Source organism: Roseomonas alba (assembly GCF_019430885.1).
GTDB classification, from domain to species: Bacteria; Pseudomonadota; Alphaproteobacteria; order Acetobacterales; family Acetobacteraceae; genus Neoroseomonas; species Neoroseomonas alba.
Genome location: NZ_JAHYBZ010000002.1, coordinates 333,859 through 444,745, shown reverse-complemented (window position 1 = coordinate 444,745; position 110,887 = coordinate 333,859). Strand labels below are relative to the sequence as shown.

Here is a 110,887-nt window from a genome sequence, read left to right as displayed (position 1 = left end):
GAGCAGCACGGCAGCCAGCAGCACCAGCAGCGTCGCGATGCCGAAGATCAGAAAGAAGGTGATCTGCAGATCGCCCTGGTTGCGATCCAGTCGGTCATATTCCTGGAAGGCCAGTTCCGTGGTGCGCATGTGCTCCAGCACGCCCGGATCGACGGGGCGGCTGATCATCAGCATCAGCCCCGGCGGCACGCCGAGCCCGGGCGGGAAATTGAGAGCGACCAGGGCGCGCACCCGCCCCTCCCCGCCTTCGCCCGGGAAGACGACAACCTCGCCGCTGCGCGCCTGCTCGATGGCCCAGGAGGGCGGCGCATCCACCACGGAACCCGTCACGAAACCCGCCGAGGCGATCACCTGCCCGAGCGTCGGTTCCACCACCAGCGCGTCGGTCAGGCCCCGGATGGCGGTATGCGTCGCCAGCAGCCGCGCGAAGGCGATGCCGTTGTCCGGCAGCAGCCGCGGCGCCTCCCGGTTCAGGTCGTTCGCGATGGCGAGGATGTCGGCGCGGATGGTGTTGCGGTGTTCCTCGAGATAGGCGCGGGACGCCACCAGCGAGGCTTCCAGCGTGTTGCGCACCCGGTCCGAGAACCAGGACTGGATGCCGAGGTTGAAGAACACCGCCGAAAAACCCGCGACGAAGATCGCCGGCACTACCGCGACCACGCCGAACAAAAGCACCAGACGTACATGCAGCCGCGACCCGGCAGATCCGCGCCGCCGTTCCACCCACATGCGCACCAGCCGCACCGCGAGCGAGGCCGCCAGCAGCAACAGCACGGAGAGGTTGGCGAGGATGATGCCGACCACCCCGCCCGGGCTGGTTGGCCCCAGCGGCGTGCCGCCGGACAGCGCGATGAAGGTCGCGATGCCCAGCACCAGCGCGACGACCGCAAGCCCGATCGTCACCCCGCCGCCCTGCAGCAGATGCCCCGCGCGGCCGGCCCAGGATGGCTTCAGCGGAAGCGCAGGCGCCTCACCCATATTCTGCGCGCGCGCAGCGGGACGGCCCGCGCCGCGACGCCGGAACAGGCCCAGCATGGTCAGGGCCCGCGCATGGTCAGGACAGGCCGCGCACCACGGGCAGCTCGAGCTCGCGGATCTTCTTGCGCAGCGTGTTGCGATTGAGGCCGAGCATGGCCGCCGCCTTGATCTGGTTGCCCCTTGTAGCACCAAGGGCGAGTCGGAGCAGCGGCCGTTCGACCTCGGCCAGGACGCGCTCATAGAGGTCGCGCACCGGCATGCCATCCTTGTGCGCGGCCATGAAGCCCTGGAGGTGGCGCTCGACCGCCTGTTCCAGCGTCGCCGGCTGGGTCTGCCCGTCCGGGCCGGAGGGCTGCGCCGCCTCGGCCAGTTCGGCCGCGACGGCGTCCCCGCCGATGACCTCCTGTGGGTAGAGCGCGGCAAGGCGCCGCATCAGGTTTTCCAGCTCGCGCGCATTGCCTGGCCAAGCATGCGCCTTCAGCCCTTCCAGTGCCTCGGGCGACAATTGCTTGGATGGCAGGCCAGAAGCCCGGGCGCGATCGAGGAAGTGGCGCGCCAGCAGCGGAATGTCCTCGATGCGCTCGCGCAGCGGCGGCAGGCGGATCGGCACGACGTTGAGGCGGTAGAACAGATCCTCGCGGAACAGGCCCTGTCGGATGAGTTGCCGCAGGTCGCGATGGGTTGCCGCGACGATGCGGACATTGGCCTTGATCGGCTGGCGGCCGCCGACGGTGGTGAATTCACCTTCCTGCAGCACGCGCAGCAGGCGGGTCTGCGCCTCGGGCGGCATGTCGCCGATCTCGTCGAGGAAGAGCGTGCCACCGGCCGCCTGCTCGAAGCGGCCGATGCCGCGGTTGAGCGCGCCGGTGAAGGCGCCGCGCTCATGGCCGAACAGCTCGGCCTCGATCAGTTCGCGCGGGATCGCCGCCATGTTGATGGCCACGAAGGGGCCGGCGCGGCGCTTGCCGTAGTCGTGCAGGGCGCGGGCGACCAGCTCCTTGCCGGTGCCGCTCTCGCCGGTGATCATCACCGTGAGGTCGGTCGTCGTGAGCCGCGCGACGGTGCGGTAGATCTCCTGCATCGCGGCCGACCGGCCGACCAGCGGCAGCTTCTCGCCGCCCTCATTGTCGTCGGCCACGGCCGGTTCCGCCGGCGCGGCCAGGGCGCGCTCGACGACGGCGAGCAACTCCTTCAGGTCGAAGGGCTTCGGCAGGTATTCGAAGGCGCCACGCTGGGTCGCCTTCACCGCGGTCGCGAAGGTGGACTGGGCGGACATCACCACGACACGCAGCTCGGGCCGCACGCGCTTGATGCGCGGCACCAGGTCGAGGCCGTTCTCGTCCGGCATCACCACATCGGTGATGACAAGGTCGCCTTCCCCATCCTCCACCCAGCGCCACAGCGTGGCGGCCGAGGACGTCGCCCGCACCTGATAGCCGGAACGCGCAAGCGCCTGGCTAAGCACGGTCCGGATGGCGCGGTCGTCATCGGCAATGAGAATGGTGCGCGAATCGGTCATTGAGCAGTTCCGAGGCTTCCCGGCGGGGGCGCAGGCATGGAAAGGCGGAACACTGTCCGGCCAGGCCGGCTGTCGCATTCGATCAGCCCGCCCTGGTCGGCCACGAGTTTCGCCGCGAGCGCGAGGCCGAGCCCCTGTCCCCCCCGCTTCGTGGAGACGAAGGGTTCAAAAAGCGTGCCGCGGATTTCCTCGGCGATTCCGGGGCCGTTGTCGCGGACGCTCACCTGCAATGGCAGGTGCACACGGTCGGTGGAACCGGGCACAGCGATACGCACGCCATGCTGGTAGGCCGTGGAGAGTGCAATTTCCCCGTGTGTCGGATCGATCGCTTCTGCCGCATTCTTCACCAGATTGAGCAAAATCTGAACAAGAAGGTCGCGATTCCCCCAGACGGGCGGCAGGGACGGATCATAATCTTCAGTGATGCGCAGATGAGAGGCAAAGCCCGTCAGCGCGATGCGCCGCACGTGGTCCAGCACCCGATGGATGTTCACCGGCGCCAGTTCGACCGGGCGTTCGGAGAACATGTCGAAGCGATCGACCAGGCCGCGGATGCGGTCGGCCTCGTCCTGGATGAGCAGGCAGAGCTCGCGATCCCCCTCCCCGGCATTCTGCTCGAGAAGCTGCGCTGCCCCGCGGATGCCTGAGAGCGGGTTCTTCACCTCATGCGCCAGCATCGCCGCCATGGCGGAAGCACCACGCGCCGCACCGCGGAAGTTCAACTGCCGGTCCAGCATCTGCGCCGTCGACCCGTCCTGCAGGGTCAACACAACCGCGCCCGGAATCTCCGGCAGCGGCGCGCCGTGCACGCTCACGCCGCGGCGGTTCAGCTTGGGGCTCTCCAGCACGAGGTCATGATCGGAAATCGGCGCGTCGATCTGCCGGACCTGCCCGATCAGGGCGAAGATCCGCCCATCCTCCGGCAACAGATCGGCGAGCCGAAGCTGCGCCAGCGAGGCAGCGGAGGTCCGGAAGAACTGCTCTGCCGCCGCATTGGCGAAGACGAAGCGATTCTCGACATCCAGCACCACCACCGGCACCGGCATGGCGCCCAGGATCGCCGCGGATTCCGGGATGGCGCGGCCCTTCCAGCCGATCGGGCGCACCGCGCGGCGCAGGAGATTGGATTTCATGCTGCGATACGCTCCTCGCCGGCCTCACGGAAGGCGTCGCGCACCGCCTCCACGCCGCGCTCGATCAACGGATCGTAGAAGGCGTGGACTAGGTCGAGCACCGCCTCCGCCGTCTCGCAGCGATTCACCGCTACGCGGAATTCGGCCGAACCGGGCAGGCCTTTGGAATACCAGGCGACATGCTTGCGAGCGAGGCGCACGCCGGGGCTGTCGCCATGGTGTTCCAGCATGTCGCGGTAGTGGTCGAGCAGGATCCGCTTCTGCTCGGCGAGCGTGGGTTCCGCCGCATCCTCACCGCGCAGCCGCGCGGCGACCACGGCGGGGAACCAGGGGCGGCCGTAGCAGCCACGGCCGATCATCACGCCATCCGCGCCGGACCGGCGTAGCGCTTCCTCCGCCTGCTCGACGGTGACGATGTCGCCATTGGCGATGACGGGAATGTCCACCGCCTGCTTCACCGTCGCGATGAAGTCCCAATCCGCCGTGCCGGTGTAGAACATCTGCCGGGTCCGGCCATGCACCGTGACCATGCGGATGCCGGCCTCCTGCGCGATGCGCGCCAGACGCGGCGCATTCAGGCTGGCGTGGTCCCAGCCCATGCGCATCTTCAGCGTCACCGGCACGGACACCGCCTTCACCGTCGCCTCCAGGATGCGCGCGGCTGCGATCTCGTCGCGCATGAGCGCGGAGCCGGCCGACTGTCCGACCGCGACCTTCTTCACCGGGCACCCGAAATTGATGTCCACCACTGCCGCGCCGCGATCGACCACCAGGCGCGCCGCCTCGGCCATCGTCTCCGGGTCGCAGCCGGCGAGTTGCACCGAGGCCGGGCCGCCAAAGCCATCCACCTCCGCCATCTTCAGCGTTTGGCGATTGGTGCGCACCATGGCCTGGGAGGCGATCATCTCGCTGACCACCATCGGCGTGCCCAGCGCGCGGGCGAGCCGACGGAATGGCAGGTCGGTCACCCCGGACATCGGTGCGAGGATCACCGGCGTGTCGATGGAGACGCCGCCGAGGTCGATCGCCGGCAGGCTCTTCGCGCAATGGTTGCTCATGATTTGGGCAAGTTAGGCGCAAAGATCCCGCATCGCAACACGCCTCATGTAGATTGCCGCCCAAGCGCGCATCGGGACCTGCCTGTTGCAGGGCACTCCATGCAACGGCATCTTGTGCATCGCAACAAGGCCGGGAAATCCCTGATGTTCTCTCTCGATCGCTGGGCGCCTTACGCGCTCGGCGTGCTGCGCATCGTCGCGGCGCTGGTTTTCTTCGAGCACGGCACGCAGAAGCTGCTCGGCTTCCCCGTGCGTCCGGGGGGTGGAGACGGACCCGCCCTGTTCTCGATCTATTGGCTCGGCGGCGTCCTCGAACTGGTGGGTGGCGCGCTGCTCGTCCTCGGTCTCTTCACCCGGCCGGTCGCCTTCATCCTGTCGGGCCAGATGGCCGTCGCCTACTGGTTCTGGCACGCGCCACGCAGCGTCTATCCGCTGCTGAACGGCGGCGATGCGGCGGTCCTCTACTGCTTCCTCTTCCTTTACCTGGTCTTCGCCGGCCCGGGCGCCTTCGCCTTGGACAAGGTGCGGAAATAGTCTATGCGCCGGCCCCTTGCCGGGGGCCGGAGCCAGCTATGACCATGGATGCCCTGCTGATGGCCGCCGGTTCCGGCACGCGCTTCGGCGCGCCGGAACCGAAGCAGTATCTGCCGCTGCGCGGCCGCGCGGTGCTCCGCCATTCGGCCGAGGCGTTGCTGCGGGATGGGCTGGTGCGCCGCATCCTGCCGGTCGTGGCCCCTGGCGAGGAGCGCCGCGTCGCGGCATTGCTGGCCGGGCTGCCCGCCATGCCGCCGGTCGGCGGCGGCGCGACCCGCGCGGCCAGCGTCCGGGCGGGGCTCGAAGCCCTGGCGGCCGATCCGCCCGATCTTGTGCTGGTCCATGACGCGGCGCGGCCGGTCATCCCGGACGGCACCATCGCCGCCCTGCGCGCGGCCCTGGCCGATGCCCCGGGGGCCATCCCCGCCCAGCCGGTGTCCGATACGCTGAAGCGCGGCGCCGCGGGCCACATCCTGGAAACCGTCCCGCGTGAGGGCCTGTTCCGCGCCCAGACGCCGCAGGCCTTCCGCTTCGATGCGCTGCTGGCCGCGCATCGCACCGGCGACGGCAGCGCGACGGACGATGCCGCGCTGCTGGAGGCCGCCGGCCTGCCCGTCGCGCTGGTGCCGGGGGGCGAGGCCAACATCAAGATCACCTGGCCCGAGGACCTCGCCCGCGTGGAAGCCCATCTCGCCGCCTGCCTGATCCCGCGCATGGGGACCGGCTTCGACGTTCACCGCCTGGTGCCCGACCGCCCGCTGGTGCTGTGCGGTGTGACCATCCCCTCGCCGTTCGGCCTGTCCGGACATTCGGATGCCGATGTCGGCATCCATGCCCTGTGCGACGCGATCTACGGCGCGCTCGCCGAGGGCGACATCGGCCGCTGGTTCCCGCCCTCCGAAGCGCAGTGGAAGGATGCCGACAGTGCCCGCTTCCTGCGCCACGCGGCCGGGCGCATCGCAGCCCGCGGCGGGATGCTCGCCAACGCCGATGTCACGCTGATCTGCGAACGCCCGAAGATCGCCCCCCATGCCGAGGCCATGCGCGCACGCCTGGCCGAGTTGCTCGGGGTGGGAATCGGCGCGATCTCGGTGAAGGCGACGACCACCGAACGGCTGGGCTTCCCGGGCCGTGGGGAAGGCATCGCGGCCCAGGCCGCCGCCGTCGTCCTTGTCCCACCGGAAGCCTGAGACCTGCGGCCTGGGGCAGTTGTGCCGGATGCGGCCAATGTGCCGCCCGGTTGGACCTCGCCGCGCATCTTCATAGCACGACGCGGCGATATGAGGCGTCGCACTTTCTACCTTGCTTGCCTGTTCCGAGACGGGACCTCTGTGCCTATCTATGGTGAAGCGCCCAGCGGCGCCGATGGCGGCGAGAATGGAGCGACTGACCTCACCCCTACCTGACCAGGCGAAGGCCTGTGCTTTCTGCGTCGAGCCCGGCCAGGAGCAGGCCGGCATCGCCGCGCGCCCGGCGTGCGTGTGCGACGCGCATGACGAGGCACTGGAGGGGCTGGTGGCGCGGGCTTCCCAGGTCGATCCCGAGGGGCCGGACCATCCGAAGCGTGTCGGGCAGATCGCCTCCATCCTGGGCGAGGAGGTCGGCCTGCCCGCCGAGGAGCGCGACCTGCTCGCGCGGGCCGCGGCCCTGCACGACATCGGCAAGATGGCCCTGCCCGAAGGCGTGCTTGGCCACCGCGATGTGCTGGACGAGGAAGGGCGGCGCCAGATGGAACGCCATACCCTGCTCGGGGCCAGCATCTTGGCCCATGCCAAGGCGCCCTGGATGCGGCTCGCCGGCATTATCGCGTTGACCCATCACGAGCGCTGGGATGGCAGCGGCTATCCGGCCGGGCTCCGGGGCGAGGACATCCCACTTGCCGGGCGGCTGGTCGCGGTCGCCGATGTCTATGACGCGCTGCGGTCCGACCGACCCTACAAGGACGCGCAGGACCACGAGGAAGCGCTGCAGCGCATCCTGCAAGGCGATGGCCGGATCGCTCCCTCGCAGTTCGACCCCGTCATCCTGGCGGCGCTCCGGCGGCGCGATGCGGATATCGCGGCGGTGCCCCGGTAGGGACCGCGGATCAGACGGCCTCGGGCAGTGCGGCAGCGTCCGGGCGGCTCAGGGCCCTGATCACATCGGGGATCTGCGACACCGGCACCGCACGGCCGAACAGGTAGCCCTGCGCCACGTCGCAGCCCTCGGCGCGCAAGCGGTCAAGTTGCTCCTCGGTCTCGACGCCCTCCGCGATGACCGCCATGCCGAGGCTGCGGCCGAGACCCGTCACCGCCCGCACGATCGCCGCGGCATCCCCGCCCGCGGGCAGATCCTGCACGAAGGAGCGGTCGATCTTGAGCTGGTCGAAGGGAAATACGCGGAGTTGCGTCAGCGAGGAATATCCGGTGCCGAAATCGTCCATGGCGATGCCGACGCCGCTTGCGCGAATGGCGAGCAATTGGCTGAGCGCCGAATCGGCATTGGCCAGCAGCACCGTCTCGGTCACTTCCAATTCCAGCCGGTCCGCCGGCAGCCCGGAATCGGCCAGGGCCGCGGCGACCTCCTCGGGCAGGCGGCCCTCCTCGAGCTGGGCGGGGGCGATGTTCACGGCAACGGTCAGCGGCGCGGGCCATCCGGCGGCGATGCGGCAGGCCTCCCGCAGCACCCAGGAGCCAATCCCCTGCATCAGGCCGAGCTGCTCGGCGACCGGCAGGAAGACGGGCGGGGCAAGCATGCCACGGTCGGGATGGCGCCAGCGGATCAGCGCCTCGAAGCCGGTCAGCCGGCCTTCGGGCAGCGCGACCTGGGGCTGAAAATGCAGTTCGAAGGCATTCTCCGCGACCGCCCGGCGAAGAGCGACCTCCATCGCCCGGCGCTCCTGCCAGCGGCGGTCCATCTCCGGGCTGAAGCGGCGGAAGCCACCGGCGCCTTCGGCGCAGGTCTCGTTGCGCGCCATCGCCGCGCGGCGAAGCAATTCGGCGGCCCCCATGCCGTCGGTGGGCGCCACCGCGATGCCGATGCGCGGCGTCACGACCACCGTTTCGCCGCTGATCAGGTATGGCCGGCCAAGCAGTTCCACGAGCCGCCGGCCGAGCGCCGCGGCGTGGTCGCCATCGGCGACTTCGGTCTGCAGGACGGCGAATTCCTCGCCGGCCATGCGGGCGACCAGGTCGGCATCGCGCACCGCCGCCTGCAGGCGACGCCCGGCGGCGCGAAGAAGATCCTCCCCGATCGCATGGCCGAGCACGTTGTTCACGGCGCGGATGCCTTCGAGGTCGCAGAGCAGCACGGCGCTGCCCGCGCGCCGGCGCGGCGGCCGGTCGAGGGCGGCGGCGAGCCGGGCCTCAAACATCGCGCGATCAGCGAGACCGGTCAGCGGATCGAAGCCGCCCGTCCCACCGGCGAGCCGGGTCTCCGCCGCCAGTGCGATGACCCAGGATCCCCCCGAGGCCCGCCGGACGGAAAAACGCAGCCCGGGCGCTCCCGGCAAGTGCAGCGCGAACTCATCCTCCGCCCCCGGCAGGGTAGCGGCGAGGCACTGCGCCACCAGCGCCGCGACCGCATCACGGTCGAGACGGGGGCTGGCCTCGAGCACATCGTGCAGGCCCCGCGCATGGCGACCACTGCGCGGCAGGCCGAGCAGTGCCACGGCACGGCCGCTGACGAGACCGACATTGAGTTCTGCGTCGAAGCTTAGCAGCCCCTCGGCGGCCTGCGTGTCAGGCTCTTGCCCGCCCGGCTTCGGGGCGCCATCACCATCCGCCATCCCGTCCATGCCGCATCGCCTGACCTGATCGAAAGGATTCGTGCCTGTCCCGGACGGCACAGACACGCCCCCATGATCAAGCCACGTAACGTGAAGAGGTAAAGGAAGCGTGGAGGCCGGGCAGACGGGCGGCGTGGCGGAAGGCCGCCGGCCGCGCAGGGCCGCCCCGAACCGACGCCACGCCGTCAGGCGCGCGTCAACCGTGCCGGCGCCGCGGCGCATCCCCCCGATTCCGCTGCGGCAGGTCCTGGTTGGTGGCAGCATCCGTGGTTCCGGGCTGGTCGTCGTGGCCAGCGCAGCGGAAGACATCGCTGCCATCCGTTCGAAACCAGTCCTGAAGCCGGTCGCCTATACCGACCATCGCGCATTCCTTGAACCGAGTGGCCACATGATGCCACGGTATTCAACTAATGCGCGATTATTCATATCACAATGAAAAGCTCGCCGGTTTCACGCGCCATTCACGGTAAGGCTGGATCAGCGCGCCCGTTCAAGCACCGACACGTAATTGGCGACCGCCGCGCCACCCATATTGAAGACCCCGCCCAATTCCGCCTGCGGAAGCTGCATCGCGCCTGCCGTGCCGGTGAGCTGCATCGCCGCCAGCACATGCATCGAGACGCCCGTCGCTCCGATCGGATGCCCCTTGGCCTTGAGCCCGCCGGAGCGATTCACGGGCAGGCGGCCATCCGCCCGGGTCCAGCCTTCCAGGATCGCGCGCGCGCCCTGCCCTTCCGGCGTCAGGCCCATCGCCTCGTATTCGATCAGCTCGGCGATGGTGAAGCAGTCATGGGTCTCGACGAAGGACAGGTCGGACAGGCTGATGCCCGCCTGCTCATAGGCACGCGCCCAGGCGGTGCGCGCGCCCTCGAAGCGGATGATGTCGCGCGCGGCGATCGGCAGCAGGTCGTTCACCTGCACCGCGGCGCGGAAGCGGATGGCCTTGCCCATGGCCGCGGCCGTCTCTTCATCGGCGAGCACCAGGGCGGCGGCACCGTCGGAGACCAGCGAGCAGTCGGTCCGCTTCAGCGGGCGGGCGACATAGGGGTTCTTCTCGCTCTCGGTGCGGCAGAAGTCGAAGCCGAGATCCTTGCGCATCTGGGCCCAGGGATTGTCGACGCCGTTGCGATGGTTCTTCGCCGCGATGGCCGCCAGCGCATCCGACTGGTCGCCATGGCGTTGGAAATAGGCCTCGGCGATGCGCCCGAAGACGCCGGCGAAGCCGCCTTCGATGTCCTGCTCGGTCTTGCGGTAGGATGCCGTCAGCAGGATGTCGCCGACCTTCGGGCCAGGGGTGGAGGTCATCTTCTCGGCGCCCACCACCAGCGCGATATGCCCACGGCCCGCGGCGATGAAATCCCGCGCGCCGTGGATGGCCGCGGACCCGGTCGCGCAGGCATTCTCGAAGCGCGTCAGCGGCTTGAAGCGCAACTCGGGGACGGATTGCAGCACCAGGGAGGATGGGAATCCCTGCGGTGTGAAGCCCTCCCCGAAGACGCCGACGAAGCCGGCATCGACATCCCCGGGCGCGATGCCGGCATCCTCGATCGCGGCGCGGGCGACGCCGGCGATCAGGCTTTCCAGGTCGGGTGCGTCCTCGCGCTTGCCGAAAGGCGAATGGGCCCAGCCGATGATGCAGGCGTCGGTCATGGTGGTTCCTCCTGGTTCGCGACATGCCTGGCGCGTCCGCATGAGGAGAGCGGATATGCGGGGCACTGACAACAAGGCTGAGATGGCATCGCCCCGCGCGGGACAAGGGGTCGGATGCGGGGCCTTGCATTCGGAGGTGCCCCCCACCGACGGTTCAGGACATCTTCGCTGCCGGCGACGCGCCTTCGAAGGCCGGCCCCGGGTCCTCCGCGTCCAGCCCCGAGCGCGCGGCCACATGGGCGCTCAGATCCGCCGCCGTGGCCGGCTTGTGCAGACCGGGCGTCATGCGCAGGCCAAGCGTGGCGAGCGCGGCGTCCCAGGCCCCGGAATCTCCGCGCCAATCCGCCCCGGCGGGGCGGGCCACGGACAGGCGGTGCACCGGATGAGCAGCCGGAACCTGCCCCCGATAGTTCACCAGCACGACGGCAACACGCGCTGCGGTGAAGCGCATATCCAGCGCCTCAAGCAGCGCCGCGACCGCTGCGCCATTGGTATCGCGCGGCGCGATGGCCCGCACGAACACGATGTTGCGCGCCGTGGCCGCGAGACCGAAGAAGCGCCGCGCGAGATGCGCCGTCCGCTTGCGCGGTGCCTCGAGGTGGTCCGCCCAATCCGCGACGACCGGCCGACCCTCCAGCCGCCTGTCGCGAGGGAACTCATGCTGGAGGCGGATGCCGTACCGCGCATTCCCGACGGCATCGCCATCGGCCGAGACGGACAGGTCCTCCTGTCGGTACAGCGCCTCGGCATCGCCGTCGCGGATGAAGCGCGCTGCCCCCTCCGTCGTGCTGATCCACCAGTCGAACGGGTAGGCCGTCGCGAAACCGTAATGGCGGCGCAGATTGTAGGCCGTCTCGCAGGCCCGCCCGAGGGACACCAGATGGTCGATGCTCGATCCCGCGAAGGAAGCCAGCGGAACGATTGGCATGGGGTCGGAAACCCTCCCTGAAATGTCGGGCCCAAAAGCCGTCCGGCGACGGACGATGGCGGTCAGCCTAGCAGGACATCCCGCACTCCGGCATGGAAGGCGCGGCGCTCGGCCGGGAAATCCATGCCATACGCGGCCGCGAAGGGTGGCTGCGGCCAGCAGGACAGCGTCACGATCACCGTCCCGGTCGCGCGGTTCACATAGAGGCTCTGCCCCGCGAATCCCACGGCGACCATCGCGCCGTCCGGATCGATCCACCAGGAATAGCCATAGCCATCCGCGCCATAGCTGGTGGTCGCGGGATCGAGCGCGAAATGACGCGTCCCTGCCTGGGCCACCCAGCCTTCGGGCAGGATGCGGCGATCGCCGGCGATGCCGTCCTCCAGGATGAACTGACCGAAGCGGGCGAAGTCGCGCAGCACGATGCCGGCGCGGCTGCCGCCGATCTCCTGCCCGTCCTCGGATTCCAGAGTGTAGAAGGCGTCGGCCTCCATCCCGGCCGGGCCCCAGATGGCGCGCGACATGGTCGCCGCCAGCCCCTCCCCCATCACCGCGCTGACCAGGCAGCCGAGGACATAGGTGTCCCCGGTGCAATAGGCGAAGCGGCTGCCGGGCGGGGCCTCGGGCGGCAGGGAGCGCATCAGGGCCAGCACGCCGCCCGGCACCTTGTCGCCGATCGATTTGCTGTAGCGGTTCACCTCGGATTGGCGGTCCGTGTAGTCCTCCGACCAGCGCACGCCGGAGGACATGGTCATCAGGTGGCGGATGGTCACCGCGTCATAGGCCGAGCCGCGCAGGGCCGGCAGATGGGCGGAGACGGTCTCCTCCAGGCTGCCGATGCGCCCTTCGGCAAGCGCCACGCCGACCAGCGTGGCGGTCAGCGACTTCACCGTGGACATGGTGGTCCAGCGCGTCGTCTCGGTCAGGCCGAGGCCATAGCGTTCGAGCCGGATGACACCGTCCTGCAGCACGATGAGTCCGGCGACCTGGCTGCGGCGGAGGAAATCCTCGAGGCCTAGCACCGCATTCCCGCGCCGGTAGCGCGGCGCGATCTCCGGGCCACGCAGCAGCGGGCGCGGCCGGGCGCCGCGATGGATGGTGCGCGTCGCGAAGATGGACCCGACATGAGCATAGGCGACGGGCTGCTGGGTGGGCGGAAGAAGGAGGAAATCCTCGCCCGCCGGCAGATGGAGGCGAGGCTCGGCGAGCGGGGCGGTCATATCCTCAGCGTCCTTTCACAAGTCTCTCAAAAAGCGGGGCGAGCCGTTCCGCCAGCGCCTCTGGATCGGCATCGGCCAATGCCTCCAGGCCGATTGCCTGCCGCATCATCTGGAAGCCGGCAACCAGGGACAGGTCACTTCGGACGCTGGCGCCAGCTGTTCAGCGTGATCTTGGCCGTGACATGGCTCGCAGGCGGCGCATCGATCCAGCAGGTCGCGGCCGATCTCGGCTACAAGAGCATCCCGAGTCTCATGCCGATGTTTTGCAAGGCGCTCGGCAGTTCGCCAGGGCACTACATGGCGGCGCGGCATTCGGGTTGAATTCGAGAGGAACGGATGAGCCCTGGCCGGGAAAGCGCCCTGCCGGAGCAGGGTCATGACGAGCCGCGCGTCGTTTGCCGCGCGTCACCAACGCGCAGCACCGGATGATCGCCCTTTTCGGAAGGTCCTCGCGACCGGCAAGGGTTCGAACGTTCTCGCGATCACGCGCCGCCGCCTCTACGACGCTGAAGACACTGGATTTCCTTGAGCGCCGACGATGCGGCGCTGGCGCAAGAATGGCGGCAATGGGCAGAACGTGGCGCGCCCTGAGCGTATCGAACCAGCCGTTCGCGGCAAATCGCTACAGCCGGGAAAACGCTGGTATTTCCTCGGTTTCCGCCGCACATTCCGTCCGGACCGGACCGCCGTGGACCGGCCGAAACCGGCTCCGCTGTGGGGACGGGCGTAGGGACGGGAAAGAGATGGCACTTCACGACAGGGCGCTGCCGGGACTGCCACCGGGTAGGCATTTCGATGATCGGGGCACGGGGCTGTTCTTCTTCGTCAGGCCGGACGGATCGCGCTCTTGGGGGCAGCGGCTTCGCATCCTCGGCAGGCAGCGCGACCTGGGGCTTGGCCCGTATCCTGAAATCCGACTGAGCGCCGCCAGGGAGGCAGCGAAGGTCAACAAGGAGGCTGCGCGGGACGGTCGCGACCCGCTGGCCGAAAAGCGGGCGCGGAGAGAGGCTGAGGCGCCGCGCAGCATGGCGGACGCCCTCGCCGCCTGGATCGAGGCGCATAGCCCGGCGTGGCGGTCGGCCAAGACGAAGCCGATGGTCGAGGCTTCGATGAAGCTGCACGCCCGGCGCCTGCTTCGCATACCCGCGAAAGACGTAACCATTGAGGACGTGCGGGCTGTGCTGGCGCCGATCTGGAACACCAAGCCGGTCGCCGCGAAGAAACTGCGGGGCTGGCTCGACAACGTGTTGGAGTTCGCCATCGCCGCGGGCTGGCGCTCCGGGGAGAACCCGGCGACGCCCCGGCGCTTGAAGCCGCTGCTGTCGCGGCCCGGCGCGGCGCGTGTGGTGCGGAACCACCCTGCCCTGCCCCTCGCCCGCATGCATGACTTCATGGCTCTGCTACGCGACCGGGACGGCGCTGCCGCCAGGGCTTTGGAGTTTGCCATACTGACCGCCGCCCGATCCGGCGAGGTCCGCGGCGCGACTTGGGGCGAAATCGACCTGGACCGCCGGCTGTGGGTCATCCCGGCGGCACGGATGAAGGTCGCGAAGGAACACCGCGTCCCGCTGTCTGCTCCTGCTCTCGCCATCCTGATCGATCAATTGCCCGGCGATGGCAGCAAGCCTGATCCGGCCGCGCTGGTGTTCCCCGGGCAGCGGCAGGGTCGGCCGTTGTCCGACATGACGCTGTTGAAAATCCTGCGCGACCTGGACGCTGGCGACCGGAAGGGCGGCGGCCCGGGTTGGCGCGATGAACAGGGCCATGTCGCCGTGCCGCATGGCTTTCGCAGCGCCTTCCGGGATTGGTGCGCGCTGACCGGAAAGGATCACGTCGCGGCCGAACTCGCTTTGGCGCACTCAGTCGGCAGCGCGGTGGAGCGGGCTTATCGCCGCGCCGATCTGGTCGAGCAGCGCGCCGTGCTGATGCGAGATTGGGCAGCCTTCATCGACGCGCCGCCGGCCCAGGTCGTTCCGCTGATCCGTGCGCGAGATGCGTCCTGATGCCGGACACGCTCCCACCCGATGAACTGGACGCGCTTCTGGCGGCTCTGCCGGCGGAGACACGGGCGCTGATGGAGCGGCACCTCGCCGCGACGCGGCCCGGCCCTCGCACCCACCGCGCCGCATGCGAGGTCGCCCGCATCCTCGCCGGCGGCCTCACGCCCGAAGCCTTCGTCGGCCTCGCGATGCGGCTGGCGGATGGGTTGGAGCGCCAGGGGGACGATGTTGCCGAGGCTGCCTTCGCCGCCATCGACCGGCGCGACGTTGCCACGGTGGCCGGATCGGCAAGCGCGACCGCGCGAACGGACAGAGCGGCCGCCCGCGATGTGGCGATACGCGAAGCCTGGGTGGCCCTGTCGCCCACTCTGTCGGCGCGTTCCCGTGCCAGCATCCTGCGACGGCGGCACGGTTGGACGCGGGCGATGGTTCTGCGCGCGGTGACGGCTGGCGCCTGAAGAAAGTGGTCCGGGAGCATCGGCAGGCGGACCACCCACCCCGCTAGATAGTCGGGCCTCGCAACCGGAGGCCCCCATGCCGAACCCTTCAGCCCGCAACCTGCCGCGTGTCGCGGTGCATGACGACACCGACCCGCCTGCCGCACCCACGCTCGCCGTGACGGTAATGGAGGCGGTCCGCATCACCGGCCTCGGCCGCGTCACAGTCCTTGAAGCCATCTGCGATGGTCGCCTTCAGGCCGTGAAAGCCGGCCCGCGCGTCCTGGTCCTGATGGACAGCCTGCGCGCCTTCCTCGCTTCGCTACCCCCGGTTCGGAGCGCGTCTTGATGACTGCCAACGATCAATCGCGCGCGCCGCGCGTCGCGGGTGTCACGGTCCAGCCTGCATGGCTCACCGTCGCGAACGCCGTGACCTATTCCGGCCTCGGCCGGACCCTGATGTTTGAACTCGTCGTCTCCGGTCGGGTCCGCTCCGCGAAGGTCGGCAAGCGCCGGCTCATCGACCGGGCGGGCCTTGACGCCTTTCTCGCGTCGCATGTGACGGGAGGCGGGGCATGAACGCGCCCATGAGCCTAGGCCAAATACTGGCGCGGGATCGCCGCATGTCGGCCATCCATGAAGCCGGACACGCCGTTGTCGGAATGGCGCTGGGCGCGCGGCTCTGCTCCGCCTCAATCTGGCAGCGCGAAGGGGATTTCGATCCTCACGATGAAAAGACATGGGGCGGGCACGCCTTCATCGATCACTGGCCGTCCCCGCGCCCCTCGACCATCCACAAGGCGATGATCGGCGTGGCTGGCATGGTTGCTGAGGAAGCGTGGAAGGCGCGCGGTTGCCTTGAGGAATACGGTTTCGATGATGATGACTTCTGGCGGCTCTCGCTGGAGGAACTGGCCTGCATGTCCGCCACGGATTGGCAAGGGATAGGCTTCCGCGCGCCGGCCGTAGGCACTGACGCGGATTGGCGTCGGGCCGAAAGGGCCTGCCTTCGCGTCGCGAAAATACTGAGGCCGGGCACCGGATCACACTGGCCCCAACTGCTTTGCGCGGCCCGCGACTTGATCGACGATCGACGCCCCCGATGGTGGTGGATGCCGGAGGTGTTCGCGGCTCACCGCGCCAAGGAAGGCTGGGCATGAGCGCATCAATGCCCAAGGCCTCATCCAAGGCGCTTGCGAAGGAAGCGCGGCGCGTCCGGCCGGCGGCGAAGCGGCAACGGGTTCGGCGGGCTTTCGCCGCGGCGCTCTGCGACGTTCTCTCCGACACGGACCTGACGGATGAACTGTTGCTGGCGATAGCGAAGCTCTATGACCGGGACGGCCTGTGCGATGAAGGCATCTGCTTCGCCGGCGATGCCATCCGCCTAACGGCGGGCGCGGTTCTTCCGCCGCCGGATGCCCTGGCGCTGACGGATCGGTTCGTAAACCGGGCCCATCCGCGCGCCCTGGCGATCCTGCACGACGCGGAGGATCGGCTGGACCGCATAGAGGCTGAGGCCAACCAAGAGGCACTTCGGAATGCTGTGCCGCTAGGGAACGCCTGACCGGACCACGCCCTCATGGAAAGCTGGCCGTGTGGGGACGGCTGTGGGGGATGGCTGGATCGCGGCTCATCGGATCGGCCCGAAGCGCACAGAAAACCGCCGTTTCCCGGAGTGGATAGGGCGCCGGACGGAGGAACCGAACCGATGCGATGCCATGCTGCCCGTCCGGCCGGTGGAGACTGCCCTTTTCCCAGGGGCGGCTGGCGCTGCCCTGCCCCGCCTCGCCGCGTCGGGCGCCGGCGTAGGCCCTCCATGCCGTATTCCCGGCGATGCTCAGGGCTCACCCTCTCCTGCATCATCTACAGGGTCGCCTTCTACTCCGTAAAAGTGTGAACTTCGACAGTATAGGGCACGGAGTAGGCGTCACATGTGGCGCTCCATGACGCGGGAAGGGCCACATAATCGGCCAGGTAATGGAAACTCCATTACCACATGACTATTGTATGCCTCGCACATAGTTGGAGCGCGAGGGGATGGCGAAGCCCAGGGCGAAGGATGATCCGGGCCTCACCGTGGCGGAGTGGGATGCGCGGCTGGCGGACCTGCAACGGCGACAGGCGGAGACGAAGGCCGGCCTCGCCGCCCTGTCGGACCGGCGCCGGGCCATTGCGCTCAAGGTGACGGACGGGGACGCCGCGGCGACCGAGGAACTGGCGGGGCTCAACAGCAAGACCGCCGAACTGATCGCCGCCGAGGACATGCTGAGCATGAGCCTGGAGCAGGCAACGCAGTCCCGCGACGCGGCGGCCAAGCAGGAAGCCTTGGCGGCCGAGGCGGATCGGCAGAGCCGGATCACGGCAACCTGCCGGCGCGTGGTCGAGGCCTCCGCAAAGGCCGATGTGGCCTTCGCCGCCCTTCGCGTCGCCCTAGAAGCGCGGAAGAAGGCTGCCAGGGAACTCTACAACCTCGACTTTCCCCAATCCCGCCTGCTGCTGCCTGCCGGGGTGCAGCGGGCAGCCTGCCATCATGGCCTGGAAACCTTCCTCGGCATCGAGCGGAGCCTGACCCGGCACGCTGCGCCTCTGGCGATAGGCGATGCGGAGTTGCTTGCGCTCCGGTCGGGTCGGGACGTGGCGGACCTTGCCGCGGAGGACGCGGCATGAGTGCCTGGACCGCCGAGCAGGCCGTCAAGGGCGCCGAACTGCTGAAGGCAGCGGATCGCGTGGATCGGGCTTTCGTCGCCCTCCGGCTCGCCCTGAAGCGGCGGGAGAAGGCGGCGCGGGAACTGCGCGATCTCGGCTATTCCGCGGCGCCCCTGCCTTCGAAGCGGGAAGTGACGCTGGCTGCCTATCGCCACGGCATCGCCCCGCTGCTCCGCTTGGAATGCATGTCGCAGCGGCACGCCCGGTCGATGGTCGCGGCGGACGCGCTTGCGCTGTCCTTCCTGCCGGTCTCGCCGCCGGCCCCCAGCACCACCCGAGGAACGCGGAGCCGGCGCGCCGGGCTCCCGGAGGTCGCAGCATGACCGCCGCACAGGGAACCATCCTGAAGGCCAGCGAGGACAAGCGCAGGCTGTATGGCGTCGCGTTGGTGGCGGGCGTGGTCGATACCCAGGGCGACCTGATCGATGAGGTCGAATTGGAGGAAGCCGCCGTGCGCTCGATGCGCGCCGGCATCGCCGCGCGCATGCAGCATGACGGCGTGGACCGCGGGCAGGTGATCGCGAGTTTTCCCATGACCCGGGAAATCGCGGCCGCCCTCGGCTTCACCCTGCCAACCGGCAACGGCCTCTGGCTCGTCGGCCTGGAGTTCGCCCCCGAAGCGTGGCCCGCCGTCCGCGCTGCCGTTGCGGCAGGGGCAGGCCTTTCCATCGGCGGATCGGGAGTGAGAACCTGACCATGAACACCTTCGCCTCCATGTTCGAGAAGGCCTCCGGCGGATCGCGCCGGCTGTCCTCCCTCAACGTCCGCGAGATTTCGGTTGTCGGCGTTCCGGCGGTGCCCGGCGCGCAGATCGGCATCGCCAAGGGCGGGGACCCTGTCCAGCATGTGGTGGCCCTCGCCAAGGCCTATGAGCCCACGGGCGAGGTCGCCGAGGCCATCCGGCTCGCGAAGGCCGGGGCAACGATGCCGCGGAGCTACTGGCAGAGCCAATTCCAGGAACTGGTGAAGTCCTTCGTCGTGCCCGGCAGCGTCCCGCCGGCGACGGCAACGCATCTGGCCCTCGCGCACCCGGGCGGGCTCGCCCTGCACCGCGCCACCCTGGCGGCGACGGCGTGAGCGCGACCGAGGCCGCGTCCGCGCCGCCCGTCTCCCGGCAGCAACGCCGGGCGATGGAGCGGGCGGAGCGCAAGCACGCCATGGCCTTGCCGGCGGCCGCCCTGGTCCGCCGCTTCCTGACCTCGGCCGGGCAGTCCGGCGGGGATGAGGCCATGCGGCTGCTGGCGCCGCACCTGCGCGTGCCGATGCTGCTGGCCCTGCGCCGCATGCCGGACGTGTCGCGGGAGGTCATCCAGGACGCGATCGAGGAACTCTGGCTCAGCCAGCACGCGGCCTTGCTGCGCGCCATCCCGGACGCCGGCGGCCTCCGGGCCCTCTTCATTGGGGCGGCATATCCCGTGCCCGACGACATGCCCGAGGCCTTCCCGATCTATCGGGGAAGCTGCGGCGTCCCGGCGGAGAAGGCGGCGCTCGGCATGTCGTGGACCACGGACCCGGACACGGCCGCGCATCACGCCTTCCAGAAGCGGCGCGAGGGATGGGGGGACCCGTGCGTCGTTCTCCGGGCCGAGGCCCGCCGGGAACAGGTCATCTTCAGTTCCGATGACATGGGCTGCAACGAAGTGATCCTCGATGCCGCCCCCGAGGCTTGGGAGGTCGTGGAGATGCCGATGGAGGCCATGGCCGACGCCGCGGATCGGAACCTGGAGAAAATTCGGACCTTCGCGGAGGAAGTCGCTGCCGGCCTGCATGGCTTCAGCCCGGCCGCGCGCCGCTTCACGGCGACGGCGAAGGCGATGATGCGGAGGGCCGCACGATGAACGCGCCGGCCCTCATGGCGTCCCTACCCCTGTTCACCCCGGCGCTTGTCCGGGCGGTGCTGCGGGAATACCGGCTTCCGCCGGGCGGCGTCCATGGGCCGGGCCACTGGCTCCGCGTGGCAGAGAACGGCGCCGCCCTGGCCGCCCTCACGCCCGGTGCAGATGCGGCGCTGATCGAGGTCTTCGCCCTCCTGCACGACGCGCGCCGGCTGTCCGAAGGGGATGACGGCCAGCACGGGGAGCGCGCCGCGGCCTTCTGCAAGGATCTGTCCCGCCGGGGCCTGCTGCGGATCGGCTCCGCCCGCCTCGCCCTGCTGATGGAGGCCTGCGCCGGCCACGAGAAGGGCGGCGTGTCGGCGGACCCCACCATCGCCTGCATGTGGGACGCGGACCGCCTGGAATTGGCCCGGTTAAACGTCCGCCCGCATCCGGCCCTGCTCTCGACCGAGGCCGCGAAGGCGCCGCCGATGCTGGCGGCGGCCTGGGAGCGCGGCCGCGGCGGTGCGCTCAACCGCGAGATCGCCACCCGCTGGGGGGTCCTGGGATGACCGAATACCGGAGCGAACCGCCGACCGGGGACGTGAAGCGGCCGAACCCCCGGAGCCGGCGCTTGCGCCCGGGCATCCCCTTCTCGCTGAAGAAGGCGGAGCGCGTGCGGCAGATGCGCCGGCAGCATCCCGACCTCGCCCTTGCGGACCTCGCCGCCCTGGTCGGGGAAGACCCGGAGCATGTCCGCCTCGCCCTCGCGACGCTGCGGACCTGGAACCCCAAGGCACCGCGCCGGCTGCTGAACGTGACGGATGCCGCCCGGGAGTTCGTGCGCCGGCATGCCCTTCCGGGGGAACCCGTATGGGCGACCGTGGACCGCCTGTTCGCCTCCATCGCCTCCATCGCCTCCAGGCGATAGGGCACACCATGGGCACGGCAGCCGCGGAAAGCGCGGCCCGGCGGGTCGTTCCCCGGCACATCGCCGGCACAGACCCCGCCGCAAGGGGTCACACGCCCCGGGGAAGCGCCCCCTCCGCCATGTCCGGACACGTCCTCCGGTCCCTCCCTGCGTCTGCCGCAACACGGCGGAACCCAAGGGCTTCCGGCCAGACAGGAGCACGGGATGGGCGCTCTACTGGCACCCCGGGGTCCTGGGTGCCCCTGTCGTCCCAGGCGCGACGAGAAGGCCCGCCACGCCCTCGCCAGGGGGCCGCCGGCGTCCAGCCCTGCAATTCCGCCTCTCGGCGCACCCGCCGACTGAGCGGCTTTCCTTGCCTTCAATTGCTGCTCCCCACGCCCGCGTCACATCACGCGCCTGAGCGACTGTTGCAAAGGTCAGGTAAGGCGGCTGGTATCGGCTTCGTCGGAGGAAACGATGAAGCGTGGCGCTGCCCTTCTATTTGTCGCGATCCTGGCTGCTGCTTGCGCGTCGGGCGGCGAGCGCACTCTACCGGTCCCACCAACCGATGCGGCGATCCCGGCTGGGATGGCGAGGATCACCGTCGCACGCACGAGTTCCATGCTGTACCTCGGTGTCTCGGCTCAGGTGCTGATCAACGACCAGCGCGCCGGCTCGCTTTGGCGTGGGGAGCGAACCTCGGCGGAGGTTCCTGCTGGAACCACGACGGTGGTCATTTCCGGGCCTGGGGTTCCTGGCCGCTGGGTGACAAGGCTTCCGACAGTGTCCGGCGGACGATACGAGATCGAGGTCTCGCCGCGGGGTGCCCTGTTCGCGCCGGCGATGATGCTCGGCTATGTCGGGACCGCGCTCGATGCGGCTGCAAATGTCGAGCAGGGCGGCGCCTTCAGTGTCGCAATCGTCTCGGCGGCTCCGCCTATCGGAACGGCGGCCCCTGCCGCTCCGCCCGCTCCCGTCGCTGCAACAGCCAACGATCGCGACGAGCGCTTAGCAGAACTGCGACGCCTTCGCAGTCGCGGGCTCATCACCGAGGATGTCTACCGAGACGAGCAGCGCCGTGTGCTGGCGCCCATGACCGGCGCGCCGCCGCAGTAGGTTGTCCGGTTTTCTCCGGAAATGTGGACAAGATGTGCGCTGTCGCCCCAGAGTTTCCTGCGGTAGAGCAGGAAAGAAGCCATGGCCGGAACGCGGAAAAGAGGTGAGAGGGTGAAGGCCCTCGCCTACCTCCGGACCAGCAGCGCGACGAACGTAGAGGGCGACAGCGCGGAGCGTCAGCGGGTCGCCATCCGGGCCTATGCGGACCGCGCCGGCCTCGATGTGGTGGCGGAGTTCTACGACGCCGCCGTGTCCGGCGCGGACCCCTTGGAGAACCGGCCGGGCTTCGCCGCCATGCTGGACCGCATCGAGGGCAACGGGGTCCGCGTGGTGCTGGTCGAGGACCCCTCGCGCCTCGCCCGCGGCGTCGTGGTGCAGGAACTCGGGTTGCTGCTGATGCAGCGCCGAGGCGTGAGGGTCCTGGCCGCCAACGGGGATGACCTGACCAACAGCGATGATCCTGGCCGGGTCGCCATGCGGCAGATGGCCGGCGTGTTCGCGGAATTTGAGAAGGCCCGGCTCGTCGCCAAGCTGCGCGGTGCTCGGGATCGCCTGTCTGCCCAGGCCGGCCGGCGCGTGGAAGGCCGCAAGCCGATCCTGACCGGCGAAGCCCTGGCCCTGGCCCGCCGCCTCCGGCGCAGAAACCCCGTCACGGGGCAGCGCCGGTCCCTCCGGGATATCGCCGCCGCTCTGGCGAAGGCCGGACACGTCCGGACAGATGGGCGGCCCCATGGCCCGGAGACGCTTCGCCAAGCCCTTTCCCGCCCGGCCGCAGCGCCGGCCCCTGCCAGCAAGGAACCCTCGCCATGACCTCGCCCGCCGACCGGCTCGCCGCTGCCCGTGCTGCCCGGATCAAGCAAGCGGAGGACCGGGCCGCGCGCCTCGCCCGGTTCATCGCGGAGTGCCAGAAAATCGGCATCGAGGACTGCGCCAGCCTCGCCCGCGTCGCCAACGCGGAAGGCCTGCGCGCCCCTCGCGGCGGGCACTGGACCAGCACGTCGATGGCGAAGGCCACGGCACGGTTGCCCGGCGGCCGGCGCCGGCTGACCCGGGCGGAGCACGTCGCCGCCATGGTCGAGGGCCGGCGCGCCAAGGCCCGCCTCACGAGCACGGAAACGGCGGTTTCGCTGATCCAGGCGGCGCGCCGCGTCCGGCGGGCGGGTGAGGCCATGACCGCTGCCGCCATCGCCGTGGAAGCTGGCGTGTCGAAGACCACGGCCACGCGGCACATGGCGGCGATCCGCCGGGCCGTGCTGTAGCCTGCCCTCGAAATGCGAAGCCCCGCCCTACCGGAAGCAGGACGGGGCCTCGGTGTCAGGGGCGCCGGGGGTGGGATGGTGCCCGGCGCACCATGTGGGACGGCTGACCGCCCAAGCAACATTTTTCTGTGGATAACTCCCGTCAGGCGCGACGGATGCTTACTGGGTGCCCCTCAGCAAAGCCAAAGACTTAGGAGGCGCGCTTGCCCACCCGTGAGAGGTTCTGGCACCCTGGCGGCATCCATGGATCATCCCGGCGTCGCGGTGACGTTGGGCCAGTGATCACCCGTATCGCGGGAGCCGAGCGCCAAAAGCGCGAAGCCCCGCCCCTGGTTCGAAGCAGGGACGGGGCGGATATCGCGTAATATCGGGCACGAAGCCTACATGGATGATACAGCGCCAAGGAACCAACGCAAGCACTCTGAATTTGGGTGCAGCGGAAGTCTTCCAGGCGTCATCCGGTAGGCAGAGGCCCGGGAACGGTTCCCGATGGCTCCCCGCCCTGACCTCGCGCAGCGCATCACGCCGGCGATCCTGATCCGACCCCAGCGATGGGAGGGGCGGACGGGCTAGGCCCGTGGTCGCCCTTCACCTTCTCGCGTCGGCCGCTCCGCTTCCCCCGGGGACAGCGGACTATGCGGCCGTCTCTCAGCGGAGGCGCGCCAAGAAGCGGCGGCAGCGGGAAAGGGATGCCGCGCGCCGAGATAGGCTTTGGCGCGAACTGGAAGCCGCGGAAGGCCGCTTCCAGCGCCGGCGGCCGGACCTCTCCCCGGACGCGCCCGGCTACTTCTCCGCCATGCGCGCCGATCCGGACGGCGCCGACGCTCTGCTGGCCCATCGTCGCCTGTCCGCGCAGTCGCGTGCGGCGGGGCGGCATGCGATGCAGACCGCGGACAGCCGGCGCCGCGTGCATCACGGCTTGACGCATGGCTTCTATTTCCCGGCCGGGACCGTGCTGGGCAACCCGGAATGGCTCCGAGAAGCCATCACCTATCTGGGCTTCATCTCGGACCTGCACCCCGTCATGCGGCTGCTCGTCGCCCGGACCTCGCGCGGTTCGCGGCTGCGCGCCGGGCATCAGCCGGACCGGCTTTTCATCCCCGGCAGCAAGGCCGAGGCGCTGAACATGGAGATGGTCGAGGGCACGCCGGAAATGCGCGGCGTCCTGGTCGTCTCGTCGCAGCACACCCTCGCTGCCGGCACCGCGCAAGTTGAGGCGATGATCCGCGCTTCCGGCGTGCCGATGCCGAACGTCTCCGTCGGCCATGGCGATGCGCGGGGGCTGCACGCACCAGACCTGATCTATATCCTCAAAGACCCGGTGAACTTCGCCCCCAGCGGCCGGGCAAAGCCCCAGCGGAAGTATCGCTACGTCCAACGGCTGCTGACCGCCGCCTTCGGCTTCCTCGACGCCGATCCGGCGCGCTCGCCGAATGACATGAGGTTCAAGAACCCCACCTGCCCCCGGCTTGAAGCCGGCGTCCTGACCTCGCGGCTCTACTCCCTCGATGAACTAGCGGACCTGCTGGCGCCTTTCGCACCGCTGGCGCGCCGGCCGCGGCTTTCCCCGGAGGAACTCAAGGCGCGTCAGTCGGACAGCGCCTATGCGACCGCAGCGAAGAAGCGGGGCGGCACCCTGGCCGCGATCCTCGCCGCCATGCGGGCCATGCGGGCGGCCGGTGAGAAGATCACCCAGCCGGCCGTGGCGGACCGGGTGGGCATGACCGAGGGCGGGGTCCGTCCCTACTGGCGCGAAGCCCTGGCGATCCTCGATGGGGGCACACAGGACCCCACAGTTAGGTCTGCTGTTATAAGGCAGGTGCCCGATCGAGCCGCAACGCGCCCGGAGCCCAGCGCGGCGGACGCGGCTCTTACCAAACGAAAGGCCTCCGGTCGTGGTCGAAGCGGGGGCTCTGCCCCCACACCCCCGGCGCACCCTCCCGCGCTGACTTCCCGACCCCTGGCGCGGTCGGTCGCGCCCTGGAGCAAGGAGCGGGAGAAGATCAAGCAGAGCCGGCGCGGCCGCCTTGCCCCAGCGCCCAGCGCGACGGGCGCACCTTTCGCTCGGCTGGCGCCCTTGGCCCACAGCGCGCCATCCGCCGCGACAGTGCTGCCCTCCGCGGCATCCAGCGCCGGCTGGCAACCGCCGCGCCCGGTGCCGCCCTCCGCCACGCTCGCGCCGCCTTGCCCTGGCTCGACCGCGGAATTGCTCATACTCCCCGCTGCACCCCGAGAATGCGCCCGAGCGCAAAAGCAGGGGACGTCAACGGCGACAGGGCCAAGCTTGCTGCAACGCATCGCGGGCCAGCACTATGAAGTTCTCATGGAGGCGCGCGGGGCGTTCGTCGATGTATCTCGCGACGACCCGGATCATCTGCCCGACTGTGGCCTCCGGAGGAAAGCAGGCCACGAGGCTGGCCACAGTCTCGACCTTGCCCGCGCATAGGCCCTGGGCATACGCGTTGACAGGGCGGCGCGCGATGAAGTCACGGCAGCCTGTCATGACGAAACTCGCGGACCCGATGTTTACATCGGTCGGTGCGACCTGCGCCTCCGGCTGGGGCACTGGCCGCTGAACCTGCGCCTGCCCCTCGGCGCACGCCACGGTGCTGAGCGCCATGATCGCAGCCTGTATGCTCTGACGCATGCCTGCCTCCCCTTGGCGGCCGGTGACTACCTAGCACGAAAGTCGCATCGCTCGTCCGCGGGCCCAAATCGTCACGGCTTTCGGGGAGGCTGTCAGCCCATATTACGCGCCAGTTGCCCGACCGCCGCGACGAGCCTGGACGAGAGGACATAGAGCGCCGAGGCGCCACCTATCCCGTAGAGCACCAGCGCGGACCATCGCCACCACGGCTTGCTCCACGACAGCGGAAGGTAGTTCACCGATTGCTTGCCGAATTCTTCCGTCCAGCGTTGGAGCGAGAACTCCTTGATCCTGGCCGGGCAGGCCAGCGCATAGATGGTGGAGGCGCCCATCAGTGCGATGCCGGAGATCAGCAGCATCACCGTTTCGATCGGAATGGCGATGCGGTGCAGAGGGAGGCCGCTATTTGCTGTGGCGAGCGCCGTGGCCTGCCGGTTGTAGAAGTCGATCCCGGCCAGCATCACGAGAAGCAGCGGCACGCCGGCATACGATAGACCGAAGAACGGCAGCGATCCGACGCCGCGCAGGCAAGCCCAGGTCGATGGCCACCAACACCACCATGCCAAGTTCGCAGCCTTGAGGTCGCGGTCCAGGAGGTAAGGCGCCCGGCACTCGACCAGATCGAGGCCCTTGCAGGTTTCGAGACCCGTTGCGTTCTCCATGCGGGCTTCCTCGGGAAAGAAAGTCTCATGGCCGAACGTGCAGCGCTCGAAGGTGCAGTTCTGAAACCCTTTGGAAAATGTCCCGGAGAACGCGACGCCAGCGAAAGCGCAGGATTGAAACGCTTCCGAAAATGTCGCGGAGAGCTTCACTTTAGTGAAGGTGCAGTTCCGTAGTTCGCCTCGCGGGTTTCCCCGGATTAACCCGCCTTGGAAGTCGCAGTGCAGAAACAGGTGCCGGCCGTGGACTTCAATCCGGGCCTGTTCGAACCGCGAGCACCGAACCCCTGATAGCGGCTGCACGTCCTCGAAAAGAACGTCACCTTGGAACCGGCGGTGGCCCTCATCAGTGAACGCGATCGGGCCGAAGTAGTCCTGCAAGACCTTGAAGTCGGCTTGATCCTGGTCATCCCCCATCTGCCCGGCACACTCCCCTCGCTCCCCTCGCCAGCGTGGCTTGATGTGCCGCGACTGACCAGCGCGCGCCGGATGCTGCGAAAGCGGGACCGCGTTTGATCTGCGCGGCGGAATGCGGGGACGGCCTCCGCTGTGGGGAACGCTGTAGGGACGGAACCGATCCCCTTCCCTGCGAAGCGGGCCAAAACCCGCGGAAATCCGCCATTTCTCGAGGGGTGGTCTGGCGCGCCCTGAGGGATTCGAACCCCCGACATTCGACTTAGAAGGTCGATGCTCTATCCAACTGAGCTAAGGGCGCCCATGCCTTCCGGCGACCGCGTCAGTGCGACCAGTTCTCGTAGCGGCCGAAGCGGAAATTGTCGGCATAAGCCTTGGGTTTCATCGCCGCCGGTGCTGCCGGAGCCTCGACCTCATAGGCAATGCCCTGTGCCTCCGCGTAAGCGATGGCCTGGTCCCGAGTCTCGAAGCGCAGATGGACCTGACGGCGCGTATCCCCCGAACCGACCCAACCGGTGAGCGAATCGAGCACCTTGGCCTCCGACGGCGCGTATTCCAGCAGCCAGTCATGCGTCCCGGCGCGGCCGGACTGCATTGCCGATTTCGGCGGCTGGTAGATGCGGGCCAGGCCCTTCTGCTGCGACATGCCTACGGTCCTCGAACAGCGAATCGGGGCGACTGGATTCGAACCAGCGACCCCTTGGTCCCAAACCAAGTGCGCTACCAGACTGCGCTACGCCCCGTCTTCGAGCACGCTCTAGCATGAATGCCCATGGACGGCCATCGCATGGCGCAACCTGACGCGTGTTGCGGCGGATGGATGGCAGAGGAGCCTCGGAGCCGCCGCTCAGGCGCGCCCCGACATCGCGCGGGCACGCTGCTCCAGCCTCTCATGGATCGCGTCGAGTGCCGCCCCCTCGAGCAACAGGGGCGCCGCGTCAGGGCCCGGCTCACCGCCCGGCCCACTTTCGATCAGCGTGCCGTCGGCGATCAGCAGGGCCGGCTCCTCCATATACAGGTCGTGGTAGACGACCGGGCCATCGCGGCGTTCCCGCAGGATGGTCAGGCCATTCACCAGCAGGCAGGCGGGCACCACCCTGCCCTCGAGCCAGATACCCTGCCCGGGGGCGACACGGATGTCGCGAATCGGCGAGCCCTTCATCAGGGCATCAGCGCGGATCAGGATCGGGGCTTCGGTCAGCGCCCCGGCGCCGAGGCCCGGGGCGGTGGCCCGATCGACGTGGCGCGGCGCAACGCGCATCACCGGGCGCCAATGTGCCCCCACACCCAGGCTCATCACGAACTGACCGGCGTCGAGCGATTCCACGGGAACCTCACCGCCCCGGGTCAATACCTGGGTCCCCGCGAAGAGGCTGGCCACGGCCTGATGCCGCACGGGCAGCGACCGCGGCATCGCATCGGCCGGCGTCGTGCGCGCCTCGACCGGCATCGACCGCATCCTGCGGGGATGCGGCAGATCCCGCAGAGCCTTCATGATCAAACCCCGCATGGCTCGAATTCTCCTCTACGCGTCTGCGCCAGACATGAAGGCACAATCATGGGTGTCCCAGGAAACAGGCAAAGGCCGCAATGGTTGCAGAGCGACACGGCCTGACAGCCGTACAACCCCGCGTTTCATCCTCCCTACCAGCTGATGAGCGCGATGGTCGCTCCCGGACGCCGTAGGGATTGTCCAGATCACGCCTGCACACCCGATGACGTTCATTCACCCACACGCCCTTCAGGAGGAGGGACAGGCAGGATCAACTCGTTGTGGTTGTATATCCAGTTAAAATATCCTCTCCAACGCGAATCTGGAAACCTTTGGTGACGCGACACACAGAGAATCTCGCCGCTTGCGCGAATGTGTTTTCATATCTCTTTCGCTGAGATTGTGCTCGGAGGCCGCTATCCGCGAGCGCCGGCGGAGAGCGCAGCCGCGACGCCGTCGCAACAACTGACAGCGCAAAGCGCCACCGAGGTGGGCATGCGCGTCATGCCCACGGTATCCGCCCAATAGCCCTGCTGTCGGAAACGCCTCAGGCCACACGAACGCAGCGGCCGGGCTGACCGGCGCCTTACGGCGCGGTGCCGAAGATCCGCTGCAGCACCCGATCGCCCGGCCGGATGTCGAGCTGCTCGGTGACGCCCGCCTTCAGTTCCAGCGTCGCCCGCACCGGTCCGTTGGACGACACCGTGGCCAGGGATTGCGGCACGGTGCGCTCGGCAATGCGATGGATCCGCCCGTCGGCGGCGATGAACACCATGTCGAGTGGCGCGATGGTGTTACGCATCCACATGCTGCTCTCGCGCGGGCTGCCCCAATCGAACAGCATCCCCTCATCCGCCTTCACGTCGGGACGGAACATCAGGCCGATCATCTGCTGGTCGGGCTGGATCGCCATCTCCACCGTGAACGGCAGGCGCCGCCCGTCACGGGTGACGATGACCAGCGGCTCCGTCGGCAGGCGCGGCTGCGGCGCATCGACCCCGGGCTGCGCGCGCAGCGCGGCAGGGATCAGGGCGAAGGCGGCCAGCAGGGCACGGCGATGCATCATGGGGTGTCTCATGCCATGGGGGGTGGTGGGGTGGGAAGGTCCCGCAGCGCGTCCTCGGCGGCGCGGCGCACCACGGCGCGCACGACGCCGGGGCGCGGCGGATCGGCCAGGGTGGTGAACCAGGCCTCAGGCGGGTGGCGCCCCGCGGCGCGCGAGAAGGTCAGGCCGCGCAACACGGCCTCGGCGTCCGGCGGCAGGCGCCCGGGCATGACGTGGCCGTTGAGCACGCCCCAGATCCCGGCCCAGCAACGCGCCACGGACCAGGGATTGTAGCCGCCCCCGCCCAGCACGATCAGCCGTGGCGCGAGACCCATCACCGCCCGCACCACGTCGCGATGCGCATTGTTGGAGAGGGACAGGCGCGCGAGCGGATCCTCCTCCAGTCCATCGGCGCCGCATTGGATCATGATGGCCTGGGGCCGCAGGCGGTGGATCAGCGGCAGGATCGCCTGGTGCAGGACCCAGAGCATCTCGCTGTCATGAAAGCCGGGCGGGACCGGGATGTTGCGGGCATGCCCGCCCGCCCGGTCCATGCTGTCGCCCGTGAAAGGCCAGCGGCCGCCTTCATGGATGCTGAGCGTGAAGACGCGCGGGTCGTCGTGGAATGCGTCCTGCACCCCATCCCCGTGATGCGCGTCGATGTCGAGGTAGAGGAGGTTCGTCAGCCCCGCATCGAGCCAGGTTAGCAGGCCGAGCACCGCATCGTTCACGAAGCAGAAGCCGCTCGCCCTGTCGCGCTGCCCATGATGCGTGCCGCCGCCCGGGACATGGACGATGCCGCCGTCGCGCGTCAGCCGCGCGGCGAGCATCGTCCCGCCGGCGCTGGTCGCCGGACGGCGGAACATCTCGCGATAGACCGGATTGCCGTCGGCGCCGAGGCGATAGCGCGCCCGGTCCTCCGCACTCACCGCCTGGGTGGCCTCGGCCCTTTGCAGCGCGGCGATGTAGTCGGGGGCATGGAAGCGGGCCAGTTCCTCGGGCGCGGCCATCGGGCTGTCACGGTATTGACCCGGCGTCACCCAGCCGAGCGCGCGGACCAGGTCGAGCATCGTCGAGACGCGCGGGATCGCCAGCGGATGCTTCGGCCCGTAGCTGGAGCGTCGGTAGATTTCGGAGCCGATCAGGATGGGGGGCATGGCGCGCCCATCAGGATTGGGTCCGGCCACGGCGCCGCGCAAGGCCCTGGCCCGCCCCGTGCCCGTGTTGGACCGGGTCGCGGCGGCCGGTTAGCCTTCGGCCGCGTCGATTCGCGGGCGCCTCCCGGCGTCGCGTCGTGCGACCAGGAGATCTGCCGTGCGCTTCAGTGACCTGATCGTCGCCCTCGAACTGCTGTCACGGCACGACGTGAACGACGCGCTGGAGCGCCAGGCGCGGACCGGCCGCCCCCTCGGCGAGGTGCTGGTCGAGATGGGCCTGCTCAACGCCGCCACCGTCGCCGACCTGCAGGAGGGTCTGCCGCCACCGCCCGACGGCATTCGCGAACTTGGCATCGACACCCGAATGGTCTTCGACATGCTGGTGAAGTTCCTGTCCAACACCGGCCAGGGATCGACGGCGAGCATTGCGCAGACCCTGGCCATCTCCCGCCGTCTCGCCACGGTGCTGATCGAGGAGGCGCGTGCCCAGGGCATCGTCGAACTCAAGCCCGGCATCGTGGCGGGTGAGTTGCGCGTGGATCTCACGCCACGCGGCCGCTCCATGGCCGTCGAGGCCTTCACCAACAGCGCCTATATCGGCCCACTGCCCGTCTCACTGGAGGAGTATGCGCGCCGCGTGCGGCGCCAGACCATCGCGAGCGAGACCGTCACCGCGGCCGCCGTCGCCGATGCCATGCATCCGCTGGTGGTCGAGCAGGATCTCCTCGCCAAGGTCGGCATCGCGGCGAATGCGGGGCGGTCGATCCTGCTCTATGGCGCGCCGGGCAATGGCAAGACCTCGATCGCCGAGCGCATGGTCAAGACCTTCGGAGCCATGGTCCTGATCCCGCATTGCTTCGAGGTCGCGGGGCAGATCGTGAAGGTCTTCGATCCGTCGGTGCACCGGCGGCTCGGCGCCGGCAGCGGCCGGTCGACCACGACGAGCCTCTTCGCCGACGAGTTCGACCCGCGCTGGATCCCCTGCCGCCGGCCCTTCGTCGCGGCGGGCGGCGAGCTCAGCCTCGACATGCTCGACCTGAAGTTCGAGGAGAATGCCCGCTTCTACGAAGCCCCCTTGCATGTGAAGGCGATGAACGGCGTGCTGCTGATCGACGATTTCGGCCGCCAGCTCGTCCGTCCCGAGGCGCTGCTGAACCGCTGGGTCGTGCCGATGGACCGGCGCATCGACTTCCTGAAGCTGCACACCGGGCAATCCTTCCAGATCCCCTTCGACCAGTTGCTGGTCTTCTCCACCAACCTGTCGCCGCGCGACCTGATGGACCCGGCCTTCCTGCGCCGCCTGCCCTACAAGATTCACGTGCATGGGCCGACCACCGCCGAATTCGCGGTGCTGCTGCGAAGCAAGGCCGAGGAACACGGCATCGCCTATTCCGAGGACGCGATGGTCCTCACTATCGAATCGATCCTGCAGCACGGGACGCCTCTCGCCTACTACCAGGCGGCCGAGATCCCGCAGCAGATCTCCGATTTCTGTACCTTCCTCGGCCAGCCCCGGGTGGCGAACGACCAGACGATCCGCTTCGCGCTGGGGAACCTGCTGGTGGAAGGCGCGGGCGGGACCTCGGCGCGGGCGTAGCCCGGGTCGCGGCGCCCGGCGAGGGCATGATCCTGAATGGTGGCGGCTTTTTCCTGATCGGCAGAACCGAGAGCGGCTTTGCCCCTCTCGGCGCGAAGCGGTGCTTCATGCCCCGCCGAAGGCCGAAAGGCCTTCCTGGGCACCCCGATGCCTCAGCTGTGGGGTTGGAGGGGCGCTGCCCCTCCAAACCATCCCGCCAAGTGCCTGGAGTACTTGGAACGCAATCTTTGGGGCTCAGGGCGCAGCAGTTGGACTGCACCCGTCAAACGCCCTTCGCGCGCAAGAGCAGGTCTCGGCACTCGTTCTGACCGTCGTGCATGATGCCAAGTGACGGTTTCCAAAGGCCCTGTGGCCTTTGGCAGGGTGAGGTTTGGAGAGGGGCAGAGCCCCTCTCCAATCTCCATCCGCGGCCGTCGGTCCGACCAAGGCGGCCGACGCCCAGGCCGTCAACGGAGGATGATCTCCACCCGCCGGTTCTGCGGCTCGCGCGTATTGTCCGGCGTTGCGACCAGCAGGTTCGTCTCGCCGAAACCGCGCGCGGTGATCTCCTGCCGCGGCACGCCCAGGCGGACGAGTTCCGCGGCCACGGCGTTCGCGCGGCGGACCGACAGGCCCATGTTGTATTGCGCCGAGCCCGAGGTATCCGTGTAGCCATTCACCTCGATGCGCGTGACCTGCTGCTGGGTGCGGGCCTGCGCGGCCTCGGCGATGATCTGCCGCGCGCGGTCGGTCAGGTCGGCCCTGTTCCAGTCGAAGAAGACCAGGAAGGTGCGGGTCGGCGCCGGGGCGACCGCCGGCGGCGGCGCGGGCGGCGGCGCCGCGCCGAAGCTGTAGCGCACGCCCAGCAGGATCGAGTGGTTGAAGCTCTCCGTGTCGATCTTGCCGCGCGCGGTGCCATAGGGCGTGACGACGCGCGCCGCGAGCCCGTCGAGTTCCGGATCGACCACCTGCATGAAGCGGTAGTCCAGCGTCAGCGCCCAGCGCTCGCTGATGGGCACCGCGAAGCCGGCGATGAGCTGATAGGCGAAGTTGCTGTCGGTGTCGTCGGACCCGATGCGCGCGATCTGGTTGGTGCCGCGCACGGAATGCCATTCCGTCCACATCCAACCGATGCCGGCGCCGAGATAGGGGCGGAAATAGGGGGCGACATTGAACTCGTAGAGCAGGTTGGCCATGACGCCATAGGTCCGCTGGCTGCCGCGGAACTGCCCGAAGCTGCCGCCGCCGTTGAAGCCGGCCATGCCGTCCACTTCGTTGTAGCGGTAGCTGCCTTCGAATTCGGCGCGCAGGCCGTTGCCGAAGCCGTAGCCGAGGGCAAGCGCTCCGCCATAGCCGACATTGTAGGAGATGTTGCCGCTACTCCCCATGCCGGTCAGCGCCTGGCTGTTGGCCAAGCCGGGACTCAGCGAGAGGTTGCTGTCCTGCAGGAAGTTCAGCATGGCCCCACCCGAGATGTAGAGGCCGCTGACATGCTGGGCCGAGGCGGCTCCGCTGACGCCGATCACGGCTGCTGTTGCGAGGAGGAATGCGCGCATGATGAGACCTTTCGCCGAAAGCTGCGGGGGCCGGCGGCAGGCAGCGACTCCTCCCCCCGTCCGGTTTCCCCGCACCGGAATTGAGCCGCTAAGATTTCATCTAATCAACGAAACGTCAGTGATCTGACGCATATTTTACGTCTGACATTGGCCAGCCTGGCGAGGCCGCAGGCGGAAATGCGCGAGGCGGCGCATTTCCGCCCAGACGTTCAGCGCTGGGGCATGCCCTCGGGGACGATGGTCTTCACCAGCGTCGCGTCGAGCGCCTCGTATTCCTGGTAGTGAATGGTCTCGTAGAGCTGCGCCCGGGTCTGCATCCGCTCGACCATCTTCTGCGTCCCGCCGTCGCGGGCGATGGCGGCATAGAGCTCCTCCATCCCGCGCGCGGCGACGCGCAGATGGCTCACCGGCCAGATCACCATCGCATAGCCCATCTCCTGGAACTCGGCGGCGGTGAAGAAGGGGGTGCGGCCGAATTCGGTCATGTTGGCGAGCAACTTCACGCCGGGCATGCGCTTCGCGAATTCGACGAACATCTCTCGGGTGTTCAGCGCTTCAGGGAAGATCGCGTCGGCGCCGGCTTCCAGATACAGCTTCGCGCGCGCCACGGCGCCGTCCATGCCCTCGGACGCCGCCGCATCGGTGCGGGCGATGATGTAGAGGTGCTTGCGGGCCTTGCGCGCGGCGGCAACCTTGGCGGCCATGTCCTCGGCGGCGGCAAGCTTCTTGTCGTTCAGATGCCCGCACTTCTTGGGCAACAGCTGGTCTTCCAGATGCACGGCAGCCGCGCCCGCTTCCTCGAAGCTGCGGACCATGTGCATGACGTTGAGCGCCTCGCCATAGCCGGTGTCGCCATCGACCAGCACCGGCAGGGCGGAAGCGCGTACCACCTGTCGGATGTGCCAGGCGACGTCGTCCACGGTGATCATGCCGAGGTCGGGCAGGCCCATGGTCGCGGACATCGCCGCGCCCGACATGTAGAGCCCGGGGAAGCCCTGCTTCTTGGCGAGCAGCGCGGCGATGCCAAGATGGGCGCCCGGCAGTTGCAGGATCTCCGGCCGGTCGAGCAAGCGGCGGAAACGGACGCCGGCCGGTTCGTCCGGAATGTCGTCGGCGATGACGTAGGGCATCAGGCGCTCCTCAGAAGAAGATCAGGGTGACGAGGATAAAGAGCGGGACCAGGAAGACCAAAGCCCAGGCGCAATAGCCGAAGAAGGAGGGCATGCGCTCCCCATTCTCCTCGACGATCGCCTTGACCATGAAGTTCGGCGCATTGCCGATGTAGGAATTGGCGCCCATGAACACCGCCCCGCAGGATATCGCGGCGAGGGTCAGCGCGCCCTCGGTCATCAGGTGGATGGGATCGCCGCCGGCCAGGTTGAAGAAGACCAGGTAGGTCGGCGCGTTGTCGAGGAAGGAGGACAACGCGCCGCTCAGCCAGAAATAGACCCAGGGGATCGGCTCCCCATGCGGCCCGGAGGTCAGCGCGACCAGCGGCGCCGCAGCCCCCGCCTCCCCCGCCCGCAGGATGGCGAGCACCGGCGACATGGTGACGAAGATGGCGGCGAACAGCTTGGCCACTTCAAGGATGGCGCCCCAGGCGAATCCGTTCGCCTCGCGCAACGCGACCGGTGTCAGGCGCATGGAGACGAAGGCAACGGCGACGAAGACGACCACCCCGAGCAGCCTTTCGGCCCCGATATGCTGGCCGAAAAGGCTGACCTCGCCGGGCTGCCAGGCGCCCTGGACAAGGACCATGACCACCACCACGCCGATCAGGGCGAGGTTCACCAGGCCTTCGAGGCGCAGCGGCTCCTTCGCGCCGGTATCGGGGATCGCGGCCTTCTCCCGGGCCCAGGCCATGACGTCCAGCACATAGTAGGCAGCAAGCAGCAGCACGGCGCAGAACAGGAACTCGCTGAACAGATGCGTCGTGGTCCAGAAGAAGGACACGCCCTTGAGGAAGCCGAGATAGAGCGGCGGATCGCCGAGCGGGGTCAGCGAGCCCCCGATGTTGCTGACCAGGAAGATGAAGAAGACGAAGGTATGCGTCTTGCGCCGCCGGAAGGCATTGGCCCGCAGCACGGGCCGGATCAGCAGCATCGACGCCCCGGTCGTTCCCATGATCGAGGCGATGACCGTCCCGAGTGCCAACAGCGCGACATTGACCAGCGGCGTGCCGACCAGGGTCCCCTTCAGCAATACCCCGCCGCCGGTGACGTAGAGCGCCAGCAGCAGGGCAATGAAGGGAATGTATTCCTGCAACATGATGTGCCAGACTTCGCCGGCCGCGACCTCGGGGCCGAAGGCGATGGCGAAGGGCAGCACCAGCAGGGCCGCCCAGCCGGCTGATATCTTCCCGTAGTGATGATGCCAGATATGCCCGGCCAGCAGGGGCATCAGGGCGATCGACAGCAGCATGCCCACAAAGGGTATGCCCCAAAACACCGACAGTTCCGCCCCCGAGACCTCGGCCGCGGCGGCCGGTGTCGCGGGCAGAATGGCCAGCGCGGCAGCCGCCAGGGCGGGTATCGTGGCGGCGGACATGGCGCGGGCCAGTCGCATCCTACCTCCTTCTCCGCGGGGCCGCCGGGGCGGTCCCCGACCGTCCTTGCAGGACGCACGCCGATGCCACAAGGGGGGCGACCCCTTTTCCACCCCCGCCCCCCGCCCTAGTTTGACCAGCACACAGGAGAACACCCCATGGATATGAGCGGCGAGCGCCGCATCCAGGCGCCGCGCCAGCGCGTCTGGGATGCTCTGAACGACCCCGAGATGCTGCGTGCCGCGATCCCCGGCTGCGAATCCGTGACCCGCACGGCCGAGGATGCCTTCGAGGCCAAGGTCTCGATCAAGATCGGTCCCATGGCCGCGAAGTTCGGCGGCAAGGTGAAGCTGGAGAACATCAACGCCCCGGTGTCCTACACCATCACCGGCGAAGGGAACGGCGGCGCCATGGGCTTCGCCAAGGGCGGGGCGGATGTGGCGCTGGAGGAAATCAGCGCGGACGAGACGCTGCTGAAATACGCCGTGAAGGCCCAGGTCGGCGGCAAGATGGCGCAGCTCGGCGCCCGGCTGATCGACAGCACGGCCAAGCAGATGTCCGACCAGTTCTTCGACCGCTTCGCCGCGGCCGTCGCCCCGCCGCCCCCGGTCGAGGCCCCTGCCCCGGCCCCGGCCGGCGAGCCCGTCGCCGCGGCGGCTGCTGCGCCCGCCCCGGCCGCGCCGCGTGCGCCGGTCACCGCGCCGGCCGGGATTTCGATCTTCGACCTGCTACCGGAAGCGCCGCTCGGCATTCCGCTGCTCGCCTGGGCCGGCGGAGTGGTCTGGCTGGTCATCCTGGCGCTGATGTTCCTGTGACCCTGCCGGGTTCAGTGGAAGAGACCCAGGCGCTGCTCGCAGCCGGCGGCTATGTCGCCGACCGCGCGCTGGCGACCACGGTGCATCTCGCGCTGCGCATGGGCCGCCCGCTCTTCCTCGAGGGCGAGCCCGGCACCGGCAAGACCGAGATCGCCAAGGTGCTCGCGAAGATGCTGCCGCGGCACCTGGTCCGGCTGCAATGCTATGACGGGCTCGACATTTCCTCGGCGGCCTATGAGTGGAACCATGCGCGGCAGCTCATGGCCATCCGCTTGGCCGAGGCCTCCGGCGAGACGGATCGGGAGGCGATCGAGCGCGGCATCTACGACCGCAAGTTCCTGCAATCCCGCCCGTTGCTCCAGGCGCTGGAGGGCGAGCCCTCCGTCCTGCTGATCGACGAGCTGGACCGAGCGGATGAGCCCTTCGAGGCCTTCCTGCTGGAGATCCTGGCGGATTTCCAGATCAGCATCCCCGAGCTCGGCACGGTGAAGGCGATCACGCCGCCGGTCGTGATCATCACCTCCAACCGGACGCGGGAGGTGCATGACGCGGTGCGCCGGCGCTGCCTGTATCATTGGGTGGATTACCCCGATGCGGGGCGGGAGCGGGCGATCCTGCACCTGCGCGCCCCGGGCCTGCCCGAGAAGCTATCCGCGCAGATCGTCGCCTTCGTGCAGAAGGTCCGCGAGGGAGACTACTTCAAGCTGCCCGGCGTGGCCGAGACGATCGATTGGGCGCAGGCCCTCTCGGCCCTTGACGCCAAGGCCCTGGAACCCGGCGCCGTCGATGAGACGCTGGGCGTGCTGCTGAAATACCAGGACGACATCGCCAAGCTACGCGGTGCCGAAGCGGCGCGGCTGATCAGCGAGGTCGCCGGCTGACCATCGGCTGCGCCGTCGCCCAGATCAGCGGCGGCGACAGCAGCAACCCGACGATCACTGGCGACATCCAGGCCGCCAGTCCCGGATCCACCGCCAGCGCGGCGGCGAGCAGGAGAAGCCCCAGCACGACGCCCGCCCGGGCGAAGCGCAGCGCCTCGGAGAAGGGCAGGACCGCGGCGTCGCGGCATTGCGACTTCCACCCCGAATCCCGGCCGACCAGCACCGACATCACATGGCCCGCCTGGCGGACCATGGTCGCCGGGGAGATCAGGGCCGAGACGAGCATCTCCACCACTGCCCCGCCGAGCAGCCGCCCCCAGGCGGCCAGGCTCCGCGGCCGCTGCCGGGACAGCGCCGTCGACAGCACCCCGAGCAGCTTCGGCGTCAGCAGCAGCAGCAGCGTCGCGGCGAAGACCCACACCGCGCGCTCCGCATCCACCACCGGCCATTGCGGGAACAGCACCTGCGTCTCGGGGAAATAGGTCGGGTTGAGGAAGCGCGCCTGCAGCGCCGCGACGATGCCGAGGATAAGGAAGACCAGCCACAGCAGCGCCGCAGCGTAGGATCCGATCCCGATCGCCATGTGCAGGCGGGACAGCGGATGCAGCCCGGGTGCCCCGATCACCGCGGCATGCTGCAGATTGCCCTGGCACCAGCGCCGGTCACGGGCATCGAGGTCGGGCAGCGTCGGCGGGCCGCCCTCGAAGCTGCCGCCCAGGCGCGGCAGCATGCGCACCGCCCAGCCGGCGCGGCGCAGCAGCGCGGCCTCGACGAAATCGTGGCTCATGATATCCCCGCCGAAGGGCTTGCGGCCGGGCAGGCTCGGCAGTCCGCAGGTCTCGGCGAAGGCACGGGTGCGGATGATCGCGTTGTGGCCCCAGTAGTTGCCATCCGCGCCATGCCAGGTCGCCGCCCCCGCCGCGAGGATCGGCCCATAGACGCGGGAGGCGAATTCCTGCAGCCGGGCGAAAATCGTCTGCCCGCCGGTCAGCACCGGCACGGTCTGGATCAGCCCCGCCTGGGGATCGGCGCGCATCGCGGCGACCAGGTGACGCATGGTCGCGACGCGCATCAGGCTGTCGGCGTCGAGGATGATGAAGGCCTCATAGGCCGCGCCGAAACGGCGTACCCATTCGGCGATGTTGCCCGCCTTGCGGCCGGAATTCTCATCCCGGTTGCGGTAGAAGACGCGGCAGCCCGGCGCCTGGCGCAGGCGCAGCACGGCCTTGCACTCGGCCACCGCCAGCGCCCGATCGCGGCTGTCGCTCAGGACGAAGATGTCGAAATCGTCGTCGGCGCCACGCGCATGCATCTCCCGCCGCATGGTCGCGAGGAGCGCGGTAACCTCCTCCACATCCTCGTTGCAGACCGGCATCAGCAGGGCGGTCCGGCCGTCCACGTTTAGATGCGCCGGCGCCGCGGGCTCCCGCCGCAGAAGCACGAGGAAGCCGAGCAACGCGGTCGAGAAGGACAACGCGATCGGTGCGAGCAGCACCCCGAACAGCCCGGTCATCAGCACGCCCGACACCGTCCAGCGCGCCAGCCCCAGCACGCGCCACATCTCCGTGGACGCGCCGGCGATGACCAGTGCGGCCAGGCCGAAGACGAACAGCCGCGCGACCATCGTCCCGGGCGGGGAAGCGGGCGCGCGGAGCCATCGGCGTGGGGCTTCGGCGAGCGGACGCACCGGCATGGCGACCGGCGCTTCCTGCGGCAGCAGCGCCGGGGCGAGGTTCAACCCGTCCATCGGAAGGTCCAGCTCTCGGAGACGGGCGCGGTCGCCGCGCCGAGCACGGCGCGCAGCTCGCACGGACGGCTGCCCGCTGGTTCCAGTTCGAAGGACAGGCGCAGCCCACCGGTTTCCGGGTTGGATTGCACCACGATGTTGGACACCGTTCCGGCGCTCGCTGTGACATCGGCGGGCGGCAGCGCATCGACGCGGCCCTGCACCGGGGTGGTGTCGAGCACGAAGCGCACCGTGCCCTCCTTGCCCCCGGCCCCGCTGCGCGTCGCCGCGAAGCGCAGCAGATCGCCGGGCTGCGGCGCTTCCGAAACCCAGTGCAGCCGGTAGCGGATGCGCCGGGATTCGCCAGCCTTCAGACCGTCCTTCGGCACCCAGGCGGCGACGATGTTGTCGTGGATCTCGCTCGGCGTCGGGATTTCGACGAGTTGCACCTCGCCCGCGCCCCATTCGTCCATGGGCTCGACCCAAAGGCCCGGGCGGCGCTGGTAGTGCGCCTCGAGGTCCTGGTAGTCGGCGAAGGCGCGGGCGCGTTGCATCAGCCCGAAGCCGCGCGGAGCAGTGTCCTGGAAGCCGCTGACCTGAAGCCGCTTCGGGTTGCACAGGGCGCGCCAGATCTGCTCGTCGCGGCCATTGCGCATCAGCAGCCCGTCGGAATCGTGCACGGCGGGACGGAAATCGCTGATGCCGCCGCGATAGCCGGGGCCGAAGAGAAACATGCTGGTCCCCGGCGCGATGCCGATGCCCGCGACGTCGGTGCGCGGAAACAACTCGGCTTCCACCTCCATGACCGTGCCCGCACCGGGCGCGATGACGAAGCGGTAGGCGCCGGTCAGGGACTGCGATTCCAGCAGCGCATGGACGGTGATGCTGCGCGCACCGGCGGCCGGCTTCTCGATCCAGAAGGCCGTGAAGGAGGGGAATTCCTCCCCCTGCGGGCTTGCGGTGCGGATGGCGAGCCCCCGCGCGGAGATCCCATAGACATGCCCCCGCCCCAGGGCGCGGAAATAGCTCGCACCGAGGAAGGCGCAGATCTCGTCGAAATGGTCCGGCCGGTTCAGCGGATGGGTGATGCGGAAGCCGGCGAAGCCGATATCGCCCATATCGGCGGGCGGCGCGGGGCCATCGAAGGTGAACTGCGCGGGGTCGTAGCGCAGCGGGATGGCGCGGCCTTCCGTGACCTCGAACAGATCCACCCTGTCCTTGAACAGGAAACCGAGGTGATGCGGCTGCACCTGGAAGCCGAGCCCGGTATCCCGCCACAGGGCCTGGTCGGGCCGGAAGCGGATGCCGCGCCAGGCATCGTAATCCATCTGGTCGAGCATGCGCGGCAAGGTCGCGCGCAGGTTTCGTGGCGGCTTGCCGGCGCGGTCCCGGGCGATGGCCGCAACGGTCCCGCCCTCGAAGGCCGTGGCCCCGGGGCCTGGCTGTGGGGGGCCTGGCTGTGGCGCGGCCGCGCGGGCCGGCACCGCGGCAGCGGCCCCGGCGAGCAGCGCCAGATGACGGCGCCGCAGCCTCATCGGCTGCACCCCGTAGCCCACAGGGGGCGATGCGATCCCGGTCCGGTCGGCGACATGGCTCCCTCCTCGTGAGATGCTGTCCGGCCGGTAACGCGACGGCGAAGGGCGGGTTTCGGCGCTGCACCATCACGTAAGCGCAAGCGCGTTTTGGGGAGCGGCGCGAAACCCGATATACTCAGCGACCCACAACGGCCGTGCTTCATGATCCTCGACCACGATCCGACGCGTCTGATGGCCCCCGCGGGGGTGCCGGCACCGTCGGGTCATCTTGCCGACAATCTGCTCGCCTTCACCCGCCTGCTGCGCCGGACCGGGCTGCCGCTCGGCCCCGGCGAGGCGATCGCCGGCCTCGAGGCCCTGACCGAGATCGACATCGCGGACCGCCGCCAGGTCCATGCCGCCCTGCGCGCTGTCATGGTCCATCGCCGCGAGCATTTCGAGATCTTCGACCAGGCCTTCCAGCTTTTCTGGCGCGATCCGGAGGCTGCGGCCCACGCCGCCGCCATGGCGCTGATGGAGGCGAACAAGACGCCGCAGGAGAAGGCGCCGCCCGCCTCCCGCCGCCTCGCGGAGGCGATGCAGGCCGATAAGCCGAAGCCGCCCAAGCCGGTCGAGGAGCCCCCGCAGCACGAGATGACCTTTTCGGTCAGCGAGCGCGAACGCCTGCAATCCATGGACTTCGAGGCCATGTCGGCCGCCCAGATCGCCGAGGCAAAGCGCGAGATCAGGCGCTTGACCCTGCCTCTGGACGAGCAGCGCACCCGCCGCTTCCGCCCCGACCCGCTGGGGCCGATGGCGGACCTGCGTGCCACGGTGCGGCAGAGCTTGCGTAGCGGGGGCGAGATCCTGGAACTGTCGCGCCGGCGGCGGGTGACGCGGCCGCCGCCGCTGGTCGTGCTCTGCGACATCAGCGGCAGCATGGCGCGCTATGCGCAGATCCTGCTGCATTTCCTGCATGCCGTGGCGAATGACCGCGACCGCGTGCACACCTTCCTGTTCGGCACGCGGCTGACCAACATCACGCGGCAGCTGCGCCACCGTGACCCCGAAGTCGCCTTCGAGACGATTGCCCACATCGTGCCCGACTGGTCGGGCGGGACGCGGATCGGGGAGAGCCTCGCGCTGTTCAACCGCCTGTGGTCCCGCCGCGTGCTGGGCCAGGGGGCGGTGGTCCTGCTGATCACCGACGGCCTCGACCGCGAGGGCGCGGCGGGGCTCGCCGAGGCCACGGAACGGCTGCGCGGATCGTGCCGGCGGCTGATCTGGCTGAACCCGCTGTTGCGCTTCGAGGGGTTCCAGCCCAAATCCCAAGGCATCCGAGCGATGCTGCCCCATGTGGACGAGTTCCGCCCGGTGCATAGTCTCAACAGCCTGCGCGAGTTGGTGGCGACGCTTTCCGATCGCCGCGCCGCGCATCGCGGGAGGATGGCGGCATGACGACCGACACCACGCATTCCGAGGATATCCTCGCCACCGCCGCCGCCTGGCGCGCGGAGGGAGAGAAGGTCGCGATCGCGACCGTGGTCGAGACCTGGGGCAGTTCGCCGCGACCAGCGGGGTCACGCTTGGCCGTCACCGCATCGGGCCGGCTCGCCGGCTCGGTCTCCGGCGGCTGCATCGAGGGCGCGGTCGCCGACGCCGCGAAGCAGGCCATGGCCACCGGCACGCCGCAGCTCCTGGATTTCGGTGTTTCCGACGAACGGGCCTGGGAAGTCGGCCTGTCCTGCGGCGGCAAGGTGAAGGTCTTCGTGGAGCCGCTGTCGTGAAGGCGGATGTCCTCGCCCGCCTGCAGGAGGAACGGGCCGCGCAGCGCCCGGTCGTGCTGCTGACGCGCCTGACTGATGGCATGCAACATCTCTGGCCGCAGGAAGATGTGCCCGCCGCCTTGGCCGAGGCCGCCCGCGCGGCCCTGGGCAGCGAGGAAGCGACCAACGTCACGCTCGACGGCGAGACCTGGTTCATCCACCCCCACAACCCGCCGCTGCGCATCATCGTGGTGGGGGCCGTGCACATCGCCCAGGCCATGGCGCCTATGGCCGATCCGCTGGGCTTCCAGATGATCGTGGTCGATCCGCGCCGCGCCTTCGCCACCAGCGAGCGCCTGCCCGGCGTCAGCCTCAACACCGACTGGCCGGACGAGGCCATGGCCGTCCTCAAGCCGGATGCCCGCTCGGCCGTGGTGACGCTGACCCATGACCCGAAGCTCGACGATCCGGCGCTCGATGCCGCGCTGAACAGCCCGGCCTTCTACATCGGCGCGCTCGGCAGCCGGCGGACGCATGCCAGGCGCGTCGGGCGGCTGAAGGATCTCGGCCATGGCGACGCGGCGATCGCGCGCATCCATGCCCCGGTCGGCCTGGACATCGAAGCCGTGACGGCGCCTGAGATCGCCCTGTCCATCATGGCCGAGATCGTCGCGGCGCGCCGTGGCGCCACGCTCGGTGCCCCGCGCCCGGTGCCGGCCCCCGCGGTGCCCGCGTGATCTTCGGCCCCACCCCGCTGGAGGAGGCCAAGGGCGCGGTCCTCGCCCATTCCCTGCGCCTGACCGGCCGCGTCATCAAGAAGGGCACGGTGCTGGACGAGGGTGCGATCACCGCCATTCGTGAATCCGGACGCCGCGAGGTCATCGCTGCCCGCCTCGAAGCCGGCGACGTGCCGGAGGATGAGGCGGCCGAGCGCCTCGCCCTGGCGCTGCTCGCGCCGCATGTCGCGAAGTCCCGCGCCGCGACCGGGCGGGTGAACCTGCTTGCCGAGACCGCCGGCCTGCTGGTGCTGGACGCCAAGCGCATCGACGCCATCAACGCCGTGGACGAGAGCGTCACCATCGCGACCCTGCCCAACTACAGCATGGTCTCCGCGAAGGAGATGCTGGCCACCATCAAGATCATCCCCTTCGCCGTGCCCGGTGCCGTGCTGGCGGTGACCGAGGCCATGGCGCGGCGCGGCGGCACGCCCTTCGCACTGCATCCCTTCCGCCCGCTCAAGGTCGGCCTGGTGCTGACCGAGCTGCCGGGCATCAAGGAAAGCGTGATGGAAGGGGCGGTCGAGGCGACCGGCGCCCGCGTCGATGCCCTGCAGGGCACGCTGCTGCCGGTCGAGCGTGTCCGCCATGAGGAGATGCCAACCGCCGAGGCCCTGATGCGCCTGAAGCGCGCCGGCGCCGAGATCCTGCTGGTCGCCGGTGCCTCGGCCGTGGTGGACCGGCGCGACATCGGCCCGGCCGCCATCGTGCGCGCCGGCGGCGTGATCGAGCATTTCGGCATGCCGGTCGATCCGGGGAACCTGCTGTGCCTCGGGCGTGTCGGGGATACGCCCGCCATGGTCCTGCCTGGCTGTGCCCGCAGCCCCAAGCTGAACGGCTTCGACTGGGTGCTCCAGCGCCTGTTCGCTGGCGTTGCCGTCACATCCCGCGACGTGATGGCGATGGGCGTGGGCGGGTTGCTGAAGGAAATCGAGGTCCGTCCCCTGCCCCGCGAACACGCCCCGCGCACCCCGCCGCCGCCCCGCGCGCCGCGCAAGGCTCGCAAGGTGGCGGCGGTCGTCCTCGCCGCCGGGCGGTCCCGTCGCATGGCGCCGCTGAACAAGCTGCTCGTTGCCGACACCAGCGGCCTGCCGATGGTCGCGCGGGTGGTGGACAACGTCCTCGCCAGCCAGGCGCGCCCGATCGTGGTCGTGACTGGCCACGAGAGCGACCGCGTGCATGAGGCTCTAAGCACCCGCCCCGTGCTCCAGACCCACGCCGAGGACTATGCCGAGGGGCTGTCCGCGTCCCTGAAGGCCGGCCTCGCCGCGGTGCCCCCGGATGCGGAGGGCGTGCTGATCTGCCTGGGCGACATGCCGCTGGTCTCCGGCCCGACGCTCGACCGGCTGATCGCCGCCTTCGATCCCGAGGAAGGCCGCGCCATCGTCATGCCGACCTTCCGCGGCAAGCAGGGCAACCCGATGCTGTGGGCGCGGGAATTCCTGCCGGAGATGCTGTCCATCACCGGCGATGTCGGCGCCCGGCACCTGGTCGGCAAGCACGCGGACCGCATGGTCGAGGTCGAGATGGCCGACGACGCCGTGCTGCGGGACTTCGACACCACGGATGCGCTGAAGACGCTGCCGGGGATGGTGAAGGTGGGGTGACCCGGAACCGCGGTCCTTTCGCGGTGATGACGGAACCGGAGAGGGGCCTTGCCCCTCCCCGGACCCCTCCCCAACAAAGGCCGAAAGGCCTTTGGAAACCAATACTTGATATTGGGCAGGGCTGAGTCTCACGGCGTCCGAAGGCACAAAGGGCGCGGCGCCAGGCTTCCTCTCGGCGCTGTGCCCCACGCATCGTTCACCATGTCGGCCGGACTTTCGTGCCCGGCTCCAACTCAAGGTGTCCAGAGGCCTTTCGGCCTTTGGCGGGGTGAGGTTTGGAGAGGGGCAGAGCTCCTCTCCAACGGCAACAGCACGCGATGATCAACCGACCGCAGCGCGCACCCACTCCGCCCAGGACAGTGTCGCGGCGTCATCCCCGATACGACCCACGAGCTGCACGCCGAGCGGCAGCCCTTTCGGCCCGAACCCCGCCGGCACCGTCACGCACGGCCCGTGCAACAGCGTCCACAGGCTGTTGAAGGCCGGATCGCCGGTCCAGCCCAATCCTTCCGGCGCCTCGCCGGGGGCCGAGGGACACAGCACCGCGTCGAAGCCTTCGATCGCGCCGGGCAGCGCCGCACGGGCGGCGGCGAAGGCGGCGCGGCCCTCGACCAGCTTCGCGCGCGGCTGGGCGGCGCCCCATTCCATCCGCTCCCGCAGCGTCGGCGAGAGCTGGGCGCGCGCATGCGCCATCTCCCAGCCCAGCGCCTCGGCGGATTCCATGTTCATGACGTAGGCGTGCGCCTCATAGGCGGCCGTGACGGTCTCCGGCAGCACGATGGGCGTCACGGTTGCGCCGGCCTTGCGGCAGGCCTCCGCCACGCGCTCGAACAGCGCGAGCGTTTCAGGCGCGGCCTGGTCGGCGGTCGGTCCCATGACCAGCGCCAGCCGCGGCGCGCGCGGCGCCTTCACAGTGGGTTCGCCGTAGTCGAGCCCGCTCATCGCCCCCATCGCCAGCGCGCAATCCGCCGTGCTGCGTGCCATGACGCCGATGGTGTCGAGCGCCTCGCTCATCACCTTCATCCCCGCCCGGTGCAGCGTGCCGTAGGACGGCTTGAACCCCACCACGCCGCAGAAGGCCGCCGGCCGGATGATGCTGCCCGCCGTCTGCGTCCCGAAGGCGAGCGGGAAGAACCCCGCCCCTACACCGGCGGCTGAGCCCGAGGACGACCCGCCCGGCGTATGCTTCGGGTTCACCGGATTGGCCGTCAGCCCCGGATGCCGTGTCGCGAATTCCGTGGTCACGGTCTTGCCGATCACCACCGCCCCGGCGGCCCGGGCCGAGGCCACGCAGGCCGCGTCCGAACGCGGCCGATGCCCCGCCCAGATCGGCGATCCGTATTGAGACGGCATGTCAGCCGTGTCGATCACATCCTTGACACCAATGGGCATTCCAGCGAGCGGCCCGTTCGGCACCGCCGCCCGCCGCACGGTCGCCGCATCGAACCAGGCGAAGGCGCGGATCGTGCCCTCCCGCGCGGCGATGCGGTCGAGGCAGGCCTCAAGATAGTCGTTGGTGGTCAGGCGCCCGGCGCGGATGGCAGCCAGGGCCTCGGTGGCGGTCAGATCGGCAGTCTCGGTCATGGCCACCATCACGGCGCCGGGAGGGCAAGGCGTCAAGACAGGAGGGGGCTCGCACAGACGTGCATGCGCCCACCAGCTCCCCGATGCCGAACGCGCACGCAATGGGAAGTCCCCCTGCCGGCGCCATGCGCCAGGCCAGACCATGACGCAGGCCATTTCCGTGCAAGCGTCATCTGCCGGGGCCTGTATCAAACCACGCGTCATGCCAGGATGCGTGCCTCCGCCGCGCCGCCAGGCTTCCGCCTGGCCCGCGGCGAGGGGCCGGGACTGCCGCCAAAGCTCGGGCATTCGACATTGGCTGCTCCCGGGATGCCGGCAGGGGGATGGATCTGATGCGACGCTTCTTCGGAATACCGATCCCGGACACCGTCCAGGGCCCCTCCCCGCGCGACGCCATGCTGCGCGCCTTCGGGCAACTGCGCCCGCAACCCAGCCCAAGCCCCATGATCCGCATCGGTGACGGGCGCGATGGCACCTATCTCCTGCCCGACGACCTCGATGGAATCGCCGCCTGCTTTTCGCCCGGCGTCAACAACCTCAAGACCTTCGAGGATATGCTGGTCGACCAGCACGGCATCGCCTGCCACATGTGCGACTTCTCGTGCGATATCGAGACGTTCCGCACACCGCTGCGCGAGGGTCGCCAGACTTTCCTCAAGAAGTGGCTGGATGTCACGCGGCGCGACGACGCCATCACCCTCGACGACTGGGTCGACGGGCTCGAACCGCAGGGCGACCTGCTGCTTCAGATGGATATCGAGGGGGCGGAATACCGCAACCTCCTCGCCGTCTCGGACCGCACGCTGCAGCGGTTCCGCATCATCGTGCTGGAACTGCACGGCCTCGGCAGCATCCGGGATGCCGCCATCCTGGGGACGGCGATCGGGCCCATGCTGGACCGCCTCGCCGCCCATTTCGTCGCGGTGCACGTGCATCCGAACAATGCCGGAGGCGCCTACCGCATCGCCGGCACGCGCATCGACATGCCCCATGTGCTCGAAGTGACCTTCCTCCGCCGCGATCGGCTCCGGGCCCCTCTCATTCCCCCGGCCCTGCCGCATCCCCTCGACATCGGCCGCTGCGTGGGCCGCATGCCGCCACTGATCCTCGGGGAGGCCTGGTTCGACGGCCCGCGCCCCCTCGAATCGCGGATCAAGGTGCTCGAGGAGCAGATGGAGGGCATGCTGGCGCACGGCCTGCCGCAGCGCACGCAGACCGTCGCCACGACGATGACGCTGCTTCAAAAGAGCCTCGACACGCTCGCGCACCGCTTCACGCCACCCGCGGATCCTCAGACCCTCGCGGAGGTGGCCGAGGGGTGTGCCTACACGCTCACCTCCAGCAGGCCCGGCAAGCCGCTGCGAGGCATCGTCGCAGCGCATGCGGGCAGCATCATGGAGACCCAGCCCTGGCCGAACCAGTCGGTCCGGATCGACCTGGGGGCCATCCGCACGGTCCGGCGCATCGTCATCACACCGCCCCGAGGCCTTCCCGCGCCGCTCCTCTTCGCCGTGCTCGCGATGGAGGAGGACGAGGCTGATGCCGCGACCTTCCCCCTCCCGCCGCTCCCCGACCCGCGACAGGGCTGCGCCGTCGACCTTCCGCCGACGCAGGCGCGCCATCTGCGCATCGTCTCGCCCACCGAAGCGGGTCTTCGCATCGCGGCGCTCAAGATCCAGGCGCTGGCGGAACACGCCTCGCCAGAGCCGGATGAGTGACGCCCACCGCTGGTATCGCGCCGCCAACGCCCCATCTGGACCCTATGCCACCGCCCATCGAGGTCCTGCGCGCCCCTGACGGCGTGCTGGCCTACGCGATTCCCCAATCGCCCGAGAGCCTGCCGCCGGTCACGCCGCGCGACCTCGAATTCGCGTGGGACCGCGCACGCGACGCCGCGACGGCCGAACGCTGGGGCCCCCCGCGCCGCCTGCTGTTCCGACGGGAGGACGGCACGGCGCAGGAAATGGTGCTCGCCGACGCCGATGCGGCCTGCTGGGCGGAAGCGGTGGACGGCATGCTTGGCCTCGGCACGCTCGCCGGCCTGTCGCTCTGCCTGCGGCTGCTTGCCCTGGTCGAGGTGATGTCGCGGGCGCGCTGGCTGATGGGGCTCTACAGCATGACGTCGCATGGGATCGAGTTGCATCCGGAACTGCTGCGCGCCGCGGCCGCAATGCCCCTGGACGCCGCGGCGCGGTTCGACGAAACGGGGTTGAGGCGCCTATTGTCGCGCACGATTCCTTCCGGAGCTTCCGCACCATGACTCGCGTCCCCCGGCTGACCGTCCTCGCCGCACTGCTGCTCGGGGCGTGCGCCAATGCGGATGCGCCGAGCTCGCTGCGGGCCGCCACCGCCGGCGCCGGGCAGGACAGCATCCTGCGCCAGCGCTGCGAAGCCGAAGCGGAGCGCGTCGTCCTGTTCCGCGACCGCGGTCAGGCCGTCCGCAACGACGACGCCATGTTCATGACGGACGCGACCAACAACATCCCCACGCTGCGCGTCCAATCGGACGCCTACAACCAGCGTTCGCGGCGTGAGGAACTGGTGCGGGAATGCATCCGCTCCGCCCAGGCCGGACCTCAGCCGGTCGACGCGGCGCCATCATCCACCACCACCCGCGGGCGGAGGACGAACTGACGGCGCGGCACGCCGCGCCGTGGCATCCCTCTCGACGCTGACGCGGGCCCTTTCGCACCGCAACGCCAAGATCTTCTTCGGGGCCTCGCTCATGGCCTGGACCGGGCTGTGGATGCACCGCATCGCGGTGTCCTGGCTCGCCTGGGAACTGACCGGCAGCGCGTTCTGGGTGGGCGTCGTCGCCTTCTGCGACCTCGCCCCCGCCGTGTTGGTGAGCCCCCTGGCCGGTGCCGTGGCCGACCGCGCCGACCGGGTGCGCATGACCATGATCAGCCAGACCGTGATCGGGCTGAACGCGGCGCTGAACGCGACCCTGGTCGCCACCGGCCTGATGAGCATCGGCACGCTGCTGGTGCTGGAGACGGTCAGCGGCACCGCTGCCTCCTTCGCCCAGCCGGCGCGGCAGTCGCTGATGCCGGGGCTGGTGCCCCGCGCCGACCTGCCGGCGGCGGTGGCGCTGAACTCGCTGACCTTCAACGTGGCACGCTTCGTGGGTCCGGCGCTCGCCGCGCCGATCATCGCCATTGCCGGGGTGTGGCCGGCGATCGCCTGCAATGCCCTGGCCTATCTGGTCGCGACCACCACCACGCCGATGCTGAAGATCACGGCGGAGGCGCGGCGCGGCCACCCCGCCACCGGGTCCCTGTTCGGCGAGATGATCGAGGGCCTGACCTACGCGGCGCGCCATCCGGGGCTCGGGCCGATCCTCGGCTTCGCGGCGGTGTCCGCCATCCTGCTGCGTGGCGTGCAGGAGATCCTGCCGCCCTTCGTCGAGCGCATCTTCGGACGCGGGGCGGAATCGCTCGCGCTGCTGACGGCGTCCTTCGGGGTCGGGGCGCTGATCGCGGGCCTCGCCATCGCGGCGCGCGGGCGGATCGCCGGCACGACCAGGCTCGCCGTCTATGGCGTGCTGATGCTGGCCCTCGCAACGGCGGGCTTCGCGGCGACGGGCTGGTTCGCCTTCGGCATCGCCTGCGCGGCGCTGATGGGCGCTGCGGGATCGGTGCACGGCATCAGCGTGCAGACGCTGGCGCAGAACGCCTCCGACCCATCCATGCGCGGGCGGGTGCTGAGCACCTGGGGGCTCATCACCCGCGCCTGCCCCGCCCTCGGCGCGCTGATGCTGGGCGCGAGCGGGGAGTTCTTCGGCCTGCGCTGGCCGACGCTGATCGCCGTGGCGCTTTCCCTGCTCGTGGTGGTCTGGGGCGTGATGCGCCTCGGCCGCATTGCCGAGGCGCTGGAAGGTCCCGGCATCGGCGCCTCCGGGCGCTGAACACCCCCCTTCCCCATGCCGCCATGCAATGGCATGGCGAAGTCGGATCCCAAGGAGCGTGAGATGCTGAACACCGCCATCATCGGCATGGGCCGCTGGGGCCAGACCCTGGTGAACAGCGTGCAGGGCCGCAACGACGCGGGACTGCGCTTCGTCGCCGGCTGCACCGGCCGGCCGGAACGCGCCGCCGCCTGGGCCGCCGAGAAGGGCATCCGCATCCTGCCCGATTTCGATGCCGTGCTCGCCGATCCCGAGGTGCAGGCGGTCGCCATCGCCTCCCCGCACGGCATGCACGCTGCCCAGGTCATGGCTGCGGCGCGGGCCGGCAAGCATGTCTTCGTCGAGAAGCCCTTCACCATGACCAAGGCCTCGGCCGTGGCTGCCGTCGCGGCCTGCCGCGCCGCGGGCGTGGTGATGGCGCTCGGCCATAATCGTCGCTTCCTGCCCGCGGTCGCGGAAATGAAGGCGATGCTTGCCGATGGGCGTCTCGGCACGCTGCTGCATGTCGAGGGCCAGTTCAGCGGCCCCGGCGCGATCGCCTACAAGCCCGGCATGTGGCGCGCCGATCCAAAGGAGAGCCCGCTCGGCGGCATGGGGGGCATGGGCATCCACATGGTGGACATGTTCATCCACCTCGCCGGCCGCATCGCCGAGGTCACGGTGCAGTCGCGTGCGCTCGCCATAGACAATGGGCTCGACGACACCACGGCGGGGCTGTTCCGCTTCGCGAGCGGTGCCACGGCGAATTTCGCGACCCTTGCCTATGCGCCGCGGATGTGGCGCGTCGGGCTGTTCGGCACGGATGCCTGGGCGGTGCTGCACGGCCACGAAAATCTGATCGTCTGCACGCGCGACGGCACGCCGGAGGAACGCGTCTTCCCCGCCACCGACATCGAGGCCGCGGAACTCACCGCCTTCGCCGCGGCCGTCGCCGGCGGACCCGCCTATCCGCTGCCGGTCGAGGACGCGATCCACTCCGTTGCGGTCTATGAGGCGATGATCGGCGCCGCCGCGTCCGGCAGCACCTACGCGGTGGCGTGACGGCGTACGGATCGTCACTTCGCGTCGGCGCGGCGCGGCGATAGGGTTCCTTCGCCGGATCCGGAGGGACCCATGCTCCCGCGCCGCCTTCTGCCATTCGCCGCGCTTTCGCTCGCCGCGCTGCGAAGCGGTGCGAGCCAGGCTTCCCCGGTCGCGGAACCGCCGCGCACAGGGCGAAACTGCGGCGATCCCGGCGGGCGCTTCATTGCCTGCGAGGCGATCCAGGACACGTTGCCGGCGCCGGCCTGGCCGCGCTGTCCGCTCTGCGGCGGCCGGCACCGGTCGTCCTGATCCCGCCCGCGGGGTCATTCCCGCGACCAGGAAGCTGTTCTAGAAGCGGCGCGCGCCACAGGCGCATCATCGCAAAGGAGCGGCCGGCATGAGCAAGATCACCCGCCAGGGCACCAACCAGATTCTTTCGACCTCGGTCGAGTACCACAACTTCGTCTATCTCGCGGGCATCACCGCCGACGACCTCTCCAAGGACATCAAGGGCCAGACGGCCGAGGTCCTGGCGAAGATCGACGCCGCCCTGGAAGCCAACGGCACCGACAACACCCGGCTGCTGACCGCCCAGATCTGGGTGAAGCACATCACCGACCGCGCCGCGATGAACGAGCTGTGGACCGCGTGGCTGCCGGCCGGCCAGGCGCCCTGCCGCGCCTGCGTGGAGGCCAACATGGCCGATCCGCGGCACCTCGTGGAGATCATGGTCACCGCCTGCCGCTGATCCGCGTGCCGGGCATGCAGCCCCACGCGCGATAGAATCGATGAAGCACAGGAAATGTTTCATCGACTCTACCAAAAACGCCCGACACATTGTGTCGGGCGTTGTTGTTTTGGGGCCACCACACTGTGTCACGACCCCAATTCTGCCGCATTCGAAGGAAATTAGTCCGCTTCTATCCAGGCTTGCTGTCCCGCGATCGCATAATCGTGCCGCGTGACGCAGGTCACGCCAGAGCCCGGTTGCAGGCCCCGACACCCATTGTTACCCCAGATTTCAGACGCGGGCCGCAAGGTCCGCCGGGGGTTTCTAAGCAGGGGGCACAGGGGGCATATGAAGGCACGGAAGGCGGCGATCGCGTTGGCGATCCTGTTGGGCGGTCTGGGACTGCCGACGCATGATGCCGAAGCCAGGGCGCCAGAAGCACGGCAAAAGCCCGCGACGCGAACAGCCTCCACAGCCCGGCCCACGGCCTCCCGGCCCACCGCGCACAGCACCGCCAACGCTACGGCCCGTGGGTCCAGCCAGCGTCAGAACGTTGTGAGCCGTGTGGCGGTTGCACGCCAGGGCACGGCCCGTCGCGGCGGTGGCCGCGGCTATGCCGCCGGTTATGGCGGCGGTATCTCCTGCGTGCCCTATGCGCGCCAGGCGACGGGCATGGCGATCAGCGGCAATGGCGGGCAGTGGTGGTACAACGCGGCGGGCGTCTACGCCCGCGGCAACCGGCCCGAGGTCGGTTCCATCCTCGCCTTCCCGGGCTCGGGCGGCATGCGCGCCGGCCACGTCGCGGTTGTGGAGCGCGTCGTTTCCTCCCGCGAAATCCTGATCCATCACGCCAACTGGGGCGGCCCGGGCATTCGCCGCGGTTCCATCATGCGCGGCGTGTCGGTCGTCGACGCCTCGCCGAACAACGATTGGTCGCAGGTGCGCGTCCAGGTCGGCTACAGCAACGAGAATTACGGACGCACCTATGCGGTGCAGGGCTTCATTCACAACCGGCCCGACGCGACCGGCGGCATGATGCTGGCCGGTACCGGGCTGCGCGGTGGCACAGCCCAGGCGTCGGCCCAGAGCTTTGAAGAAGTGGCCGAGGCGCCAGTGACCCGGCGCAGCGCCCGCCGCTGATCTTTGCCCCTCCCCTGTCTTTCGAAGGGCCGTCCCGCAAGGGGCGGCCCTTTCGCATTCGGGCATCCTGAGGCAAGACACGGGGGCGCAGCAGGAGGCTGGACCATGCATGAGCACAGGACCGACGGTGCCGAGCTGATCTTCCTGCAGGATGGCGGTGCCATTCCCAACAATCCGCGCCTGCCAGTGCTCCTGCATCGTGGCGCGGTACCCGAGGGCCAGCCCGAAGCCGCCGAGAGCCTGTTCCGCAGCCATGGCTGGCGCCCTGCCTGGCGCAACGGCATCCACGACTGGCACCACTACCATTCCAATGCGCATGAGGCGCTCGCCATCGTGTCCGGCGCGGTGCGGGTGCAACTCGGTGGCGAGGCCGGGGTGCAGGTGGATCTGCATGCCGGCGACGTGGTGGTGCTGCCGGCCGGGACCGGGCACAGGAACCTCGGTGCGGGGGTGCGGTTGCTGGTGGTGGGGGCCTATCCCGAGGGGGCCGCGCCGCCGGACCAGCTGCATGGCGCGCCGGAAGAAAGCGAGCGGGCGCGGCACGCCATCGCCGCGGTGGCGGACCCGGCGCGGGATCCGGTGACGGGCGGGGCGTATCCACTGCGGTGAAGGCGCTGTTGGAGGGGCTTTGCCCCTCCAGGCCTCCCCACCAAAGGCCACAGGGCCTTTGGAAACCTTGACCTGGCGCCGTGCGCCACTGACGGAATGGCGCCGAAACGCGCACTTGCGCCCGAAGCGCGCCGGACGGGCGCTGTGGATCCGCCCTGCCCTGCGCCGACAGATGGCGGTCCAGGGCCTCCAGGCACCAGGGGCACTCATGGACGTTGCATGGCGACGCCCGTCGGACCCCAACGTCGGGGTCGTCCGGAGGGGCGGTGCCCCTCCGGTTTCGGACCGTGGCTGTCGTGACCGCCCGCGCCACCCTGTGAGGGGCGCGGGCGGTCTCCTACTCACGCCGCGTCGGCCGTCAGTACGATGCGGCCGACCACCTTGCCGTCCTTCAGGCGGTTCAGCGCGGCATTGGCCTGGTTCAGCGGCATGTTGGTGATGGGGATGGCCGGCAGCTTGCCCGACTGGGCGATGCCGACGAGTTCCCGCAGCTCCTTCACATTGCCGACGTAGCTGCCCTGGATGGTGAGGGCGCGAATGGGCATCAGCGGCAGCGGGATGTTCATCTCGCCGCCGAAGAGGCCGACCTGCACCAGCTTGCCGCCCTTGCGCAGGGCATCGAAGGCGAAGCGCGCGGTGTCGGTGCCGTTCACCAGATCGATGATGGCGCCGACCGCGCCGCCGGCCGTGTCGATGATCTTCTTCGCGGTGTCGGGGCCGTCGGCGAGGACGGTGTCGGACGCGCCTTCGGTCTTCGCGGCGTCCAGCTTTGCCTGGCTGACATCGACGACGACGATGCGCTTGTGGCCCTTCGCCTTCAGCACCGCGATGGCGTTCATGCCGAGGCCGCCGGCGCCGACCACGACGATCGGCTCATCCGGCGGCATCGGCATCACCTTGTTGATGGCGCTGAACACCGTGATGCCGGAACAGGCGTAGGTCGCGGCCAGCGACGGGTCCAGATTGCCCAGCGGCACCAGGTGACGCGGCTCGGGCGCGACGACGTGGGTCGCGTAGCCGCCATTCTGATAGACGCCGAGCGAGGCCGGCTTGACCCGGCACATATTGTCCTCATCCGCCAGGCATTCGGCGCATTTGCCGCAGCCGACCCAGGGGAAGACGATCATGTGGTCGCCGACCTTGAGGCCCGCAGAATTGGCCTCGGGGCCCCATTTCAGGACCTTGCCGACGATCTCGTGGCCCATGGCGAGCGGCAGGACGACGCCGCGGTCGGTCAGCTTCATCTTGCCGCGGGAACCGAGGTCGTACTCGCCTTCCCAGATGTGCAGGTCGGAATGGCAGACGCCGGCATGGGTGATTTCGAGCAGCACCTGCTTGCCGGTGGGTTCCGGCGTCGGCAGTTCGAGTTCCTTGAGCGGCTTGCCGGTTTCGACGACGGACCAGGCGCGCATGACGATTCCTCCGGTTGAGTTTCCCGTGGGTGGCATCGGACCAAGGGGCGGGGCCGCGGTCAAGGCGGGGCCAGACGGCGCGGGATGCGCTTCACCCCGCCGCACATCCGATGCAGCGCCATCAGAGCACGGATGGCGAGGTTTCGGCCGCGCTTCTGCATGTCCGGCCGGAATGCGAGTTCCAGGGGGAAGCGGCGGATCGTTTCGGACAGATCGGGGTTCGGGACCATGTGGGGCGGTCCCTTCAGGGCGGAGAGGAAGCCGAGACGGCGAATGAGCACGATGAAGCGCAGGCCGAGGATGCGGGTCGCGCGGCGGCAGGCGCGGCAGATCCAGTGTTCGAGGGCGCGGAGGTGATCGGGGATGGAGCGCTCGGCAAGGGCGGCGAGCAGGCGCTGCCAGAGGCCTTCATGCGTCAGGCGGCGGAAGAAGCGGGAGATGGTGTCGGGGCGGCCGTATTCGGCAGGGAGCAGGCGCCAGGGGTCGTTGGTGGCGGCAATACGGAAGATGGCGTCCATGCGGGCGCGGAGGTCGGCGATGCGCGGGCCCGGGCGGGAGGCGGCGCGGGTGAGATAGGGTTCGAGGCAGGTCCATTCGGCGTCGGAGAGCGGGGACCAGGGGCGCGGGGTGGTGAGGTGAGTGGCGGGGGGCATGGGGGGCGGTCCGGAGCGGGGATATAGAACATAACAAGAACAATGGCCGCAACGCGAGGGAAATCGGGGATGGTGGGGCCCGGTCAGCGCTCGATGGCAGCCGTTAGGCTGCGAGCCATGCTTGGGTCGTGCGGGTCCGAACGGAGACGTACGGAGCGGCTATTCGTCTCGGCACGCTGGCGCATGGTGAGGGCGAAAGGCGCGCTCGGCAGCTATGCGCTCAACTCGGTCATATGGTGTGCATGCGTAGTCCACCGTAAGCGGACATGCCCACTAAGCTGCCGATCAGCCGCGATGTTGAAGAACCGGAATGCCCGGTTTGGGATCACAATGTGGGGCATTATCCGAACAAATGTACTCGCTCGATCAGCCGAACATGCGCGCAAAAAACGAAGTCCTGAAGCCACATCCGTACACAATGTAAATGGATATGACTCAACTACCGACGCGCCCAGCCTTCTGCCATTCTAAAATCTTCAGATCATTGATGTAATCCTTGAGTGGCGCCGCCCACATTTGAGCGATGTCAAGATCGGAGAAATCGATTCCGTTTTCCCGCGCTGCGTATGCATCCATCGCCATTTTTCTACCTATAGGCCAGTTTTTATCTAGCACTGATAAGCAAAATTCTTGATTTTCGGTACCATGTGTGAGCGAAATAACAGTATTACGGACAATTTGCCAGTGCCGTTGCTCAGAAGCTTCTTTTCCTGAATAGATCGAGGTGCCGAAATCGCAAAACTTCATTCTGAGTACGGTGTCGTGTTTTGTCTTCTTTTCCTCGAACACCAGGACATTTTTCATGTGGGCGTCGCCATGTCTCGTTGATTCGGTAGTAGTATGTACGATGGAGTTCAAATAGACCTCTGCCAGCTGAATCCGTAGTATTGGGCCAGAATTCTCCTGATACCATTTAAGCGTCTTACCTGCCACATATTCCATGGTGGCAATCAACGCTCCGCCAAATTCTTGGGCACTGTAAACTGTCACCGCAAATTGTGGTGACGCGCGCGCAAGTTTCTGAGCCTCACGTAGGCCCTGTTCGATCTTATTGCGGAAATCGCGCGAACTGCGCGAACGCCATACCTTTACGGCTTCTTCTCTCTGGAGGATCGTATTTACTGCCTGGTATACGACGCCGTTGGCGCCGGCGCCAAGCTCGGCTAGGATCTTGTAGTTTTTGAACTCTAAATCGCCAACGATCAAGCGATTTCCTTCTATTCGACATTCTGGTTGCGTGCGCATTATTAACTGGTCCTACCACTTCGCTGAAAGCGTTCATCCACCACGATGATGCCGTCAATAGTTAGGATCGGCCCCACGACCAAAGCCGACGCTGGTGTCCCCTATTCGGAAAGACCGCTCGGAGGATCGAGCGTCCGATATGGCTCGATAGTAGCCGACGCCATCTGGAGGATCAGTGTCCGGCTTTGTGTCTGCCGGCCGGATAGCCGACAGTCTGCAATCGGCCAAGTTCCGCCGTTCCAAGGCTTCACTCAGACGGCGACCGACACGAACGTCCCGCCGAGGATAGCTGGCGCGGTCTATCCCACAGCGCGATGGCCGTCATTTCGCCCCGCTAGAGTCCTACGATCCGCCCTCCCCACCCGCGCCCCATCCCAACAGCCCGAAGGTCCAGGAAACTGAGTTTCCTGGCGGGGTCCAGGGGCAGAGCCCCTGGAATCACCCCCTACCCCATCAGTGCACCGCCCCCTGCACCGGATCGCTGATCAGCGACTCATACGCCCCCATCAGATCCCGCACCTGCGGCGGGGCCGACAGCCGCTGCACCGTCGCCTGCGGCCCCAACGGGAACACGTTCCGCGGCAGGGCGCGGGCCAGGGCGGCCTGGTCGTTCGCGTCGATCGCTCGGGCGGCCGCGGCCAGGCCGTTGATCACCGCCTGGGCTGGGGCGCGTTCCGGGATGCCGAGCGCGCGGCGCGCTTCCCAGCGCGATTGCTGGAGGCCGTTCAGGCCGACGCTGCTCGCGCGCTGCCAGCGCGGGTTGTTGGGCAGGTTGTCGGCGAGCCATTCGAGCTCGGCGATGGCCCGCGCGGCCGCGGCGGGCTGGTTGGGCTGCGGGTTGCGGAAGAAGCCCACGACCTCCCGCCCGACGCCGAGCACCGGCTGGCTCGTCGCGGCGGCCGTGCCGACGCCGGCCGGCAAGGTTGGCGAGGGCGCCTGCGGGGCGCAGGCGGCGGCGAGCAGAAGCAGCGCGAGAGCGGAATGACGGCGCATGGGGTTCCTCCGATCGGATGACGGGAGCAGGCGGTCCTGCCGGAGGGGAAGGCTATCATGCGGCGCAGGGCTGGGTGCCCGTGTGGCGACCGGGCTTAGTTCAAACGCCCGACAAATCCCACCACGGCGCGAATGGCCGCCCCGGACGGGTCGTTGAGCACGGCGGGGTGGGCCGCGCCGGGGAGCATGAGAAGCTGCGCCCGGGGCGCGGCCGCCGCCATGCGGCGGGCGTGGTCGGGCGGGGTCAGGCGGTCCTCGGCGCTGGCCACCAGCAGGATGGGCGCGGCGATGGCGGGAAGGTGCGCGAGGCTCTCGAAGCGGTGGCGCAGCAGCAGGCGGGCGGGCAGCCAGGGATAGGTCGCGGCGGCGAGGTCGGCGACCGAGGTGAAGGGGCTTTCGAGGATCAGGCCGGCAATGTCCTCGCGCCCCGCGGCGAGGCGGGTGACGACGGCGGTGCCGAGGCTCTCGCCCCACAGCACCAGTTTGGCATCGGGGAAGGTTTGGCGCAGCCAGGCGAGGATCGCGGCGGCGTCGGTGGCGAAGGCGGCTTCGCCGGGGCGGCCGGGGGTGCCGCCATAGCCTCGGTATTCTGCAAGAACAACGGTGTATCCGGCATTTCTGAGAATGTAGCTCAGATCGGTGCGGTCCCCGGCATTGCCACCATTGCCGTGGAAATGCAGCAGGATGGGGCGATCGGGCGCGCCGCGGGCGACCAGGGCGGCGAGGTCGGTGCCGTCGGGCGAGCGGACCGTCACGCGGTCCCAGCCGGGTGGCGCGGTGATCTCGCGCGCGTCGGGGAAGAAGATCAGGCGCTCCTGTCCCAGCCAGAGCGCGATGCCGAGCAGCAGGGGCAACGCGGCCAGGATGGCCAGGGCGCTCAGCATCCGGGGGCGCATCGCCTCACGGTGGCTGACAGGGCTGCGATCCGGCGGCGAGGCCCGCCAGCGCCCCCACCCCGGCGCCGATTGCGGCACCTCGACCGGCATCGGCGCTGAAGGATCCGGCGGCGGCGCCGATCCCGGCCCCGATCGCGGCGCCATAGGCCGCGCCGGCCGCGGGGTCGTCGCAGACGGGTGTGACCGGCACCGGCACGGCGACCGGCTGCACCACGACGCAGCCGGCGAGCGGAAGCAGGAGGAGCAGGCGGATCATGCCGCGATCCTCCCGCGCCATTCGGGCGGGACCAAGGCCGTGAGCCGTCGAAGCCCGGCCTTGTTCCTTTGGGGGAATTGCCCGGTCCGGCGTTGCCGCCCGGCGGGCGCGGGCCTGCAGCGGTGCCGGCCTCCGGCGGGGGTCGCGAGCCGGGCACGCGCCTTGGCTGTCGCTGGCCAGCCGATCCGCGGCGTTCGCTGGCGATCCAGCGGACGCCACGGGCGGGACGTCAGCGGCGCACCCCGCCGATCCCCATCGGGGACGGGCCGGCGGCAAGCGCCCAATAGGCCTGCATCACGTCCGGCAGGGACGGCGGCTGGGCCAGGACGCGCACGGTGCCCTGGGGACCGAGGGTGAAGACGTTGCGCGGCAGCGCGCGGGCCAGCGCCGCCTGGTCGTTGGCGCTGATGGCCGTGGCCGCGGCGGCCAGGCCGTTGACGACCGCCTGGGCCGGCGCGCTCTGTGGGATGCCGAGGGCGCGGCGGGCCGTCCAGCGCGATTCGATAAGGCTGTTGATGCCGACGTCGGAGGCCGTCATCCAGCGCGGGTTGTTGGGCAGGGTGTCGGCGAGCCATTCGAGCTCGGCGATGGCGCGGGCGGCGGCGGCCGGCTGGTTCGGCTGCGGGTCGCGGTAGAAGGCCACGACCTCCTGCCCCACCACGACGATCGGGTCGCGGCCGACGGCCGCGGTGGAACCGCCGAGGCTCTGGGGAAGATTCGGCGGCGGGCCCTCGGGGGCGCAGGCGGCGACGGTCAGTGCCAGAAGAAGGGCGGAACGGCGGATCATGGCTTCCCTCCGGGGATCGCAAGAATCACAGCATAGCAATCGCGACACCGCTCGCCGATCCGCCAGCGAGCGCATGGCGTGCTTTTTTGCCGAGCACTTTCGCCTGATCGGACAGGGCTTCCCGTCCGACCAGGGGGGGCCCGGGGCGGCTCAGCGCCGCCGGGGGCCCTGCGGGCCGCCCGCCAGCGACCAATAGGCCTGCATGACCGAAGGCACCGAAGGCGGCTGCGACAGGCGCTGCACCGTCTCCTGCGGCCCCAGCGTGAAGACGTTGCGCGGCAGGGCGCGGGCCAGGGCGGCCTGGTCATTCGCCTCGATCGCCTGCGACGCGGCGGCGAGGCCGCTGACCACGGCCTGGGCCGGGGCGCGCTGCGGGATGCCGAGGGCGCTGCGGGCCTCCCAGCGGGCCTGCTGGAGCTCGTTGAGGCCGGTCGCGCTCGCGGTCATCCAGCGCGGGTTGCGCGGCAGGGTGTCGGCCAGCCATTCGAGTTCGGCGATGGCGCGGGCGGCGGCGGCAGGCTGGTTCGCCTGCGGACTGCGGAAGAAGCCGACGACGCTCTGGCCGACCACGACCACGGGATCGCGGCCCACGGCGGCCTCGGAGCCGCCAAGGCTTTGCGGGAGGCTCGGCGGCGGGCCCTGCGGGGCGCAGGCGGCGACGGTGAGCGATAGCATGAGGATGGAGCGGTGAATCATGGCTTTCCCTCCGGCTTGAGGTGGGAGGTGTAGCATGCGGCCGGTCGATTGCTGCTCAGCCATAGCCCGCCTGCCGCAATTTATCGCCGAGCACCTTCACCTGGACGGCAAGGGCGGCGCTTTCCTGTTCGCGCAGGCGGCTGCGCAGGTCGCGGGCAGAGGCCTCCATCTCCCGCAGCAGGGTCGGCAGGCCCGGCGGGACCTCGGCGCCGGCGGACAGGCGTGCGGCGATGCGTTCCAGGCCATCGAGGTTCACCCCGAGGAAGCGGCGTGCTTCCTCGAGACGCTCGGGCCGACGTTCGAATTCGTCCAGCACGGCGCCGATGGCGACGGCGACGGGAACGAGGCGGGGTTCGGGGACGCGGCGGGCGGTTTCGATCACGAGCACCAGACGAGCGCGGGCGTCGTCGAGCGGGCCTGGCGGCAGAGGCGCGGTGGGGGGTGGAAGTGGCACGACCTCGGTGACGCCGGTGTAGAGCAGCCTCGTGCCGCCCCAGGCGCCGGCGCCGAGCAGCAGCGCGGCGACGGGACCGGCCTCGGCGGCGAGGAAGGCGACGAGCGCGGCGGCGGCCCCCATCGCCCCGGCGGCGAGTTGCGCATCCCCTGCCCTGCCGCGGCGCATCAGCCAGGTCGCGATCATCGGCAGCGCGATGCCGAGCACGCAGCCGAGCAGCGCCCATTCGCGCCCGGCGAAGAGATTGACCAGCGTCGCCGGCAGCAGCGGCAGCACGGTGAAGGGCAGCAGCCAGCGGCGCCAGAAGGCGGAGATCATCGCTGCACCAGCGCGAAGATGGCGCGGAACAGCGCCAGTAGCCCGGCGATCCACATGGTGCCGCCGAGCAGGAAGAAGCCGAGCATCCGCGTGCCGAGCGGCGGCGGCGTGGTCGGCGGCGCGACATAGGGCGCGTTGCGGGGATCGCTCACGAGGCCTTAGATCGCCCAGGGGAAGCGCCGCTTCAAGCGGTGCGGCCAGGGAAGGGACGCCGAATGGAACGGATTGCGGTGGTGGGCGCGGGGCTGATCGGCAGCGCCTGGGCCATGGTCTTCGCGCGGGCGGGGCATGCGGTGCGGATCTGGGATCCGGCGCCGGGCGCGAGCGAGGCGGCGATGGGCGTGGTGCGGGCGCGGCTGGCCGACCTGCATGCGGCGGGGCTGATCGCCGAGGCGCCGGATGTCGTCGCGGCGCGCGTGACCGTCGCCGATACGCTGGAAGACTGCCTGGAAGGCGCGGCCCATGTGCAGGAGAACGGGCCCGAACGCGTCGAGGTGAAGCGGGAGACCTTCGCGAAGCTCGATGCGCTGGCCGGGCCGGATGTGGTGCTGGCGTCCTCGACCTCCGGCATTCCGGCGAGCGCCTTCACCGAAGAACTGGCCGGGCGGGCGCGGTGCCTCGTCGCGCATCCGGTGAACCCGCCCTATCTCGTGCCGCTGGTCGAGCTGGTGGGCGCACCCTGGACCGACCCGGCGGTGGTGGCGCGGACGCGGGACCTGATGGCGCGCGTCGGCCAGGTGCCGGTGACCGCGATGAAGGAAACGCGCGGCTTCGTGCTGAACCGCTTGCAGGCCGCGCTGGTGGCGGAGGCCTTCCGGCTCGTGCGCGACGGGGTGATGTCGGTCGAGGATGTCGATGCCTGCGTGAAGGAAGGGCTCGGCCTGCGCTGGTCCTTCATGGGGCCGTTCGAGACCATCGACCTCAACGCGCCGGGCGGCGTGGCGGATTACGTCACGCGCTTCGGGCCGCTGATGGGCGGGATCACCGAGGAGCAGACGCCCTATGGCTACGACGCGCCGACCGTCGCGCGGGTGACCGAGGCACGGCGCGGGGCGCTGGTGCAGGATGGGATCGGCGAGCGGTCGGCTTGGCGGGACCGGCGGCTGATGGCGCTCGCCGCACACAAGCGGTCGCAGCCGGTGTGACCGGACGGGCTGGATCACGGGCGGGGTCGCGCGCGATGATCGGCACCCTCGCGCAACGGAGTCGTGGATGAAGCGTATCCTGCCCGTGCTGTTCCTGCTGCTCGGCCTGGGGCTGCTCGCCGGATCGGGCTTCGCGGTCTGGAAGGAGTTGCAGTTCCGCAACGGCGCAGTCGAGGCCGACGGACAGATCGTCGAGATGCTGGCCCGTTCGAGCCGGCGCGACGGGCGGACCAGCACCAGCTACCTGCCGGTCTTCGTCTTCTCCCTGCCCGACGGCACGAAGCGGCGGGTCGAGGGCGGAGTGTCGTCGAACCCGCCCTGCTGCACGGTGGGCGAGCGGGTGCGCGTACGCTACCGCCCGGACACGCCGGAGCAGGCGCAAATGACCGGCTTCATGGAGAGTTGGTTCGTCGCGACGCTGCTCGGCGCCATGGGGCTGGTGTTCACCCTGGTCGGCAGCGTGGTCTGGGGCGCGATGCGCCGGGGTGGCGGCGCCGCGGCGATGGCCGGCGCAACGCCGATGACGATGGGCGGCGCTTCGCCGATGGGCATGCCGGTTCAGGGGCCAGCAAATGCCATGACCTTCCAGGTGCCTCTGGCGGGGCTGCGGCGGGTGCAGGGGCCGGGCGGGATGCAATGGATCGTCCAGGCGCGCTGGTCGGACCCGCGCAGCGGCGTGACGCGGCTGTTCGAGAGCCTCCCCCTGCCCTTCGACCCCGTGCCGCAGATGCGGACGATGTCGAGCGTCGCGGTTACCTTCGATCCGGGCGACCCGCACAGCCCCTATGCCTTCGACCTGTCCTTCCTGCGGGCGCCGGGCACCGGCCAAACGGGTGCTGTGGTGCGGAATGGCACCTGAAAGGGCCCTGTTCCGGCCTGGGGCCATGCGGCCGGCGCCCGTTCCGCGCCGGCCACGGTCAGTAGGGAAAGCCTACAACTCCTGATCGTCGCCGTGGCAGTCGGAGGGGCGGCATCACCCGTTCCGCGGCACGCGCGTTCAGTCGACACGGACGCCAGAGGTCTCGGCAACATGCCGCCACTTCCCCGATTCGCTCGCGACAAAGGCCGCGAATTCCGCCGGCGTGGTCGCGGATGCCTCGGCACCCTGGGCGGCGAGGCCGTTGCGCACCTCCGGCGCCTCAGAGGCCCGCCGCGCAGCGTCGTTCAGCCGCGCGGCGACCGGCCCCGGCAGCCCCGCCGGGCCAATCAGGCAGTACCAATTGTCCGCGAGCAATTCGGGGAAGCCCAGTTCCCCTGTCGTCGGCAGGCCGGGCAGCGCCGGGCTGCGCCGTGCGCTCGCCATTACCAGGGCGGTCAGCGTGCCGCCGCGGATATGCGGCAACAGCACGGGAAGATCGGCGAACAGCAGCTGGATCTGGCCGCCAACGAGGTCGGTCACCGCAGGTGCGGCGCCGCGATAGGGCACGACCACCACGTCGAGGCCGGTCTGCGCCTTGAAGAGTTCCGCGGTGAGATGCGACAGGCCCGCGGCGCCCGCGGTGCCGATATTGAGCTGGCCGGGCCGGCGGCGCGCCAGGTCCAGCAATTCGGGCAGCGTCCTGACGCCAAGAGCGGGACTTGCGACGAGTGCCTCCGGCACGCGCGTGACGATACTGATCAGCGTCATGTCGTCCGGTACCTTGTAGGGCACGTTGGCGCTGACATACGGACTGATGACGAGGGAGCCACCATTGGTGATGACCAGCGTGTAGCCGTCGGGATCCGCGCGCACCGCGGCATCGGTGCCGACGACGCCACCACCACCCGCGCGGTTCTCGACCACGACCGACTGGCCCAGCAGCGCGGTCAGCTGCGGTGCGTAGAGCCGGGCGATGATGTCGTTCGGCCCGCCGGGTGGGAAGGGCACGATCAGGCGAATGGGCCGGGTTGGCCACGCCTGTGCCCGGGCGGGCGCGGCGGCAAGCATGGCCGCCACTGCCGGCGTGGAAAGCAATAATCCGCGACGTTCCATGATACGCGCCTCCCTGGCTTTTTTTGTGCCGAGGATTGACGCCGGTCCGGCATCGGGCCGCAAGCGTTGAGTTGCGCTGCCGATCCGTTTCGGGCCGGCGATGCTGCGGCCGGCAGGCGCGACAGCGGCATGAGGGGCATGGGCGTCGATGCCCGGTGGGCTCCCGGCTGGTCTTCCTGCGGGTCAGGCGGGCGGCCTGAGGAGGGCCGGCGCCGGCGCGGCCGCTGCGGCGGGGGCGATCAGGCCTGGAGGAAGCCGACGCGGTCATCCTCGAACACGCCGCAGGTGAGCGGACCGCCAGACCAGGCGGCGGTGTCGAGGCAGATGCGGTTGTCCCGCATCACCGGCTGGAAGCCCGCCGTGTGCCCATGGACGACGACCATGCCGTGGTCGCGCTCGGAGCCCAGGAAGTCATGGCGGATACGCAGAAGGTCCTCGCGTGACTGATCTTCCAGCGCGATGCCCGGGCGGATGCCGGCGTGGACGAAGAGGTAGCCGCCTTCCTGGTGATGCAGATGCAGCCGGCGGAGGAAGCGCATCTGTGCGGCGGTGAAGTGCTCGGGCCAGGCTTCCTTCGGCGCATCGGCGGCGACACCCCAGGAATCGAGCGTCGCCCTGCCCCCGCCCCAGAGCCAGTCGGCCGCCGCGGCGCCGTCGCCGTCGAGGGCGGCCAGCATGGTCTCCTCGTGATTGCCGGTGAGGTTCAGCATATCGAGGCCGGGGACCGGGTCCTCCCCGATCAGGTAGTCCACCACCGCGCGGGACTGGTCGCCTTTGTCCACATAGTCGCCGAGATGCAGCAGCAGCGCCGAGGCGACCGGCCGTGCCTTCATGTCCGCCGCGATGCGGCCATGCAGGTCGCGCAGCCGGGCATAGGTGCCGTGGATGTCGCCGATGACATAGAGGCGGCGGCCGCGCGGCAGGGCGGCCGGGGCAAGGCGGAACTCGATCATGCCGTCAGGTTTACGTCCTGTCGGCGCGCGGGTCCAAGGCGTCCCGCAGCCCGTCGCCCATCAGGTTGAAGGCCAGCACGACCACCATGATGGTCAGACCGGGGAAGATCGACAGCCAGGGCGCCTGGGTCAGGAAGCGCTGGGAGGCGTTGAGCATCGACCCCCAGGACGGGTTCGGCGGCTGCTGACCGAGGCCGAGGAAGGACAGCGCGGCCTCGGCGATGATGGCTTCCGCGATGGCGAGCGTCGCCTGCACCAGCAGCGGCGGGATGATGTTCGGCAGCACATGGACGAAGGCGGTGCGCCAGGCGGGATTGCCGAGTGCACGCGCGGCCTCGATCCAATCCGTGGATTTCGCGTCCAGCGCCATGCCGCGGGACAGGCGCACGAAGACCGGGCTCGCGGTGATGGCGATGGCGAGCATGGCGTTTTCCAGCGCCGGCCCCAGGAAGGCCGCGAGCGCGATGGCCAGGATCAGGAAGGGCACCGACAACATGGCATCGGCGATGCGCGAGATGATCGCATCCGTCCATCCGCCGGCGAGCCCCGCCACCAGCCCGAGCGGCACGCCGATGATCATCGCCCCCATCACCGAGACGACGCCCGCCATCATCGAGGCGCGCGCGCCCCAGACGACACGGGAGAAGACGTCGCGCCCATTCTCATCCGTGCCGAACCAGAAATCGAGCGAGGGCGGCTTGCGGATGCGCGTCCAGGAAGTCTGCAACGGGTCATAGGGCGCGATCAGCGGGGCGAAGATCGCGACGAGGATGAACAACACCACGACGACCAGGCCGAAGACGGCGAGGCGGTGACGGAGGAAGCGCTTGACGGCGCGGCGGGTGGGGCTTTCGCCGAGGACGGCGGCGCTCATGGGGCGGTTCCTCGGATGGGGCCTTGCCCCCTCCGAACCTCTCCCACCACGGGTATCGAATGGTGTTGCAACGCAACGCCATTGGGAGCCCGCATAGGCCACTGGGCCTTTGGAAACCCTGATTCCGCCCTGATTGGGGGCCCGTGCGATGCCGCGGGGTCCTCAAGGCACCGGGCGAGACGCGACAGCGCAGGGTTGAACATGCGCTGCGTGCCCAACACCAGGTATCGGTTTCCAAAGGCCCTGTGGCCTTTGGCGGGGTGAGGTCCGGTGAGGGGCAGAGCCCCTCTCCGGTTCCGAGCCAACCAGGTCATGCCTGCCGGAGCCTCGGGTTGATGGCCATGTAGAGGAGGTCCGTCAGCAAGGAGAGCAGAACGAAGATCAGCGCCGTCGCCAGCACCACCCCCTGCACCACCGGGTAATCGCGGTTGAACACCGCATCGACGATCAGCTTGCCGAAGCCAGGGATGGTGAAGATCTGCTCGGTCAGCACGGCCCCGGCGAGCAGGCGGCCGAACTCGATCGCGCCGAGCGTGACCACCGGGATCAGCGCGTTGCGCAGCGCGTGCTTCCAGACCACGACGCGTTCCCGCAGCCCCTTCGCGCGGGCGGTGCGGACGTAGTCCTGCGACATGGCCGTCAGCATCGCCGCGCGGGTGTGGCGCATGAGCACGCCGGCGATGCCGGTGCCGAGCACGAAGGCCGGCATGATGGTGGTGGAGAGGGACTGGACCGGATCCTCGAAGAGCGGGACGTAGCCCGAGGGCGGCAGCCAGCCGAGTTCCACGCTGAACAGCAGGATCATCATGATGCCGAGCCAGAAATTCGGCGTGGAGATGCCGAGCAGCGCAGCGCCGTTCGCCGCCCAGTCGGCGGGCGTGTCCTTCTTCATCGCGGAGACGATGCCAAGCGGCACGCCGATCAGGATGGCGATGAGGAAGGCCATAGTGGCGAGTTGGAAGGTGACCGGGAGCTTGGTGAGGATGAGTTCCGACACCGGCACGCGGATGCGCCAGGAGAAACCGAAATCGCCGGTCACGACGCGGCCGATCCACAGCAGGTATTGCTGCCAGATCGGCTTGTCGAGGCCGAGCTCGGCGCGGATCTGCGCGAGCACCTGTTCGTCGCCGCGCTCCTCCCCCGCCAGGATCACGGCCGGGTCGCCAGGCATGAGCTGCTGCAACCCGAAGATCAGGATGGAGAGGATGATGAGGGTGGGGATGACCTGCCCCACCCGGCGCAGCAGCCAGATGCCCATGATGCGTTACTGCAGCCGCATGCCCTGGAGGCGGATCATGCCGTCCGCGATCGGCCGGTAGCCGGCCAGCCGCGCGGCATGCGCCATGATGTTCTTGCGATGCCAGAGATAGACGCGCGGGGCATCGCCGGCGATGCCGACCTCCAGGACGCGGGCATAGAGGTCGCGCCGCTTCTCGACATCGAGTTCGGTCCGCGCCGCGTCGAGCAGGCGGTCGACCTCGGGGTTGGAGTAGCGGCTGTCATTCGACGCCATGCCGGTATGAATGAAGGAGTAGATGTTGCCATCCGGATCGGTGCGGCCCGACCAGCCGTTGAAGTAGATGTCGAAATCGCCGCTGGTCGAGGCCTGCAGCGAGGAGGCAAATTCCATCGCCCGGATGCGCAGGTCGAAGCCGACCTCGGAGAGCATGGACTGCATGACCTCGGCGGCCTGGCGCAGGTCGGGGTTGTTGGGGACGATCATCTCGACCTGGTAGGGCGTGGTCACGCCGGCTTCGCGCAGCAGGGCGCGGGCGCGCGCCACGTCGCGGGCGGGCGGCGCGAAGGATGCAACATGGAAGGGGTTGGCAGGCGGGAAAGGCTGGCGCGTCGGCGTGTACATCCCCTCATAGACCACCTGATTGATGGCGGCGCGATCGAGGGCGAGCTCGAAGGCATGGCGCACGCGGGCATCGCGGCCGAGCGGGGTGTTCGAGCGCGGGCCGTTGTTCAGGTTGAAGATGAGGTTCTGGTAGCCGAGTTCCTCGACCGCCACGGCACGCAGGTTCCGCGCGCGGCCGATGGTCGCCATGTCGTCGGGCTCCATGCGCTCGACGAATTCCACCGCGCCGGATTGCAGGTTGGCCAGGCGCACCGTGTTGTCCGGGATGGGCAGGTAGGTGACGCGGTCGAAGTGGATGTTGGCGGCGTCCCAGTATTCCGGGAAACGCTCGACGACGATGCGTTCCTGGGCGACGCGCTCGACGAAGCGGAAGGGGCCGGCGCAGACCGGGCGGGTGCCGAAATTGCGGCCGAGGGCCTCCGCCGCCTTGGGGCTGACGATCATGCCGGCGCGGTCGGTCAGCATGGACAGGAAGGAGGCGGAGGGCGTCTTCAGCACCAGGCGGACGGTGTGGGGATCGACGACCTCGATGCGGTCGAGAGTGTTGATCTCGGCGCGGCGGTAGCTGCCCTGCATGGTGAGGTGGCGGTTGAGCGAGTAGCGGACGGCTTCGGCGTCCATCACCTCGCCATCGTGGAAGCGGACGCCCTCGCGCAGGGTGATGAGAAGCTGCGTCGGCGTTTCCCATCGGTAGCCGGTGGCGAGTTGGGGGACTGGTTCGAGACGTTCGTTGATGTCGAACAGCTTGTCGCACAGCGCCATGTAGACGATGCGGCCGACATAGGTGCGCGACAGCGAGGGGTCGAGGATGTCGGGGTCCTCGCGCAGGCCGATGCGCAGGTTCTGCGCCTGGGCGATGGCAGGAAGCAGCAACGCGGCAGCGGCCAGCGCGGCGCGGATGGATTTTTTCATTGCGGCACTCCCGGTTGCGGGGCGGAGCCCCGGAAGAAGGATTGCAGGCGGCGCAGGCGCTCGCCGCCGGCCAGGCGGTCGGGGCCCGGTGCGGTGGGCGGCAGGCGGCCGTCTAGGTGGCAGGCGACGGCGTGCGGCCTCGCGGTCAGCTCCGGCACGGTGGTCCGGCAGATGTCCTCGGCGAAGGGGCAGCGGGTGTGGAAGCGGCAGCCGGGCGGAGGCGCGATGGGGGATGGGACGTCGCCCTCGATGGGCGGGGCCTTGGCGCCATGGCCGGGCACGGCGGCGAGCAGGGCGCGGGTATAGGGGTGCTTGGGAGCGGTGAGGACGTCCTCGGCCGGGCCCTGTTCGACGATGCGGCCGAGATACATCACCGCAACGCGGTCGGCGATGTGGCGGACGACGCCGAGGTCGTGGCTGATGAGCACGAAGGTCAGGCCGAGGTCGCGGATCAGGTCCGACAGCAGGTTCACCACCTGCGCCTGGACGCTGACATCGAGGGCGCTGACGGGTTCGTCACCGATGATGAGCTTCGGCTCGGAGGCTAGCGCCCGGGCGATGGCGACGCGCTGGCGCTGGCCGCCGGAGAATTCGTGCGGCCAGCGGCGGGCGAGTTCGGGGCGCAGGCCGACGCGGGCGAGGAGCTCGGCGACGCGGGCGCGTTCCTGGCTGCGCGGGACGATGCGGTGGAGGCGCAGGGGCTCCGCGACGGCCTGTTCGACCGTCATGCGCGGGTCGAGGCTCGCGAAGGGGTCCTGGAAGATGAGCTGCATGTCGCGGCGTTTCGCGCGCAGCGCCTTTGGCGAGAGCGTGGCGAGGTCATCGCCGGCGAAGCGGACGGTGCCGCTGTCGGGCGTGATGAGGTTGAGCATCAGCCGCCCGAGGGTGGATTTGCCGCAGCCGGATTCGCCGACGATGGCGAGGACTTCGCCCTGCCCGACAGCCAGCGAGACACCGTCGACCGCATGCACCGCGCCCTTGCTGCGCCCAAGCGCATCCCGAACCGGGAACTTCTTGGCGAGGCCGTCGAGCTGGAGCAGCGGCACCGTCATGACCTGGAAGAGCCCCGCTGCTGCGCCAGGTGCGCATAGGCGGCAGACATGGAGAGGAAGGCCTGGGACCCTTGAGGGCCTTGCCCGGCACCGTTCATGGGGTCCCGGGGCGGGAGAGGTCCCTCCCCCGCGAACATCCCATCGAGCGGCGCACGCCAGCAGGCCGAGCGATGCCCTGGCGCGACCTCGGCAAGCGGCGGGGTTTCGGCGCAGCGTTCGATGCGGAAGGGGCAGCGCGGCGCGAAGCGGCAGCCCGGCGGCGGGTTGCGCAGGTCGGGCACGGTGCCTTCGATGCTGGCGAGGCGTTCGCCCGGGGTGCCCTCCCCCGGTGCCGCGCCGAGCAGGCCAGCGGTGTAGGGGTGCTCGGGATTGGCGAAGAGGGTCGCGGCGGGGGCCTGTTCGGCGATGCGACCGGCATACATGACCGCGACCTCATCGGCATGGTCGGCGACGACGCCGAGGTCGTGGGTGACGAGGATGACGGCGGTGCCGGTCTCGCGCTTGAGCTCGTCGAGCAATGCAAGGATCTGCGCCTGGACGGTGACGTCCAGCGCCGTGGTGGGTTCGTCGGCGATCAGCAGGCGGGGTTTGCAGGCGAGCGCCATGGCGATCATGACGCGCTGGCGCATGCCGCCGGAAAGCTGGTGCGGGTATTGGCGGGCGCGGCGGGCGGCGTCGGGGATGCGCACGCGGTCGAGCATGCGGATGGCCTCCGCAAAGGCCGCGGCGTGGTCGAGGCGCTGATGGAGACGGAGCGCCTCGGCGACCTGTTCGCCGGCGGTGAAGGCCGGGTTCAGGCTGGTCATCGGCTCCTGGAAGATCATCGCCATCTCGCCGCCGCGCAGCAGGCGGCGTTCGTCGGGCGAGAGGGCGTCGAGCTCTCGGCCTGAGAGGCGGATGGCGCCGCCGACAGTCGCGTTGGGGGGCAGCAACCCCATGATGGCGAGGGAGGTAACCGACTTGCCGCAGCCGGATTCGCCGACGATGGCGAGGGTACGGCCGGCATCCACGCGAAAGGACAGGCCATCGAGCACGCGCAGGGCGCGCCCGTCCTGGCGAAAGTCGAGGGTCAGGCCGGCGACCTCGAGGGTCGGGGCGGGACCGGGCGCTGGCGACGGGCTGGCCATGGGATGGAGCAAGCCCGTCAGACTGCGCGAAGGCAAGCCCCGTCGGGCGCCCGGAAGGCGGCGCGGAGGGGCAATTTGCCCAAGGCGCGGACAGGCGCCGCCCAAGAGGTGGGCGGTCCGGCCCCGCCGCTGCGGTGCTCATCGCCCGGGATGCGCAACAAGGCGGCAGCTGGCGTGGCGATCGCGTGCGTCGCGACGTTCTGGGGGCCATAGGGCGCGCGCCGCGACTGGGTTATGATCGCGCCGATCATCGGAGGGCCGCCATGGCGACCTGTCAGACCTTTAGCCTGCGTCGTCCTGCCTGGATGGCAGGCCTCGCCGCCCTGGCGCTCAGCGGCGCCGTTGCGGCCCAGGGCATACCGGCGGACGAACGCGAGCCCAACCCGGCCGCGGTCGGCGCTGCCGAACGGGCCGATGGCGACGCGCCGAGCGCGGCCGAAGCGCGCCGTGATGCGCGGGTCACGGATCAGCTCTACCGCGAGCTGACCGGCCAGAACCCGAATGCGACACCCGATATGCCGCCGCCGGGCCCGATGCAGAGCCCGGCGCAGGATGCGCGGGAGGAGAATCAGCTCTATCGCGAGCTGACCGGGCAGAACCCGAACGCGGCGCCCCCGCGGTAGGGCCGACGCGACCCGGTTCAGAAGGCGCGGAGGTTGTCGCGGAACATCGCGTGCTCGTAGCTGCTGCGGGTCAGGCCGCGGCGCTGGAGTTCGGGGATGAGGCCGTCGGCGATCTCGGCGATGACGCGGCGCGAGGTGTCGTTGGCGGTGATGAGGAAGCCGTCGCCGCCGATCTCCTCCATCGCCGCGCCCATCTGTTCCGCGACCTGGGCCGGCGTGCCGATGAGCTGGATGGAGCCGTGGTCGGAATAGACCTCGGCGGCTTCCCGCAGCGTCCTGTTGCCGGCCTTCTTGAGGAACTCGTCGAGCGACTGCTGGTGGCCGTTGGTGGTCAGCTTGCCGAGCGGCTGGTCGAGCGGCAGGGCGCCGAAATCGAGATTGGTGATCTTCGACAGATGCGCGAGGCGCTTCGCGATCGCGTCCTCATTGGTCGCGAGGCGGCGCTTGTGCTTCGCGCGCGCTTCCTCCTCGGTGTCGCCGAGGACGGGGGAGACGAGGAAGAGCACCTTGCAGTCGTCGGGATTGCGGCCATTCGCTGCCATCCGCGCGCGGACGTCGTCACGATAGGCCTTCATGCCCTCGGTGCCCTTCACCATGGCGACGATGGTGTCGGCGTAGCGGGAGGCGAATTCGCGCCCGCGCGGCGACCCGCCCGCCTGGGCGATGACCGGCTTGCCCTGCACGCAGGGGCCTGAGTTCAGCGGGCCGCGGACCTTGAAGTACTTGCCCTCATGGTTGATGGCGTGGACCTTGGTGTGGTCGACCAGCACGCCCGTGTCGCGGTTGGCGACGATCGCGCCGGGCTCCCACGATCCCCATAGGGCGTGCACCACCTCCATGTATTCGTCGGCGATGTCGTAGCGCAGATCGTGCGGCGGCATGCCGTCCAGGCCGAAATTGCGCGCGGCGAAATCGGACGAGCCGGTGACCGCATTCCAGCCGATGCGGCCCGAGGAGACCTGGTCGAGCGAGGCGATCTGCCGAGCCAGCAGATAAGGCGGATAGGCGAAGGTGCCGAGCGTCGTGACGATGCCGATGGACTTCGTCTCGCGCGCCAGGATGGCGGCGACGATGGACGGGTCCTGGCGCGGCACGGACAGGCCGTGATGCAGGTAGATCTCCCGCGAGCCGCCGTAGGATTCACCAATGTAGGAGGAATCCTCGAGCAGCACGTAGTCGAAGCAGGCGCGTTCGAGGTTGCGGGTCATCTCGACGAAGAAGTCCGGCACCATCCACTCCGTGCCGATATTGCCCGTCCAGGGTTCGCCCCAGGCCTGGGCCGAGGAGCCCTGAAGAAACCAGCCGAGATGGAATTTGCGTGCCATGATCACTCCTACCCGCAATAGTGGGCGGCAAAGTCGCGCGCGCAGACGCCGAGGACAAGGCGAGGCGAAAACGGATTGTGCGCCCGCGAGGCGCCGATTGCCCGCCGCGCAGCCAGTGCCTGCCCGCCGATCCGTCAGAGCAGGATGCCGGGCCCGAAGCACCGTCCCCCGTGCCGAAGGGCAGAGCGCGACGGGAGGAGAGGCAGATGCGGATCCACGCGATCGCCGCGGCCGTCGAAGTGGCGACAGGGCTGGCCCTGGCGGCAGGGCCGGGCCTCGTCGCCTGGCTGATCCTTGGGCAGCGACTCTCGGCCGAGGCTGCGCTCGCAGGGCGCATCCTGGGCATCGGGCTGACCCTCCTGGCGCTGGCCTGTTGGCGATGGCCGGAACTCGGGCGGCCGGCACTGCTGCTGTTCCAGTTGCTGGTCGCGCTGCCGCTCGCGGCGGTCGCGATATTCACACCGATCAGCGGGCCGCTGCTGTGGCCCGCGATCCTGTATCACCTGATCGCCTGGGCACTGCTGGCGCGACGGCGGTGATGCCGAAGCTGACCCAGACGCGCGAGGATACGGCACTGCCGAACCGGGAGGGGCCCTGCCCCTCCCGGACCCACCCCGCCAGAGGCCGAAAGGCCTCTGGACACCTTGAGTTGGTGCCGGGCAAGCCGGGCCGTCTGACATCGCAGGAGGCGCAACGGCACAGCGCCTGGAGGAAGCCCGTCACCGGGCATGGCGCGCGCATGGGTCATGGAACGTCCTGCCCTGCCCGGCGCCAGGTATCGGTTTCCAAAGGCCTCGGGCCTTTGGTGGGGAGAGCCCGAGAGGGGCAAAGCCCCTCTCGGTTCCACAGTTCAGGAAAAGGCCCCTACAGCTTCACCCGCAGCAGGTTCGCGATCTCGCCGATGATGCCGCGGCGGAAGGCGAGCACGCAGATGACGAAGATGCCGCCCTGGATCACCGTGACCCAGGCGCCCATCTCGGCCAGGTAGTTCTGCATGGCGACGATGACCGCGGCACCGATCACCGGCCCGAACACCGTGCCGAGGCCGCCGACCAGGGTCATCAGCACCACTTCCCCGGACATGGACCAGTGCACGTCGGTCAGGGTCGCGATGCCGAAGACCAGAGACTTCACCCCGCCCGCGACACCGGCCAACATCGCCGAGAGGATGAAGGCCACCAGCTTGTAGTCGTCGGTGCGGTAGCCGAGGGAGGTCGCGCGCGGTTCGTTCTCGCGGATCGCCTTCAGCACCTGGCCGTAGGGCGAGTGGATGATGCGGTGGACCAGCAGGAAGCCGATCAGGAAGACCGCGGCGACGAACCAGTACATCGCCATGTCGTCATGCAGGTCGATCAGGCCGAACAGATGGCCGCGCGGGATCGCCTGGATGCCGTCCTCGCCGCCCGTGAAGGGTGCCTGGACGCAGAAGAAATAGACCATCTGCGCCATGGCGAGGGTGATCATGGCGAAGTAGATGCCCTGCCGGCGGATCGCGATCCAGCCGAAGACCGCGCCCTGCGCAGCGGCGATGGCGGCACCGGCCAGGATCGCCACTTCCGGCGTGAAGCCCCAGGCCTTGGCGGTGTAGCCGGCGATGTAGCCGCCCATGCCGAAATAGGCGGCATGGCCGAAGCTGAGCAGCCCGACATAGCCGATCAGCAGGTTGAAGGCGCAGGCGAAGAGCGCGAAGCAGAGCAGCTTCATCAGGAAGACGGGGTAGAGGAAGTAGGGCCCGACCACGAGGATGCCGGCCAGGACGATCAGCGCGACGAACTGCGCCCGGCTGTAGCCCCAGATGCCCTGCTCTTCCCCGGCCGAGGTCGGAATGGCCCCGGCGGTGGTTTCGGATGCCATGGATCAGGCCCTCCCGAAGAGGCCAGCGGGTCGCGTGAGCAACACGATCGCCATGATGACGAAGATGACGGTCGAGGAGGCTTCCGGCCAGAAGACCTTGGTCATGCCCTCGACCACGCCGAGGCCGAAGCCGGTCAGCACGGAACCGAGGATCGATCCCATGCCGCCGATCACTACCACAGCGAAGACGATGATGATGAGGTTGGTGCCCATCTGCGGGTTCACCGAGTAGATCGGCGCCGCAAGGACGCCGGCGAGTGCCGCGAGTGCCACGCCCGCGCCGTAGGTCAGCGTGATCATGCGCGGCACGTTCACGCCGAAGGCCTGGACCAGCGGTGCGTTCTCGGTGGCGGCACGGAGATAGGCGCCAAGCCGCGTCTTCTCGATCACCAGCCAGGTCGCGAGGCAGATGACGAGCGAGAACACCACCACCCAGCCGCGATAGATGGGCAGGAACATAAAGCCGAGATCCCAGGCCCCCTGCAACGCATCGGGGATGCGGTAGGGCAGGCCCGAGGAGCCGAAGTAGTTGCGGAACACACCTTCGACGATCAGCCCGATGCCGAAGGTCAGTAGCAGGCCGTAGAGATGGTCGAGCTTGTACAATCGGCTGATCATCAATCGCTCGATGACCACGCCGGTCGCGCCGACGATGAGGGGCGCGAGGATCAGCGCCCCCCAATAGCCGACACCTGCCCAGGCCAGCAGCATCCAGGCGACGAAGGCGCCCATCATGAACTGCGCGCCATGGGTGAAGTTGATGATGTTGAGCAGCCCGAAGATCACCGCGAGGCCGAGTGACAGCATCGCGTAGAAGGCGCCGTTGATGAGACCGAGCAGCAACTGCCCGAAGAGCAGCGGCGCCGGAATGCCGAAGATCTCGTCCATGCGGTGGTCAGGCTCCCGTCAGGAACGCACGAGCGGGCAGCCGCCCTCGGAGAGCGGGCGCCAGGCCTCGTCCGCCGGGGTGGTCTGCAGCAGCTTCAGGTAATCCCAGGGACCGGTGGATTCCGAGGGCTTCTTCACCTCCCACAGATAGGAGGGGATCATCATCCGCCCGTCCTGGCGCAGCGTGCCCTGGCCGAAGGCCTCATCCTCGACCGGCATGGCCTTCATGCGGTTCATGATCTCGACGCCGGAGGCCTTGGCGGCCGGCACGCCCATGTCGGCCACCGCCTTCAGGAAGTGCAGCGTGGCCGAGTAGTTGCCCGCCGTGACCATGTTCGGCATCTGGCGGTTGTTGAGTCGCGGCTGCACGCGGCGCGAAAAGGCGCGGGTGCGGTCGTTGAGATCCCAGTAGAAGGATTCCGTCATCACCAGCCCCTGCCCCTGTTCAAGGCCGAGGGCATGGACGTCCGCGATGAACATCAGAAGCGCGGCGATCTTCACCCCGCGCCGCGTCAGCCCGAATTCGGCCGCCTGCTTGATGGAATTGATGGTGTCCTGCCCCGCATTGCACAGGCCGATCACCTCGGCGCGGGAGGCCTGGGCCTGGAGCAGGAAGGAGGAGAAGTCGGTGGTCGCCGGGAAGGGATAGCGCACCGCACCCGCCACCGTGCCGCCCGCAGCGCGGACGAAATTGCTGGTGTCGCGTTCCAGCGCATGGCCGAAGGCATAGTCGGCGGTGATGAAGAACCACTTCTTGCCGCCCGCGCGCACCATGGCACCGCCGGTCGACTTCGCCAGCATGTAGGTGTCATAGACCCAGTGCGCCGTCACCGGCGAGCATTGCGGGCCGGTGAGATCCGCCGTCGCCGCGCCGACATTGATGTAGACCTTGTTCTTCTCGCGCGCGACCTGGTTGACCGCGAGCCCGACCGAGGAGGTCGGCACGTCGAGCACCATGTCCACGCCCTGGTCAAACCACTGCCGCGCCAGGTTCGCCCCCACATCGGGCTTGTTCTGGTGGTCGGCGCCGATCACCTCGACAGTGAAGCCGCGATTGCCGAATTCCTGCGCCGCGATCTGCGCCATGGTGACGCCGTTCGGCCCGCCGATGTCGCGGTAGGGCCCCGATTGGTCGTTCATCACGCCGATGCGGATGGTGTTGGCCTGCGCGCGGGCGCGCGAAAGCGGGGCGATCGCGGCGGCGGCGGTGCCGGCGGCGAAGAGCGAACGGCGGTTCAAGTTCATCGAGACGTCCTCTGTCCTCTTATGCTTCCGGGCGAGGCCCCTGCCCCGCCCGGTGTCGTTTCTCAGCCCCGCACGAGCGGGCAGCCACCCTCGGAAAGCGGGCGGAAGGCCTCATTCGCGGGGGTGGTCTGGAGAAGCTTGTAGTAGTCCCAGGGGCCGGTGCTCTCCTGCGGGGACTTCACTTCGAGCAGGTAGGAGGGCATCAGCCGGCGCCCATCGGCACGGATATCGCAGCGACCGAACAGGTCATCCTCCGACGGGCGCGCCTTCATGCGGTTCACCAGGTCGACGCCCGACGCCTTGGCCGCGGCCACGCCCATGTCGGCGACGGTCTTGAGGAAATGCAGCGTCGCCGAATAACAGCCGGCATGGATCATGTTCGGATAGTTGTTCGGCGTGCGCGCGGCGATGCGCTGGGTCCAGGCCCGGGTCTTGTCGTCGCGCGTCCAGTAGAAGGTCTCGGTGCAAATCAGGCCCTTGGCCGTCTGCAGGCCGATGCCGTGGATGTCGTTGAGGAAGAGCAGCAGCGCGGCGAGCTTGATGCCGCCGCGGGTGGTGCCGAACTCGGCAGCCTGCTTCACGCAATTGGCGGTGTCGCCGCCGGCATTGGCGAGGCCGATCACCTTGGGCCGTGCCGCCTGCGCCTGCAGGAGGAAGGAGGAGAAATCCGACGTGCCGGGGAAAGGCGTGCGGACGCCGCCCAGGATGCGCCCGCCGGCGGCACGCACGAAGGCGGCGGTGTCGCGTTCCAGCGCATGGCCGAAGGCGTAGTCCGCCGTGATGAAGTACCAGGTGTCCCCGCCCGCGCGCACCATCGCCCCGCCAGTGGATTTCGCCAGCATGTAGGTGTCGTAGGTCCAGTGGATCGTGGTCGGGCCGCATTGCGGGCCGGTGAGATCCGCCGTGGCCGAACCCGAATTGATGTAGGCCTTGTTCTTCTCCTTCGCGATCTGGTTGACCGCGAGGCCGACGGAGGAGGTCGGCACGTCCAGGATCAGATCCACGCCCTGGTCGTACCATTGCCGGGCGATATTGGCCCCGACGTCTGGCTTGTTCTGGTGGTCGGCGTCGAGCACCTCGACCGCAAAGCCGTGGCTCGCGCCGAATTCGACGACGGCTTCCTTCGTGCAGGCCACCGAGGTCGGGCCGGTATTGTCGCGATAGGTGCCGGACATGTCGGTGAGCACGCCGATCTTCACCGTATTCGCCTGGGCACGCGCGCGCGACAGTGGCGCGATGGTGGCAGCGGCCGCACCGGAGGCGAGCAACTGGCGTCGGGTTGGGACCATGAATGACTCCTCCTTGTTATCGGTTTTCTTGTCGTTGGTTCCTTAGTCAGTGCCGGGCGATGTCGTTGCACTGCCCGGGGTAATGCTCTCAGCTCCGTACCAGCGGGCAGCCACCCTGGTTCATGGGACGGAAGGCCTCATCGGCCGGCGTGGTCTGCAGCAGCTTGTAGTAGTCGTAGGCGCCGCGGCTTTCGTTCGGGGCCTTCACCTCAAACAGATAGGCCGGGTGCAGGCAGCGCCCGTCGGCGCGGATCGAGCCGGGGCCGAAAGCGTCGTCATCCGTCGGCATCGCCTTCATGCGCGCGACGGCCTCGGCGCCGCTCGCCTTGGCCGCGGCGGCGCCCATCTCCTTGACCGCCTTCAGGTAGTGCAGCGTTGCGGAATAGACGCCGGCCTGCACCATGCTGGGCGGCGACTGGTTCGGCATCTTGGAACGCACGCGGCTGGTGAAGGCGCGGGTGCGGTCGTTGAGGTCCCAGTAGAAGGTCTCGGTCAGCACCAGCCCCTGCGCGGTCTGCAAGCCGAGCGCGTGGACGTCGGTGATGAAGACCAGCAGGCCGGCGAGCTTCACACCGCGGCGCGTCAGCCCGAACTCGGCCGCCTGCTTGATGCAGTTGGTGGTGTCCGCGCCCGCATTGGCGAGGCCGATCACCTTGGCGCGCGAGGATTGCGCCTGGAGCAGGAAGGAGGAGAAATCCGTCGTGCCGGGAAAGGGCGTGCGCACCTGGCCGAGCACGCGCCCGCCCGCCTGCTTCACGAATTCCGAGGTGTCGCGTTCCAACGCATGGCCGAAGGCGTAGTCCGCGGTGATGAAGAACCAGGAATCGCCGCCCGCCCTCACCATCGCCGCACCCGTGGAATGCGCGAGCATCCAGGTGTCATAGGTCCAGTGGATGGTGTTGGCGGTGCATTGCGCGCCGGTCAGGTCGGAGGTCGCGGCCCCCGAATTCAGCATGACCTTGTTCTTCTCCTTCACGAGCTGGTTCAACGCCAGCGCGACGGAGGAGGTGGTGCCGTCCGTGATCATGTCCACGCCGTCGCGGTCGAACCACTGGCGCGCGATCGTCACGGCGACGTCCGGCTTGTTCTGGTGGTCGGCGTCGAGCACCTCGACCGCGAATCCCTGCGCGCCGAATTCCTCGATCGCCTGCTTCACGCAGACCACCGATCCGGGGCCGCCGAGGTCACGATAGGTGCCGGACTGGTCGCCGAGCACGCCGATCTTGATGGTGGACTGACCCTGGGCGCGCGCACGCGCCAGGGGCAGGGCCGCGATGCCGGCGGCGCCGGCGACGACTGAACGGCGAGAAACTTCGCCCATAAACTGATCTCCCTTCAACGGTTCCTCTGGCCGGCGCGTTCGCCGGCCCGTCCTGCGGGCGCTTCAGCGCCTCTTCAGACTCCGAGATATTCGTGCAGACGGTCCATCGAGGTGGCGAGCTCGTCGTTGCGCACCATGTCCACCACCTTGCCGTGTTCCATCACGTAATGGCGGTCGGCGACCGTCTGGGCGAAGCGGAAATTCTGCTCCACCAGCAGCACGGTAAAGCCGCGCTGCTTCAGCGCGCGGATGGTGTGCCCGATCTGCTGCACGATGACGGGGGCGAGGCCCTCCGAAGGCTCGTCCAGCAGCAGCAGCTTCGCCCCGGTGCGCAGGATGCGCGCGATGGCGAGCATCTGCTGCTCGCCGCCCGACAGCTTGGTGCCCTGGCTGCTCGCGCGTTCCTTGAGGTTGGGGAAGAGCTCGTAGATCTCGTCGACCGGCAGGCCGCCGGGGCGCACGACCGGGGGCAGCATCAGGTTCTCGGTGACGTCGAGCGAGGCGAAGATGCCACGCTCCTCCGGACACCAGGCGATGCCGGCGCGGGCGATGATGTCGGATCGCGCGCCGATCAGTTCGCGCCCCGCATAATGCACGGACCCCGACCGCTTCGGCACCACGCCCATGATGGAGCGCAGCGTCGTCGTCTTGCCCGCGCCGTTGCGGCCGAGCAGCGTGACCACCTCGCCTTCATGGATGTCGATGTTCACGCCATGGAGGATGTGGCTCTCGCCGTACCAGGCCTCGAGCCCGCGCACGGCGAGCAGCGGCGAGCCGCCGTCCTGCGTAGCGTAGGGGAGTTCCGCGAGGGCGTCAGCCATGGGCGGCCTCCGTGGGCGCTTCGGTGCCGAGATAGGCGGCGATGACTTCGGGGTTGCGGGCGACGGCGGCGTAGTCGCCTTCCGCCAGCACGCGGCCGCGCGCCAGCACGGTGATCGCGTCGCACAGGCCGGAGACGACGGTGAGGTTGTGCTCCACCAGCAGTACCGTGCGGCCCGCCGAGACGCGGCGGATAAGCTGCACGATACGGCCCACATCGTCATGCGTCATGCCCGCCGTCGGTTCGTCGAGCAGCATCATCGTGGGTTCGAGCGCGAGGGTCGTCGCGATTTCCAGCGCCCGCTTGCGGCCATAGGGCAGCTCGCCGGCGGTGAGGTGCGCGTAGGAGGACAGGCCGACATCCTCCAGCAGTTCGCGCGCGCGCCCGTCATATTGCCGCAGCAGCGTCTCCGAGCGCCAGAAATCGAAGGACCCGCCGCGCTGGCGCTGGAGCGCCAGACGGACATTCTCCAGCACCGACAGATGCGGGAAGACGGCGGAGATCTGGAAGGACCGCACCAGGCCGAGCCGCGCCACCTCGGCCGGCTTCATGCCGGTGATGTCGCGCCCGTCGTAGCGGATGGTCCCGCGCGTCGGCTGCAGGAACTTGGTCAGCAGGTTGAAACAGGTGGTCTTGCCGGCACCGTTCGGACCGATCAGCCCGTGGATGGTGCCACGGCGCACCGACAGGTCGACGCCGTTCACGGCGACGAAACCGCGGAACTCCTTCGTCAGACCCTTCGTTTCCAGGATGGCATCAGTCACCCTTGGAGCTCTCCCTTCCCTGACGGCAGCACTTCCGGCCGCTCGTGCATTTTCCCTTAAGCGATGTAGGCGAGGCGTGGTGCACGGCGCAAGGCGGCACCCACGCAACGGCATGTTTTTACTACGTTACACCGTGCTCAGGGGGGTCGGCACGGCGTCTTTGCATGAAAAAGGGGCAGCCGATGCCGACTGCCCCTGCGCGAATCAGAGACTGCTTGAAAAGTCGGGCACCGGCCCGCAGCCCCAGCCGTCCACCCAATTCAGCATCCTGTCGTTGGGCGGCCGGGTGGGGAGCGGGCCAGGACACGCGCCGAACCGGCGCATGTCCAAACGGTCTCTCAGTCGTGGCGGCGTGATCAGGCGGCCGAGGCCGTCAGTTCCTCGGGGGCCACCGAACGCTCGCTGACCTTGGCAAGTTCGAGGACGAAGTCGACCACCTTCTCCTCGAACAGCGGGGCACGGAGGTTCTCCGCGGCCTGCGGGTTCTTGCGGAAGAACTCGAGGACCTGCTGCTCCTGCCCCGGATAGCGCATGGCTTCCTGGCGGACGGCGCGGGCCATCTCCTCCTGGCCGACCTGGACGTTGTTGGCGCGGCCGATCTCCGACAGCATCAGGCCGAGGCGGATACGCCGCTCGGCGATGCCGCGATACTCGGTCTTCAGCGTCTCCTCGTCCTTGCCCTTGTCCTCGTCGTCGAGGCGCCCGGCCTTGAGGTCAGCTTCGACGCGCTGCCAGATTTGGGTGAACTCGGCCTCGACCATGCCTTCCGGCACCGCGAAGGACGCCCCGTCCGCGAGGCTGTCGAGCAGAGCGCGCTTCAGCTTCAGCCGCGACAGCGCATCGTATTCGCGCTGCATGGATTCGCGGATCGCCTGCTTCAGCGCGTCCAGGGTCTCCATGCCGACGGCCTTGGCCAGCTCGTCGTCCAGGGCGCGCGGCGTGCGGGTCTTGAGCGCCTTGGCCGTGATGGTGAAGCGGGCGCGCTTGCCGGCGAGCTCGGCCGAGCCGTAGTCGGCCGGGAAGACCACGTCGATGTCGCGGGATTCGCCCGGGGCGAGTCCGTCCATCTGCTCGGTGAAGCCGGGGATGAAGCCGCCGCCGCCGACCTCGATCGGCATGTCGGTCGCGGCACCGCCGGCGAAGGCAGGCGCCTCGGGCTCCACGGCGCCGGCGAAGACGCGGGCGGGCCCGACGCGCAGGGTCATGGCGACCGCCTCGCCCTCGGCAAGGCCGATGGCAAAGACCGGCTTCGCATGCAGCCCGCTGGCGGTTTCCGAGAAGGTCGTCGTCAGCCGGCAAGGCGTGCCGTCGAGGTTGGCCGGGCCGCGCGGGAAGCGCGCTTCCTCGTTGTCGGACGTCTCGTTGAAGCCGATGCCGACATTCATGCCGGCCGGACGGCTGCCTTCGGCGCGCACGGACATCTCGACCGTCAGCGTCGCGCCGGGCTTCACTTCCAGCTCATCGGGCTGGGCCGGGTCGATGCGCAGGACGCCCTTCGCGGTCGGCGTGCCGGACACCGCCAGGTCGAAATAGGGCAGGCCCTTCTCGGTGCCGATGGCGGCGACCTCGTACTCCAGGCCGGCGGGGCAGAGCAGCGACCAGCCGGTCGGCAGGGTGCCCGGCTTGCCCGGCACGGCGCCGAGGCCCGGGCCGTTCTTCAGCAGGTCGGCCGGCAGGCGGCCAACGAAGTCGCTGACCAGGATGTCGCCCGTGGTCGCCGGGCGCGGCTCGGCATCGGCCAGCTCGCCATTGCGCTCGGCGATGGTCGCGAGCGCCTTGTCGATCGCTTCCTCGGTCGGCTCGGCCTTCAGGCGCTCGAGCGAGATGCCCGAGAAGTCGGGCATCGGCACGTCGGGCAGCACTTCGAGGTCGACGCGGAATTCGAGGTCGGTGCCGTCGGCGTAGTTGGTCACCTCGATCTTCGGCTGCAGGGCGGGCTTCAGGCCGCGATCGTTCACCACCTGGCGGGTGGCGTCATTGACCGATTCCTCGAGCACCTCGCCCAGAACCGCGGCGCCGTAGCGCTGCTTCACCACCGACATCGGCACCTTGCCAGGGCGGAAGCCCGGCATCTTGACCGTCTTGGCGATCTCGGCGAGCCGCTTGTCGCGCGAGGACGCAAGGTCCCCCGCGGAAACGGTGACGGAGTAGGCGCGCTTCAGCCCGTCATTCGCGAGCTCGGTGACCTGCATCGAGGGACGTCCATCCAATCCGAAGGCTAGAGAAACCCGGCGGCGCCTTGGTGCGGGCGAAGGGATTCGAACCCCCACGGCTTGCGCCACCGGAACCTAAATCCGGCGTGTCTGCCAGTTCCACCACGCCCGCCCGCAGAGGCGCCGCGCGGCGGTGAGGCGCGGGGTTTAGCGCAGGATCGCCGGCTTTCCAAGCATCGCTGGACGGAATGGGCGGCCCGGCCCCAGCCTGGGGGGCTGCGGGAGCCCAGGGGAGCCGCCGATGATCCTGATTGGACAGTATGATTCGCCCTTCGTCCGCCGGGTCGGCATCGCCCTGACCCTTTATGGCCGGGCCTTCGAGCACCGCCCCTGGTCCACCTTCGGGGAGGCCGATCGCATCCGTCCCTACAGCCCGCTGACGCGGGTGCCGGTGCTGGTGGTGGATGGGGTCGCCCTGACCGACAGCCACCTGATCCTGGCGCATCTGGACGACTCCGCCCCGGCCGGGGCGTCGCTGATGCCGGCCGATCCGGCCGCGCGGCTGGCCGCCCGGCGGCTGGTGGGGCTCGCGACGGGCCTGGCCGAGACGGCCGTGAGCCTGTTCTACGAATTGAAGCTGCATGACAGCCCCTCCCCGCTGCTGATCGCGCGGCGGGGCGGCCAGGTGAAGGCCGCGGCCGCGGTGCTGGAAGAGGCAGCGCAGGCCGCCACGCCCTGCCTGTGCGGGGAGGCGCTCAGCCATGCGGATATCGCCATGGCGGCGGCGATGCGGTTCGTGACCGAGGCCCATCCCGGCCTGGTCGCCGTGGCCGGGACCCCCGCCCTGGCGCGCCGCTGCGCGGTGCTGGAGGCGACGGCACCCTTCCAGGCAATCTGCCAGCCCTTCATCCCGCCGGCCTGATCGCTCTCCAACGCGGCATGCGTCATGAGCTGCCGGCGCCGGAAGCGCGGCAATCGCCCGGGCGGTGCAGCAGGACGGCATCCGTCTGACCATGCGCCGAAGCGGGACGGCGGCAGCAGGCATGGAACCAGGCCGCGGGATGACCGCGAAGCCGGGTCAAGTTCGACTTGAACTCCAGCTTCCCGGTCTCGACGGTTCTCTTCACTCCGCCCACAGCGCCCCCGGCTGCCAGAAGATAAGGGCGTGTTCCGCAGCGCCGGTGGATTCATGAGACATCGTGCCGAACCGACCTCTTCAGGCTTGGCGTCCGGTGCGCGGGGCAACACGGCGCCGCCCGGCAGGAGGGAAGCACCAAAATGCCAATGATTTCCACGATTGCGATGGTAGCGGCGAGCGGACTTGAACCGCTGACCCCGGCATTTTGAGTGCCGCGGTCCACAACCCCTGGCATCCTCGCTGCGGCGTGCGCATGCGCTCAGCGAATGTGGTTGTCACTGGTCAGTGACCATCGCGCGGCGCAAATGCCCGATCCGATGATCGCAACCCGTGCCACCGCTCAGAGCCTACTCAGCTCGAGATATTTCTCGAGGAGATCGGCACGTTGGCCGATTGCCCGTGCGTCGTTCTCAACCGATTGCAGATCGCCCATCGGCCCCAGTGCATCCAGGATCGAAGCCTCGAATGCCTGATCCCTCTGCCGCAATTGGACCCACAGACGCTGCGCCTCGACCATACGTGCGCGGCGTTCGCCCTGCAGGCTTCCGATCAGCGTTCTGTAGACATTGTTCAAGCGCCTGTCTTGGCGGTCACGTTCCGCGGTGAGGCATGCAGCGCGAGGAATGTGCTGCGTTCCGGCGCGCTCCATGCATTCGGCGAAGATCGTGCTCAGTTCCTTGGCGGCATCATTCTCGCTGTTCCCCGCCATCGGCCTGGCTGCGTCTGAAACGGCCCATCTGGATGCCTGGGTCGGGATTGTCATTCGGGACACCGAAGCGGCGTACTCGCCTCGCTCCCGGCCGATTGCCGGTGAATTCTCGAGCACCCCGAGTGCGATCGTCAGTGCAGATGATACGAGAGCCACGAAAGTTAGCATCCGCGTGGTACTTCCGGCCAAAAAATATCCAGGAAACGCTATGCGTGCAGTGGCAGCTCTTACAAGGCCGACCACGGCATTCATGCGCTTCTATTGTGATCTAAAATACGAGGGAACGCCGCGAGGCCCCTTGGAGGCGTCATTGCCCCGGCCGCTGGCGTCGAGACGAACTCGGCCGGTGTCGTGGCATTCGATGGTAGCGGCGAGCGGACTTGAACCGCTGACCCCGGCATTATGAGTGCCGTGCTCTAACCAGCTGAGCTACGCCGCCATCGAAGCGAGGGCCGCGAGTTAGGCCGCGGCCCGCCCTCTGTCAACCGTTCCCGCCGCGCGCAGGAAACCGCCGCCGAGGACGCGGTCGCCATCATACATCACGCAGGCTTGGCCGGGCGCGACGATTCCGGGAACCTCCAGCCGCAGGCGCGCCACGCCGCCGGCCGCATCCCAGATGACCGTGGCCGCGCGGGGAAGCTCCCGCGCCCGCAGCTTCACCGTGCAGGGCAGCGGCGCGGCGGGCGGATCGATCAGCCAGTTCACCTCGCCGACCGCGGCCTCGGTGGTCTCCAGGGCGCCGCGGGGGGCGAGGACCACGCGCCGGCGCCCGGCATCCACCCCGGCCACGTAAAGCCGTTCGTCCCCATCCCAGGACGCCGTGCCGAGGCCCCTGCCCTGCCCGACCGTGTAGCGCGCGATGCCGGCATGGGTGCCGAGCACCCGGCCATCGGCATGCACCACCTCGCCGGGCGACACCGCCTCGGGGCGCAGCTTGGCGACCAGCGAATCGTAGCGGCCCTCGGGGACGAAGCAGATGTCCTGGCTGTCGGGCTTCTCGGCCACCGCCAGCCCGAGTCGCGCCGCCACGGCGCGGACCGAGGCCTTGTCCGGGTAGCCGCCGAGCGGGAAGCGCGCGAAGGCGAGCTGCTCGCGCGTCGTCGCCGCCAGGAAGTAGGACTGGTCGCGCGCCGGATCGGCCGCGCGGTGCAGTTCCGGCCCGCCCGCGCCGTCCACGCGTCGCGCGTAATGGCCGGTCGCCAGCGCCTCGCAGCCCAGGTCGCGGGCGAGCGCGACCAGATCGCGGAACTTCACCGTCTGGTTGCAGCGGATGCAGGGGATCGGCGTCTCGCCGCGGGCATAGGTGTCGGCGAAATCCTCGATCACCTCGCGGCGGAAGACCTGCTCGCGATCGAGCACGTAGTGGGGGATGCCGAGGCGATCAGCGACGTCCCGCGCATCGTGGATGTCCTGCCCGGCGCAGCAGGCGCCCTTCTTCTGCACCGCCGCGCCGTGGTCGTAGAGCTGCAGCGTCGCGCCCACCACGTCATGGCCCTGCTCGGCGAGCAGCCCTGCGACGACGGAGGAATCCACCCCGCCCGACATGGCGACGAGGATCTTCATGACCGCCGCGCGCCCACGCTAGCCACCGCTGACCGAGGACCCGCCGCGCGCGGCGAAATCCAGCCCCTGCTGCCAGAAGCGCTGCTCCAGCCGCGCGGCCTCGGCGAAATCGGCGGCGAGCCTGCCGAAGCGCGCGTCACCGCCATGCGACACGCCGAGCGCATCGATGCGCGCCGCCGCGGCCCGGGCCATCGCCTGGTAGCCGTCATCGGCATAGGTATCGATCCAGGACTGGTAGGCATTGCCCTCCGCCTGCCGGGCCGGATCGGCGAGCACGCGCAGCGCGACTTCCCCATATCCAACCGTGCAGGGCGCCAGCGCGATCTCCAGGTCCAGGATGTCGCCATGCAGCCCGCGATCGATCACCCAGCGGGTGTAGGAGACGGTCTCCGCACTTTCCGGCGTCGCGACCACGTCGCCCTCGGACAGGCCCCATCCGGCACAGTACTTCAGGTGCAGCTTGGTCTCGTCGAGGATGGCGAGCACCGCCGCGGCCTTGTCGCGCATGGCCTGCAGGCTCTCGCCCTTGACCACCGCCAGCGCCTTGGCGCGGGCGAAGTGGATCAGGAACAGGTAGTCCTGGATCAGGTAGTGGCGGAAGGCCGGCAGGGGCAGCGACCCGGCCGAGAGCTGCCGCACGAAGGGATGCCACGTATAGCCCGCCCAGTCCTCGCCGGCAGCCGCGCGCAGGCGGCGGAACAGGCCGCCCTCGGCGCCGAAATCGGTGTCCCAGTGGGCCATGCGCTCAGCCGCCGGCGTTGCGGCTGCCGGCGGGCAGCTTCACCACCAGGCCATCCAGCTTCTCGGTCATGATGAGCTGGCAGCCGAGGCGGCTCGTCTCCTGCAGGTCGAAGGCGAGGTCGAGCATGTCCTCCTCGTCCTCGGTCGGGCCGGCGAGCTTGCCGAACCACTCCGGGTCGACGATCACATGGCAGGTCGAGCAGGCGAGCGAGCCCTCGCAGGCGCCCTCGATATCGACGCCGTGGCGGTGCGCGATCTCCAGCACCGAAAGCCCGAGCGGCGCATCCACTTCCTTGCGCGTTCCATCCCGCTCGATGAAGGTCATCTTCGGCATTGTTACTCCGCCGCCCTGCTTGTTCCGGAAACAGCCCGGGCCCATCCCTCCGCGAGCATCGCGGCGGCCCGGTCCACATCGGCGGGCGAGGTAAAGCGTCCGATGCCAATCCGCAAGGTCGCGCGCGCCCTGGCGTCGTCCAGGCCGATCGCCCGCAGGACGTAGGAGGGCTCGATCTCGGCCGAGGAGCAGGCCGATCCGGTCGAGACGCAGACCGACGGCGCGGCGGCCATGATGTCCTGGGCCGAGACGCCGCCGGGGAAGGCGATGTTGAGGTTGCCGGTCACCTTGGGTGCCTCCGGCGCGTTGAGGGACACCCCCGGCACGGCAGCGGTCAGCGCGGCGAAGAAGCGGTCGCGCTGCCCGGCGATGCGGCCGGCGTCGAGCGCGCCTTCGATGGCGGCGATGCGCGCTGCCTCTCCGAAGCCGACCACCAGGGGCGCCGGCAGGGTGCCGGAGCGCAGCCCGCGCTCCTGCCCGCCGCCCGAGACCAGCGGCGCCAGGCGCACCCGAGGGCGACGGCGGACATAGAGCGCGCCGATGCCCTTGGGGCCGTAGATCTTGTGGGCCGACAGCGACATCAGATCGGCCCGAATGTCCTGCACATCCAGCTTGATGCGGCCCGCCGCCTGGGCGGCGTCGGTGTGGAACAGCGCGCCGGCCTCCTTCGCGATCGCCCCGATCGCGGCGAGGTCCTGGATCACCCCGATCTCGTTGTTCACCGCCATGACGGAGACCAGTAGCGTCGTGTCATCCACTGCGGCGCGCAGCGCGTCGAGGTCGAGCAGTCCGTTGCCGTCGACCGGCAGGATGACGGGGTCGAAGCCTTCCTCCTCCATCGCCTTGACGCTTTCGAGGACGCATTTGTGCTCAGTCGCGACGGTGACGATGCGGCGGCGCTCGGACCCCTGCGCGGCGGCGAAGCGGGCGGCGCCCTTGATCGCCAGGTTGTTCGATTCCGTGGCGCCGGAAGTCAGCACGATCTCCTTCGCATCCGCGCCGATCAGCTCGGCGATGTGGGTGCGGGCGTCCTCGACGGCTTCCTCGGCGGCGCGGCCCATGGCGTGCTCGACGGAGCCGGGATTGGCGAAGTTCTCCTCCCACCAGGGGCGCATGGCGGCGAGAACGCGCGGATCGACCGGCGTGGTGGCGTGGTTGTCGAGGTAGATCGGGCGGTTCGGCGGGGCGGTCATGGGCGGAAGATGGGATGGAAATGGCCCGGCGACGAGAGTGGGTTTCACCTGGGGCGCTGCTGCCATGAAGCCGAGCGACATCTTGGTTGACACTGGACATCGCGATGAATTTTCTGTTCCCTTTTCGGAATATTTTGATCCTCTTTCACAAGAGATCCAGGAGACTCAGAAATGGAATGCCGCTTTCGGCTGCTGCCTATTTTTGCCCTTCTTCTGAATGCTTGTAATGGTCAGATCTATCATGGCTCAGCCAGCAGTGTGGCGGTCATGGCGCTTTGTCGCGGGTCGTCGCAACAGGGCGACCTTTCGGCCGATCATGGTGGTGTCCGATGTGGCGTACCATTCCTGCCGCTCCATACAGTCGTGCAGCACGGCAAGCTGACAACTCAGACAGATCCCCAGGGCAATATCATTGGCAGCGAGACCGGTCTGACCCTCGATAACCGGCCCGTGGGCCGATGTTCTCCCGTTCCATTCTCGCAGATCGTGACGATTGCCGATTCCGACAATCCTCAAATCATCTGGTATCAACCAGGCTTCCTCGAATCTGTACAATTCAGTGTCGGCCTGAACGCGAATGGCACCCTTGAGAATGTCGGAGGCCAGTTCACGCCGGATCGTGGCGAGACATTACGCAACACATCTGAAGCCATCGGCAATGTTGCCCAGGCCGTCACCTCGCTGCTTCCCGTGCGCGTGGATCGTCAAGTCGCCGCGGCGGCAGCCCCGCCCGCAGGCACGCCGGCCTGCAATGCGGGACCGCAAGTCATCGGCGTTTCCGCGTTGCGACGGCTACCTGCGGGGCGATAGCACCTCCTAAATCGCGCTGCCGTTGCCGTGGCATGGGAGGGGTTTGGGAGACCGGCCAACCTCGGCCGGCTAGACCCCACAATTCAGCGGCCGCCTCCTGGCGGCGCGCCGATTGGCTTCGGCAGCCTATAGGCCCTGCAGCACACCGACCGGGCCGCTTGCCGGCGTGCCGCAGCCGCGTATCGTGCCCGCGACACGCCAGGAAACGCCCGATGCCGCCCCGAATCCTCATGATGGACAGCCCGCTCTCCGACATCCCGACCGCGCGGGAGATCGCGCCGGCGGAGATGGAGCTGACCGTCGCCCCCTTCGGCTCCGACGCCTTCAAGGCCGCCATGGGTGACGCCGACTTCCTCGTCGGCTTCGGCAACAAGGCGATCGATGCGGGATTCTTCGCCGCGGCCCCGAAGCTCAAGCTGTTCCAGCTCCTCTCCGCCGGCTACGACACGGTGGACATCGAGGCCGCGCGCGGCGCCGGCATCCCCGTCTGCAACAATGGCGGCGCCAATTCCACGGCGGTGTCCGAGCACGCCATGATGCTGATGATGGCGACGTGCCGGCGCCTGGTCTGGCAGCATGAGAGCGTGGTCAGCGGCCGCTGGCGCGGCAACAACCCTGGCTCGGTCAAGCTGTTCGAGCTGCGCGACAAGGTGCTCGGCATCGTCGGCCTGGGGGCGATTGGCAAGAAGGTCGCGCGGCTGGCCAACGCCTTCGGCATGCGCGTGCAGTACTACGACATCAAGCGCGTCTCGGAGGCCGAGGAGGATGCGCTGTCCGTCCGCTTCCGGCTGCTGAACGAGGTCCTGCGCACATCCGACATCGTCTCCCTGCACGTGCCGCTGACGCCCGCGTCGAAGCACATGATCGGTGCGGCCGAGCTCGCGATGATGAAGCCGACCGCCTTTCTGGTGAACACCTGCCGCGGCCCGGTGATCGACGAAAAGGCGCTAATCGCGGCGCTCGATGGCGGTGTCATCGCCGGCGCCGGCCTCGACGTGTTCGACCAGGAGCCGCCGCCCGCCGACAATCCGCTGTTCAAGATGGCGAATGTGGTGCTGACGCCGCACTACGCCGGCCCGACCTGGGACAACCAGCCGGCGCGCTTCCGCAACGCCTTCGACAATTGCCAGCGGGTGGCGCGGGGCGAAAAGCCGCTCTGGGTGATCCCGGAGTTGCAGTAGCGGCCGCACCATCACGCCGGCCTGTTGCGATTCGCTCGCATTCGCGGTAATCGCTCAACCTGTGATGGAAGCGACGCCCTGTCCGTTCGGATATCGCGGCGGCAGCGGATCGGGACAGCGTATCGCAGCGGCGTTCGGTGGGGGACTTTTCGGCATGGCGTGCAGGATGACGGCTCTGGCCGTGGCGCTGGGTGGGGGTCTGCTGCTGCAGGCCTGCGCCACGAGGGAGGGCTTCGAGGCCCGGATGGGCCAGTATGTCGGCCGGTCGGAGACCGATCTCGTCGCTGCGCTGGGCGTTCCGGTGCGCAGCTTCCAGGCCGGGAACCGCACCTTCCTCCAGTATGAGCGCCGCTTCGTGACGGCGGATTCCGGTCCGGGCTGGGGCTGGGGCTGGGGCGCCGGTGTCAGCGTTCAGACCTGGGATTGCGCCACGACCTTCGAGATCTTCGACGGCAAGGTGGCGAGCTTCACCAGTCGCGGCAATGATTGCATCGCCAGCGCGCCGCGATAACGCGCGGGCGGCATCGCGCCCCCCGCCCCTGCCGCAGGATGGGCGCGCGCTCCACGCCGCGCCCGGCAGGCTGACAGCCAGAAAAAGGAGTGGGGGGTTGTCGGGGGGGCGAGTTCCCTCGCCCCCCCGACAGGCGTCACGCGGCCTGCCACCGCAGCCTCTCCCGCATCGCGCCCCAGGCTCCGATGAACCGTTCGGCCGTGTCGTCCGGCGTGTTCCAGGGCAGTGAGACGCGGATCGTGCAGCCTGCATCGCTGCCCAGCCCCATCGCCGCCAGCACATGCGACGCGCCGACCTTGCCGGAGGAGCAGGCCGCGCCGGCGGATACCCGCACGCCCATCAGGTCCAGCGCGATCACCTGAGTCTCAGCCGGCGCGCCAGGCAGGGTGATGGCGGTCGTATTGGGCAGCCGTGGCGCTGCGGCGCCGGGACAGCGCGCCTCGGGCGCTATGGCCGCGATCCCGGCCTCGATGGCGTCGCGCAGGCCGCCCAGGCGCGGATCGGGCCTCGCGACCTCGGCGGCTGCGGCGAAGCCGGCGATGGCGGGCAGCGGCTCGGTGCCCCCGCGGCGGCCGCGCTCCTGACCGCCGCCGGCGATGAGCGGCACCGGGTCGAGGCCCGGACGCAGGAGCAGCGCCCCTGCCCCCTTCGGCCCGCCAAGCTTGTGGGCCGAGAGAGCCAGGCTGTCGGCACCGTCGGGCAGCGCCACGCGGCCGGCGGCCTGGACGGCATCCACATGCAGCAGGGCACCGTGGCGGCGGCACAGGGCGGCGGCCTCGGCGATCGGGTGCAGCACGCCGGTCTCGTTGTTGGCGGCCATCAGGCAAACCAGGGCCGGCCCGCCCTCGGCAAGTGCGAGCTCCAGCGCAGCGAGGTCGATGGTCCCGTCGGACAGCACCGGCAGCGGCGTCGCGGCGGGGGCGGCCCGGAGCACAGCCGGGTGCTCGGTGGCGCCGACCAGGATACGGCGACCACTGGCGAGGCCGGTGATGGCCAGCGTATTCGCCTCGGTCCCGCCGGCGGTAAAGACGACATCCTGCGGGCGGGCGCCGAAGCGCGCCGCGATGCGCCGGCGGGAGTCTTCGAGCAGCCGCCGCGCGGTGCGGCCCTCCGCATGGACCGAGGACGGGTTGCCCGGCAGGTCCAGCGCCTCCAGCACGGCAGCGCGCGCTTCGGGGCGCAGCGGTTCGGTGGCGTTGGCGTCAAGGGACAGGCCGGGGGTCATGGCGGGTCTGTGAGCGCCGCCTCGCGTCCGGCGGGCGGGCGGGCGCGCCCGCAGACGCGCCCGTCCACCACATCGGCCAGCGTCATGGCGCCGAGGAACAGCCGGATCTGGTCGCCGAGTTCGGCCCAGAGGTCATGAGTCAGGCAGCGCGTGCCCCCGAGGCAGCCCGGGCCGCCTTCCTCGCAGCGCGTGGCGATGATGGGCTCGTCGGCGGCCTCGACCACCTCGGCGATCGGGATGTCGCTCGCCGGGCGCGCCAGGCGATAGCCGCCGCCGGGGCCGCGCGCCGAAGCAACGAGGCCGGCGCGGCGCAGGCGGCCAAATAATTGTTCCAGATAAGCAACAGACAACTGCTGTGCCGCAGCAATATCCGTCAGAGTGACCGGACGGCCGTTGACACAACCCTGAGAGCGGCCCTCGCGGGCAGCCATCTCGACCAGGGCCATGACGGCATAGCGTCCGCGGGTGGACAAGCGCATGGCCTACTCCGCTCCCTTCGCAACCCTGATCCGTTCTTCACACATGGGCGCCCTGTCGTGATTCTGTTATGCGGAACCCGATGCAGTCCCATATAGTGTCTGCGCCCTGGGACACGGGAACCTCCCCCAGGGCACCGAGGATTTGCTCCCAGGCCTTTGATTTTGCGGGTTCGCATCGTCGCGGGCCAAGGTCGGACTGACGCTAAGTATTCCGACTGCCGCAGTCAAGAATTGGGTCGAATATGGGAGATTTCCTGGATACGGCGCAGCCCCCCGGCGCCAACCTAGGCGAGGTTCCCCAAACTGCGGCAGGTCGCCGCTTGGTCCAGCCCAGGCCCCGGAAGGGGCGGGCGGGACAGTGCGGCCTGCGGCGAGACGCATTGGACTGAACGCACGATGCCCGAGGTCATGTTCGCCGGGCCGGATGGCCGGCTCGAGGGACGATACCATCACTCGAAGCGCCCCAATGCCCCGGTGGCCCTGATCCTCCATCCTCACCCGCTGCACGGCGGGACCATGAACAACCGGGTGACCTACAGCCTCTATCAGCGGTTCCAGGCGATGGGCTTCTCCGTCCTTCGCTTCAACTACCGCGGCGTGGGTCGCAGCCAGGGCCGCTATGACGGCGGCATCGGGGAAGTGGCGGATGCCTGTTCGGGGCTCGACTTCCTCCAGGCGGTCAACCCGAATGCTTCCATGCTGTGGGTCGCGGGCTATTCCTTCGGGGCCTATGTCGGCATGCAGGTGCTGATGCGCCGTCCGGAAATGGGCGGCTTCATCTCCATCAGCGCGCCGGCCAGCCACTACGATTTCGGCTTCCTCGCGCCCTGCCCGTGCAACGGGCTGATCTTCCACGGCGCGGACGACGAACTCGTGCCCGAGCCTTCGGTGCGCAAGCTGGTCGATAAGCTCAACACCCAGAAGGGCATCACCATCGACTACCGCGTGATGCCGGGTGCCGGGCATGTCTTCACGCCGGATCAGACCGAAAAGGTCGTCGACGCCGCCGAGGATCACGTCATGGGCGTGCTGAATCGCGGCCGGATGGCGCTCGCCGCCGACTGATCCGCACATCAGCGATCGATTTCGCAAGGGCCGCCGGCATGCCGGCGGCCTTTCGCGTTTCGGGACCGGCCCTCATGCCAGGGCCGGCCACCGCGGGGGGAACCTCGGGACGGGACGCTGCGCCGGGTCCCCCGACGGCGCTACGATCCATGTCACAATCAGAATTTCATACGGCATGCTCGCGGCCGAGAAAGTCCCGCACCAGCGCCGCGATCTCCTCCCCCCGCGTCTCCAGCGCGAAATGCCCGGCATCGAGGAGATGGATCTCCGCCTCCGGCACATCGCCCCGGAAGGCCTCCGCCCCGGCGGGCAGAAAGAAGGGGTCGTGCCGCCCCCAGACCGCGAGCAGCGGCGGACGGTGGCTGCGCAACCAGGCCTGGATCGCCGGATAGAGTGCGACATTCGACCGGTAGTCGAGGAACAGGTCGAGCTGGATGTCGGCGATCCCCGGCCGGTCGAGCAGGGCCTGATCGAGCGCCCAGGCCTCCGGCGCCACCAGCGCCTCGTCATGCGCGCCATGGACGTATTGCCATCGCGTCGTCTCCGGCGCGAGGAAGGCGCGCAGAGCGGCGCGGTTCGCCTCGCTCGGATCGCGCCAATAGGCCTGGATCGGATTCCAGCCTTCGCTCAGCCCTGCCTCATAGGCATTGCCGTTCTGGGTGATGACGGCAGCGATGCGCTCGGGGTTGCGCAGCGCCAGCCGGAACCCGACCGGCGCGCCATAGTCGAAGACCATGATCGCGAAGCGCCCGAGGCCGCGCTGCTCGGTGAAGCGCGCGATGACGCCGGCCAGCGCGTCGAACCCGTAGGTGAAGACCTCCCGTCCCGGCACGCCTGAGAAGCCGAAGCCCGGCAGGTCCGGCGCGATCACATGCCAGCGGTCAGCCAGGCGCGGGATCAGCGCGCGATACATATGCGAGGAGGTCGGGAATCCGTGCAGCAGCAGCACCGTCGGATGCGACGGGTCGCCGGCTTCGCGGGAGAAGATCTCGATGCCGTCCACGAGGGTGCGGCGATGGCGGATGGTCATGGGTGGCTCCTGAGCGGCCAGCGGACGCGCGGCCTGTGCTGCCGATGTGCCCCGTCCGCCGGGCACACTGAATGCGCGTGCCCTGCCCTGCACTGTTGCGCAGCGCGCAATGATCCGCGGGGCCACAAAACCTCTTCCGGGCCGCACGCCCTCCGTGCATCGTGCCCGCAACAAGACGCTTCTGGGGAAACGACCGCATGACACTCAGCCGCCGCGGCCTGGTCGCCGCCGCTCTCGCCACGCCTGCCCTCGCCCACGCCCAGGGCGCTGCGTGGCGGCCAGACCGCCAGATCACCATGATCGTCGCCTATGCCGCCGGCGGCGGGACCGACACCGCCGCGCGCACCATCGCGCGCTTCATGGAGAAGGATCTCGGTCAGCCCGTGGTGGTGCTGAACCGGCCCGGCGCGGGTGGAGAGATCGGCTTCAGCGAACTCGCCCGCGCCCGACCGGACGGCTACACGATCGGCTTCATCAACACGCCCTCGATCGTCACCGTGCCGATCGAGCGCCAGGCGCGATTCAAGCTCGATGACTTCGCGCTGATCGCCAACATCGTCGACGACCCGGGCGGAATCTGGGTGCTGAAGGACAGTCCGATCCCGGATTTCCAGGGTCTCCTCGCCGCCGCCCGCGCACGTCCCGGCACGATCGGCTACGGCACCACCGGCATCGGCTCGGACGACCACCTCGCCATGCTGGCGATCGAACGCGCGACCGGGACGCGCTTCCTGCACATCCCCTTCGCCGGCTCGGCCCAGGTGAAGCAGAACCTGCTATCGCGCGCGATCCCGGTAGCCGTGATGAACATGGCCGAGGGCATCGCCGAATGGCGCCAGGACGTGATGCGCCCGTTGGTGCAGATGGGTGTGACGCGCTGGGAACCGGCCGCCGAGGTGCCGACACTCAAGGAGCAGGGCATCGACGTGGTGGAGGGGTCGATGCGCGGCATGGCCGCCCCCGCCGGGATGGCCCCGGAGGTGATGGCACGCCTCGCCCTGTCCGTCCGCCGCACGGTGGACGACCCCGATTTCCAGACGCTCGCGACGCAGCAGAACCTGCCGCTGCGCTTCCTGGGGCCGGAGGCGTATCGCGCCGAATTGCTGGGCCTGCGCGACCGCTACCAGGCGCTGTGGGCACAGCATCCATGGAAGGAGTGAAGGCTCGGGTCACGGCGCGCCGCGCCCGCATCGCCGTGCCGGCGGAAGGCGCGCTTCAGGGCGCCGTGATCATCGCCTCGAGCTCGCGCAGGCCCGCCGCGCCCGTCTTCTCCAGGATGTGGCGGATCTGGGTGCGGATCGTGGCCAGGGAAACACCGCGTTCCCTGGCTACCGCCTCGGGCGCCCGACCGCCCAGCAGGCCGCGCGCCACCCCAACCTCGGCGGCCGTGAGCCCGTAGAGGGCCATCACCGCCTCGCCCGGCAGGGCCGTCGGCTGGGCGTGGTCACGCAGGAACACCAGCGCATGGCCGGACTCGAAGGTTCCGCTGAAGGTCAGGTGGCCCGCCATCCTCCGCGGCAGCGGCATCACCAGCAGCGCCAGACGGCGCTGCTCGGCAAGGCCATCGACCCGTAGCGCACCGCCGGTGCCGAGGGTGGCCGCATTCTCGACCAGGCGCAGCAGTTGCGCCTGCTCCGCCGGATCGTGCAGCGAGAATTGCGCGCGCCGGCCGGGCAGCATCCCGCCAGCATCGGCACGAAGCTGCACGCAGCCCTCGGCCGCCAGCCGCTCCATCGCGGCATTGGCGAAGACGATCCGCCGGCTTCGGTCGAGGATCGCCACCGCACAGGCCAGGCGATCCAGGGCGACGAAGCCGAGCCCGACGCGCCCCTCCGCCTCGCCGAGGCGGCGCGCAAGGACGAGGGCGTTGCGCAGGTGCGGCAGCAACCGACGCAGGCGCCGCTCATCGGCCTGCTCGAAGGCCGCGGCGTCGCGCGGGCGATGCAGGCCGATCATCGCCTGCTTCCGTTCGCCCAGGTCAATGCAGCCGCCGACCAGGTGGAAGGCGCCGATATGGAAACGGGAGAAGTCGTACCATACCTCCGACGCCTCGAAGGCCGAGGCGGGGAGGAACTCATGGGCGATGTAGCTCCGCATCGTGCCGGGCGCGGGCTGATTGGCCAGGGCAATCTGCAGCCACGGGTCGATCCGATGGAAATGATCCTCGTAGAGACGCAATGCCGTCGGCGAGAAGCCGGGAAAGGCGACGGGCGCAATGCCGCCCTCGCCCTTGAGGAAGAGCGACCCGGAATGCCCGCCGAAGGCGCCAGCCGCCGCGGCCCAGACCTGGGACCAGTCATCCTGCCCCATCGCTGCCGAATAGAGGCGTTCGATGATCTCGGAGAGATCCAGCCGAGCCCTGGGGTCGTCGCCGGTATCCATACCGCTACAATAACAAAAATTCCGATCCGGCAAATATCATCAATCATGACGATGTCGTCGTCGGTCATGCTCTCCACTGTTCTGGCGTTTCAGCTGCCGGAGCCCCCTTCATGCGCCATTCAGCCCCGACGCGGGCCGAGGATCCTGGGCGGGATGCGTCGGATGCGCGCGAATCAGGCGTGCCGGAGGCGTTCGACCAGTCGGAGTTCCGGTTCTGGAACGCCGGAGCGCTGGCCGCGTCCGATGCTGATGGCGTCCAGGTCGCGCGTTCCGGGGCAGCCCTGACGGGGATCGGCCGGCTGCGATACGCGATGTTCATCGCGCAGGCCGGGAAGAAGTATCCTTCGGCCGACACGGTGGCTGGCACCTTCATCGATCCGGTCGACCGATACAGCCTCAACCTTCACGTCACGCGGGCCGGCCGCTGCCTGGTCGGATGCCGCCTGACGCGGGCGGAGCCGGCCCTCGCCGATCCCCAGCTTGCCGCTCTTGCCGCGCATGCGGGGCTGGCAGCGTCGTCCCTGCCGGCGATCGCCTTCAATTCGCGCCTCGTGCTTGCGTCCGGCTTCGGGGCCCGTGCGTGGCTCGTGCCGATCTTCCGCCATCTCTACCGGATCGGGGTCCTGAGTGGGCTGGCCTGGAGTGTCGCCGGCACGAGGCCGGCCCTGTTCCCGCTGTTCGAGCGCTTCGGATTCCGCCCGACGGGCGAGGTCTACCAGGATCCCGTCGCCGGTCCCCTGCAGCCGATGATGCTGGACAGCCGGGACCGCGCCCACATGGTACGCGTGAACTCGCCCCTGCTTGCCGAGCATGACCGCATCTTCGGTCATCGCGCGTCCCGCCCCACCCCGCCGATACCGGAGCCGCTTCGATGACCGTCATCACGCCGCCAGGCCGCAGGATCGCCTCGAACCACGCGAAGCAGGTCTTCGCCGAACTCGATCGCCGGACGAACGCGATCTTTCAGGACGTCATGGCCTGGCGCGGCTGGAGGCTGATCACGGACCCGCAGACGCCGCGGCACCGGATCCTCGCCCTCGCCAGGGAGATCCTCCACGCAGTCGACATGTACCAGTGCCATACGACCGAGGCAGGCTTCCACATGCTCGGCCGCCTGCCGAAGAATGAGGTGAAGCTGATCCAGCGCCTATGCGGCCACAAGGCGCTCGAGGCCGAGCACGGGATCTGGGCGCGCGAGGATCGCGGGAGGCTGGGCAGCGCGGAACCGGTGCGCCACGCCTCGCCCGCGACGTTCGCGGTCGCCGCGGTTTGGTGGCGCATGGCCGAGATCGAGGAACCGATGGGCTATCTCGGAGCCGAGTATCTGTTCGAGCAACTGACCGCGCTTGTCACCAAGGCGGCCCTGCCGATCATCGACGGCCGGGCTCTCCCGGCCGAGGGCCTCCGCTTCGTGATCGAGCACGCGACCGAGGACGCCAAGCATGCGAGCTTCATCAGGCATCTCATCCTCGACGTCGTGACGCGGTATCCGGACAGCGCGGATGCCATGTTCCGCTGCTTCGACTACTTCCACGCGGTCTATCCGCTGCCGGTGTGGGAGGAAGCCTATGAGCGGGCGGCGCGCGACGCCGAGGCGCCCGCCGCGCTGCCACAGCGTCGGGCGGGATAAGCCCCGGGGGGCGCCGAGCGGGTCACGCGGCGCGACCGCCACCGGCCGCCGTGGACGCGGCATCCCGGTGCAGCCAGGCGGACGCCGCCCCGTCGCCTGCCCCGGCCTTCGTGGCTATGATCACCGCCCTGTGCGTCCCCGGCCTCAGGAGCGGCGATCATGCACGACGACCTCACCGGCACCAGCGGCCTTGCCACCGGCCAGGGCCAGCCGTCCCGGCTGCACCGGATCCGCCACGTGCTGGCCGAGGAGCTGCGCAGCTACCTGATCAGCTTCGTCTATCTCTGGGTGCTGCTCGGCGTCTTCACCATCCACCAGGAGATGGCACTGCGCGAACGTGCCATCAGCTTCGCGCCGCATGGCTGGGCGCTGGTCAATGCGCTCGTGCTCGCGAAGGTGATGCTGGTTGCCGAGAAGCTGCGGATCGGATCGCGCATCCGGCCACACCCGCTGATCTACCCCATCGTCATCGAGGCGCTGATCCTCGGCCTGCTGTTCATCGCCGTGCATGTGCTGGAACATGTGATCACCGGCATGATCGCCGGCGAGACGGCGGCGGCCAGCGTTCCCCTGATCGGCGGCGGCGGGTTCGTCGGGCTCAGCCTGGCGGCACTGAGCATGTTCGTCGCCCTGATCCCGTTCTGCGGCTTCCGCCAGATCTCGCTCGCGCTCGGGCATGACCGCATGCGGAGCTTGCTGTTCGGCGCGCCGCCACGCCCGCGCTGACGCGGCAGGGTCGTCAGCCCTTCAGCGCGATCAGGTCGGCAATGTTCGCCGGCGTGATCAGCCCGACCAGCCGCCCCTCCTCCTCCACCGCGACCGCCGGGACGCCCTGGAGCGTCTTCAGCGCGGCATCGATCGGCGTGCGGCGCGTGAGACGCGGGATGTCGTGCATCGCATCGGCGACCGGCGTCTGCGCCCAGCCGGCGCGCAGCGCGTGGATGATGGCATCCCGCGTCAGCAGGCCCATCAGCCGCCCCTGTCCGTCCACCACCGGGAAATCCTGCTGTGGCGTGCGCAGCAGGGCCTCGGCCGCGGCGGCGATGTCGGCCTCGGGCGGCAGTGCCTCGAAGCGCGTTTCCATCGCATCCTCGGCGGACAGGCCGCGCGTCGCGCTGCGCAGGGATTCCTCGGCACTCTCCCCCGCCGCGCCGAGCCAGACGAACAGCGCGATGAAGATCAGCAGCGGCGAGCCGAACAGCCCGAGGAAGCCGAGCAGGATCGCCACCCCCTGCCCGATCTTCGCCGCCACCTGCGTCGCCGCGGCGTGGGGCATGCGCAGCGCCAGCGCGGCGCGCAGGACGCGGCCGCCATCCATCGGGAAAGCCGGGATCAGGTTGAACAGCACGAGGAAGGCGTTGACCCAGAACAACCGCGGCAGGAAGCCGGCGCGTGGGTCCTCCACCGTCAGCCCTTCCGCGGCGGAGGGGATGCCCCCCAGCACCGCCGCCAGCACCAGACAGATCGCGACATTCACCGCCGGGCCGGCGATCGCGATGGCGATCTCGCGCCAGGGTTCCTCGGGAATATGGTCCAGCCGCGCGAGCCCGCCGATCGGCAGCAGCGTGATGTCAGGCGTGGCGATGCCGTAGCGCGCGGCCGCCGCGGCGTGGCCGAGCTCATGCAGCACGACGCAGCCGAAGATCAGGCAGATGAAGGCGATGCCGGCCACCGCATCGCCGATCCCGCCGCGCGACGCATGCACCGCGCCGATCCAGGCGAGCAGCAGGAAGAAGGTGACATGGACGCGGATGACGGTGCCGCGGACGGTGCCGATGGGGAAGGACCAGGCCATGGATTCACTCCTGCGCCGCGGAATCCCCGATGCGGGCACGCGTCGCCGCGTCGATCCTCTCACGGATCGCGGCGAGCAGGGGATGGGCGTCGGTGCGCGCACGCCCATAGTCCAGGTTGAAGGCGTAGTCGAAGCCCGGTCCGTTCGCGCCCTGGGTATGCTGCAACAGGGTCTCGAGCTTGTCGAAGCCCTTGGCGAGCTGGGCCTCGGGCGTCTTCCCTGCCTCGTATTCCGCGGCCAAGGACAGGATCTCGCTGCGGATGCCGGCCGGCAGCGGCGCGGCCAGGCGTTCGAGGTCGGCACGCTCCCGTGCCGCGCGGCCGTCATCGGGCGTCTGGTCGGTGGCGGGCACGTCGCCCGACAATGCCTCCCCGAGATCGTGCACGATGCAGATGCGCAGCAGGCGCGACAGGTCGATACCCGGCAGGTCACGCGCGAAGACCATGACCATCAGGCACAGGCGCCAGCTGTGCTCGGCGGTGCTTTCGGGGCGCCCTCGGCTGGTCCGGCCGGATCGCATCACGTCCTTCAGCCGCTCGGCCTCCCGCAGGAAGGCGAGCGTCGCGGCGATGGTGTCCTCCATCGGGTCAGTGCCCCAACGCCGGCGCCGCGTCGGGCTTGTCGTGGCGTGCGAGCTTCTCGACCAGGGTGCGGCTCGCCTCGTTCAGCCCGATGATCTCCACGGGGATGCCGTGGTGGCGGAACTTCAGCACCACGCGGTCGAGCGCGTTGATCGCCGTGATGTCCCAGAAATGCGCGTCGTGCACGTCGATCACGGCAGCCGCCAGCGGCTCGCGGAAGTCGAAGGCGGTGTGGAAGGCCTCGGCGGTGGCGAAGAAGATCTGCCCGGTGACGCGATAGGTGCGCGCGCCGCCGTCCAGCGAGGAGGTCACGCCGAAGAAGCGCGACACCTTCTGCGCGAAGAACAGCCCCGACAGGATCACGCCGACCAGCACACCCTTGGCGAGGTCATGGGTGAAGACGACCACGACCACGGTCGCGACCATCACCAGGCTGGAGGACCGCGGATGTGTCACCAGCGTGCGCAGCGATCGCCACTGGAAGGTGTTGATCGAGACCATGATCATCACCGCCACCAGCGCCGGCATCGGGATCTGCTTCACCCAATCGCCCAGCACCAGGACCAGGAACAGCAGGAAGCCGCCGGCCCACAGGCAGGACAGCCGCCCCCGCCCGCCCGAGGAGACGTTGATCACCGACTGCCCGATCATCGCGCAGCCCGCCATGCCGCCGAACAGGCCGGAGACGATGTTGCCGAGCCCCTGCCCCGAGCATTCCCGGTTCTTGTCGGAAGTCGTGTCGGTCATCTCGTCGATGATCGCGGCCGTCATCAGGCTCTCCAGCAGCCCGATCATCGCGAGCGTCGCCGCATAGGGCAGGACGATGCGCAGCGTCTCAAGGTTGAACGGGACATTGGGCAGGGCGAAGCCGGGGAAGTCGGTCGGCAACTGGCCCATGTCGCCGACGGTGCGGAAGTCCCAGCCGAAGCCGATCGTCAGCGCCGTCAGCAGCACGATGGTGACCAGCGCTGAGGGCACCGCATCCGTCAGGCGCGGCAGCAGGTAGATGATGCCGAGCCCCACCGCGACCATCGCATAGACCTGCCAGCCCATGCCGATCACCTCCGGCATCTGGGCGAGGAAGATCAGGATGGCGAGCGCATTGACGAAGCCCGTCACGACTGACCGCGACACGAAGCGCATCAGGTCGCCGAGCCGCAGGAAGCGTGCCGCAATCTGCAACACCCCGGTCAGCACGGTCGCCGCGAACAGGTAGTCGACGCCATGGTCGCGCACGAGGGTGACCATCACGAGCGCCGTCGCCCCCGTCGCCGCCGAGATCATCGCCGGCCGCCCGCCCATGATCGCCGTGACGATGGCGATCCAGAAGGAGGCGTAGAGGCCAAGCTTCGGATCGACGCCGGCGATGATGGAGAAGGCGATTGCCTCCGGGATCAAAGCGAGGGCAACGACAGTGCCGGCCAGCAGGTCACGCGTGATGGTGGGCGCCCATTCGGCGCGGAGAGTCGACAGGGACATGACGAGAACTTTCAACGGGCGCACAGCAACAGCGCCACGCGGCACGGGACCGGCGGCGGGACGGGTCGGTTTCCGTCAGATCAGGGCGGCGTCAGCCGGGCGGCGCGAGAGATCACCACGGCAGCGTCGCACGGGGATTGTTGCGATGCAACATTGCCCTGGAATCGAGGTAACGTCCCGGCGCTCCGCGCGGCCAGCAGCGCGCGGCGGCCCTTACGGCGCGACCAGCAGCCCTTCCAGTTCGCGCAAGCTGCGCGCGCCCGCCTTCTCCAGAATATGTCGGATCTGGGTGCGGATGGTCGGAACCGACACGCCACGATCCTTGGCCACCGCCTCCGGAGAGCGACCGCCGAGCAAGGCCCGCGCAACGGCTTCCTCCGCATCCGTGAAGCCGTAGAGCGACTTCAGCATCTCGCCGTCAAGCGCTGCGGGATGGGCCTGGTCGCGCAGGATGACCAGTACACGGCCGGGCGCGAGGATCCGGCCGCTGTCACGCCAGGGCGACAACCGCTGCGGCAACGGCATGACGAGCAGGAGAAGATGACGGCCACTGTCGGCCGAGTGGAGCCGCAGGGCACCGCCCGCACCGAGGCGCGAGGCGCACTCCACCAGTTCGACGAAGCGCGTCTGATCCGCCGGCCGTGCCAGTGACAGCAGCGCGCCCCGGCCTGGCGGGGCGTTGCCCGCCTCGGTGCGAAGCAAGATCTCGGCAGCCGAGGCATGGCGCTCCATGGCGGCATTGGCGAAGACGACATTCCGCTGACGATCGATGATCGCGATGCCGGACGCGATCTGTTCCAGCACCGCGAAGCCCGACGCGGCGAGGCCTTCGGCGGCGTCCAGCCGATGGGCGAGAAAGAGCGCGTTGCGCAGGTGGGGCAGCAGCCGATGCAGCTGCCGCCGCTCGGCATGGTCGAAGGCGCGCGCGTCACGCGGCCGGTGCAGTCCGAGTATGGCCTGCGATCCATCATCCATGCGAAAGCCGGAACCAAGGAGGTGGAAAGCACCGAGATGATGCCGGGAGAAATCCTGCCAGACCTCGGATTCCTCGAAGACCGAGGCCGGCACATGGTCCTGGCCGAGGAAACTGTATAGGCGCCCCTCGCTTTGCTGGAGGCGCCGCGCGGCGAGCGTCCAGGGATCGACCCTGTGATAGTGCTCGGCGTATCCCCGCTGCGCGGTCGCCGAGAAGCCCGGGAGCGCGACCGGGATGACGGCATTGCCCCTGTCGAGGCAGAGGAGCGCGGTCTCGGCGCCGACATGCCCGGCGAGCGCGCGGCAACTCTCGTACCAGCCGGCAGGGGTCGTGACCGCGTCATAGAGCCCTTCGAGAATCCCGAGAGCGGCCCGGTCGCGCTCCGTCCGTTCGCTCCAAGAACCGATTTCCATCGGACCCCCAACCATTTCAGCAACATTCGTCATCAAGATTGACGATGACAGCATCCGTAGCACGATTCTTAGTATGCATAAGAACAATTTGAGTGAGTCGAAATGTCCTGCCGTGCCCTCCAGAAGGATCTCGTAACGGATGACCGTGGCGGCAGTCTGCGCAGGCGAATACGGACCAGCAGGGTCGGCATAGTTCTGGCGGCCGGGACCATCGGCCTCCTGATGCTGATGGACGCGGGCAGTGCCTCGGCCCGGGACCCCTTCTCCGTGACGGTGACGGTCGATGGCCAGACCGGTTCGCAGAACTTCACCCGTCTCCAGGATGCCTATGACAGCCTGGATACCGTCGGCCTGCAGAGCATCGTCGGCGGATATACGGAGATTTCGGCGGCAACGGTGCAGATCAACCTTCGCGGCGTGCCCGCCACCGCGATCTACCAGGCCAACTCACCGGCCCTGCGTGTGATCGTGCCGGGCCCCGGGATCGATGTGACGTTCAACGGGGCAACACGCGACGAGAGCCAGCAGCTCTTTGTCGACTGGCTGCGCGGCCAGGGCTCCTCGCAGGTCAACGACCTGCTTCGCTACGCGGCCGCCAATACCGCCATCGATCCCGTGGCGGGCAACCCGAACGCCGCGATGAACCAATTCGTCGCCGCGGATTTCGGGCGCGCGCTTGAAGCCGCGGTGGGCGGCGGCCAGGCTGGCTTCGGGATGGCTGCGCGCTTCGCCAGCTTCACCGCGTCAGGGTACAATTCGCGCAGCCTGTCGGTGCCGCTGAACCAGACCTTCGTGCTGTCGGAGAACGACACGATCGAACTGGACCTGCCGCTGTCCTGGACGAATACCGAGGGCGCGCAGTCTTATGGCGGCAACCTCGGCATGCTGTATCGGCGCAAGGTGTTCGACTGGTGGACGCTGCAGCCGTCCTTCCGGATCGGCGGGGTCGGTTCGATCGACCTGGGCGGCGGGTCGGGGGTGTATTCGGCGGCGCTGAACTCGACGATCCAGTTCCCGATCACCGACGAAATCCGCATGACCATCGCGAACGGCGTGACCTATGTCTCGACGTTTCCTGTGACGGTCGGATCGTATTCGATCAACTACGACATGCAGAACACTGTGTTCCGCAACGGCATTGTGCTGACAGGGGATTTCGGGCTGCGGCTGGCGGACCGGGCGCTGATCCTGTCGGCCTTCGCGGTGGACACGCGGTTCACCGGGGATGCTGTGTACATCCAGAACTACCAGGAATTCGGGGTATTCGGGCAGTGGGGGCGGGAGAGTCCGTTCCGAGTAGGGGCGACGTTTCTGACGGGGGATCAGGGGGTCAGGGGATTTTATGTGAACACGGGAATCCAATTCTAAATATAAAGGAGAAAACACGCAATGAATCTGAATGAAAAAATCATGCATGATGCAACAAAAAAACTATATATGGATATTATCGGAGAGATCGTATCATATTTAACTAACTATGCTGATGCTTTCGAATTTTTATTGGAATTATCTGAATCTGCTTATGATTTAATCATAGAAGTTTCTGAAAATGGTGGAAAAATAACAAAAGGAAGTATCATCAAGTATTTTGCCTCGAAGGGTGGCTCTGTTGCCAAGCTAACCGACGGTAGCAGAGGTGAATGTCTCTCCGCCGCGATAAATCTAGGTATTGCCGCATCTGAAATTGAAACGCTAGCCGGAGGGCCGGCAGGTTGGGCATGGTACGCCTCTTCCGTTATTTTGGAAGGAATAGAAACTGGGGGAAGCTGTTATATTTGGCGAAAAAATGTAGAAATTGACGAAAAATCCCAAGAAATAGAAAATGATTTATCGTTAAAAAGAATTCGAAAATATTCATCCATGCAATCGCGTCCACCAACCCCTCATGAAATACTTACTGACTTCAAGAATATTCAGGAATACCTTTCGCGCCGAATTATCAGTCCTGCGGTCAGAACAGAGGGATGGTCAACTCCCTCGTCCTCTCCTCGAGGTGCGCCGCACGCACCCACGCAACAGAACCTACCTAACCGTTTGTCGTAGCGGTCTCACAACAGCGAACCGACAATCGCACCGCCCGTCAACGGCCGCGGCGCTCCGGTCGTGCCGGGGAAGGTGATTGGCAGCTTCCGCGCCACCCGCGCCGCCAGCAGCCCGAAGGCCTGCGCCTCCAGCGCATCGCCATCCCAGCCGGCTACCTCGACTGGACGCACGGGCTCCTCCAGCGCCCCGGCGAGCGCCTTCATGATCGCCGGGTTCCGCCGCCCGCCACCGGCGACCAGCCATTGCAGCGGTGGTTCCGGGAACAAGCGCGCCGCGGCCGCGACGCAGACCGCGCAGAAGGCGCAGAGCGTCGCCGCGCCGTCCGCCGCCGACAGTTCGGCCGCCCCGGCCTCCTTCAGCGCGCGGTCGAAATCGAGCCGGTCGAGCGACTTCGGCGGCGGCGCGGTCAGATACGGGTGCGCCATCAGCCGCCCCAACACCGCCCCATCCGCCTGCCCGGCCAGCGCCAGCTTGCCCGCCGCGTCGTAGTCCTTACCGGTATGCTGCCGCGCCCAATCGTCCAGCGGACCGTTGGCCGGGCCGGTGTCGAAGGCCATCATCTCGCCCTCCGGCCCCAGCCAGGTCACGTTGCCCACCCCGCCCAGGTTCAGGATCGCCAGCGGCTTCGGCAGCGGCGCGGCCAGCGCCCGGTGGAACACCGGCACCAGCGGCGCCCCCTGCCCGCCCGCCGCGACATCGGCGGACCGGAAATCATAGGCCACCGTCATCCCGGTGCGGCGCGCGAGCGACACCGCATCCCCCACCTGCCAGGTGAAGGGCTCGAAATTCCGCCCGGGCACCGGCGGCCGGTGCAGCAGCGTCTGGCCGTGGAAGCCGATCAGGTCGGCCTCGAGACCCAGTGCCTCCACCGCCTCGGCATGGCGGGCGGTCAGGCGGCGGATGGCGTCCAGCAGGTCGGGCTCCTCCCCGGTCAGGCTCTCGGCGCGGTCCAGCAGGCCGCGCAGCGCGCGGCGCAGGGCGGGGTCATAGGGAAGGGTCAGCCGGGGCCCGATCCGTCCGATCGTCTCCCCGTCCGTCTCCAGATAGGCAGCGTCCACCCCGTCCAGCGAGGTCCCGCTCATCAGCCCGATGGTTCTCAGCATGCGGCTGACGTGCTAGCCCCCCAGCCCTTCCGGCGGAAGTCCCGGCGTGAACAGGATATGACAATGACCGGCCCCAAGAGCGAGTTCCTGAAGGTTGCCAAGGAACGTGGCTACATCCACCAGACCTCGGACGAGGCCGAGCTGGATGCCGCGCTGCTGAAGGGGGGCCTCACGGCCTATATCGGCTATGACTGCACGGCGGACAGCCTGCATGTCGGCCATCTGATGCCGACCATGCTGCTGCGCCTGCTGCAGAAGACCGGCGGCAAGCCTATCGCGCTGATCGGCGGCGGCACCACCAAGGTCGGCGATCCCTCCGGCAAGGACGAGGCGCGCCAGCTCCTCACCGAGGAGGTGATCGAAGCCAACAAGGTCGGCATCCGCCGCACCTTCGACGCCCTGCTGGACTTCAACGCCGGCGCGCTGATGCTCGACAACGCCGCCTGGCTGGATGATCTGCGCTACATCCCCTTCCTGCGCGATGTCGGCCGCCATTTCAGCGTCAACCGCATGCTGACCATGGACAGCGTGAAGCTGCGCCTCGAGCGCGAGCACTCGCTCTCCTTCCTCGAATTCAACTACATGCTGCTGCAGTCCTACGACTTCCTGGAACTGCATCGCCGCCACGGCGCCGTCCTCCAGATGGGCGGGTCGGACCAGTGGGGCAACATCGTCATGGGCGCCGAGCTGATCCGCCGCATGGAAGGCGGCCAGGCCCATGTGTTGACCACGCCGCTGCTGACCACGGCCTCAGGAGCCAAGATGGGCAAGACGGCGGCCGGCGCGGTGTGGCTGAACCCGGACCGGCTCAGCCCGTATGACTACTGGCAGTTCTGGCGCAACACCGAGGACGCCGATGTCGGCCGCTTCCTCGCCCTGTTCACCGAACTGCCCATGGACGAGGTCCGCCGGCTCGGCGCCCTCCAGGGGGCCGAGGTGAACGAGGCGAAGAAGATCCTCGCCACCGAGGCGACCGCCCTGCTGCATGGGCGGGAAGCCGCGGACAGCGCCGCCGAGACCGCCCGCCGTGCCTTCGAGGAAGGTGCGGCCGCCGACACGCTGCCGACCATCACCGCCTCTCTGCCCGCGCCCTTCGTCGATCTCGTCGTGCAGGCGGGGCTCGCGGCCTCGAAGGGCGAGGCACGGCGGCTGATCGCGCAGAACGGGCTGCGGCTGAACGACACGGTTGTCACCGACGCCGCGGCGACCGTCACCGCCGCCGATCTCACCGACGGCGCGGCGAAGCTGTCGGCCGGGCGCAAGCGGCACGTGCTGGTGCGCGCCGCCTGAAGGCAATCGAGGGGGCGCCGCCCCCTCGAACTCCCCCGCCAGGAGGCGAAAGCCTCCTGGACCTCGATCCGCCGCCCTCGCATCGGGCCTGGACAGCAATGACGGCGCTCGGGCAAGCTCGGCGCGCCCCGCAAGCGCAACAACCATCAAGGCGCGGAGCACCACCCCTGGATCACCGCTGAGTCCCGGAAGGAGTGCCCCATGTCTTCTGCCATCCCGCAGCACCGCCCGAACCGCCGCCCGGCCCGCCTCGCCCTGGGGCATCTGCGCCGGCGGCGCGTCGTGGGCGCCTCGCTCGCCCTGGCTGCCGCGCGCAGCGCCGCCGCACAGACCCCCTGGCCGCAGAGGACTGTCCGCCTGCTCGTCGGCCTGCCGCCGGGCGGCCAGGCAGACCTGCTGGCCCGTGGCCTTGCGCCCCATCTGGCCACGGCCTTCGGCCAGCCCTTCATCGTCGAGAACCGGCCTGGCGCGGGCGGCACCCTGGCCGCGGCCGCGGTCGCCCAGGCGCATGACCTGCATGCGCTCGGCTTCGTGCTGGGCGGGCCGACGACCACGGCACGGGCACTCAACCCCGCCCTGTCCTACGACCCCGCGCGCGACTTCACGCCCATCACGCTGATCACCCGCGTTCCCTTCGTGCTCACCGTCCATCCCGCGCTGCCCGCGCGGGACTGGGCGGGCTTCGTCGCCTATGTGAAGGCGCATCCAGGGGCGGTGTCCTATGCCTCGATCGGCCCGGGCACGGTCACGCATCTCGGCATGGAAGAGCTGAAGGCGCGGCTCGGGCTCGACATGCCGCATGTCGCCTATCGCGGCTTCCCGCCGGCGACGCTCGACCTCGTCGCCGGGCGGGTGCAGGCGATGTTCAACGTGCCCTCCGCCGCCCTGCCGCAATTGCAGGATGGCCGCCTGGTCGCCGTGGTGCAGACCGGCGAGGCCCGCCTGCCCACCCTGCCCGGCGTGCCGACCTTCGCGGAAGCCGGCCTGCCCGACACGGCCTTCTTCGGCTGGACCGGCGTGGTCGGCCCGGCGGGCTTCCCACGGGCGATGGCCGAACGCGTCGCCGCGGTGATCCGCGCGGCGCTGGAGTCCGATCCGGCGGCGCGCGGTGGGCTCGATCTCGCGGGCAGC

113 protein-coding genes, 5 tRNA genes and 3 pseudogenes (2 of these 121 running past the window's edge) are annotated in these 110,887 nt (G+C 69.0%); 54 read left to right on the top strand and 67 right to left on the bottom strand.

Translation table 11 applies throughout. The annotated features are described in order from the left end of the window. The 4 genes from KPL78_RS06620 to dusB form a co-directional block, all read right to left on the bottom strand. Window positions 1-978 carry the beginning of a sensor histidine kinase NtrY-like gene (locus KPL78_RS06620; protein WP_219762535.1) on the bottom strand. 1,314 nt of this gene lie to the left of the window's left edge, so the window shows 978 of its 2,292 coding nt (coding positions 1-978); its start codon is at window positions 976-978; the stop codon falls past the left edge of the window. 76 nt (window positions 979-1,054) lie between these two features. After that, a complete protein-coding gene (ntrC, locus tag KPL78_RS06615) occupies window positions 1,055-2,497 on the bottom strand; it encodes a nitrogen regulation protein NR(I) (protein ID WP_219762122.1) in 1,443 nt (480 codons plus the stop codon). Further along, a complete protein-coding gene (locus KPL78_RS06610; RefSeq protein ID WP_219762121.1) occupies window positions 2,494-3,630 on the bottom strand; it encodes a two-component system sensor histidine kinase NtrB in 1,137 nt (378 codons plus the stop codon). Before KPL78_RS06610 ends, ntrC begins: the two co-directional genes overlap by 4 nt. Then, on the bottom strand, window positions 3,627-4,688 hold the full coding sequence (gene dusB / locus KPL78_RS06605) for a tRNA dihydrouridine synthase DusB (protein ID WP_219762120.1): 1,062 nt from the start codon (window positions 4,686-4,688) through the stop codon (window positions 3,627-3,629). Before dusB ends, KPL78_RS06610 begins: the two co-directional genes overlap by 4 nt. Before the next feature lie 144 nt (window positions 4,689-4,832). Here dusB and KPL78_RS06600 point away from each other — a divergent pair, with 144 nt between their 5' ends. The 3 genes from KPL78_RS06600 (at window position 4,833) to KPL78_RS06590 (ending at window position 7,298) form a co-directional block, all read left to right on the top strand. Continuing rightward, window positions 4,833-5,222, top strand: a complete 390-nt coding sequence (locus KPL78_RS06600) for a DoxX family protein (protein WP_219762119.1) — start codon at window positions 4,833-4,835, stop codon at window positions 5,220-5,222. 38 nt (window positions 5,223-5,260) lie between these two features. Continuing rightward, window positions 5,261-6,412: a bifunctional 2-C-methyl-D-erythritol 4-phosphate cytidylyltransferase/2-C-methyl-D-erythritol 2,4-cyclodiphosphate synthase gene (locus KPL78_RS06595; RefSeq protein ID WP_219762118.1), complete on the top strand. Its 1,152-nt coding sequence runs from the start codon at window positions 5,261-5,263 to the stop codon at window positions 6,410-6,412. A 187-nt stretch (window positions 6,413-6,599) separates the two neighbouring features. Continuing rightward, the gene (locus tag KPL78_RS06590; RefSeq protein ID WP_219762117.1) at window positions 6,600-7,298 is read left to right on the top strand and encodes an HD-GYP domain-containing protein; all 699 of its coding nucleotides are present in this window, start codon (window positions 6,600-6,602) and stop codon (window positions 7,296-7,298) included. A gap of 10 nt (window positions 7,299-7,308) precedes the next feature. On the opposite strand, the gene KPL78_RS06585 is transcribed toward KPL78_RS06590, so the two are convergent. From KPL78_RS06585 to KPL78_RS30760, 5 genes are all read right to left on the bottom strand, one after another. Then, complete coding sequence (locus KPL78_RS06585) at window positions 7,309-8,997, bottom strand: putative bifunctional diguanylate cyclase/phosphodiesterase (protein WP_219762116.1); 1,689 nt, start codon at window positions 8,995-8,997, stop codon at window positions 7,309-7,311. 468 nt (window positions 8,998-9,465) lie between these two features. Further along, window positions 9,466-10,638, bottom strand: a complete 1,173-nt coding sequence (locus tag KPL78_RS06580; protein WP_219762115.1) for an acetyl-CoA acetyltransferase — start codon at window positions 10,636-10,638, stop codon at window positions 9,466-9,468. A gap of 154 nt (window positions 10,639-10,792) precedes the next feature. Beyond that, window positions 10,793-11,566 (bottom strand): DUF1796 family putative cysteine peptidase, encoded by a 774-nt coding sequence (locus tag KPL78_RS06575; RefSeq protein ID WP_219762114.1) that lies wholly within the window; start codon window positions 11,564-11,566, stop codon window positions 10,793-10,795. A 62-nt stretch (window positions 11,567-11,628) separates the two neighbouring features. After that, on the bottom strand, window positions 11,629-12,786 hold the full coding sequence (locus KPL78_RS06570; protein ID WP_219762113.1) for a serine hydrolase domain-containing protein: 1,158 nt from the start codon (window positions 12,784-12,786) through the stop codon (window positions 11,629-11,631). Between the two features lie 4 nt (window positions 12,787-12,790). Continuing rightward, window positions 12,791-12,913 carry a TetR/AcrR family transcriptional regulator gene (locus KPL78_RS30760; RefSeq protein WP_408904481.1) on the bottom strand — a complete coding sequence of 41 codons (123 nt, stop codon included), beginning with the start codon at window positions 12,911-12,913 and terminating at the stop codon, window positions 12,791-12,793. 50 nt (window positions 12,914-12,963) lie between these two features. Between KPL78_RS30760 and KPL78_RS06560 the strand changes: the two genes are divergently transcribed. The 18 genes and pseudogenes from KPL78_RS06560 to KPL78_RS31010 all read left to right on the top strand — a co-directional run. Next, window positions 12,964-13,107: a hypothetical protein gene (locus KPL78_RS06560; protein ID WP_219762111.1), complete on the top strand. Its 144-nt coding sequence runs from the start codon at window positions 12,964-12,966 to the stop codon at window positions 13,105-13,107. 104 nt (window positions 13,108-13,211) lie between these two features. Further along, window positions 13,212-14,789, top strand: coding sequence for a tyrosine-type recombinase/integrase (locus KPL78_RS06555; RefSeq protein ID WP_219762110.1), 1,578 nt, complete (start codon window positions 13,212-13,214; stop codon window positions 14,787-14,789). Then, window positions 14,789-15,244, top strand: coding sequence for a hypothetical protein (locus KPL78_RS06550; protein ID WP_219762109.1), 456 nt, complete (start codon window positions 14,789-14,791; stop codon window positions 15,242-15,244). The genes KPL78_RS06555 and KPL78_RS06550 overlap by 1 nt, the downstream gene beginning before the upstream one ends. A 76-nt stretch (window positions 15,245-15,320) precedes the next feature. Continuing rightward, entirely contained in the window at window positions 15,321-15,572 is a 252-nt protein-coding gene (locus KPL78_RS06545; RefSeq protein WP_219762108.1) for a helix-turn-helix domain-containing protein, read from the top strand. Further along, complete coding sequence (locus KPL78_RS06540; protein ID WP_219762107.1) at window positions 15,569-15,802, top strand: MerR family transcriptional regulator; 234 nt, start codon at window positions 15,569-15,571, stop codon at window positions 15,800-15,802. The genes KPL78_RS06545 and KPL78_RS06540 overlap by 4 nt, the downstream gene beginning before the upstream one ends. After that, entirely contained in the window at window positions 15,799-16,383 is a 585-nt protein-coding gene (locus KPL78_RS06535) for a hypothetical protein (protein ID WP_219762106.1), read from the top strand. Before KPL78_RS06540 ends, KPL78_RS06535 begins: the two co-directional genes overlap by 4 nt. Continuing rightward, window positions 16,326-16,787: a hypothetical protein gene (locus tag KPL78_RS06530; RefSeq protein WP_219762105.1), complete on the top strand. Its 462-nt coding sequence runs from the start codon at window positions 16,326-16,328 to the stop codon at window positions 16,785-16,787. The genes KPL78_RS06535 and KPL78_RS06530 overlap by 58 nt, the downstream gene beginning before the upstream one ends. Window positions 16,788-17,260: 473 nt before the next feature. Then, complete coding sequence (locus KPL78_RS06525; protein ID WP_219762104.1) at window positions 17,261-17,890, top strand: hypothetical protein; 630 nt, start codon at window positions 17,261-17,263, stop codon at window positions 17,888-17,890. Continuing rightward, window positions 17,887-18,252: a hypothetical protein gene (locus tag KPL78_RS06520; protein WP_219762103.1), complete on the top strand. Its 366-nt coding sequence runs from the start codon at window positions 17,887-17,889 to the stop codon at window positions 18,250-18,252. Before KPL78_RS06525 ends, KPL78_RS06520 begins: the two co-directional genes overlap by 4 nt. Further along, window positions 18,249-18,623: an XkdF-like putative serine protease domain-containing protein gene (locus KPL78_RS06515; protein WP_219762102.1), complete on the top strand. Its 375-nt coding sequence runs from the start codon at window positions 18,249-18,251 to the stop codon at window positions 18,621-18,623. The genes KPL78_RS06520 and KPL78_RS06515 overlap by 4 nt, the downstream gene beginning before the upstream one ends. Window positions 18,624-18,625: 2 nt before the next feature. After that, entirely contained in the window at window positions 18,626-19,006 is a 381-nt protein-coding gene (locus KPL78_RS06510) for an HK97 family phage prohead protease (RefSeq protein WP_219762101.1), read from the top strand. Beyond that, window positions 19,003-19,767 carry a hypothetical protein gene (locus KPL78_RS06505; RefSeq protein WP_219762100.1) on the top strand — a complete coding sequence of 255 codons (765 nt, stop codon included), beginning with the start codon at window positions 19,003-19,005 and terminating at the stop codon, window positions 19,765-19,767. Before KPL78_RS06510 ends, KPL78_RS06505 begins: the two co-directional genes overlap by 4 nt. Further along, a complete protein-coding gene (locus tag KPL78_RS06500; RefSeq protein ID WP_219762099.1) occupies window positions 19,764-20,315 on the top strand; it encodes an HD domain-containing protein in 552 nt (183 codons plus the stop codon). Before KPL78_RS06505 ends, KPL78_RS06500 begins: the two co-directional genes overlap by 4 nt. A gap of 62 nt (window positions 20,316-20,377) precedes the next feature. Next, the gene (locus tag KPL78_RS06495) at window positions 20,378-20,674 is read left to right on the top strand and encodes a hypothetical protein (protein WP_219762098.1); all 297 of its coding nucleotides are present in this window, start codon (window positions 20,378-20,380) and stop codon (window positions 20,672-20,674) included. A gap of 456 nt (window positions 20,675-21,130) precedes the next feature. Further along, window positions 21,131-21,769, top strand: a complete 639-nt coding sequence (locus tag KPL78_RS06490) for a hypothetical protein (RefSeq protein WP_219762097.1) — start codon at window positions 21,131-21,133, stop codon at window positions 21,767-21,769. 111 nt (window positions 21,770-21,880) lie between these two features. Continuing rightward, entirely contained in the window at window positions 21,881-22,579 is a 699-nt protein-coding gene (locus tag KPL78_RS06485; protein ID WP_369412652.1) for a recombinase family protein, read from the top strand. Beyond that, window positions 22,576-23,028 (top strand): hypothetical protein, encoded by a 453-nt coding sequence (locus tag KPL78_RS06480; RefSeq protein WP_219762095.1) that lies wholly within the window; start codon window positions 22,576-22,578, stop codon window positions 23,026-23,028. The genes KPL78_RS06485 and KPL78_RS06480 overlap by 4 nt, the downstream gene beginning before the upstream one ends. Before the next feature lie 796 nt (window positions 23,029-23,824). Next, window positions 23,825-24,541: pseudogene (locus tag KPL78_RS31010) on the top strand (replication initiation protein); the annotation flags it as partial. Between the two features lie 750 nt (window positions 24,542-25,291). Here the strand turns inward: KPL78_RS31010 and KPL78_RS30750 are convergent. The 8 genes from KPL78_RS30750 to KPL78_RS06440 all read right to left on the bottom strand — a co-directional run bounded on the left by KPL78_RS30750 (window position 25,292) and on the right by KPL78_RS06440 (window position 30,442). Beyond that, window positions 25,292-25,531, bottom strand: coding sequence for a Rap1a/Tai family immunity protein (locus tag KPL78_RS30750; protein ID WP_369412695.1), 240 nt, complete (start codon window positions 25,529-25,531; stop codon window positions 25,292-25,294). A gap of 236 nt (window positions 25,532-25,767) precedes the next feature. Next, entirely contained in the window at window positions 25,768-26,751 is a 984-nt protein-coding gene (locus KPL78_RS06470; RefSeq protein ID WP_219762093.1) for a hypothetical protein, read from the bottom strand. A gap of 221 nt (window positions 26,752-26,972) precedes the next feature. Next, window positions 26,973-27,049 (bottom strand) — tRNA-Arg (locus tag KPL78_RS06465). Window positions 27,050-27,070: 21 nt separating this feature from the next. Further along, window positions 27,071-27,394 (bottom strand): ETC complex I subunit, encoded by a 324-nt coding sequence (locus KPL78_RS06460; RefSeq protein WP_219762092.1) that lies wholly within the window; start codon window positions 27,392-27,394, stop codon window positions 27,071-27,073. Between the two features lie 23 nt (window positions 27,395-27,417). Then, window positions 27,418-27,491 (bottom strand) — tRNA-Pro (locus tag KPL78_RS06455). A 104-nt stretch (window positions 27,492-27,595) separates the two neighbouring features. Continuing rightward, complete coding sequence (locus tag KPL78_RS06450; RefSeq protein ID WP_219762091.1) at window positions 27,596-28,258, bottom strand: Hint domain-containing protein; 663 nt, start codon at window positions 28,256-28,258, stop codon at window positions 27,596-27,598. Window positions 28,259-28,826: 568 nt separating this feature from the next. Beyond that, window positions 28,827-29,306, bottom strand: a complete 480-nt coding sequence (locus KPL78_RS06445; protein WP_255568682.1) for a DUF192 domain-containing protein — start codon at window positions 29,304-29,306, stop codon at window positions 28,827-28,829. An 8-nt stretch (window positions 29,307-29,314) separates the two neighbouring features. Beyond that, window positions 29,315-30,442 (bottom strand): acetoin utilization protein AcuC, encoded by a 1,128-nt coding sequence (locus KPL78_RS06440; protein ID WP_219762090.1) that lies wholly within the window; start codon window positions 30,440-30,442, stop codon window positions 29,315-29,317. Between the two features lie 157 nt (window positions 30,443-30,599). On the opposite strand from KPL78_RS06440, the gene KPL78_RS30745 reads away from it, so the two are divergent. Continuing rightward, entirely contained in the window at window positions 30,600-32,039 is a 1,440-nt protein-coding gene (locus KPL78_RS30745; protein WP_219762089.1) for a DUF8689 domain-containing protein, read from the top strand. Window positions 32,040-32,485: 446 nt separating this feature from the next. Here the strand turns inward: KPL78_RS30745 and KPL78_RS06430 are convergent, their stop codons facing one another. The 3 genes from KPL78_RS06430 to KPL78_RS06420 form a co-directional block, all read right to left on the bottom strand. Continuing rightward, window positions 32,486-33,574, bottom strand: a complete 1,089-nt coding sequence (locus tag KPL78_RS06430; protein ID WP_219762088.1) for an OmpA family protein — start codon at window positions 33,572-33,574, stop codon at window positions 32,486-32,488. A 209-nt stretch (window positions 33,575-33,783) separates the two neighbouring features. Beyond that, a complete protein-coding gene (gene prpB, locus KPL78_RS06425; protein ID WP_219762087.1) occupies window positions 33,784-34,704 on the bottom strand; it encodes a methylisocitrate lyase in 921 nt (306 codons plus the stop codon). Window positions 34,705-34,714: 10 nt separating this feature from the next. Then, window positions 34,715-36,139, bottom strand: coding sequence for a sodium:proton antiporter (locus KPL78_RS06420; RefSeq protein WP_255568680.1), 1,425 nt, complete (start codon window positions 36,137-36,139; stop codon window positions 34,715-34,717). Between the two features lie 138 nt (window positions 36,140-36,277). Between KPL78_RS06420 and KPL78_RS06415 the strand changes: the two genes are divergently transcribed. Continuing rightward, window positions 36,278-36,934, top strand: a complete 657-nt coding sequence (locus tag KPL78_RS06415; RefSeq protein ID WP_219762086.1) for an SRPBCC family protein — start codon at window positions 36,278-36,280, stop codon at window positions 36,932-36,934. Then, window positions 36,931-37,815 carry an AAA family ATPase gene (locus KPL78_RS06410; RefSeq protein ID WP_369412651.1) on the top strand — a complete coding sequence of 295 codons (885 nt, stop codon included), beginning with the start codon at window positions 36,931-36,933 and terminating at the stop codon, window positions 37,813-37,815. The genes KPL78_RS06415 and KPL78_RS06410 overlap by 4 nt, the downstream gene beginning before the upstream one ends. Here KPL78_RS06410 and mdoH read toward each other — a convergent pair. Further along, window positions 37,796-39,562 (bottom strand): glucans biosynthesis glucosyltransferase MdoH, encoded by a 1,767-nt coding sequence (mdoH, locus tag KPL78_RS06405; RefSeq protein ID WP_219762085.1) that lies wholly within the window; start codon window positions 39,560-39,562, stop codon window positions 37,796-37,798. The genes KPL78_RS06410 and mdoH overlap by 20 nt on opposite strands. Then, window positions 39,550-41,076, bottom strand: a complete 1,527-nt coding sequence (locus tag KPL78_RS06400) for an OpgD/OpgG family glucan biosynthesis protein (RefSeq protein WP_219762084.1) — start codon at window positions 41,074-41,076, stop codon at window positions 39,550-39,552. The genes mdoH and KPL78_RS06400 overlap by 13 nt, the downstream gene beginning before the upstream one ends. Before the next feature lie 201 nt (window positions 41,077-41,277). Between KPL78_RS06400 and KPL78_RS06395 the strand changes: the two genes are divergently transcribed. Genes KPL78_RS06395 through KPL78_RS06380 form a run of 4 tightly spaced genes read left to right on the top strand, consistent with a single transcriptional unit; the run spans window position 41,278 to window position 45,204 of the window. After that, entirely contained in the window at window positions 41,278-42,513 is a 1,236-nt protein-coding gene (locus tag KPL78_RS06395; protein ID WP_255568679.1) for a vWA domain-containing protein, read from the top strand. Then, window positions 42,510-42,842 (top strand): XdhC family protein, encoded by a 333-nt coding sequence (locus KPL78_RS06390; RefSeq protein ID WP_219762083.1) that lies wholly within the window; start codon window positions 42,510-42,512, stop codon window positions 42,840-42,842. Before KPL78_RS06395 ends, KPL78_RS06390 begins: the two co-directional genes overlap by 4 nt. Next, on the top strand, window positions 42,839-43,558 hold the full coding sequence (locus tag KPL78_RS06385; protein WP_219762082.1) for an XdhC family protein: 720 nt from the start codon (window positions 42,839-42,841) through the stop codon (window positions 43,556-43,558). Before KPL78_RS06390 ends, KPL78_RS06385 begins: the two co-directional genes overlap by 4 nt. Next, complete coding sequence (locus KPL78_RS06380) at window positions 43,555-45,204, top strand: NTP transferase domain-containing protein (RefSeq protein ID WP_219762081.1); 1,650 nt, start codon at window positions 43,555-43,557, stop codon at window positions 45,202-45,204. The genes KPL78_RS06385 and KPL78_RS06380 overlap by 4 nt, the downstream gene beginning before the upstream one ends. A gap of 321 nt (window positions 45,205-45,525) precedes the next feature. Here the strand turns inward: KPL78_RS06380 and KPL78_RS06375 are convergent, their stop codons facing one another. Beyond that, on the bottom strand, window positions 45,526-46,788 hold the full coding sequence (locus KPL78_RS06375) for an amidase (RefSeq protein WP_219762080.1): 1,263 nt from the start codon (window positions 46,786-46,788) through the stop codon (window positions 45,526-45,528). 332 nt (window positions 46,789-47,120) lie between these two features. On the opposite strand from KPL78_RS06375, the gene KPL78_RS06370 reads away from it, so the two are divergent. The 9 genes from KPL78_RS06370 (at window position 47,121) to KPL78_RS06330 (ending at window position 54,197) form a co-directional block, all read left to right on the top strand. Further along, window positions 47,121-48,506: an FkbM family methyltransferase gene (locus tag KPL78_RS06370; RefSeq protein WP_219762079.1), complete on the top strand. Its 1,386-nt coding sequence runs from the start codon at window positions 47,121-47,123 to the stop codon at window positions 48,504-48,506. A 44-nt stretch (window positions 48,507-48,550) separates the two neighbouring features. Then, a complete protein-coding gene (locus KPL78_RS06365) occupies window positions 48,551-49,048 on the top strand; it encodes a hypothetical protein (RefSeq protein WP_255568678.1) in 498 nt (165 codons plus the stop codon). Then, complete coding sequence (locus KPL78_RS06360) at window positions 49,045-49,422, top strand: hypothetical protein (RefSeq protein ID WP_219762078.1); 378 nt, start codon at window positions 49,045-49,047, stop codon at window positions 49,420-49,422. The genes KPL78_RS06365 and KPL78_RS06360 overlap by 4 nt, the downstream gene beginning before the upstream one ends. A gap of 19 nt (window positions 49,423-49,441) precedes the next feature. After that, window positions 49,442-50,695 (top strand): MFS transporter, encoded by a 1,254-nt coding sequence (locus tag KPL78_RS06355; protein WP_369412650.1) that lies wholly within the window; start codon window positions 49,442-49,444, stop codon window positions 50,693-50,695. A gap of 63 nt (window positions 50,696-50,758) precedes the next feature. Further along, on the top strand, window positions 50,759-51,736 hold the full coding sequence (locus KPL78_RS06350) for a Gfo/Idh/MocA family protein (protein ID WP_219762077.1): 978 nt from the start codon (window positions 50,759-50,761) through the stop codon (window positions 51,734-51,736). 72 nt (window positions 51,737-51,808) lie between these two features. Next, window positions 51,809-52,027: a hypothetical protein gene (locus KPL78_RS06345; protein ID WP_219762076.1), complete on the top strand. Its 219-nt coding sequence runs from the start codon at window positions 51,809-51,811 to the stop codon at window positions 52,025-52,027. 88 nt (window positions 52,028-52,115) lie between these two features. Beyond that, entirely contained in the window at window positions 52,116-52,466 is a 351-nt protein-coding gene (locus KPL78_RS06340) for a RidA family protein (RefSeq protein WP_219762075.1), read from the top strand. 546 nt (window positions 52,467-53,012) lie between these two features. Next, on the top strand, window positions 53,013-53,588 hold the full coding sequence (locus KPL78_RS06335) for a CHAP domain-containing protein (protein ID WP_369412649.1): 576 nt from the start codon (window positions 53,013-53,015) through the stop codon (window positions 53,586-53,588). Between the two features lie 105 nt (window positions 53,589-53,693). Continuing rightward, on the top strand, window positions 53,694-54,197 hold the full coding sequence (locus tag KPL78_RS06330; RefSeq protein WP_219762073.1) for a cupin domain-containing protein: 504 nt from the start codon (window positions 53,694-53,696) through the stop codon (window positions 54,195-54,197). 341 nt (window positions 54,198-54,538) lie between these two features. On the opposite strand, the gene KPL78_RS06325 is transcribed toward KPL78_RS06330, so the two are convergent. From KPL78_RS06325 to KPL78_RS06280, 10 genes are all read right to left on the bottom strand, one after another. After that, window positions 54,539-55,609, bottom strand: a complete 1,071-nt coding sequence (locus KPL78_RS06325; RefSeq protein ID WP_219762072.1) for an alcohol dehydrogenase — start codon at window positions 55,607-55,609, stop codon at window positions 54,539-54,541. 59 nt (window positions 55,610-55,668) lie between these two features. Beyond that, on the bottom strand, window positions 55,669-56,262 hold the full coding sequence (locus KPL78_RS06320) for a transposase (RefSeq protein WP_219762071.1): 594 nt from the start codon (window positions 56,260-56,262) through the stop codon (window positions 55,669-55,671). Window positions 56,263-56,697: 435 nt separating this feature from the next. Continuing rightward, window positions 56,698-57,468: a protein kinase domain-containing protein gene (locus tag KPL78_RS06315; protein ID WP_219762070.1), complete on the bottom strand. Its 771-nt coding sequence runs from the start codon at window positions 57,466-57,468 to the stop codon at window positions 56,698-56,700. 492 nt (window positions 57,469-57,960) lie between these two features. Then, window positions 57,961-58,500, bottom strand: coding sequence for a hypothetical protein (locus KPL78_RS06310; protein WP_219762069.1), 540 nt, complete (start codon window positions 58,498-58,500; stop codon window positions 57,961-57,963). A 95-nt stretch (window positions 58,501-58,595) separates the two neighbouring features. Continuing rightward, on the bottom strand, window positions 58,596-59,384 hold the full coding sequence (locus KPL78_RS06305) for an alpha/beta hydrolase (RefSeq protein WP_219762068.1): 789 nt from the start codon (window positions 59,382-59,384) through the stop codon (window positions 58,596-58,598). A gap of 16 nt (window positions 59,385-59,400) precedes the next feature. Beyond that, window positions 59,401-59,652, bottom strand: a complete 252-nt coding sequence (locus tag KPL78_RS06300; RefSeq protein ID WP_219762067.1) for a YMGG-like glycine zipper-containing protein — start codon at window positions 59,650-59,652, stop codon at window positions 59,401-59,403. Between the two features lie 229 nt (window positions 59,653-59,881). After that, window positions 59,882-60,439 carry a hypothetical protein gene (locus KPL78_RS06295; protein ID WP_219762066.1) on the bottom strand — a complete coding sequence of 186 codons (558 nt, stop codon included), beginning with the start codon at window positions 60,437-60,439 and terminating at the stop codon, window positions 59,882-59,884. A gap of 150 nt (window positions 60,440-60,589) precedes the next feature. Continuing rightward, window positions 60,590-61,135 (bottom strand): hypothetical protein, encoded by a 546-nt coding sequence (locus tag KPL78_RS06290; protein ID WP_219762065.1) that lies wholly within the window; start codon window positions 61,133-61,135, stop codon window positions 60,590-60,592. 55 nt (window positions 61,136-61,190) lie between these two features. Continuing rightward, on the bottom strand, window positions 61,191-61,907 hold the full coding sequence (locus KPL78_RS06285) for a hypothetical protein (protein WP_219762064.1): 717 nt from the start codon (window positions 61,905-61,907) through the stop codon (window positions 61,191-61,193). Then, entirely contained in the window at window positions 61,904-62,059 is a 156-nt protein-coding gene (locus KPL78_RS06280; RefSeq protein ID WP_219762063.1) for a hypothetical protein, read from the bottom strand. The genes KPL78_RS06285 and KPL78_RS06280 overlap by 4 nt, the downstream gene beginning before the upstream one ends. Before the next feature lie 63 nt (window positions 62,060-62,122). Here KPL78_RS06280 and KPL78_RS06275 point away from each other — a divergent pair, with 63 nt between their 5' ends. Together KPL78_RS06275 and KPL78_RS06270 are read left to right on the top strand one after the other, a co-directional pair. Beyond that, complete coding sequence (locus tag KPL78_RS06275) at window positions 62,123-63,052, top strand: 3-hydroxyacyl-CoA dehydrogenase (protein WP_219762062.1); 930 nt, start codon at window positions 62,123-62,125, stop codon at window positions 63,050-63,052. Between the two features lie 67 nt (window positions 63,053-63,119). After that, the gene (locus KPL78_RS06270; protein ID WP_219762061.1) at window positions 63,120-63,911 is read left to right on the top strand and encodes a DUF3592 domain-containing protein; all 792 of its coding nucleotides are present in this window, start codon (window positions 63,120-63,122) and stop codon (window positions 63,909-63,911) included. Window positions 63,912-64,049: 138 nt separating this feature from the next. Here KPL78_RS06270 and KPL78_RS06265 read toward each other — a convergent pair whose 3' ends face one another. From KPL78_RS06265 to KPL78_RS06235, 7 genes are all read right to left on the bottom strand, one after another. Beyond that, window positions 64,050-65,024, bottom strand: a complete 975-nt coding sequence (locus KPL78_RS06265) for a Bug family tripartite tricarboxylate transporter substrate binding protein (protein WP_219762060.1) — start codon at window positions 65,022-65,024, stop codon at window positions 64,050-64,052. A 239-nt stretch (window positions 65,025-65,263) separates the two neighbouring features. Further along, window positions 65,264-65,977 (bottom strand): metallophosphoesterase, encoded by a 714-nt coding sequence (locus tag KPL78_RS06260; RefSeq protein ID WP_219762059.1) that lies wholly within the window; start codon window positions 65,975-65,977, stop codon window positions 65,264-65,266. Between the two features lie 10 nt (window positions 65,978-65,987). Further along, on the bottom strand, window positions 65,988-66,851 hold the full coding sequence (locus KPL78_RS06255; protein WP_219762058.1) for an ABC transporter permease: 864 nt from the start codon (window positions 66,849-66,851) through the stop codon (window positions 65,988-65,990). A 310-nt stretch (window positions 66,852-67,161) separates the two neighbouring features. Beyond that, entirely contained in the window at window positions 67,162-68,109 is a 948-nt protein-coding gene (locus KPL78_RS06250; protein WP_219762057.1) for an ABC transporter permease, read from the bottom strand. A 6-nt stretch (window positions 68,110-68,115) separates the two neighbouring features. After that, entirely contained in the window at window positions 68,116-69,624 is a 1,509-nt protein-coding gene (locus KPL78_RS06245; RefSeq protein ID WP_219762056.1) for an ABC transporter substrate-binding protein, read from the bottom strand. Continuing rightward, on the bottom strand, window positions 69,621-70,676 hold the full coding sequence (locus KPL78_RS06240; protein WP_219762055.1) for an ABC transporter ATP-binding protein: 1,056 nt from the start codon (window positions 70,674-70,676) through the stop codon (window positions 69,621-69,623). The genes KPL78_RS06245 and KPL78_RS06240 overlap by 4 nt, the downstream gene beginning before the upstream one ends. Beyond that, window positions 70,673-71,803, bottom strand: a complete 1,131-nt coding sequence (locus tag KPL78_RS06235) for an ABC transporter ATP-binding protein (protein WP_219762054.1) — start codon at window positions 71,801-71,803, stop codon at window positions 70,673-70,675. The genes KPL78_RS06240 and KPL78_RS06235 overlap by 4 nt, the downstream gene beginning before the upstream one ends. A 263-nt stretch (window positions 71,804-72,066) precedes the next feature. Here KPL78_RS06235 and KPL78_RS06230 point away from each other — a divergent pair, with 263 nt between their 5' ends. Continuing rightward, window positions 72,067-72,426 carry a hypothetical protein gene (locus KPL78_RS06230; protein WP_219762053.1) on the top strand — a complete coding sequence of 120 codons (360 nt, stop codon included), beginning with the start codon at window positions 72,067-72,069 and terminating at the stop codon, window positions 72,424-72,426. Window positions 72,427-72,443: 17 nt separating this feature from the next. Here the strand turns inward: KPL78_RS06230 and KPL78_RS06225 are convergent, their stop codons facing one another. Continuing rightward, window positions 72,444-73,751 carry an NtaA/DmoA family FMN-dependent monooxygenase gene (locus KPL78_RS06225; protein ID WP_255568673.1) on the bottom strand — a complete coding sequence of 436 codons (1,308 nt, stop codon included), beginning with the start codon at window positions 73,749-73,751 and terminating at the stop codon, window positions 72,444-72,446. A gap of 206 nt (window positions 73,752-73,957) precedes the next feature. Here KPL78_RS06225 and KPL78_RS06220 point away from each other — a divergent pair, with 206 nt between their 5' ends. Then, window positions 73,958-74,290 (top strand): hypothetical protein, encoded by a 333-nt coding sequence (locus tag KPL78_RS06220; protein WP_219762052.1) that lies wholly within the window; start codon window positions 73,958-73,960, stop codon window positions 74,288-74,290. A gap of 325 nt (window positions 74,291-74,615) precedes the next feature. On the opposite strand, the gene KPL78_RS06215 is transcribed toward KPL78_RS06220, so the two are convergent. The 10 genes and pseudogenes from KPL78_RS06215 to KPL78_RS06170 form a co-directional block, all read right to left on the bottom strand. Next, window positions 74,616-75,605 carry a branched-chain amino acid ABC transporter permease gene (locus KPL78_RS06215; RefSeq protein ID WP_219762051.1) on the bottom strand — a complete coding sequence of 330 codons (990 nt, stop codon included), beginning with the start codon at window positions 75,603-75,605 and terminating at the stop codon, window positions 74,616-74,618. A gap of 3 nt (window positions 75,606-75,608) precedes the next feature. Beyond that, window positions 75,609-76,493 carry a branched-chain amino acid ABC transporter permease gene (locus tag KPL78_RS06210; RefSeq protein WP_219762050.1) on the bottom strand — a complete coding sequence of 295 codons (885 nt, stop codon included), beginning with the start codon at window positions 76,491-76,493 and terminating at the stop codon, window positions 75,609-75,611. Between the two features lie 18 nt (window positions 76,494-76,511). Further along, window positions 76,512-77,738: an ABC transporter substrate-binding protein gene (locus KPL78_RS06205; protein WP_219762049.1), complete on the bottom strand. Its 1,227-nt coding sequence runs from the start codon at window positions 77,736-77,738 to the stop codon at window positions 76,512-76,514. Between the two features lie 62 nt (window positions 77,739-77,800). Continuing rightward, window positions 77,801-79,027, bottom strand: a complete 1,227-nt coding sequence (locus tag KPL78_RS06200; protein WP_219762048.1) for an ABC transporter substrate-binding protein — start codon at window positions 79,025-79,027, stop codon at window positions 77,801-77,803. Window positions 79,028-79,115: 88 nt separating this feature from the next. After that, entirely contained in the window at window positions 79,116-80,348 is a 1,233-nt protein-coding gene (locus KPL78_RS06195) for an ABC transporter substrate-binding protein (RefSeq protein WP_219762047.1), read from the bottom strand. A gap of 74 nt (window positions 80,349-80,422) precedes the next feature. Beyond that, the gene (locus tag KPL78_RS06190; RefSeq protein ID WP_219762046.1) at window positions 80,423-81,169 is read right to left on the bottom strand and encodes an ABC transporter ATP-binding protein; all 747 of its coding nucleotides are present in this window, start codon (window positions 81,167-81,169) and stop codon (window positions 80,423-80,425) included. Continuing rightward, window positions 81,162-81,932, bottom strand: coding sequence for an ABC transporter ATP-binding protein (locus KPL78_RS06185; RefSeq protein ID WP_369412647.1), 771 nt, complete (start codon window positions 81,930-81,932; stop codon window positions 81,162-81,164). Before KPL78_RS06185 ends, KPL78_RS06190 begins: the two co-directional genes overlap by 8 nt. 356 nt (window positions 81,933-82,288) lie before the next feature. Beyond that, window positions 82,289-83,107, bottom strand: a pseudogene (gene tig, locus KPL78_RS06180) (trigger factor); the annotation flags it as partial. Between the two features lie 600 nt (window positions 83,108-83,707). Beyond that, window positions 83,708-84,124 (bottom strand): annotated as a pseudogene (locus KPL78_RS06175) (trigger factor); the annotation flags it as partial. A 48-nt stretch (window positions 84,125-84,172) separates the two neighbouring features. Continuing rightward, a tRNA-Leu gene (locus KPL78_RS06170) sits at window positions 84,173-84,257 on the bottom strand. A 129-nt stretch (window positions 84,258-84,386) separates the two neighbouring features. On the opposite strand from KPL78_RS06170, the gene KPL78_RS06165 reads away from it, so the two are divergent. Continuing rightward, on the top strand, window positions 84,387-85,007 hold the full coding sequence (locus KPL78_RS06165; protein ID WP_219762044.1) for a glutathione S-transferase family protein: 621 nt from the start codon (window positions 84,387-84,389) through the stop codon (window positions 85,005-85,007). Between the two features lie 381 nt (window positions 85,008-85,388). On the opposite strand, the gene KPL78_RS06160 is transcribed toward KPL78_RS06165, so the two are convergent. From KPL78_RS06160 to KPL78_RS06130, 7 genes are all read right to left on the bottom strand, one after another. Then, window positions 85,389-85,468, bottom strand: a tRNA-Leu gene (locus tag KPL78_RS06160). 95 nt (window positions 85,469-85,563) lie between these two features. Further along, entirely contained in the window at window positions 85,564-85,932 is a 369-nt protein-coding gene (locus tag KPL78_RS06155; RefSeq protein ID WP_219762043.1) for a lysozyme inhibitor LprI family protein, read from the bottom strand. Between the two features lie 362 nt (window positions 85,933-86,294). Continuing rightward, a tRNA-Met gene (locus tag KPL78_RS06150) sits at window positions 86,295-86,371 on the bottom strand. Between the two features lie 20 nt (window positions 86,372-86,391). Further along, on the bottom strand, window positions 86,392-87,495 hold the full coding sequence (mnmA, locus tag KPL78_RS06145) for a tRNA 2-thiouridine(34) synthase MnmA (protein WP_219762042.1): 1,104 nt from the start codon (window positions 87,493-87,495) through the stop codon (window positions 86,392-86,394). 18 nt (window positions 87,496-87,513) lie between these two features. Next, window positions 87,514-88,236, bottom strand: a complete 723-nt coding sequence (locus KPL78_RS06140) for a TenA family protein (protein WP_219762041.1) — start codon at window positions 88,234-88,236, stop codon at window positions 87,514-87,516. Window positions 88,237-88,240: 4 nt separating this feature from the next. Further along, window positions 88,241-88,570, bottom strand: coding sequence for a ferredoxin family 2Fe-2S iron-sulfur cluster binding protein (locus KPL78_RS06135; protein WP_219762040.1), 330 nt, complete (start codon window positions 88,568-88,570; stop codon window positions 88,241-88,243). Between the two features lie 2 nt (window positions 88,571-88,572). Further along, a complete protein-coding gene (locus KPL78_RS06130; RefSeq protein WP_219762039.1) occupies window positions 88,573-89,763 on the bottom strand; it encodes a cysteine desulfurase family protein in 1,191 nt (396 codons plus the stop codon). Between the two features lie 171 nt (window positions 89,764-89,934). On the opposite strand from KPL78_RS06130, the gene KPL78_RS06125 reads away from it, so the two are divergent. The 3 genes from KPL78_RS06125 (at window position 89,935) to KPL78_RS06115 (ending at window position 92,265) form a co-directional block, all read left to right on the top strand. Continuing rightward, window positions 89,935-90,573, top strand: a complete 639-nt coding sequence (locus tag KPL78_RS06125; protein ID WP_219762038.1) for a hypothetical protein — start codon at window positions 89,935-89,937, stop codon at window positions 90,571-90,573. A gap of 212 nt (window positions 90,574-90,785) precedes the next feature. After that, a complete protein-coding gene (locus tag KPL78_RS06120; RefSeq protein ID WP_219762037.1) occupies window positions 90,786-91,754 on the top strand; it encodes a 2-hydroxyacid dehydrogenase in 969 nt (322 codons plus the stop codon). Between the two features lie 166 nt (window positions 91,755-91,920). Beyond that, on the top strand, window positions 91,921-92,265 hold the full coding sequence (locus KPL78_RS06115; protein WP_219762036.1) for a hypothetical protein: 345 nt from the start codon (window positions 91,921-91,923) through the stop codon (window positions 92,263-92,265). Window positions 92,266-92,401: 136 nt separating this feature from the next. Here the strand turns inward: KPL78_RS06115 and KPL78_RS06110 are convergent, their stop codons facing one another. Next, the gene (locus KPL78_RS06110; RefSeq protein WP_219762035.1) at window positions 92,402-93,490 is read right to left on the bottom strand and encodes a cysteine desulfurase family protein; all 1,089 of its coding nucleotides are present in this window, start codon (window positions 93,488-93,490) and stop codon (window positions 92,402-92,404) included. Next, entirely contained in the window at window positions 93,487-93,969 is a 483-nt protein-coding gene (locus KPL78_RS06105) for an Rrf2 family transcriptional regulator (protein WP_219762034.1), read from the bottom strand. The genes KPL78_RS06110 and KPL78_RS06105 overlap by 4 nt, the downstream gene beginning before the upstream one ends. 396 nt (window positions 93,970-94,365) lie before the next feature. On the opposite strand from KPL78_RS06105, the gene KPL78_RS06100 reads away from it, so the two are divergent. Beyond that, window positions 94,366-95,034 (top strand): alpha/beta hydrolase, encoded by a 669-nt coding sequence (locus KPL78_RS06100; RefSeq protein ID WP_219762033.1) that lies wholly within the window; start codon window positions 94,366-94,368, stop codon window positions 95,032-95,034. Between the two features lie 166 nt (window positions 95,035-95,200). Here KPL78_RS06100 and KPL78_RS06095 read toward each other — a convergent pair whose 3' ends face one another. Beyond that, window positions 95,201-96,064 carry an alpha/beta fold hydrolase gene (locus KPL78_RS06095; protein WP_219762032.1) on the bottom strand — a complete coding sequence of 288 codons (864 nt, stop codon included), beginning with the start codon at window positions 96,062-96,064 and terminating at the stop codon, window positions 95,201-95,203. 197 nt (window positions 96,065-96,261) lie between these two features. Here KPL78_RS06095 and KPL78_RS06090 point away from each other — a divergent pair, with 197 nt between their 5' ends. After that, entirely contained in the window at window positions 96,262-97,224 is a 963-nt protein-coding gene (locus KPL78_RS06090) for a tripartite tricarboxylate transporter substrate binding protein (RefSeq protein ID WP_219762031.1), read from the top strand. A 55-nt stretch (window positions 97,225-97,279) separates the two neighbouring features. Here the strand turns inward: KPL78_RS06090 and KPL78_RS06085 are convergent, their stop codons facing one another. Further along, window positions 97,280-98,446, bottom strand: a complete 1,167-nt coding sequence (locus KPL78_RS06085) for a helix-turn-helix transcriptional regulator (protein WP_219762030.1) — start codon at window positions 98,444-98,446, stop codon at window positions 97,280-97,282. 110 nt (window positions 98,447-98,556) lie between these two features. On the opposite strand from KPL78_RS06085, the gene KPL78_RS06080 reads away from it, so the two are divergent. The 3 genes from KPL78_RS06080 (at window position 98,557) to KPL78_RS06070 (ending at window position 100,802) form a co-directional block, all read left to right on the top strand. Then, window positions 98,557-99,321 carry a hypothetical protein gene (locus KPL78_RS06080; RefSeq protein WP_219762029.1) on the top strand — a complete coding sequence of 255 codons (765 nt, stop codon included), beginning with the start codon at window positions 98,557-98,559 and terminating at the stop codon, window positions 99,319-99,321. Further along, complete coding sequence (locus KPL78_RS06075) at window positions 99,318-100,076, top strand: iron-containing redox enzyme family protein (protein WP_219762028.1); 759 nt, start codon at window positions 99,318-99,320, stop codon at window positions 100,074-100,076. Before KPL78_RS06080 ends, KPL78_RS06075 begins: the two co-directional genes overlap by 4 nt. A gap of 159 nt (window positions 100,077-100,235) precedes the next feature. Continuing rightward, window positions 100,236-100,802, top strand: a complete 567-nt coding sequence (locus KPL78_RS06070; RefSeq protein ID WP_219762027.1) for a hypothetical protein — start codon at window positions 100,236-100,238, stop codon at window positions 100,800-100,802. A 13-nt stretch (window positions 100,803-100,815) separates the two neighbouring features. On the opposite strand, the gene KPL78_RS06065 is transcribed toward KPL78_RS06070, so the two are convergent. The 4 genes from KPL78_RS06065 to KPL78_RS06050 form a co-directional block, all read right to left on the bottom strand. Next, window positions 100,816-101,871 (bottom strand): site-2 protease family protein, encoded by a 1,056-nt coding sequence (locus KPL78_RS06065; protein WP_219762026.1) that lies wholly within the window; start codon window positions 101,869-101,871, stop codon window positions 100,816-100,818. 4 nt (window positions 101,872-101,875) lie between these two features. Beyond that, entirely contained in the window at window positions 101,876-102,454 is a 579-nt protein-coding gene (locus tag KPL78_RS06060) for an HD domain-containing protein (protein WP_219762025.1), read from the bottom strand. 4 nt (window positions 102,455-102,458) lie between these two features. Beyond that, window positions 102,459-103,931, bottom strand: coding sequence for a SulP family inorganic anion transporter (locus tag KPL78_RS06055; protein ID WP_219762024.1), 1,473 nt, complete (start codon window positions 103,929-103,931; stop codon window positions 102,459-102,461). Between the two features lie 213 nt (window positions 103,932-104,144). After that, window positions 104,145-105,320 (bottom strand): helix-turn-helix transcriptional regulator, encoded by a 1,176-nt coding sequence (locus KPL78_RS06050; RefSeq protein WP_219762023.1) that lies wholly within the window; start codon window positions 105,318-105,320, stop codon window positions 104,145-104,147. 267 nt (window positions 105,321-105,587) lie between these two features. Between KPL78_RS06050 and KPL78_RS06045 the strand changes: the two genes are divergently transcribed. Continuing rightward, window positions 105,588-106,688 (top strand): hypothetical protein, encoded by a 1,101-nt coding sequence (locus tag KPL78_RS06045; protein WP_219762022.1) that lies wholly within the window; start codon window positions 105,588-105,590, stop codon window positions 106,686-106,688. A 21-nt stretch (window positions 106,689-106,709) separates the two neighbouring features. Beyond that, window positions 106,710-107,363 (top strand): hypothetical protein, encoded by a 654-nt coding sequence (locus tag KPL78_RS06040; protein ID WP_219762021.1) that lies wholly within the window; start codon window positions 106,710-106,712, stop codon window positions 107,361-107,363. Between the two features lie 5 nt (window positions 107,364-107,368). On the opposite strand, the gene KPL78_RS06035 is transcribed toward KPL78_RS06040, so the two are convergent. Continuing rightward, on the bottom strand, window positions 107,369-108,463 hold the full coding sequence (locus KPL78_RS06035; protein ID WP_219762526.1) for an anhydro-N-acetylmuramic acid kinase: 1,095 nt from the start codon (window positions 108,461-108,463) through the stop codon (window positions 107,369-107,371). A gap of 66 nt (window positions 108,464-108,529) precedes the next feature. On the opposite strand from KPL78_RS06035, the gene tyrS reads away from it, so the two are divergent. Together tyrS and KPL78_RS06025 are read left to right on the top strand one after the other, a co-directional pair. Further along, on the top strand, window positions 108,530-109,756 hold the full coding sequence (tyrS, locus tag KPL78_RS06030; RefSeq protein ID WP_408904477.1) for a tyrosine--tRNA ligase: 1,227 nt from the start codon (window positions 108,530-108,532) through the stop codon (window positions 109,754-109,756). Between the two features lie 201 nt (window positions 109,757-109,957). After that, window positions 109,958-110,887 carry the 5' portion of a Bug family tripartite tricarboxylate transporter substrate binding protein gene (locus KPL78_RS06025; RefSeq protein ID WP_219762019.1) on the top strand. Its footprint extends 105 nt past the window's final position, so the window shows 930 of its 1,035 coding nt (coding positions 1-930); the start codon lies at window positions 109,958-109,960; its stop codon lies off the right edge, out of view.

Coding starts and splice junctions, on each gene's coding strand:
- KPL78_RS06500 (WP_219762099.1), top strand. CDS start 19,764: ATGAACGCGCCGGCCCTCATGGCGTCCCTACCCCTGTTCACCCCGGCG.
- KPL78_RS06070 (WP_219762027.1), top strand. CDS start 100,236: ATGCACGACGACCTCACCGGCACCAGCGGCCTTGCCACCGGCCAGGGC.
- KPL78_RS06220 (WP_219762052.1), top strand. CDS start 73,958: ATGCGGATCCACGCGATCGCCGCGGCCGTCGAAGTGGCGACAGGGCTG.
- KPL78_RS06200 (WP_219762048.1), bottom strand. CDS start 79,027: ATGGTCCCAACCCGACGCCAGTTGCTCGCCTCCGGTGCGGCCGCTGCC.
- KPL78_RS06085 (WP_219762030.1), bottom strand. CDS start 98,446: ATGGATACCGGCGACGACCCCAGGGCTCGGCTGGATCTCTCCGAGATC.
- KPL78_RS06075 (WP_219762028.1), top strand. CDS start 99,318: ATGACCGTCATCACGCCGCCAGGCCGCAGGATCGCCTCGAACCACGCG.
- KPL78_RS06215 (WP_219762051.1), bottom strand. CDS start 75,605: ATGGCATCCGAAACCACCGCCGGGGCCATTCCGACCTCGGCCGGGGAA.
- KPL78_RS06135 (WP_219762040.1), bottom strand. CDS start 88,570: ATGCCGAAGATGACCTTCATCGAGCGGGATGGAACGCGCAAGGAAGTG.
- KPL78_RS06155 (WP_219762043.1), bottom strand. CDS start 85,932: ATGGCGGGGAACAGCGAGAATGATGCCGCCAAGGAACTGAGCACGATC.
- KPL78_RS06390 (WP_219762083.1), top strand. CDS start 42,510: ATGACGACCGACACCACGCATTCCGAGGATATCCTCGCCACCGCCGCC.
- KPL78_RS06430 (WP_219762088.1), bottom strand. CDS start 33,574: ATGCGCGCATTCCTCCTCGCAACAGCAGCCGTGATCGGCGTCAGCGGA.
- KPL78_RS06285 (WP_219762064.1), bottom strand. CDS start 61,907: ATGATCTCCGCCTTCTGGCGCCGCTGGCTGCTGCCCTTCACCGTGCTG.
- KPL78_RS06480 (WP_219762095.1), top strand. CDS start 22,576: ATGACCTCGCCCGCCGACCGGCTCGCCGCTGCCCGTGCTGCCCGGATC.
- KPL78_RS06365 (WP_255568678.1), top strand. CDS start 48,551: ATGCCACCGCCCATCGAGGTCCTGCGCGCCCCTGACGGCGTGCTGGCC.
- KPL78_RS06300 (WP_219762067.1), bottom strand. CDS start 59,652: ATGATCCGCCTGCTCCTCCTGCTTCCGCTCGCCGGCTGCGTCGTGGTG.
- KPL78_RS06320 (WP_219762071.1), bottom strand. CDS start 56,262: ATGCCCCCCGCCACTCACCTCACCACCCCGCGCCCCTGGTCCCCGCTC.
- KPL78_RS06510 (WP_219762101.1), top strand. CDS start 18,626: ATGAACACCTTCGCCTCCATGTTCGAGAAGGCCTCCGGCGGATCGCGC.
- KPL78_RS06240 (WP_219762055.1), bottom strand. CDS start 70,676: ATGACGGTGCCGCTGCTCCAGCTCGACGGCCTCGCCAAGAAGTTCCCG.
- KPL78_RS06055 (WP_219762024.1), bottom strand. CDS start 103,931: ATGTCCCTGTCGACTCTCCGCGCCGAATGGGCGCCCACCATCACGCGT.
- KPL78_RS06415 (WP_219762086.1), top strand. CDS start 36,278: ATGGATATGAGCGGCGAGCGCCGCATCCAGGCGCCGCGCCAGCGCGTC.
- KPL78_RS06060 (WP_219762025.1), bottom strand. CDS start 102,454: ATGGAGGACACCATCGCCGCGACGCTCGCCTTCCTGCGGGAGGCCGAG.
- KPL78_RS06275 (WP_219762062.1), top strand. CDS start 62,123: ATGGAACGGATTGCGGTGGTGGGCGCGGGGCTGATCGGCAGCGCCTGG.
- mnmA (WP_219762042.1), bottom strand. CDS start 87,495: ATGAAGATCCTCGTCGCCATGTCGGGCGGGGTGGATTCCTCCGTCGTC.
- KPL78_RS06340 (WP_219762075.1), top strand. CDS start 52,116: ATGAGCAAGATCACCCGCCAGGGCACCAACCAGATTCTTTCGACCTCG.
- KPL78_RS06100 (WP_219762033.1), top strand. CDS start 94,366: ATGCCCGAGGTCATGTTCGCCGGGCCGGATGGCCGGCTCGAGGGACGA.
- KPL78_RS06105 (WP_219762034.1), bottom strand. CDS start 93,969: ATGCGCTTGTCCACCCGCGGACGCTATGCCGTCATGGCCCTGGTCGAG.
- KPL78_RS06325 (WP_219762072.1), bottom strand. CDS start 55,609: ATGCGCGCCTGGTCCGTCGTCGAAACCGGCAAGCCGCTCAAGGAACTC.
- KPL78_RS06245 (WP_219762056.1), bottom strand. CDS start 69,624: ATGAAAAAATCCATCCGCGCCGCGCTGGCCGCTGCCGCGTTGCTGCTT.
- KPL78_RS30750 (WP_369412695.1), bottom strand. CDS start 25,531: ATGACAGGCTGCCGTGACTTCATCGCGCGCCGCCCTGTCAACGCGTAT.
- KPL78_RS06445 (WP_255568682.1), bottom strand. CDS start 29,306: ATGATGCATCGCCGTGCCCTGCTGGCCGCCTTCGCCCTGATCCCTGCC.
- KPL78_RS06110 (WP_219762035.1), bottom strand. CDS start 93,490: ATGACCCCCGGCCTGTCCCTTGACGCCAACGCCACCGAACCGCTGCGC.
- KPL78_RS06350 (WP_219762077.1), top strand. CDS start 50,759: ATGCTGAACACCGCCATCATCGGCATGGGCCGCTGGGGCCAGACCCTG.
- KPL78_RS06490 (WP_219762097.1), top strand. CDS start 21,131: ATGAAGCGTGGCGCTGCCCTTCTATTTGTCGCGATCCTGGCTGCTGCT.
- KPL78_RS06090 (WP_219762031.1), top strand. CDS start 96,262: ATGACACTCAGCCGCCGCGGCCTGGTCGCCGCCGCTCTCGCCACGCCT.
- KPL78_RS06345 (WP_219762076.1), top strand. CDS start 51,809: ATGCTCCCGCGCCGCCTTCTGCCATTCGCCGCGCTTTCGCTCGCCGCG.
- KPL78_RS06265 (WP_219762060.1), bottom strand. CDS start 65,024: ATGGAACGTCGCGGATTATTGCTTTCCACGCCGGCAGTGGCGGCCATG.
- KPL78_RS06520 (WP_219762103.1), top strand. CDS start 17,887: ATGAGTGCCTGGACCGCCGAGCAGGCCGTCAAGGGCGCCGAACTGCTG.
- KPL78_RS06555 (WP_219762110.1), top strand. CDS start 13,212: ATGATCGCCCTTTTCGGAAGGTCCTCGCGACCGGCAAGGGTTCGAACG.
- KPL78_RS06235 (WP_219762054.1), bottom strand. CDS start 71,803: ATGGCCAGCCCGTCGCCAGCGCCCGGTCCCGCCCCGACCCTCGAGGTC.
- KPL78_RS06550 (WP_219762109.1), top strand. CDS start 14,789: ATGCCGGACACGCTCCCACCCGATGAACTGGACGCGCTTCTGGCGGCT.
- KPL78_RS06050 (WP_219762023.1), bottom strand. CDS start 105,320: ATGGAAATCGGTTCTTGGAGCGAACGGACGGAGCGCGACCGGGCCGCT.
- KPL78_RS06095 (WP_219762032.1), bottom strand. CDS start 96,064: ATGACCATCCGCCATCGCCGCACCCTCGTGGACGGCATCGAGATCTTC.
- KPL78_RS06270 (WP_219762061.1), top strand. CDS start 63,120: ATGAAGCGTATCCTGCCCGTGCTGTTCCTGCTGCTCGGCCTGGGGCTG.
- KPL78_RS06080 (WP_219762029.1), top strand. CDS start 98,557: ATGCGCCATTCAGCCCCGACGCGGGCCGAGGATCCTGGGCGGGATGCG.
- KPL78_RS06450 (WP_219762091.1), bottom strand. CDS start 28,258: ATGCGGGGTTTGATCATGAAGGCTCTGCGGGATCTGCCGCATCCCCGC.
- KPL78_RS06400 (WP_219762084.1), bottom strand. CDS start 41,076: ATGAGGCTGCGGCGCCGTCATCTGGCGCTGCTCGCCGGGGCCGCTGCC.
- KPL78_RS06130 (WP_219762039.1), bottom strand. CDS start 89,763: ATGACCGCCCCGCCGAACCGCCCGATCTACCTCGACAACCACGCCACC.
- ntrC (WP_219762122.1), bottom strand. CDS start 2,497: ATGACCGATTCGCGCACCATTCTCATTGCCGATGACGACCGCGCCATC.
- KPL78_RS06250 (WP_219762057.1), bottom strand. CDS start 68,109: ATGGGCATCTGGCTGCTGCGCCGGGTGGGGCAGGTCATCCCCACCCTC.
- KPL78_RS06140 (WP_219762041.1), bottom strand. CDS start 88,236: ATGGCCCACTGGGACACCGATTTCGGCGCCGAGGGCGGCCTGTTCCGC.
- KPL78_RS06360 (WP_219762078.1), top strand. CDS start 49,045: ATGACTCGCGTCCCCCGGCTGACCGTCCTCGCCGCACTGCTGCTCGGG.
- KPL78_RS06570 (WP_219762113.1), bottom strand. CDS start 12,786: ATGACCGCCCCGCTCGCCGAGCCTCGCCTCCATCTGCCGGCGGGCGAG.
- tyrS (WP_408904477.1), top strand. CDS start 108,530: ATGACCGGCCCCAAGAGCGAGTTCCTGAAGGTTGCCAAGGAACGTGGC.
- KPL78_RS06195 (WP_219762047.1), bottom strand. CDS start 80,348: ATGGGCGAAGTTTCTCGCCGTTCAGTCGTCGCCGGCGCCGCCGGCATC.
- KPL78_RS06290 (WP_219762065.1), bottom strand. CDS start 61,135: ATGATTCACCGCTCCATCCTCATGCTATCGCTCACCGTCGCCGCCTGC.
- KPL78_RS06580 (WP_219762115.1), bottom strand. CDS start 10,638: ATGACCGACGCCTGCATCATCGGCTGGGCCCATTCGCCTTTCGGCAAG.
- KPL78_RS06210 (WP_219762050.1), bottom strand. CDS start 76,493: ATGGACGAGATCTTCGGCATTCCGGCGCCGCTGCTCTTCGGGCAGTTG.
- KPL78_RS06065 (WP_219762026.1), bottom strand. CDS start 101,871: ATGGCCTGGTCCTTCCCCATCGGCACCGTCCGCGGCACCGTCATCCGC.
- KPL78_RS06040 (WP_219762021.1), top strand. CDS start 106,710: ATGAATCTGAATGAAAAAATCATGCATGATGCAACAAAAAAACTATAT.
- KPL78_RS06440 (WP_219762090.1), bottom strand. CDS start 30,442: ATGCCCCCCATCCTGATCGGCTCCGAAATCTACCGACGCTCCAGCTAC.
- KPL78_RS06610 (WP_219762121.1), bottom strand. CDS start 3,630: ATGAAATCCAATCTCCTGCGCCGCGCGGTGCGCCCGATCGGCTGGAAG.
- KPL78_RS06125 (WP_219762038.1), top strand. CDS start 89,935: ATGGAATGCCGCTTTCGGCTGCTGCCTATTTTTGCCCTTCTTCTGAAT.
- KPL78_RS06330 (WP_219762073.1), top strand. CDS start 53,694: ATGCATGAGCACAGGACCGACGGTGCCGAGCTGATCTTCCTGCAGGAT.
- KPL78_RS06585 (WP_219762116.1), bottom strand. CDS start 8,997: ATGGACGGGATGGCGGATGGTGATGGCGCCCCGAAGCCGGGCGGGCAA.
- KPL78_RS06310 (WP_219762069.1), bottom strand. CDS start 58,500: ATGCGCCGTCATTCCGCTCTCGCGCTGCTTCTGCTCGCCGCCGCCTGC.
- KPL78_RS06595 (WP_219762118.1), top strand. CDS start 5,261: ATGACCATGGATGCCCTGCTGATGGCCGCCGGTTCCGGCACGCGCTTC.
- KPL78_RS06535 (WP_219762106.1), top strand. CDS start 15,799: ATGAACGCGCCCATGAGCCTAGGCCAAATACTGGCGCGGGATCGCCGC.
- KPL78_RS06525 (WP_219762104.1), top strand. CDS start 17,261: ATGGCGAAGCCCAGGGCGAAGGATGATCCGGGCCTCACCGTGGCGGAG.
- prpB (WP_219762087.1), bottom strand. CDS start 34,704: ATGCCCTACGTCATCGCCGACGACATTCCGGACGAACCGGCCGGCGTC.
- KPL78_RS06115 (WP_219762036.1), top strand. CDS start 91,921: ATGACGGCTCTGGCCGTGGCGCTGGGTGGGGGTCTGCTGCTGCAGGCC.
- KPL78_RS06470 (WP_219762093.1), bottom strand. CDS start 26,751: ATGGGGGATGACCAGGATCAAGCCGACTTCAAGGTCTTGCAGGACTAC.
- KPL78_RS06370 (WP_219762079.1), top strand. CDS start 47,121: ATGCGACGCTTCTTCGGAATACCGATCCCGGACACCGTCCAGGGCCCC.
- KPL78_RS06305 (WP_219762068.1), bottom strand. CDS start 59,384: ATGCTGAGCGCCCTGGCCATCCTGGCCGCGTTGCCCCTGCTGCTCGGC.
- KPL78_RS06225 (WP_255568673.1), bottom strand. CDS start 73,751: ATGGCACGCAAATTCCATCTCGGCTGGTTTCTTCAGGGCTCCTCGGCC.
- KPL78_RS06530 (WP_219762105.1), top strand. CDS start 16,326: ATGGTGGTGGATGCCGGAGGTGTTCGCGGCTCACCGCGCCAAGGAAGG.
- KPL78_RS06545 (WP_219762108.1), top strand. CDS start 15,321: ATGCCGAACCCTTCAGCCCGCAACCTGCCGCGTGTCGCGGTGCATGAC.
- KPL78_RS06460 (WP_219762092.1), bottom strand. CDS start 27,394: ATGTCGCAGCAGAAGGGCCTGGCCCGCATCTACCAGCCGCCGAAATCG.
- KPL78_RS06375 (WP_219762080.1), bottom strand. CDS start 46,788: ATGACCGAGACTGCCGATCTGACCGCCACCGAGGCCCTGGCTGCCATC.
- KPL78_RS06295 (WP_219762066.1), bottom strand. CDS start 60,439: ATGATCCGCCGTTCCGCCCTTCTTCTGGCACTGACCGTCGCCGCCTGC.
- mdoH (WP_219762085.1), bottom strand. CDS start 39,562: ATGGACGGGTTGAACCTCGCCCCGGCGCTGCTGCCGCAGGAAGCGCCG.
- KPL78_RS06205 (WP_219762049.1), bottom strand. CDS start 77,738: ATGAACTTGAACCGCCGTTCGCTCTTCGCCGCCGGCACCGCCGCCGCC.
- dusB (WP_219762120.1), bottom strand. CDS start 4,688: ATGAGCAACCATTGCGCGAAGAGCCTGCCGGCGATCGACCTCGGCGGC.
- KPL78_RS06590 (WP_219762117.1), top strand. CDS start 6,600: ATGGAGCGACTGACCTCACCCCTACCTGACCAGGCGAAGGCCTGTGCT.
- KPL78_RS06600 (WP_219762119.1), top strand. CDS start 4,833: ATGTTCTCTCTCGATCGCTGGGCGCCTTACGCGCTCGGCGTGCTGCGC.
- KPL78_RS06420 (WP_255568680.1), bottom strand. CDS start 36,139: ATGCGACTGGCCCGCGCCATGTCCGCCGCCACGATACCCGCCCTGGCG.
- KPL78_RS06260 (WP_219762059.1), bottom strand. CDS start 65,977: ATGATCGAGTTCCGCCTTGCCCCGGCCGCCCTGCCGCGCGGCCGCCGC.
- KPL78_RS06575 (WP_219762114.1), bottom strand. CDS start 11,566: ATGCCAATCGTTCCGCTGGCTTCCTTCGCGGGATCGAGCATCGACCAT.
- KPL78_RS06120 (WP_219762037.1), top strand. CDS start 90,786: ATGCCGCCCCGAATCCTCATGATGGACAGCCCGCTCTCCGACATCCCG.
- KPL78_RS06190 (WP_219762046.1), bottom strand. CDS start 81,169: ATGGCTGACGCCCTCGCGGAACTCCCCTACGCTACGCAGGACGGCGGC.
- KPL78_RS06165 (WP_219762044.1), top strand. CDS start 84,387: ATGATCCTGATTGGACAGTATGATTCGCCCTTCGTCCGCCGGGTCGGC.
- KPL78_RS06230 (WP_219762053.1), top strand. CDS start 72,067: ATGGCGACCTGTCAGACCTTTAGCCTGCGTCGTCCTGCCTGGATGGCA.
- KPL78_RS06255 (WP_219762058.1), bottom strand. CDS start 66,851: ATGAGCGCCGCCGTCCTCGGCGAAAGCCCCACCCGCCGCGCCGTCAAG.
- KPL78_RS06395 (WP_255568679.1), top strand. CDS start 41,278: ATGATCCTCGACCACGATCCGACGCGTCTGATGGCCCCCGCGGGGGTG.
- KPL78_RS06515 (WP_219762102.1), top strand. CDS start 18,249: ATGACCGCCGCACAGGGAACCATCCTGAAGGCCAGCGAGGACAAGCGC.